105 protein-coding genes, 7 tRNA genes and 2 pseudogenes (2 of these 114 only partly in view) are annotated in these 112,578 nt (G+C 71.0%); 34 read left to right on the top strand and 80 right to left on the bottom strand.

Features of this window, described 5'->3' with window-relative positions; translation table 11 throughout:
* From aroB to SSP29_RS26150, 9 genes are all read right to left on the bottom strand, one after another.
* Positions 1-18, bottom strand: partial view of a 3-dehydroquinate synthase gene (aroB, locus tag SSP29_RS26195; protein WP_089103249.1) — the 5' portion only. It extends 1,074 nt beyond the left edge of the window; 18 of the gene's 1,092 nt are visible here — the first part of the coding sequence; the start codon lies at positions 16-18; the stop codon falls past the left edge of the window.
* On the bottom strand, positions 15-497 hold the full coding sequence (locus SSP29_RS26190; RefSeq protein ID WP_089103375.1) for a shikimate kinase: 483 nt from the start codon (positions 495-497) through the stop codon (positions 15-17). The genes aroB and SSP29_RS26190 overlap by 4 nt, the downstream gene beginning before the upstream one ends.
* 32 nt (positions 498-529) lie before the next feature.
* Positions 530-1,714 carry a chorismate synthase gene (aroC, locus tag SSP29_RS26185; RefSeq protein WP_089103248.1) on the bottom strand — a complete coding sequence of 395 codons (1,185 nt, stop codon included), beginning with the start codon at positions 1,712-1,714 and terminating at the stop codon, positions 530-532.
* A 198-nt stretch (positions 1,715-1,912) separates the two neighbouring features.
* Positions 1,913-2,752, bottom strand: a complete 840-nt coding sequence (locus SSP29_RS26180; protein WP_089103247.1) for a shikimate dehydrogenase — start codon at positions 2,750-2,752, stop codon at positions 1,913-1,915.
* Positions 2,733-4,463, bottom strand: a complete 1,731-nt coding sequence (mltG, locus tag SSP29_RS26175; protein ID WP_089103246.1) for an endolytic transglycosylase MltG — start codon at positions 4,461-4,463, stop codon at positions 2,733-2,735. The genes SSP29_RS26180 and mltG overlap by 20 nt, the downstream gene beginning before the upstream one ends.
* A 123-nt stretch (positions 4,464-4,586) precedes the next feature.
* A complete protein-coding gene (gene ruvX / locus SSP29_RS26165; RefSeq protein WP_089103244.1) occupies positions 4,587-5,051 on the bottom strand; it encodes a Holliday junction resolvase RuvX in 465 nt (154 codons plus the stop codon).
* Between the two features lie 14 nt (positions 5,052-5,065).
* Positions 5,066-7,738: an alanine--tRNA ligase gene (gene alaS, locus SSP29_RS26160; protein WP_089103243.1), complete on the bottom strand. Its 2,673-nt coding sequence runs from the start codon at positions 7,736-7,738 to the stop codon at positions 5,066-5,068.
* Entirely contained in the window at positions 7,738-8,085 is a 348-nt protein-coding gene (locus SSP29_RS26155) for a hypothetical protein (RefSeq protein WP_089103242.1), read from the bottom strand. The genes alaS and SSP29_RS26155 overlap by 1 nt, the downstream gene beginning before the upstream one ends.
* Before the next feature lie 12 nt (positions 8,086-8,097).
* On the bottom strand, positions 8,098-8,538 hold the full coding sequence (locus tag SSP29_RS26150) for a DUF948 domain-containing protein (RefSeq protein ID WP_089103241.1): 441 nt from the start codon (positions 8,536-8,538) through the stop codon (positions 8,098-8,100).
* A gap of 151 nt (positions 8,539-8,689) precedes the next feature.
* On the opposite strand from SSP29_RS26150, the gene SSP29_RS26145 reads away from it, so the two are divergent.
* Positions 8,690-10,855: an ATP-binding protein gene (locus SSP29_RS26145; protein ID WP_150134929.1), complete on the top strand. Its 2,166-nt coding sequence runs from the start codon at positions 8,690-8,692 to the stop codon at positions 10,853-10,855.
* A gap of 27 nt (positions 10,856-10,882) precedes the next feature.
* Here SSP29_RS26145 and rpsD read toward each other — a convergent pair whose 3' ends face one another.
* The 5 genes from rpsD to SSP29_RS26120 form a co-directional block, all read right to left on the bottom strand.
* Positions 10,883-11,497: a 30S ribosomal protein S4 gene (gene rpsD, locus SSP29_RS26140; protein WP_089103239.1), complete on the bottom strand. Its 615-nt coding sequence runs from the start codon at positions 11,495-11,497 to the stop codon at positions 10,883-10,885.
* Between the two features lie 303 nt (positions 11,498-11,800).
* On the bottom strand, positions 11,801-13,156 hold the full coding sequence (locus SSP29_RS26135; protein WP_089103238.1) for a replication-associated recombination protein A: 1,356 nt from the start codon (positions 13,154-13,156) through the stop codon (positions 11,801-11,803).
* 59 nt (positions 13,157-13,215) lie between these two features.
* Positions 13,216-13,884: a vitamin K epoxide reductase family protein gene (locus SSP29_RS26130; protein WP_089103237.1), complete on the bottom strand. Its 669-nt coding sequence runs from the start codon at positions 13,882-13,884 to the stop codon at positions 13,216-13,218.
* Between the two features lie 241 nt (positions 13,885-14,125).
* Positions 14,126-15,388 (bottom strand): histidine--tRNA ligase, encoded by a 1,263-nt coding sequence (gene hisS / locus SSP29_RS26125; RefSeq protein ID WP_089103236.1) that lies wholly within the window; start codon positions 15,386-15,388, stop codon positions 14,126-14,128.
* An 11-nt stretch (positions 15,389-15,399) separates the two neighbouring features.
* On the bottom strand, positions 15,400-16,110 hold the full coding sequence (locus tag SSP29_RS26120) for an MBL fold metallo-hydrolase (protein ID WP_089103235.1): 711 nt from the start codon (positions 16,108-16,110) through the stop codon (positions 15,400-15,402).
* Positions 16,111-16,290: 180 nt separating this feature from the next.
* Between SSP29_RS26120 and SSP29_RS26115 the strand changes: the two genes are divergently transcribed.
* Both SSP29_RS26115 and SSP29_RS26110 read left to right on the top strand, forming a co-directional pair.
* Positions 16,291-17,112, top strand: a complete 822-nt coding sequence (locus SSP29_RS26115; protein WP_089103234.1) for a peptidylprolyl isomerase — start codon at positions 16,291-16,293, stop codon at positions 17,110-17,112.
* A 135-nt stretch (positions 17,113-17,247) separates the two neighbouring features.
* The gene (locus tag SSP29_RS26110) at positions 17,248-18,477 is read left to right on the top strand and encodes a DUF349 domain-containing protein (protein WP_089103233.1); all 1,230 of its coding nucleotides are present in this window, start codon (positions 17,248-17,250) and stop codon (positions 18,475-18,477) included.
* Between the two features lie 72 nt (positions 18,478-18,549).
* Here SSP29_RS26110 and SSP29_RS26105 read toward each other — a convergent pair whose 3' ends face one another.
* On the bottom strand, positions 18,550-21,090 hold the full coding sequence (locus tag SSP29_RS26105; RefSeq protein WP_089103232.1) for a RelA/SpoT family protein: 2,541 nt from the start codon (positions 21,088-21,090) through the stop codon (positions 18,550-18,552).
* Positions 21,091-21,491: 401 nt separating this feature from the next.
* On the opposite strand from SSP29_RS26105, the gene SSP29_RS26100 reads away from it, so the two are divergent.
* Positions 21,492-21,719 carry a hypothetical protein gene (locus tag SSP29_RS26100; RefSeq protein ID WP_145968952.1) on the top strand — a complete coding sequence of 76 codons (228 nt, stop codon included), beginning with the start codon at positions 21,492-21,494 and terminating at the stop codon, positions 21,717-21,719.
* 102 nt (positions 21,720-21,821) lie between these two features.
* Here the strand turns inward: SSP29_RS26100 and SSP29_RS26095 are convergent, their stop codons facing one another.
* From SSP29_RS26095 to pgsA, 14 genes are all read right to left on the bottom strand, one after another.
* A complete protein-coding gene (locus tag SSP29_RS26095; RefSeq protein WP_089103230.1) occupies positions 21,822-22,361 on the bottom strand; it encodes an adenine phosphoribosyltransferase in 540 nt (179 codons plus the stop codon).
* Complete coding sequence (secF, locus tag SSP29_RS26090; protein WP_089103229.1) at positions 22,358-23,467, bottom strand: protein translocase subunit SecF; 1,110 nt, start codon at positions 23,465-23,467, stop codon at positions 22,358-22,360. The genes SSP29_RS26095 and secF overlap by 4 nt, the downstream gene beginning before the upstream one ends.
* 3 nt (positions 23,468-23,470) lie before the next feature.
* A complete protein-coding gene (gene secD / locus SSP29_RS26085; RefSeq protein ID WP_150134923.1) occupies positions 23,471-25,297 on the bottom strand; it encodes a protein translocase subunit SecD in 1,827 nt (608 codons plus the stop codon).
* Positions 25,298-25,438: 141 nt separating this feature from the next.
* Positions 25,439-25,975, bottom strand: a complete 537-nt coding sequence (yajC, locus tag SSP29_RS26080; RefSeq protein ID WP_089103227.1) for a preprotein translocase subunit YajC — start codon at positions 25,973-25,975, stop codon at positions 25,439-25,441.
* Between the two features lie 390 nt (positions 25,976-26,365).
* Complete coding sequence (ruvB, locus tag SSP29_RS26075; RefSeq protein WP_089103226.1) at positions 26,366-27,439, bottom strand: Holliday junction branch migration DNA helicase RuvB; 1,074 nt, start codon at positions 27,437-27,439, stop codon at positions 26,366-26,368.
* A gap of 27 nt (positions 27,440-27,466) precedes the next feature.
* On the bottom strand, positions 27,467-28,072 hold the full coding sequence (gene ruvA, locus SSP29_RS26070; RefSeq protein ID WP_089103225.1) for a Holliday junction branch migration protein RuvA: 606 nt from the start codon (positions 28,070-28,072) through the stop codon (positions 27,467-27,469).
* Entirely contained in the window at positions 28,069-28,608 is a 540-nt protein-coding gene (gene ruvC / locus SSP29_RS26065) for a crossover junction endodeoxyribonuclease RuvC (protein WP_089103224.1), read from the bottom strand. Before ruvC ends, ruvA begins: the two co-directional genes overlap by 4 nt.
* 152 nt (positions 28,609-28,760) lie before the next feature.
* Positions 28,761-29,513 (bottom strand): YebC/PmpR family DNA-binding transcriptional regulator, encoded by a 753-nt coding sequence (locus tag SSP29_RS26060; RefSeq protein ID WP_046726604.1) that lies wholly within the window; start codon positions 29,511-29,513, stop codon positions 28,761-28,763.
* Between the two features lie 52 nt (positions 29,514-29,565).
* Positions 29,566-30,171: a pyridoxal 5'-phosphate synthase glutaminase subunit PdxT gene (gene pdxT / locus SSP29_RS26055; RefSeq protein ID WP_089103223.1), complete on the bottom strand. Its 606-nt coding sequence runs from the start codon at positions 30,169-30,171 to the stop codon at positions 29,566-29,568.
* Between the two features lie 6 nt (positions 30,172-30,177).
* Entirely contained in the window at positions 30,178-31,083 is a 906-nt protein-coding gene (gene pdxS / locus SSP29_RS26050; protein WP_089103222.1) for a pyridoxal 5'-phosphate synthase lyase subunit PdxS, read from the bottom strand.
* A gap of 104 nt (positions 31,084-31,187) precedes the next feature.
* Entirely contained in the window at positions 31,188-31,739 is a 552-nt protein-coding gene (locus SSP29_RS26045) for a LemA family protein (RefSeq protein WP_089103221.1), read from the bottom strand.
* Between the two features lie 152 nt (positions 31,740-31,891).
* Positions 31,892-33,052 (bottom strand): glycosyltransferase family 4 protein, encoded by a 1,161-nt coding sequence (locus tag SSP29_RS26040; RefSeq protein ID WP_089103220.1) that lies wholly within the window; start codon positions 33,050-33,052, stop codon positions 31,892-31,894.
* Positions 33,049-33,957 carry a phosphatidylinositol mannoside acyltransferase gene (locus SSP29_RS56360; protein ID WP_089103219.1) on the bottom strand — a complete coding sequence of 303 codons (909 nt, stop codon included), beginning with the start codon at positions 33,955-33,957 and terminating at the stop codon, positions 33,049-33,051. Before SSP29_RS56360 ends, SSP29_RS26040 begins: the two co-directional genes overlap by 4 nt.
* On the bottom strand, positions 33,954-34,631 hold the full coding sequence (gene pgsA / locus SSP29_RS56355; RefSeq protein ID WP_089103218.1) for a phosphatidylinositol phosphate synthase: 678 nt from the start codon (positions 34,629-34,631) through the stop codon (positions 33,954-33,956). The genes SSP29_RS56360 and pgsA overlap by 4 nt, the downstream gene beginning before the upstream one ends.
* Positions 34,632-34,911: 280 nt before the next feature.
* On the opposite strand from pgsA, the gene SSP29_RS26025 reads away from it, so the two are divergent.
* Complete coding sequence (locus SSP29_RS26025; RefSeq protein WP_089103217.1) at positions 34,912-37,110, top strand: elongation factor G-like protein EF-G2; 2,199 nt, start codon at positions 34,912-34,914, stop codon at positions 37,108-37,110.
* A 153-nt stretch (positions 37,111-37,263) separates the two neighbouring features.
* Positions 37,264-38,907 (top strand): AbeC-like domain-containing protein, encoded by a 1,644-nt coding sequence (locus tag SSP29_RS26020; protein ID WP_089103216.1) that lies wholly within the window; start codon positions 37,264-37,266, stop codon positions 38,905-38,907.
* Between the two features lie 114 nt (positions 38,908-39,021).
* On the opposite strand, the gene SSP29_RS26015 is transcribed toward SSP29_RS26020, so the two are convergent.
* Positions 39,022-39,573, bottom strand: a complete 552-nt coding sequence (locus SSP29_RS26015) for an HIT family protein (protein WP_245883206.1) — start codon at positions 39,571-39,573, stop codon at positions 39,022-39,024.
* 79 nt (positions 39,574-39,652) lie between these two features.
* On the opposite strand from SSP29_RS26015, the gene SSP29_RS26010 reads away from it, so the two are divergent.
* Positions 39,653-40,324, top strand: a complete 672-nt coding sequence (locus SSP29_RS26010; protein WP_089103214.1) for a potassium channel family protein — start codon at positions 39,653-39,655, stop codon at positions 40,322-40,324.
* Between the two features lie 85 nt (positions 40,325-40,409).
* Here the strand turns inward: SSP29_RS26010 and thrS are convergent, their stop codons facing one another.
* The 3 genes from thrS to SSP29_RS25995 all read right to left on the bottom strand — a co-directional run bounded on the left by thrS (position 40,410) and on the right by SSP29_RS25995 (position 44,286).
* Complete coding sequence (thrS, locus tag SSP29_RS26005; RefSeq protein ID WP_089103213.1) at positions 40,410-42,386, bottom strand: threonine--tRNA ligase; 1,977 nt, start codon at positions 42,384-42,386, stop codon at positions 40,410-40,412.
* Between the two features lie 110 nt (positions 42,387-42,496).
* On the bottom strand, positions 42,497-43,723 hold the full coding sequence (locus SSP29_RS26000; protein WP_089103212.1) for a hypothetical protein: 1,227 nt from the start codon (positions 43,721-43,723) through the stop codon (positions 42,497-42,499).
* A complete protein-coding gene (locus SSP29_RS25995) occupies positions 43,720-44,286 on the bottom strand; it encodes a DUF4365 domain-containing protein (RefSeq protein WP_089103211.1) in 567 nt (188 codons plus the stop codon). The genes SSP29_RS26000 and SSP29_RS25995 overlap by 4 nt, the downstream gene beginning before the upstream one ends.
* A gap of 168 nt (positions 44,287-44,454) precedes the next feature.
* On the opposite strand from SSP29_RS25995, the gene SSP29_RS25990 reads away from it, so the two are divergent.
* Positions 44,455-45,180, top strand: a complete 726-nt coding sequence (locus SSP29_RS25990) for a 3'-5' exonuclease (RefSeq protein ID WP_089103210.1) — start codon at positions 44,455-44,457, stop codon at positions 45,178-45,180.
* 57 nt (positions 45,181-45,237) lie between these two features.
* Here SSP29_RS25990 and SSP29_RS59960 read toward each other — a convergent pair whose 3' ends face one another.
* The 10 genes from SSP29_RS59960 to SSP29_RS25935 form a co-directional block, all read right to left on the bottom strand.
* Positions 45,238-45,423: a hypothetical protein gene (locus SSP29_RS59960; protein ID WP_150134918.1), complete on the bottom strand. Its 186-nt coding sequence runs from the start codon at positions 45,421-45,423 to the stop codon at positions 45,238-45,240.
* A gap of 206 nt (positions 45,424-45,629) precedes the next feature.
* Positions 45,630-45,704 (bottom strand) — tRNA-Val (locus SSP29_RS25980).
* Positions 45,705-45,743: 39 nt separating this feature from the next.
* The gene (locus SSP29_RS25975; RefSeq protein WP_089103209.1) at positions 45,744-46,190 is read right to left on the bottom strand and encodes an SRPBCC family protein; all 447 of its coding nucleotides are present in this window, start codon (positions 46,188-46,190) and stop codon (positions 45,744-45,746) included.
* A 123-nt stretch (positions 46,191-46,313) separates the two neighbouring features.
* Positions 46,314-49,049: an exo-rhamnogalacturonan lyase family protein gene (locus SSP29_RS25970; protein ID WP_089103208.1), complete on the bottom strand. Its 2,736-nt coding sequence runs from the start codon at positions 49,047-49,049 to the stop codon at positions 46,314-46,316.
* A 113-nt stretch (positions 49,050-49,162) separates the two neighbouring features.
* Positions 49,163-49,750, bottom strand: a complete 588-nt coding sequence (locus tag SSP29_RS25965; RefSeq protein ID WP_089103207.1) for a hypothetical protein — start codon at positions 49,748-49,750, stop codon at positions 49,163-49,165.
* 7 nt (positions 49,751-49,757) lie between these two features.
* Complete coding sequence (locus tag SSP29_RS25960) at positions 49,758-50,630, bottom strand: carbohydrate ABC transporter permease (protein ID WP_089103206.1); 873 nt, start codon at positions 50,628-50,630, stop codon at positions 49,758-49,760.
* Positions 50,627-51,601 (bottom strand): carbohydrate ABC transporter permease, encoded by a 975-nt coding sequence (locus SSP29_RS25955; protein ID WP_089103205.1) that lies wholly within the window; start codon positions 51,599-51,601, stop codon positions 50,627-50,629. Before SSP29_RS25955 ends, SSP29_RS25960 begins: the two co-directional genes overlap by 4 nt.
* Positions 51,601-52,887, bottom strand: coding sequence for an extracellular solute-binding protein (locus tag SSP29_RS25950; protein ID WP_089103204.1), 1,287 nt, complete (start codon positions 52,885-52,887; stop codon positions 51,601-51,603). Before SSP29_RS25950 ends, SSP29_RS25955 begins: the two co-directional genes overlap by 1 nt.
* A gap of 789 nt (positions 52,888-53,676) precedes the next feature.
* Positions 53,677-53,748 (bottom strand) — tRNA-Val (locus SSP29_RS25940).
* 75 nt (positions 53,749-53,823) lie between these two features.
* Positions 53,824-54,288 carry a TIGR02611 family protein gene (locus SSP29_RS25935; RefSeq protein ID WP_089103202.1) on the bottom strand — a complete coding sequence of 155 codons (465 nt, stop codon included), beginning with the start codon at positions 54,286-54,288 and terminating at the stop codon, positions 53,824-53,826.
* A gap of 191 nt (positions 54,289-54,479) precedes the next feature.
* Here SSP29_RS25935 and SSP29_RS25930 point away from each other — a divergent pair, with 191 nt between their 5' ends.
* Together SSP29_RS25930 and SSP29_RS25925 are read left to right on the top strand one after the other, a co-directional pair.
* Positions 54,480-54,893 carry an SsgA family sporulation/cell division regulator gene (locus SSP29_RS25930; protein ID WP_004002642.1) on the top strand — a complete coding sequence of 138 codons (414 nt, stop codon included), beginning with the start codon at positions 54,480-54,482 and terminating at the stop codon, positions 54,891-54,893.
* Between the two features lie 272 nt (positions 54,894-55,165).
* Complete coding sequence (locus SSP29_RS25925) at positions 55,166-55,726, top strand: CGNR zinc finger domain-containing protein (RefSeq protein WP_089103201.1); 561 nt, start codon at positions 55,166-55,168, stop codon at positions 55,724-55,726.
* A 126-nt stretch (positions 55,727-55,852) separates the two neighbouring features.
* On the opposite strand, the gene SSP29_RS58615 is transcribed toward SSP29_RS25925, so the two are convergent.
* Both SSP29_RS58615 and SSP29_RS25920 read right to left on the bottom strand, forming a co-directional pair.
* Positions 55,853-56,005 (bottom strand): hypothetical protein, encoded by a 153-nt coding sequence (locus tag SSP29_RS58615; protein ID WP_167450005.1) that lies wholly within the window; start codon positions 56,003-56,005, stop codon positions 55,853-55,855.
* A 257-nt stretch (positions 56,006-56,262) separates the two neighbouring features.
* Complete coding sequence (locus SSP29_RS25920; protein WP_089103200.1) at positions 56,263-56,718, bottom strand: hypothetical protein; 456 nt, start codon at positions 56,716-56,718, stop codon at positions 56,263-56,265.
* Between the two features lie 592 nt (positions 56,719-57,310).
* On the opposite strand from SSP29_RS25920, the gene SSP29_RS56340 reads away from it, so the two are divergent.
* On the top strand, positions 57,311-57,829 hold the full coding sequence (locus tag SSP29_RS56340; RefSeq protein ID WP_174856007.1) for a DsbA family protein: 519 nt from the start codon (positions 57,311-57,313) through the stop codon (positions 57,827-57,829).
* Positions 57,830-57,836: 7 nt separating this feature from the next.
* On the opposite strand, the gene SSP29_RS25910 is transcribed toward SSP29_RS56340, so the two are convergent.
* The 3 genes from SSP29_RS25910 to SSP29_RS25900 form a co-directional block, all read right to left on the bottom strand.
* Positions 57,837-58,661: a GNAT family N-acetyltransferase gene (locus SSP29_RS25910; protein ID WP_089103199.1), complete on the bottom strand. Its 825-nt coding sequence runs from the start codon at positions 58,659-58,661 to the stop codon at positions 57,837-57,839.
* A 78-nt stretch (positions 58,662-58,739) separates the two neighbouring features.
* Entirely contained in the window at positions 58,740-59,561 is an 822-nt protein-coding gene (locus tag SSP29_RS25905) for an aminotransferase class IV (protein ID WP_089103198.1), read from the bottom strand.
* Between the two features lie 11 nt (positions 59,562-59,572).
* Positions 59,573-60,649 carry a chorismate-binding protein gene (locus SSP29_RS25900; RefSeq protein ID WP_089103197.1) on the bottom strand — a complete coding sequence of 359 codons (1,077 nt, stop codon included), beginning with the start codon at positions 60,647-60,649 and terminating at the stop codon, positions 59,573-59,575.
* Between the two features lie 178 nt (positions 60,650-60,827).
* Here SSP29_RS25900 and SSP29_RS25895 point away from each other — a divergent pair.
* The 5 genes from SSP29_RS25895 to SSP29_RS25875 all read left to right on the top strand — a co-directional run bounded on the left by SSP29_RS25895 (position 60,828) and on the right by SSP29_RS25875 (position 61,297).
* Positions 60,828-60,900: transfer RNA gene (locus SSP29_RS25895), tRNA-Gly, on the top strand.
* Positions 60,901-60,938: 38 nt separating this feature from the next.
* Positions 60,939-61,012, top strand: a tRNA-Cys gene (locus tag SSP29_RS25890).
* A 1-nt stretch (position 61,013) separates the two neighbouring features.
* A tRNA-Val gene (locus SSP29_RS25885) sits at positions 61,014-61,085 on the top strand.
* Between the two features lie 34 nt (positions 61,086-61,119).
* Positions 61,120-61,191: transfer RNA gene (locus SSP29_RS25880), tRNA-Val, on the top strand.
* Positions 61,192-61,225: 34 nt separating this feature from the next.
* Positions 61,226-61,297, top strand: a tRNA-Val gene (locus SSP29_RS25875).
* 49 nt (positions 61,298-61,346) lie between these two features.
* Here the strand turns inward: SSP29_RS25875 and SSP29_RS25870 are convergent.
* The 4 genes and pseudogenes from SSP29_RS25870 to SSP29_RS56330 form a co-directional block, all read right to left on the bottom strand.
* Entirely contained in the window at positions 61,347-61,658 is a 312-nt protein-coding gene (locus SSP29_RS25870) for a TFIIB-type zinc ribbon-containing protein (protein ID WP_089103196.1), read from the bottom strand.
* A gap of 155 nt (positions 61,659-61,813) precedes the next feature.
* Complete coding sequence (locus tag SSP29_RS25865) at positions 61,814-62,734, bottom strand: aminoglycoside phosphotransferase family protein (RefSeq protein WP_089103195.1); 921 nt, start codon at positions 62,732-62,734, stop codon at positions 61,814-61,816.
* A 398-nt stretch (positions 62,735-63,132) separates the two neighbouring features.
* Positions 63,133-63,309, bottom strand: a complete 177-nt coding sequence (locus SSP29_RS56335; protein WP_046726640.1) for a hypothetical protein — start codon at positions 63,307-63,309, stop codon at positions 63,133-63,135.
* Between the two features lie 209 nt (positions 63,310-63,518).
* A pseudogene (locus SSP29_RS56330) lies at positions 63,519-63,826 on the bottom strand (DUF8836 family protein).
* Between the two features lie 196 nt (positions 63,827-64,022).
* Between SSP29_RS56330 and SSP29_RS25850 the strand changes: the two are divergent.
* Positions 64,023-65,345 (top strand): serine/threonine-protein kinase, encoded by a 1,323-nt coding sequence (locus tag SSP29_RS25850; RefSeq protein WP_167450008.1) that lies wholly within the window; start codon positions 64,023-64,025, stop codon positions 65,343-65,345.
* A 28-nt stretch (positions 65,346-65,373) separates the two neighbouring features.
* On the opposite strand, the gene SSP29_RS25845 is transcribed toward SSP29_RS25850, so the two are convergent.
* From SSP29_RS25845 to SSP29_RS25805, 9 genes are all read right to left on the bottom strand, one after another.
* Positions 65,374-66,192 carry a TrmH family RNA methyltransferase gene (locus SSP29_RS25845; protein WP_089103193.1) on the bottom strand — a complete coding sequence of 273 codons (819 nt, stop codon included), beginning with the start codon at positions 66,190-66,192 and terminating at the stop codon, positions 65,374-65,376.
* A gap of 92 nt (positions 66,193-66,284) precedes the next feature.
* Positions 66,285-67,517: a uroporphyrinogen-III C-methyltransferase gene (gene cobA, locus SSP29_RS25840; protein WP_089103192.1), complete on the bottom strand. Its 1,233-nt coding sequence runs from the start codon at positions 67,515-67,517 to the stop codon at positions 66,285-66,287.
* Between the two features lie 382 nt (positions 67,518-67,899).
* Positions 67,900-71,676 (bottom strand): nicotinate-nucleotide--dimethylbenzimidazole phosphoribosyltransferase, encoded by a 3,777-nt coding sequence (gene cobT / locus SSP29_RS25835; protein WP_089103191.1) that lies wholly within the window; start codon positions 71,674-71,676, stop codon positions 67,900-67,902.
* 344 nt (positions 71,677-72,020) lie between these two features.
* The gene (gene cbiE, locus SSP29_RS25830) at positions 72,021-73,247 is read right to left on the bottom strand and encodes a precorrin-6y C5,15-methyltransferase (decarboxylating) subunit CbiE (protein WP_089103190.1); all 1,227 of its coding nucleotides are present in this window, start codon (positions 73,245-73,247) and stop codon (positions 72,021-72,023) included.
* Between the two features lie 114 nt (positions 73,248-73,361).
* The gene (locus SSP29_RS25825) at positions 73,362-73,991 is read right to left on the bottom strand and encodes a GNAT family N-acetyltransferase (protein ID WP_089103189.1); all 630 of its coding nucleotides are present in this window, start codon (positions 73,989-73,991) and stop codon (positions 73,362-73,364) included.
* A 204-nt stretch (positions 73,992-74,195) separates the two neighbouring features.
* Positions 74,196-75,032 carry a MetQ/NlpA family ABC transporter substrate-binding protein gene (locus SSP29_RS25820; RefSeq protein ID WP_089103188.1) on the bottom strand — a complete coding sequence of 279 codons (837 nt, stop codon included), beginning with the start codon at positions 75,030-75,032 and terminating at the stop codon, positions 74,196-74,198.
* A gap of 78 nt (positions 75,033-75,110) precedes the next feature.
* Positions 75,111-75,821 (bottom strand): methionine ABC transporter permease, encoded by a 711-nt coding sequence (locus SSP29_RS25815; RefSeq protein WP_089103187.1) that lies wholly within the window; start codon positions 75,819-75,821, stop codon positions 75,111-75,113.
* 20 nt (positions 75,822-75,841) lie between these two features.
* Positions 75,842-76,876: a methionine ABC transporter ATP-binding protein gene (locus SSP29_RS25810; RefSeq protein WP_167450004.1), complete on the bottom strand. Its 1,035-nt coding sequence runs from the start codon at positions 76,874-76,876 to the stop codon at positions 75,842-75,844.
* A 375-nt stretch (positions 76,877-77,251) separates the two neighbouring features.
* Positions 77,252-77,899 carry an HAD family hydrolase gene (locus tag SSP29_RS25805; protein ID WP_089103185.1) on the bottom strand — a complete coding sequence of 216 codons (648 nt, stop codon included), beginning with the start codon at positions 77,897-77,899 and terminating at the stop codon, positions 77,252-77,254.
* Between the two features lie 69 nt (positions 77,900-77,968).
* Between SSP29_RS25805 and SSP29_RS25800 the strand changes: the two genes are divergently transcribed.
* Both SSP29_RS25800 and SSP29_RS25795 read left to right on the top strand, forming a co-directional pair.
* Positions 77,969-78,328 carry a hypothetical protein gene (locus SSP29_RS25800; protein WP_089103184.1) on the top strand — a complete coding sequence of 120 codons (360 nt, stop codon included), beginning with the start codon at positions 77,969-77,971 and terminating at the stop codon, positions 78,326-78,328.
* A gap of 1 nt (position 78,329) precedes the next feature.
* The gene (locus tag SSP29_RS25795) at positions 78,330-78,749 is read left to right on the top strand and encodes a hypothetical protein (RefSeq protein ID WP_089103183.1); all 420 of its coding nucleotides are present in this window, start codon (positions 78,330-78,332) and stop codon (positions 78,747-78,749) included.
* Positions 78,750-78,864: 115 nt separating this feature from the next.
* Here SSP29_RS25795 and SSP29_RS25790 read toward each other — a convergent pair whose 3' ends face one another.
* The 3 genes from SSP29_RS25790 to SSP29_RS25780 form a co-directional block, all read right to left on the bottom strand.
* Entirely contained in the window at positions 78,865-79,362 is a 498-nt protein-coding gene (locus SSP29_RS25790) for a GNAT family N-acetyltransferase (protein WP_089103182.1), read from the bottom strand.
* A gap of 44 nt (positions 79,363-79,406) precedes the next feature.
* Positions 79,407-79,913: a sigma-70 family RNA polymerase sigma factor gene (locus SSP29_RS25785; protein WP_089103373.1), complete on the bottom strand. Its 507-nt coding sequence runs from the start codon at positions 79,911-79,913 to the stop codon at positions 79,407-79,409.
* Positions 79,914-79,987: 74 nt separating this feature from the next.
* Entirely contained in the window at positions 79,988-81,166 is a 1,179-nt protein-coding gene (locus SSP29_RS25780) for a glycerophosphodiester phosphodiesterase (protein WP_089103181.1), read from the bottom strand.
* Positions 81,167-81,486: 320 nt separating this feature from the next.
* Here SSP29_RS25780 and SSP29_RS25775 point away from each other — a divergent pair, with 320 nt between their 5' ends.
* Positions 81,487-82,158, top strand: a complete 672-nt coding sequence (locus SSP29_RS25775) for a lysophospholipid acyltransferase family protein (protein WP_089103180.1) — start codon at positions 81,487-81,489, stop codon at positions 82,156-82,158.
* Positions 82,159-82,336: 178 nt separating this feature from the next.
* Positions 82,337-84,007 (top strand): multicopper oxidase family protein, encoded by a 1,671-nt coding sequence (locus tag SSP29_RS25770; protein ID WP_089103179.1) that lies wholly within the window; start codon positions 82,337-82,339, stop codon positions 84,005-84,007.
* A 96-nt stretch (positions 84,008-84,103) separates the two neighbouring features.
* Here SSP29_RS25770 and SSP29_RS25765 read toward each other — a convergent pair whose 3' ends face one another.
* From SSP29_RS25765 to SSP29_RS25755, 3 genes are all read right to left on the bottom strand, one after another.
* Positions 84,104-85,630 carry an MFS transporter gene (locus SSP29_RS25765; RefSeq protein WP_089103178.1) on the bottom strand — a complete coding sequence of 509 codons (1,527 nt, stop codon included), beginning with the start codon at positions 85,628-85,630 and terminating at the stop codon, positions 84,104-84,106.
* Positions 85,627-86,178, bottom strand: coding sequence for a TetR/AcrR family transcriptional regulator (locus SSP29_RS25760; protein ID WP_150134908.1), 552 nt, complete (start codon positions 86,176-86,178; stop codon positions 85,627-85,629). Before SSP29_RS25760 ends, SSP29_RS25765 begins: the two co-directional genes overlap by 4 nt.
* A gap of 80 nt (positions 86,179-86,258) precedes the next feature.
* Entirely contained in the window at positions 86,259-87,230 is a 972-nt protein-coding gene (locus SSP29_RS25755; RefSeq protein ID WP_089103176.1) for an aldo/keto reductase, read from the bottom strand.
* 179 nt (positions 87,231-87,409) lie between these two features.
* On the opposite strand from SSP29_RS25755, the gene SSP29_RS25750 reads away from it, so the two are divergent.
* A complete protein-coding gene (locus SSP29_RS25750; protein ID WP_089103175.1) occupies positions 87,410-88,165 on the top strand; it encodes a hypothetical protein in 756 nt (251 codons plus the stop codon).
* Between the two features lie 2 nt (positions 88,166-88,167).
* Here the strand turns inward: SSP29_RS25750 and SSP29_RS25745 are convergent, their stop codons facing one another.
* The 3 genes from SSP29_RS25745 to SSP29_RS25735 all read right to left on the bottom strand — a co-directional run bounded on the left by SSP29_RS25745 (position 88,168) and on the right by SSP29_RS25735 (position 92,607).
* The gene (locus tag SSP29_RS25745) at positions 88,168-89,604 is read right to left on the bottom strand and encodes a gluzincin family metallopeptidase (RefSeq protein ID WP_150134907.1); all 1,437 of its coding nucleotides are present in this window, start codon (positions 89,602-89,604) and stop codon (positions 88,168-88,170) included.
* Between the two features lie 299 nt (positions 89,605-89,903).
* Positions 89,904-91,334 (bottom strand): argininosuccinate lyase, encoded by a 1,431-nt coding sequence (gene argH, locus SSP29_RS25740; RefSeq protein ID WP_089103174.1) that lies wholly within the window; start codon positions 91,332-91,334, stop codon positions 89,904-89,906.
* A 79-nt stretch (positions 91,335-91,413) separates the two neighbouring features.
* Positions 91,414-92,607 (bottom strand): argininosuccinate synthase, encoded by a 1,194-nt coding sequence (locus SSP29_RS25735; RefSeq protein ID WP_089103173.1) that lies wholly within the window; start codon positions 92,605-92,607, stop codon positions 91,414-91,416.
* Between the two features lie 189 nt (positions 92,608-92,796).
* Between SSP29_RS25735 and SSP29_RS25730 the strand changes: the two genes are divergently transcribed.
* The 3 genes from SSP29_RS25730 (at position 92,797) to SSP29_RS25720 (ending at position 95,078) form a co-directional block, all read left to right on the top strand.
* Positions 92,797-93,663 (top strand): hypothetical protein, encoded by an 867-nt coding sequence (locus tag SSP29_RS25730; RefSeq protein WP_089103172.1) that lies wholly within the window; start codon positions 92,797-92,799, stop codon positions 93,661-93,663.
* Between the two features lie 119 nt (positions 93,664-93,782).
* On the top strand, positions 93,783-94,370 hold the full coding sequence (locus SSP29_RS25725; RefSeq protein WP_089103171.1) for a pyridoxamine 5'-phosphate oxidase family protein: 588 nt from the start codon (positions 93,783-93,785) through the stop codon (positions 94,368-94,370).
* Positions 94,371-94,373: 3 nt separating this feature from the next.
* Positions 94,374-95,078 carry a L,D-transpeptidase family protein gene (locus SSP29_RS25720; RefSeq protein WP_089103170.1) on the top strand — a complete coding sequence of 235 codons (705 nt, stop codon included), beginning with the start codon at positions 94,374-94,376 and terminating at the stop codon, positions 95,076-95,078.
* A gap of 303 nt (positions 95,079-95,381) precedes the next feature.
* On the opposite strand, the pseudogene SSP29_RS59115 reads toward SSP29_RS25720, so the two are convergent.
* Positions 95,382-95,684 (bottom strand): annotated as a pseudogene (locus SSP29_RS59115) (bifunctional D-altronate/D-mannonate dehydratase); the annotation flags it as partial.
* A 108-nt stretch (positions 95,685-95,792) separates the two neighbouring features.
* On the opposite strand from SSP29_RS59115, the gene SSP29_RS25710 reads away from it, so the two are divergent.
* Both SSP29_RS25710 and SSP29_RS25705 read left to right on the top strand, forming a co-directional pair.
* The gene (locus SSP29_RS25710) at positions 95,793-96,512 is read left to right on the top strand and encodes a FadR/GntR family transcriptional regulator (RefSeq protein WP_167450001.1); all 720 of its coding nucleotides are present in this window, start codon (positions 95,793-95,795) and stop codon (positions 96,510-96,512) included.
* Between the two features lie 75 nt (positions 96,513-96,587).
* Positions 96,588-97,550: an alpha/beta hydrolase gene (locus SSP29_RS25705; protein WP_089103168.1), complete on the top strand. Its 963-nt coding sequence runs from the start codon at positions 96,588-96,590 to the stop codon at positions 97,548-97,550.
* Here SSP29_RS25705 and SSP29_RS25700 read toward each other — a convergent pair.
* Positions 97,537-99,033 (bottom strand): sensor histidine kinase, encoded by a 1,497-nt coding sequence (locus SSP29_RS25700; protein WP_089103167.1) that lies wholly within the window; start codon positions 99,031-99,033, stop codon positions 97,537-97,539. The genes SSP29_RS25705 and SSP29_RS25700 overlap by 14 nt on opposite strands.
* A gap of 4 nt (positions 99,034-99,037) precedes the next feature.
* The gene (locus tag SSP29_RS56320) at positions 99,038-99,778 is read right to left on the bottom strand and encodes a response regulator transcription factor (RefSeq protein ID WP_089103166.1); all 741 of its coding nucleotides are present in this window, start codon (positions 99,776-99,778) and stop codon (positions 99,038-99,040) included.
* A gap of 153 nt (positions 99,779-99,931) precedes the next feature.
* On the opposite strand from SSP29_RS56320, the gene SSP29_RS25690 reads away from it, so the two are divergent.
* The 7 genes from SSP29_RS25690 to SSP29_RS25660 all read left to right on the top strand — a co-directional run bounded on the left by SSP29_RS25690 (position 99,932) and on the right by SSP29_RS25660 (position 107,211).
* Positions 99,932-101,290 carry a ferredoxin reductase family protein gene (locus tag SSP29_RS25690; protein WP_089103165.1) on the top strand — a complete coding sequence of 453 codons (1,359 nt, stop codon included), beginning with the start codon at positions 99,932-99,934 and terminating at the stop codon, positions 101,288-101,290.
* Positions 101,291-101,300: 10 nt separating this feature from the next.
* On the top strand, positions 101,301-101,804 hold the full coding sequence (locus SSP29_RS25685) for an FMN-binding protein (protein WP_089103164.1): 504 nt from the start codon (positions 101,301-101,303) through the stop codon (positions 101,802-101,804).
* Between the two features lie 59 nt (positions 101,805-101,863).
* Positions 101,864-103,246, top strand: coding sequence for a ferredoxin reductase family protein (locus SSP29_RS25680; RefSeq protein ID WP_150134904.1), 1,383 nt, complete (start codon positions 101,864-101,866; stop codon positions 103,244-103,246).
* A 46-nt stretch (positions 103,247-103,292) separates the two neighbouring features.
* Positions 103,293-104,093, top strand: coding sequence for an FMN-binding protein (locus tag SSP29_RS25675; protein WP_150134903.1), 801 nt, complete (start codon positions 103,293-103,295; stop codon positions 104,091-104,093).
* A gap of 55 nt (positions 104,094-104,148) precedes the next feature.
* Positions 104,149-104,889 carry an FAD:protein FMN transferase gene (locus SSP29_RS25670; RefSeq protein ID WP_438363812.1) on the top strand — a complete coding sequence of 247 codons (741 nt, stop codon included), beginning with the start codon at positions 104,149-104,151 and terminating at the stop codon, positions 104,887-104,889.
* Positions 104,890-105,151: 262 nt separating this feature from the next.
* Positions 105,152-105,334 (top strand): hypothetical protein, encoded by a 183-nt coding sequence (locus tag SSP29_RS25665; protein WP_089103162.1) that lies wholly within the window; start codon positions 105,152-105,154, stop codon positions 105,332-105,334.
* Between the two features lie 74 nt (positions 105,335-105,408).
* Positions 105,409-107,211 (top strand): ABC transporter ATP-binding protein, encoded by a 1,803-nt coding sequence (locus SSP29_RS25660; RefSeq protein ID WP_089103161.1) that lies wholly within the window; start codon positions 105,409-105,411, stop codon positions 107,209-107,211.
* Positions 107,212-107,218: 7 nt separating this feature from the next.
* Here SSP29_RS25660 and SSP29_RS25655 read toward each other — a convergent pair whose 3' ends face one another.
* The 7 genes from SSP29_RS25655 to argC all read right to left on the bottom strand — a co-directional run.
* Positions 107,219-107,974, bottom strand: coding sequence for a zf-HC2 domain-containing protein (locus SSP29_RS25655; RefSeq protein WP_089103160.1), 756 nt, complete (start codon positions 107,972-107,974; stop codon positions 107,219-107,221).
* Positions 107,964-108,551, bottom strand: a complete 588-nt coding sequence (locus tag SSP29_RS25650) for an RNA polymerase sigma factor (RefSeq protein WP_089103159.1) — start codon at positions 108,549-108,551, stop codon at positions 107,964-107,966. Before SSP29_RS25650 ends, SSP29_RS25655 begins: the two co-directional genes overlap by 11 nt.
* A 141-nt stretch (positions 108,552-108,692) precedes the next feature.
* Positions 108,693-109,238, bottom strand: coding sequence for an arginine repressor (locus SSP29_RS25645; RefSeq protein WP_089103158.1), 546 nt, complete (start codon positions 109,236-109,238; stop codon positions 108,693-108,695).
* A gap of 7 nt (positions 109,239-109,245) precedes the next feature.
* Positions 109,246-110,442: an acetylornithine transaminase gene (locus SSP29_RS25640; RefSeq protein ID WP_089103157.1), complete on the bottom strand. Its 1,197-nt coding sequence runs from the start codon at positions 110,440-110,442 to the stop codon at positions 109,246-109,248.
* Positions 110,439-111,341, bottom strand: a complete 903-nt coding sequence (argB, locus tag SSP29_RS25635; RefSeq protein WP_089103156.1) for an acetylglutamate kinase — start codon at positions 111,339-111,341, stop codon at positions 110,439-110,441. The genes SSP29_RS25640 and argB overlap by 4 nt, the downstream gene beginning before the upstream one ends.
* Positions 111,338-112,489, bottom strand: coding sequence for a bifunctional glutamate N-acetyltransferase/amino-acid acetyltransferase ArgJ (gene argJ, locus SSP29_RS25630; protein WP_089103155.1), 1,152 nt, complete (start codon positions 112,487-112,489; stop codon positions 111,338-111,340). Before argJ ends, argB begins: the two co-directional genes overlap by 4 nt.
* Positions 112,486-112,578: the final stretch of an N-acetyl-gamma-glutamyl-phosphate reductase gene (gene argC / locus SSP29_RS25625; RefSeq protein WP_089103154.1), read on the bottom strand. Its footprint extends 936 nt past the window's final position; only the last 93 of its 1,029 coding nucleotides appear in the window; its start codon lies off the right edge, out of view; it ends in the stop codon at positions 112,486-112,488. The genes argJ and argC overlap by 4 nt, the downstream gene beginning before the upstream one ends.

The raw sequence follows: 112,578 nt of genomic DNA, 5'->3' as shown, positions 1-112,578 counted from the left end.
GGTGACTGCCTCGCTCATGCTTCCTTCAACTCCAGTGCGTCCAGCGCTGCTTGGGTGACCTCTTCGGGCGTACGCCCGTCGGTCGCCACGACGACCGTGGCAACCTCCTCGTACAGGTGCCGCCGGGCTTCCATCAGCTCGCGCCACTGCTTGCGCGGGTTGATGGCGAGCAGCGGCCGGGCCGCGTTCAGGCCGGTGCGCTTGACTGCTTCCTCGACGTCCATCGAGAGGTAGACCACCCGCCGGCCCACCAGCAGCCCACGGGTCTCCGCGTCGAGGATCGCGCCCCCGCCGAGCGCGAGGACACCCTCGTGCTCGGCCAGCGCCGTCCGCACCGCCCGCTTCTCGACCGCCCGGAACACGGCCTCGCCCTCGGCCACGAAGATGTCCGCGATGGCGCGGCCCTCGGCGGCCACGATGTCCTCGTCGGTGTCCCGGTAACCGACCCCCAGCCGCTCGGCGAGCAACTGCCCGACCGTGGACTTGCCCACGCCCATCGGGCCGACCAGCACCACCCTCGGTACGCCGGTCACCGGATGGCCAGATGGTCGAGGTACGACTTGACGTTGCGCCGGGTCTCGGGGACCGAGTCGCCGCCGAACTTCTCCGCGACCGCGTCCGCGAGGACGAGCGCGACCATCGCCTCGGCGACGATGCCGGCGGCCGGCACCGCGGAGACGTCGGAGCGCTGGTGGTGGGCCTGGGTGGCCTCGCCCGTCGTCACATCGACGGTCTGCAGGGCACGCGGCACGGTCGCGATCGGCTTCATCGCGGCCCGCACCCGGAGCAGCTCGCCCGTGGAAAGGCCGCCCTCGGTGCCGCCCGCCCGGCCGGAGACCCGCCGGATGCCCTCGGGCGTGTTGACGATCTCGTCGTGCGCCTTGGAACCGGGCACCCGGGCCAGCTCGAAGCCGTCGCCGATCTCGACGCCCTTGATCGCCTGGATGCCCATCAGGGCACCGGCGAGCCGGGCGTCCAGCTTCCGGTCCCAGTGGACGTGCGAGCCCAGGCCGACGGGAACGCCGTAGGCCAGCACCTCGACCACACCGCCGAGGGTGTCGCCGTCCTTGTGGGCCTGGTCGACCTCCGCCACCATCGCCTTCGACGCGTCCGCGTCCAGGCAGCGCAGCGGGTCGGCGTCCAGCCTCTCCACGTCCGCCGGCGTCGGGTACACACCCTGCGGGGCCTTCACCGAGCACAGCTCGACGACGTGCGAGACGATCTCGATGCCGGCCGTCTCCTTCAGGTACGACCGGGCCACCGCGCCCAGCGCCACCCGGGCCGCGGTCTCCCGCGCGGAGGCCCGCTCCAGGACTGGCCGGGCCTCGTCGAAGCCGTACTTCTGCATGCCCGCCAGGTCTGCGTGGCCGGGGCGGGGCCGGGTCAGCGGGGCGTTGCGGGCCAGCCCGGCGAGGATCTCGGGGTCGACCGGGTCGGCCGCCATGACCTGTTCCCACTTGGGCCACTCGGAGTTGCCCACCATGATCGCGACCGGGGAGCCGAGGGTCAGACCGTGCCGCACACCGCCGAGGAAGGTGACCTCGTCACGCTCGAACTTCATGCGCGCACCACGGCCATAGCCGAGCCGCCGCCGCGCCAGATGGTCCGCGACCATCTCGGTCGTGATCGGCACGCCGGCGGGAAGGCCCTCCAGCGTCGCGACAAGTGCGGGACCGTGGGACTCCCCCGCGGTCAGCCAACGCAGCCTGCTCAACGATGCTCCTCAGTGCTCGCGCCCTGGTACTGCCCTGCGTACGCGCGTCCTCGCGTACGGCGACGGCCGACCGGGTGCGCGGGCCCCGGTCCGCCATGTCCGATCCTCCCACGTCCGGGCGCCCGACCCGGCCCCCGGTCCAGCAGACGGACGCGGATCTGTCAGGTCAGCGCCCGGTGCGCACCGGCTTCCCGGTCCTCAGCGCTCGGCGAGCGCCTTCTCCCCGGCCCGGCGCATGGCGTCCAGCGGCGCCGGGCTGCGGCCGGTCATCTGTTCGACCTGGAGCACGGCCTGGTGCACCAGGAGGTCGAGGCCGCTCACCACGGCGCCTCCGAACATGGACCAGCGGGCGGCCAGGGCGGTGGGCCAGGGGTGGTAGAGGACGTCGAAGAGGGTGGCGGGGCGTTCGGGGACGGCGGCGGCGAGGGCGTCGGTGGTGCCGGCGGGGGTGGTGGCGATCACCAGCGTGGCGTGCAGGGCCTGCTCGGCGTCGGCCCAGTCGGCGGTGCGGACCTCGACGTCGAGCCGTTCGCCCCAGTGCCGCATCTCGGCGGCGCGCTCCTCGCTGCGGACGTAGGCGACGACCTCGCCGGTGCAGATCCGGGCGAGGGCGGCGAGGGCGGAGGAGGCGGTGGCACCGGCGCCGAGGACGGCGGCGGAGTCGACCTGCTCGATGCCGTGCTCGCGGAGCGCGGCGACCATGCCCGGGATATCGGTGTTGTCCCCGAGCCGTCGGCCGTCCTCGGTGAAGACGACGGTGTTGACCGCGTCGACCGAGGCGGCCGTCTCGCTGATCTCGTCGACCAGCGGGATGACCGCCCGTTTCAGCGGCATGGTCAGCGACAGCCCCGCCCACTCCGGTCCCAGCGTCCCGAGGAAGCCGGGCAGCCCGGCCTCGTCGATCTCGAAGCGCTCGTACGACCAGTCGGTGAGCCCGAGTTCGTCGTACGCGGCCCGGTGCAGCACCGGGGAGAGGGAGTGGGCGATGGGCTTACCGAGCACGGCGGCCCGGCGGGCATCAGTTGCCCGAGTTGGCATTGAATTTGTCCTTGAGCTGCTGGAATTCCGCATAGGTCTTGGCGAATTCGGTGTTGTTCTTGCCGTCGGTCGCCACGAAATAGATCCAGCCGTCGTCGGTCGGATTCAGTGCCGCCTTGAGCGCGTCCTCGCCGGGGTTGCCGATCGGACCGGGCGGAAGACCCTTCTGCGTATAGGTGTTGTACGGGTCCTTGTTGCTGTTGATCTCCGACTCGCTGATATGGATGTTGCTCGCGCCCTTCAGGTAGTTGAAGGTCGAGTCGAATTGGAGCAACCGGTTCGTCTCGGTGTTCGTGGACTTGAGACGGTTGTAGACCACTTCCGCCATCTTGCGGAAGTCGTCGTGCGTCTTTCCTTCGGCCTGGACGAGGCTCGCGACCGTGATGACCTGCAGCGGGTTGTCCAGGTCGTACTTCTTGGCCTCCGCCGCGAGGTCGTAGTTGGCGTACTCCTCCTTGGCCGCGGCGACCATCTGTTTCAGGATCGCGTCGGGCTTCATGCCCTTGGCCGCGGGATAGGTACCCGGGTAGAGGAATCCTTCCAGCGGGTCCATGATCTTGCTGTTGGTGTTCGCGTAACTCGGCAGACCGAGGTTCTTGTACTCGGTCTTGGCGACCTTTTTCGAGGTGCCGGCGGAAAGGCCCAGTTTCTTGTCCAGAGCCACATAGACGCCCGCCGCGCGCTCGCCCGGGGTGACGATCACATTGGCCTGGCTGCTCGGGTCGAGCATCAGCAGCACACAGCTCGCGGCGGACATCTCCTTCTTGAGGGTGTAGGCGCCCGCCTGGATCGTGTCGCCCTTCGGGTTCTGCGTCTGCGCGTGGACGAACGCGTCGACGCTCTTGACGACACCGGCTTCCTTCAGCCGGCGGCCGATCTCGTATCCGCCCGCGCCCTTGGGGATCTGGACGGTCACGGTCTCGCTGCCGCCGCTGCCCGCGTAGTCCGGGGCCGCGCCGAAACGATTTTGGTAGAAGTGCCAGCCGAAGTAGCCGACGGTGGCCGCGCCGCCGCCGAAGACCAGGCAGACCACCAGGCAGGCACAGCCGCTGCGGCGCTTCTTGGCGCCCTTTCCGCCTTTGGCGTCCTTGCCGCGGCCACCACCGCGGCGTCCTTTCGGATCGTCGTCGTCCGCGTCGTCATCGCCGTCGTCGGCGCCCGTGAAGAAGGGGTGCTGCTCTTCCTCCTCCTCTTCGACGGCGGGCTCCGGCTGTGGTTCCGGCTCGGGGCGCCGGCGGCCGGGCGGCTCCGGCGGCGGGTAGGCGTCCTCGGTGCCGTAGAAGTCGGGCTGCTCGCCGCCGTAGGCCACGGGCTGCTGGCCGTAGGGGTCGCCCGGGTCGGCGGCGTAGGGGACGTGACCATGGGTGCCGGTCGCGTCCCAGCCGCCCTGCTGGTACTGGGGCGGGGCATGGCCCACGTACTGCTGGCCGTACTGCTGCTGGTCGTACTGCTGCTGACCGTACCCGTCGGCGTACTGGAGTTGGCCCTGCTCGTCGTAGTAGGCGTACTGCTGCTGGTCGTACCCGCCCTGCGGGTGCTGGCTCCAGTCGCCGTACTGCTGCTGCGACTGCTGCGGGTAGTGCTGCGGCTGACCGCCGTAGGGGGACTGCTGGCCCACGTGGGCCTGCTGTCCTTCCCATCCGTCGTCCCCGTACAACGGGTCCTCCGGATGCCACGGTTCGGAGCCTGGGCCCCGGCCATACTCAGTCATCGATCCCCTAGAGCCGCGAGGCGGCGCGTCACGCGGCTGGTGGGCCGGTGGACCGTTCCGCCTCTTGCTGTGCGGTGGCTGTTCGAAAACCATCGCATCGCGCGGAACGTTACCGTATCGCGATCAGATGACTACTTCGACGCCCTCGCCGGGTGGTTTACCTGACACCCGTTCGGATTCCAGCGCCTGCTGAAGGATGATCACAGCGGCTGCCTGGTCGATGACCGAGCGGCCCTTCTTGGATTTCACCCCCGAGGCGCGCAGTCCCTGACTGGCCGTCACGGTCGTCATCCGCTCGTCGACCAGCCGGACCGGCACCGGCTCGATGCCCTTGGCCAGCTCCTGAGCGAAGGCCCGCACCTTGACGGCGGCCGGGCCCTCGCCCCCCTTGAGGGAGCGCGGGAGTCCGACGACGACCTCGATCGGCTCGTATTCCTCGACCAGTTGCCGCAGCCGGCGATGGGCCGCCGGGATGTCCCGGCCGGGGACGGTCTCGACCGGGGTGGCGAGGATCCCGTCGGGGTCGCACGAGGCGACCCCGATCCGGGCGTCCCCGACGTCGATCGCGAGTCGACGTCCTCTGCGCATTTCCGACCGTTTCCTTACTTGGCGGTGTCGTCGACGAGGCGCTCGACGGCGTCGATGGCCTCACCGACGGCGGCCGGGTTCTGGCCGCCGCCCTGGGCGACGTCCGGCTTGCCGCCACCGCCGCCGCCGAGGGTCTTGGCGGCGGTGCGAACCAGGTCACCGGCCTTCAGGCCGCGGTCGCGGGCGGCGTCGTTGGTGGCGATGACCGTGAGCGGCTTGCCGTTGTTGACCGTGAACAGGGCGACCACGGCGGCGCGTCCGCCCTGGATGCGGCCGCGCACGTCGAGGACCAGCTTGCGCAGGTCGTCCGGGGTGGTGCCGTCCGGGACCTGCCCGGTGACGACGGCGATCCCGCGGACGTCCTTGGCGGACTCGACGAGACCGGCGGCGGCCTGCAGCACCTTCTCCGCGCGGAACTTCTCGATCTCCTTCTCGGCGTCCTTCAGCTTGCCGAGCATGGCGGAGACCTTCTCCGGGAGCTCCTCCGGGCGGCCCTTGATCAGCTCCTGGAGCTGGGCGACGACCGTGTGCTCACGGGCCAGGAAGTTGTAGGCGTCGACGCCGACGAGGGCCTCGATACGGCGCACGCCCGACCCGATCGAGGATTCGCCGAGCAGCTTCACCAGGCCCAGCTGGGAGGTGTTGTGGACGTGGGTGCCGCCGCACAGCTCCTTGGAAAAGTCGCCGATGGTCACCACGCGGACCCGCTCGCCGTACTTCTCGCCGAACTCGGCGATGGCGCCCTGCTTCTTGGCCTCGTCGATGCCCATGATGTCGGCGCGCACGTCGAGGTCGCGGGCGAGCACCTCGTTGATCTTCTGCTCGACGTCGGTCATCACGGCCGTCGGGACGGCGGACGGCGAGCCGAAGTCGAAGCGGAAGCGGCCGGGCTGGTTCTCGGAACCGGCCTGGGCGGCCGTCGGGCCGAGGGCGTCGCGCAGCGCCTGGTGGGTGAGGTGGGTGGCCGAGTGGGCACGGGCGATGGCGGTCCGGCGACGGGAGTCGATCGAGGCGTGGGCCTTGGCGCCCACCGTCACCTCGCCGACCTGGACGACGCCCTTGTGGACGTAGACGCCCGGGACCGGCTTCTGGGTGTCGCGGATCTCGATGACGGCACCGGTGTCGACCCTGATCCGGCCGGTGTCGCCGATCTGGCCGCCGCCCTCGGCGTAGAACGGGGTGCGGTCCAGGACGATCTCGACCTCGTCGCCCTCGCCGGCGGCCGGGGAGGAGACGCCGTCGACGAGGATGCCGACGATCGTGGTCTCGCCCTCGGTGTCGGAGTAGCCGATGAAGTCGGTCTCGCCGGTCTTGTCGGCGATCTCGCGGTAGGCGCCGGCGCCGGCGTGGCCGGTCTTCTTGGCCTGGGCGTCGGCCTTGGCGCGGTCCCGCTGCTCCTTCATCAGGCGGCGGAAGCCGTCCTCGTCCACGGCGAGGCCCTGTTCGGCGGCCATCTCCAGGGTGAGGTCGATCGGGAAGCCCCAGGTGTCGTGGAGCAGGAAGGCCTTGTCGCCGGCGAGGACCGTGCCACCGGCGCCCTTGGTCTCGGTGACGGCGGTGTCGAGGATGTTGGTGCCGGCCTTCAGCGTCTTGAGGAAGGCGTTCTCCTCGGCGACGGCGACCTTCTCGATGCGCTCGCGGTCGGTGACCAGCTCCGGGTACTGCTGGCCCATCATCCGGATCACGGTGTCGATCAGGTCGAGGACCACCGGGCCGGTGGCGCCGAGCAGGCGCATGTTCCGGATGGCGCGGCGCATGATGCGGCGCAGCACGTAGCCGCGGCCCTCGTTGCCCGGGGTGACGCCGTCGCCGATCAGCATGGTGGCCGTCCGCATGTGGTCGGTGACCACGCGGAGGGAGACGTCCGAGTCGTGGGCGTCGCCGTAGCGGACGCCGGTCAGCTCGGTGGCCTTCTCGATGACCGCCATGGAGGTGTCGATCTCGTACATGTTCTGCACGCCCTGCAGAATCATGGCGAGACGCTCCAGGCCGAGGCCCGTGTCGATGTTCTTGCTGGGCAGCTCGCCGAGGATCTCGAAGTTGTCCTTGCCGATGCCCTCGCCGCGCTCGTACTGCATGAAGACCAGGTTCCAGATCTCCACGTACCGCTCGTCGTTGACGGCCGGGCCGCCCTCGACGCCGAACTCGGGGCCGCGGTCGTAGTTGATCTCGGAACACGGGCCGCAGGGGCCGGGGACGCCCATGGACCAGTAGTTGTCCTTCATGCCGAGGCGCTGGATGCGCTCCTTCGGCACGCCGACGACCTCGTGCCAGATGCGCTCGGCCTCGTCGTCGTCCTTGTAGACGGTGATCCAGAGCCGGTCCGGCTCCAGGCCGTAACCACCCTTGTCCTGGGGCGTGGTGAGCAGCTCCCAGGCGTACTTGATGGCGCCTTCCTTGAAGTAGTCGCCGAAGGAGAAGTTGCCGCACATCTGGAAGAAGGTGCCGTGGCGGGTGGTCTTGCCGACCTCTTCGATGTCGGGGGTGCGCACGCACTTCTGCACGCTGGTGGCGCGCGCCCACGGCGGCTTGACCTCACCGAGGAAGTACGGCTTGAAGGGCACCATGCCGGCCGGGACGAGGAGCAGAGTCGGGTCGTCCGCGATGAGCGACGCCGAAGGGACGACGGTGTGACCGCGCTCCTCGTAGAAGCTCAGCCAGCGGCGGCGAATCTCGGCCGACTCCATCAGTGGTCCTCATTCCGGTTGTACGAGTACGTCGTCCTGTCATCGGCGTACTTCGGGTTGGTGCGGTTCTCGATGGCGGCGAACCGCCGGGGCGCGGGGAGTTCGGGGTCCGCGTTGATGCCCAGCGCGTCGCCCAGCTCTTCCTCCCGCCGGGCCATGTTGTCGCGCACGTCGAGCGCGAAGCCGACCGCCCGGTCCTTGATCCGGTGGCCGGTCTCCAGCGCCTTGTTCGCGGCGGTCGCGGCGAGGCTCTCCGGGGTCAGCTGCCTCAGCTTGCGGTTGACCTTGGTGGTGGCCCAGACACCGGCGGCGACACCGGTGGTGAACCAGAACGTACGGCGGAACATATGGCCTGGCTCCTACTTTCCCCGGTTCTTCCGCCGTGCGGCCGGGACCGTCCGGCCCACGATCACGGTACGCCTGGGCTCCTTCACGGGCACGTCCGCCTTGCGGCCGGCCAGCGCCCTGCGCACGCCGTAGCCGAAGGCTGCGACCTTGACCAGCGGGCCGCCGAAGGTGGAGGCGACGGTGGTGGACAGCGCGGAGGCGTTGGACGTGACCTCCTGGACGTCGGAGGCGATCGCGTCGACCCGGTCGATCTGGGTCTGCGCGGAGCGTACGGCCGCGGAGGCGTCGGCGAGCAGCGGGACGGCCTGGTCGGTCACGTCCGCCACGAGCTTGGTGGTCGCCTTGAGCGTCTGGGCCAGCCTCACTAGAGCCACCGCGAGGAAGGAGACCAGGATCGCCCAGAAGACGGCCACCAGGATCCCGGCCACCTCTCCACCGGACACTGCGCGCACCCGCTCCCTGAAACGTGCCTGAACATCGAAAAGTCTGCACCGAGCCTATCGCGCCGGGGGTGGGACTCCGTACCGGATTACCGCGCGCGGAAGGCGGAGTTGCGGGAAGCGATTGTACGGACCGAACACGGTTAAGTACGCTCCGTGTCCCATGCGAGGTCCTCAGCGCCCCGGCTCTTCGGCGGACGGCAATCTGCCCCTGGAACTGACCGCCTTCGTGGGCCGCTCGGCCGAACTCGGCGAGCTGTCCCGGGCCCTGGAGTCCGGCCGGCTGGTGACGGTGACCGGGGCCGGCGGGGTCGGCAAGTCCCGGCTCGCGGTCCGGGCGGCGGCCGGCGCGGCGCCCCGGGACGGGGTGTGGCGGGTGGAGCTGGCGCTGGTGCGCGACCCGGAGTTCGTGGACTACGCGGTCGTGGAGGCCCTCGGCCTGACCGACCACACCACCCGGCTGCCGCGCGAGACGCTGCTCGGGCATCTGGCGGGCCGCAGGATCCTCCTGGTCCTCGACGGGTTCGAGCATCTGGTCGACACGTGCGCGGAACTGGTGGCCGAGCTGCTGCGGCAGTTGCCGGACCTGGCCGTGCTGGCGGTGGGCCGGCGGCCGCTCGGGGTGGCGGGCGAGCGGCTGTTCCCGCTGGCGCCGCTCGGCGAGGACGAGGCGGTGGAGCTGTTCGCCGAGCGTGCCGGGCGGCAGGGGCTGGACGTGCGGGACTGCGCGGAGGTGCGGGAGGTGTGCCGGCGCCTGGACGGGATCCCGCTGGCCGTCGAGCTGGCGGTGGGGCGGCTGCGGGCGCTGTCGCCGGGGCAGTTGCTGGAGCGGCTCGACGACCGGTTCCGGCTGCTGACCGGTGGCGGGCAGGACGCGCTCCCCCGGCACCGGACGCTGCGCACGGCGATCGGCTGGAGCCATGAACTGTGCACGCCCGCCGAGCGGTTGCTGTGGGCGCGGCTGTCGGTGTTCACGCAGACCTTCGACCTGGAGGCCGCCGAGTACGTGTGCAGCGGGGACGGGCTGGCGTCCGAGGAGGTCCTGGACGTGCTGGCGGAGCTGCTCGCCCAGTCGGTGGTGTCCCGTGAGGAGGCGGGGTCGGGCGTGCGCTACCGGATGCTCGACACCGTGCGGGCGTACGGCGCCGACTGGCTTGCGGCGACGGGGGACGCGGGGCGGCTCCGGCGCCGGCACCGGGACTGGTTCATGGGGCTGGCGACCTGGTGCGAGCTGGAGTGGTTCTCGCCCCGGCAGGGCGAGGTGGCCACCCGGGTCGAGGCCGAGCTGCCGAACCTGCGGGCGGCTCTGGACCACTGCCTGACCGAGCCGGACGAGGCGCATCTGGGCCAGTATCTGGCGGGCTCGCTGTGGTTCTACTGGGCGGGCTGCGGACGGCTCTCGGAGGGGCGGCGCTGGCTGGAGCGGAGTCTGGAGCTGGACTCGGAGTATCCGCAGTCCCGGCTGAAGGCGTTGTGGGTGCTCGGCTATGTGGCGATCCTGCAGGGCGACGCGGTGCCCGCGCTGGCCGCGCTCCAGGAGTGCCGTGAGGAGGCCGAGCTGGCCGCCGATCCGACGGCGGTGGCGTACGCGGAGCACCGCACCGGCTGTCTGGCCCTGGTCACGGATGACATGGCGCGCGCGGAAACGCTGCTGCGCGCGGCCCTCGACCGCTACCAGCAGATCGGTGAGCTCAACAGCAATGTCCTGATGGGTCAGGTCGAGCTGGCGATGACCAGGGCGTTCCTCGGCGATCTGCCGGACGCGGTACGGCTGTGCGAGGACGTGCGCCGGGTCTGCGAGGACCACGGCGAGCGGTGGGCCCGCTCGTACGCCCTGTACGTGCTGGCGTACGCGGCCTGGCAGGACGGCGATCACGCGGCCGCCCGGGAGCTGCTGACCGACTGCCTGGGCCATGCGCACGGTTTCCGGGACCTGCTCGGCTCGGTTCTGTCGATCGAGCTCCTTGCCCTGGTGACGGTGGCGCAGGGCGATCCGGCGGAGGCGGCGGTGCTGCAGGGCGCGGCCGGGCGGATGTGGCCCTCGGTGGGCCTGCCGCTGTTCGGCTCGGCGTACTACAACGCCCCGCACGAGCTGTGCGAGGCGACGGCCCGGCGGGCGCTGGGCGACGAGCGGTACGCGGAGTGCGTACGGCAGGGGGCCGGGCTGGACCGGGAGGCGGCGGTGGCCCGGGCGCTGGAGTACTTCGGGGTACGGCCGCTGGACGCGCTGCCCGCGCCGCGCGGGCCGGTACGGCAGCGGCGGGAGGGCACCGACATGCGGAAGCCCGCCGCCTCGCCCACCCGGAAGGGCGGGGAGACGGCGGGCTGACGCTGAGGTGCTACACCCGGCCGGTGATCAGCGGGCGTAGTACTCGACGACGAGCTGCTCGTCGCAGATGACCGGAACTTCCTTGCGGTTCGGCTCGCGGTCCAGGCGGAAGGCCAGGGCGCGGAGGTTCACCTGCAGGTAGCGGGGGGTCTCGCCGTCGGGGGCGAAGCCACCCTCACGGGCGATCTGGAAGAGCGTCTTGTCCTTCGAGCGGTCGCGGACCTGGATGACGTCGTCCGGACGCACGCGGTAGGACGGCTTGTCGACCTTCTGGCCGTTGACCTGGATGTGGCCGTGCACGACCATCTGGCGGGCCTGGTAGATCGTGCGGGCGATGCCCGAACGCAGGACCAGCGCGTCGAGGCGGCGCTCCAGCTCGATGATCAGGGCCTCACCGGTCTTGCCCTGCACCTTGGAGGCACGCTCGTAGGCGCGGACGAGCTGGCGCTCGGACACGTCGTACTGCGCGCGCAGACGCTGCTTCTCCAGCAGACGGACCTTGTAGTCCGAGTTCTGCTTGCGGCCGCGGCCGTGCTCACCCGGCGGGTAGGGGCGGGCCTCGAAGTACTTGACGGCCTTCGGGGTCAGCGCGATGCCGAGGGCACGCGACTTCTTGACCTTGGGGCGGGACTGGTTCGCCACTGTCTCTTTCTTCCTTCTGATATTCGGCTTGTCAGGGTTGAGGGAGGTCGCAATCCGCAGCCGGGGAAACCCGCCGGAACCCGTTGCCGGGCCTGGTGGGCAGCCGCTCCCCTGGTCTGGGCACATACGTGCAGCACGCGAGTGGCCCACCGACCGGTCCCGCCGTGCGGCGGATGGTGGTGGGCTGCCCGCGACACCGATCGACGGTGCGCGACGCTCCTGGATCCCCCTGACGGGGGTTCCGGCCGACTGTCCCGCTCTGACTGCGCGGGACTCGGCGCTTCGAGCGATTCTACAGGCTGCTCAGGACCGCCTGCGACCGAGGTGCTTCCTGGTCCACTCGACGGCGTCGGCATATCGGGCCTCGGCGCCGTGCCGGGTCGGGGTGTAGTACTCGCGGTCCCTGACGGTGTCCGGGGCGTACTGCTGCTCGGCGATGCCCTCGGGCAGGTCGTGCGGGTACACGTACCCCTGCGCGTGCCCCAGCTTGGCGGCGCCCTTGTAGTGCCCGTCGCGCAGGTGCGGGGGCACCTGGCCGGCCAGGCCCCTGCGGACGTCCTCCATGGCGGCGCCGATCGCGGTGGTCGCCGAGTTGGACTTGGGGGCCAGGGCGAGGGCGATGGTGGCGTGGCTGAGGGTGAGGGCGGCCTCGGGGAAGCCGATCATGGCGACGGCCTGGGCGGCGGCCACGGCTATGGGCAGGGCGCCCGGGTCGGCGAGGCCGATGTCCTCGCTCGCCGAGATCATCAGGCGGCGGGCGATGAAGCGGGGGTCCTCGCCGGCCTCGATCATGCGGGCCAGGTAGTGCAGGGCCGCGTCCACGTCGGAGCCCCGGATGGACTTGATGAGGGCGCTGGCGACGTCGTAGTGCTGGTCGCCGTCGCGGTCGTACTTCACCGCGGCCCGGTCGACGACCTCCTCCAGGGTCTGCAGGCCGATCTCCTGCTCGCCCTTGTCGAGGGCGGCCCCGGCGGCGGCCTCCAGGGCGGTCAGCGCGCGGCGGGCGTCGCCGCCGGCGATGCGCAGCAGGTGCTCCTCGGTGTCCCCGGGGAGGGTGACGGCCTCCTTGAGGCCCCGCTCGTCGGTGAGGGCCCGGCGCAGGAGCCCGCGGACGTCCTCGTCGGTGAGCGGTTCGAGGGTGAGGAGCAGGGAGCGGGACAGGAGCGGGGAGATCACCGAGAAGTACGGGTTCTCGGTGGTCGCGGCGATCAGGGTGACCCAGCGGTTCTCGACGGCCGGCAGCAGGGAGTCCTGCTGGGCCTTGCTGAAGCGGTGGATCTCGTCGAGGAAGAGGACGGTCTCCTTGCCGTATCCCCCGGTGGCGCGGCGGGCGCCGTCGATGACCGCGCGGACCTCCTTGACGCCGGCGGTGATCGCGGAGAGCTCCACGAACCGCTTGTCGGTCGCCTTGGAGACGACGTACGCGAGGGTCGTCTTGCCGGTGCCGGGCGGTCCCCAGAGGATCACGGACGACGGTCCGGCGGGGCCGCCGGAACCCGCGCCGACCAGTCTGCGCAGCGGGGATCCCGGCTTCAGCAGATGCTGCTGGCCCACCACCTCGTCGAGGGTGCGCGGGCGCATCCGCACCGCCAGGGGGCTCCCGGTCGGGTCCTTCTCCTGGCGTTCTTCTGCGGCGGCGGTGAACAGGTCGGGTTCCACGCTGAAACCCTAAGTCACGGCACTGACAATCCCGCCCGGGCGGTCGGCGGCCCCGGTGGTCAGCTGGTCCAGAAGTCCCACCAGCGGGTCAGGATCAGCATGCCGATGATGCCGATGTGCAGGACCGGCAGCACCCAGGTGAACTCGCCGAAGAAGGACTTCAGCCAGTTCGGGGCCGGCAGGAAGCCCTTGCGGATGTTGAAGGAGGTCACGTACCAGAACATGGTGATCGTGGCGACCCAGGCCAGCGAGCACCACAGGCAGAGCGCGTTGATCCGGTACAGGGACTGGAACTGCAGCCAGGTGCAGAAGGCCACGCCGAAGAGGGTGCCGAAGTTGAAGGTCAGCCAGTACCAGCGCGGGAAGCGGGCGCGGGCCAGCAGGCTCATGCCGACGCAGATGACGATGCCGTAGCAGACCAGACCGAGCATCGGGTTCGGGAAGCCGAAGGCGGCGGCCTGCTTGGACTCCATGACGCTGCCGCAGGAGACCACCGGGTTGAGGCTGCACCCGGGGGTGAACGTCTTGCCCTCGACCTTGGCTTCCAGCAGCTTGAACTTGTCGATCGTGATGACCCAGGCGGCCAGCAGTCCGGCGGCGCCGGTGATGATCAGCAGCAGCGCGAAGGCGAGACTGCCGCCCTCGGTGCGCGGCGCCGCGGAGGCGTTCTCGTTCTCGGGCTCGGGCTCGGGCTCGGTGGAGACGTCCTTGACTGTCGTCTTGCTCATCACGCCGATTCCGTCTGTTTGAGAGTTGGAACTTCTTCGTACAGGGGCCATTGTGCCGCACGAGGCGCCCTGTCCACCGTTCGGTGGGCATAAGGAAGTACGCACGATCGTCCCGGAGAGTTCGGTTCCGGCCGATGCCGGGGGCACACGCGCGTGGCGTCCCGGGTGGGCAGCGTCCGGCAGGGGGAACCAGCACCCGCCGAGTTGACGGTCCGCCCCCTGCCGGCCCCTCACCGGCGGCTCAGCCCAGCCGGGACTCCAGCTCCGCCACGATCTCGTTCACGCCCACCGCCGACTGCTCGCCGGACTCCATGTCCTTCAGCTGGACGACGCCCTCGGCGAGGTCCCGTTCGCCGGCGACGATCGTGTAGCGGGCGCCGCTGCGGTTGGCGTTCTTCATGGCGCCCTTGAGTCCCTTGGCGCCGTAGGAGAAGTCCGCCGCGACGCCGGCCCGGCGAAGCTCCGTGACCTTCGCGAAGAGGACGCGACGCGCCTCCTCGCCGAGCGGTACCGCGAAGACGCTGGTGGCGGACGGGATGTCGAGCTCGATGCCCTCCGCCTCCAGGGCCAGCACCGTGCGGTCGACGCCCAGCGCCCAGCCGACGGACGGGAGCGCCGGGCCGCCGATCATCTCGGAGAGGCCGTCGTAGCGGCCGCCGCCGCCCACCGCGGACTGGGAGCCCAGACCGTCGTGGACGAACTCGAAGGTGGTGCGGGTGTAGTAGTCGAGGCCGCGGACCAGCTTCGGGTCGTCCTCGAAGGAGACGCCCGCGGCCGTGATCAGCTCGCGGACCTCCTCGTGGTACGCCTTGCAGGCGTCGCAGAGGTAGTCGCGCAGGAGAGGGGCGTCGCCCAGTTGCTTCTGGACCGACTCCCGCTTGTCGTCCAGGACGCGCAGGGGGTTGATCTCGGCCCGGCGCAGGGTGTCCTCGTCCAGGTCCAGGCCCCGCAGGAAGTCCTGGAGGGCCGCGCGGTACACCGGACGGCACTCCTTGTCGCCCAGGCTGTTGAGCAGGATGCGGAAGTTGCTCAGGCCCAGCGAGCGGTACGCCTGGTCGGCCAGGATGATCAGCTCGGCGTCCAGGGCCGGGTCCTCGGCACCGATCGCCTCGGCACCGACCTGCGAGAAGTGGCGGTAACGGCCCTTCTGCGGGCGCTCGTAGCGGTAGTACGAGCCGGAGTACCAGAGCTTGACGGGCAGGTTTCCGGCCTTGTGGAGGTTGGCCTCCAGAGCCGCGCGCAGGACGGAGGCGGTGCCCTCGGGGCGCAGCGCCAGCCGGTCGCCGCCCTTGGTCTCGAAGGCGTACATCTCCTTGGTGACGATGTCGGTGGACTCGCCGACACCGCGCGCGAAGAGCTCGACGTTCTCGAAGCCCGGGGTCTCGATGTAGCCGTAGCCGGAGTTGCGCAGCGGGGCGGCGATCGCCTCGCGGACGGCCAGGTACGTGGCGCTGTCCGGCGGGATCAGGTCGTACGTGCCCTTGGGGGCCTGAAAGGTGCTCACGGAAGTTCTCGTCACATTCCTCGTCGGGGAGCGTCGGCTTGCGCTCCCTGGCCGGCGGCCACCTGCCGCAGATAGGGGTTGGTGGCGCGCTCCTGGCCGATGGTCGTCTGGGGGCCGTGGCCGGACAGCACCACGGTGGAGTCGTCGAGCGGCAGGCACACGCGGGCCAGCGACAGCAGCATGTCGTCCATGGAGCCGCCCGGCAGGTCCGTGCGTCCGATGGAGCCGGCGAAGAGCAGATCGCCCGAGAAGAAGACCGAGGGGATCTCGGCCGTCTCCGGCATCTGGAAGGTCACCGACCCCCTGGTATGGCCCGGCGCGTGCGCGACGGAGAACTCCAGTCCGGCCAGCGCGAGTCCCGCGCCGTCGGTCAGTTCCCTCACCTCGTCCGGCTCCCCCACCGTCAGCTCGCCCATCAGCGGCATGCCGATGGACCGGCCGAGCGCCTTCTCGGGGTCGCTCATCATGTACCGGTCCTCGGGGTGGATCCAGGCCGGTACGTCGTGCGCTCCGCACACGGGGACGACCGAGGCCACGTGGTCGATGTGGCCGTGGGTGAGGACGACGGCGACGGGCTTGAGCCGATGCTTCTTCAGTGCTTCCTCGACGCCTTCGGCGGCCTGGTGGCCGGGGTCGATGATCACGCACTCCTCACCGGCGGCGGGGGCGACGAGATAACAGTTCGTCCCCCAGGCCCCGGCGGGGAACCCGGCAATGAGCACGATCGTCCTTCGTTGTATCGATTCGGGTGGCCACAAGCTGTGGTCCAGAGCCTACCGGCGCTGCCGTTTCCTCAGCGAACCCATATACGGTACGGGGCTACACGCAGTGGTCGGCTCACACAGCGCACAGGACGCACGCGTACCGGTCGACATATACGACACGTATGAGGAGAGAACCCGGTGGTCACCCAGGAGCAGCGGCGGCGTCAGCTCGCCCGGGAGAAGTTCTTGCGGCAGCAGCAGCGGCGTACCAGCGCACGTCGCAAGTCACGCATGCGCAACTCCGTGATCGCGTCTGTGCTCGGCGTGATCGTGATCGGCAGCGTCGCGCTGTACACGACCGGCGTGCTGAAGAACGACGACAAGGCGAACGCCAGCTCGGAGACGACGCCCAGCGCCACGCCCAGCGCCAGCAAGGCGCCGGACCCGTGCGAGAAGGCCGCCGCCGGCAAGGTGCAGAAGCTGAGCTGGAAGAAGGAGCCGGCGATGACGATCGACACGTCCGCCGCCTACACGCTCAAACTGGCGACGACGTGCGGTGACATCGGCATCGCGCTGAAGACGTCGGCGGCCCCGCACACCGTGAACACGTTCAACTTCCTTGCGTCGAAGGGCTACTTCGACCACACGAAGTGCCACCGGCTCACCACCAACGGCATCTACGTGCTGCAGTGCGGCGACCCGACGGGCACCGGAAGCGGCGGCCCCGGGTACACGATCCCCGACGAGAACCTGAAGGACAAAAGCCTGAAGGGCGGTGTCTACCCGGCGGGTACGGTCGCGATGGCCAACACGGGCCAGAAGCACACCGGTGGCAGCCAGTTCTTCCTCGTCTACCAGGACAGCCAGCTGCCTGCGAGCTACACCCCGTTCGGCACGGTGGACGCGGCCGGACTGAAGGTCCTGAAGAAAATCGCCGCCGCGGGTGAGAGCACCGGTCAGGGTGACGGAGCCCCGAACGCAACGGTCGTGATCAACAAGGCCACGGTCACGAAATCCTGACCACCAACTGCGAAATTTCGGTCGCGCGGGATGCGGACAGGCAACCCGCCGGTCGCCTATGTTGGCCGTGACGAAACTGTGGACGATGCCCGGGGGCGCTGAGGCCCCTCGCGGGCATCATGTGGAGGAGGCGCTGTGAGCAGCGACCCGTGGGGCCGCGTCGACGAGACGGGGACCGTGTACGTGCGTACGGCCGACGGCGAGCAGGTCGTCGGTTCCTGGCAGGCCGGCTCCCCTGATGAGGCGCTGGCCTACTTCGAGCGCAAGTACGAGGGCCTGGTTGTCGAGATCGGCCTCCTCGAAAAGCGAGTACAGACCACCGACCTGTCCGCGAAGGACGCCCAGGTCGCCATCGACCACCTGCGCGAGCAGGTGGAGGCGCACCACGCGGTCGGTGATCTGGAGGCCCTGCGGACCCGGCTCGGCGATCTGGTGAAGACCGTCGAGTCGCGTCGCGAGGAGCGTCGGGCACAGCGTGCCAAGCAGTCCGACGAGGCCCGGCAGGCCAAGGAGGACCTGGTCGTCGAGGCCGAGCAGCTGGCCCAGTCCGACCAGTGGCGGGCGGCCGGTGAGCGGCTGCGGTCCCTGGTGGACACCTGGAAGGGCCTGCCGCGTCTCGACCGCAAGTCGGACGACGAGCTGTGGCACCGCTTCTCGCACGCCCGGTCGGCGTTCTCCAAGCGGCGCAAGGCGCACTTCGCGCAGCTCGACGCGCAGCGCGAGGACGCCCGCAAGGCCAAGGAGAAGCTGGTCGCCGAGGCCGAGTCGCTGTCGGACTCGACGGACTGGGGTCCCACGGCCGCGCGTTACCGCGAGCTGATGTCGGAGTGGAAGGCCGCCGGCCGTGCCCAGCGCGAGCACGAGGACGACCTGTGGAACCGCTTCCGCGGTGCCCAGGACGTGTTCTTCGCGGCGCGCGGGTCCGCCTTCGCCGACCGGGACGCGGAGCAGACCGAGAACCTGAAGCTGAAGGAGGAGCTGGCCGCCGAGGCCGAGAAGCTCCTGCCGATCGGCGACCTGAAGACCGCGCGGTCCGCCTTCCGCTCGATCAACGAGCGGTGGGAGGCCATCGGGCACGTCCCGCGCGACGCGCGTCCGAAGGTCGAGGGCCGGATGCACACGGTCGACCGGGCCATCCAGGAGGCCGAGGAGGCCGAGTGGCGGCGGACCAACCCGGAGGCACGCGCGCGTGCCGCGGGTCTGACCGGCCAGCTGCAGGCCGCCGTGGACAAGCTGGGGGCGCAGATCGAGCAGGCCCGCGCCCAGGGCAACGCGTCGAAGGCGGAGAAGCTGGAGCGTGAGCTGGAGGGCCGCCAGGCGCTCCTGGAACAGGCCCTGAAGGGCCTGCAGGAGTTCGGCGGCTGAGTTTCCCCCCGACACCGAGAGGGGCCCCGTACACGGCGTACGGGGCCCCTCTCGTCGTATGCCTGTCTGCCGCTACGACCGGTTGCGCGCCGAGGTGACCCGGTAGACGTCGTACACGCCCTCCACGCCCCGTACGGCCTTCAGGACGTGGCCCAGGTGCTTGGGGTCGCCCATCTCGAAGGTGAAGCGGGAGGTGGCCACCCGGTCGCGGGAGGTCTGGACGGCCGCGGAGAGGATGTTGACGTGCTGGTCGGACAGGACGCGGGTGACGTCCGACAGCAGCCGGGAGCGGTCCAGGGCCTCGACCTGGATGGCGACCAGGAAGACCGAGGACTGGGTGGGCGCCCACTCGACGTCGAGGATGCGCTCGGGCTCTCGGGACAGTGACTCCACGTTGACGCAGTCGCTGCGGTGAACCGATACACCGCTACCGCGCGTGACGAAGCCGATGATCGGGTCGCCGGGCACCGGTGTACAGCAGCGGGCCAGCTTGACCCAGACGTCGTCGACGCCCTTCACGACCACACCGGGGTCCTGGTTGCTGCGCCGCTTGCTGCGGCGGCCGCGGGTCGGCGGGACCGCCTCGTCGATCTCCTCGGTGGCCGCCTCCTCGCCGCCGAGCGCCTGCACCAGCTTCTGCACGACGTTCTGCGCGGCCACGTGGCCCTCGCCGATCGCCGCGTACAGCGAGGAGATGTCCGGGTAGCGCATCTCGTGCGCCAGCGTGACCAGCGAGTCGCCGGTGAGGATGCGCTGGATCGGCAGGTTCTGCTTGCGCATCGCGCGGACGATGGCGTCCTTGCCCTGCTCGATCGCCTCGTCCCGGCGCTCCTTGGAGAACCAGCCCCGGATCTTGTTGCGGGCGCGCGGTGACTTGACGAAGCCGAGCCAGTCGCGGGAGGGGCCGGCGCCGGGTGCCTTGGAGGTGAAGACCTCGACCAGGTCGCCGTTGTCCAGCGTCGATTCGAGCGGTACCAGGCGGCCGTTGACCCGCGCGCCTATCGTCCGGTGGCCGACCTCGGTGTGGACGGCGTACGCGAAGTCGACGGGGGTGGCCCCGGCCGGGAGCGCTATGACGTCGCCCTTGGGCGTGAAGACGAAGACCTCGTTGCGGGACAGGTCGAAGCGCAGGGACTCCAGGAACTCGCTGGGGTCCTCGGTCTCCTTCTGCCAGTCCAGCAACTGCCGCAGCCACGCCATGTCGTTGAGGTGGTCGTCCTTGCCCTTGCCGGACGACTTCGGCACGTCGGTGCGGACCTTGGAGGCGCCGGCGACGGCCTCCTGCTTGTACTTCCAGTGCGCGGCGATGCCGTACTCGGCGCGGCGGTGCATGTCGAACGTACGGATCTGGAGTTCGACCGGCTTGCCGTTGGGGCCGATGACCGTCGTGTGCAGCGACTGGTACATGTTGAACTTGGGCATCGCGATGTAGTCCTTGAAGCGCCCCGGAACCGGGTTCCAGCGCGCGTGGACGGTGCCCAGGGCCGCGTAGCAGTCGCGGACGGTGTCCACCAGGACGCGGATGCCCACCAGGTCGTAGATCTCCGCGAAGTCCCGGCCGCGGACGATCATCTTCTGGTAGACGCTGTAGTAGTGCTTCGGGCGGCCGGTGACGGTCGCCTTGATGCGGGCGGCCCGCAGGTCGGACTGGACCTCGTCGGTCACTATGGCCAGGTACTCGTCGCGCTTCGGAGCGCGCTCGGCGACCAGCCGGACGATCTCGTCGTACATCTTGGGGTAGAGGATCGCGAACGCGAGGTCCTCCAGTTCCCACTTGATGGTGTTCATGCCCAGCCGGTGGGCGAGCGGCGCGTAGATCTCCAGGGTCTCGCGCGCCTTCTTCTCCTGCTTCTCGCGCTTGAGGTAGCGCATGGTGCGCATGTTGTGCAGGCGGTCGGCGAGCTTGATGACCAGGACGCGCGGGTCCTTGGCCATGGCGACGACCATCTTGCGCACGGTCTCGGCCTGCGCGGCCTCGCCGAACTTGACCTTGTCCAGCTTGGTGACGCCGTCGACGAGCAGCGCGACGACGTCGCCGAAGTCGCGGCGCAGGTCCTCCAGGCCGTACTCGGTGTCCTCGACGGTGTCGTGCAGCAGCCCGGCCATCAGGGTCGCCGGGTCCATGCCCAGCTCGGCGAGGATGGTGGTCACCGCGAGCGGGTGGGTGATGTACGGGTCGCCGCTCTTGCGCTTCTGGCCGCGGTGCCAGCGTTCGGCGACCTGGTAGGCGCGCTCGATCTGGCGCAGGGTGGCGTTCTCGATCTTGGGGTCGTTGCTGCGGACTATGCGCAGCAGCGGCTCCAGGACCGGGTTGTACGGGTTCGCGCGCTGCACGCCGAGGCGGGCCAGGCGGGCGCGGACGCGGTTGGAGGAGCCGGAGCGTGCGGGCTGGCCCGCGTTCGGGCGGACCGCGGGCGCCGTCTCGGGGTGCGCGGGCGGGGCCGGCTTGGGACGCGACTGCTCGGCCGACTTGTCGGCGGGCGCGGACTGGGCGTGCTCGACCGGCCCGCGGGCGTCGTTCTTCGCGTGCGGCGTGCTCGGCGCGGGCTTGGCCGCAGCTGCCGAGGCGGGCTCGGGCTTGGCGGCGGTCAGGTGCTGGGCCTCGTCTGGCAAGAGGACTCCTCGTGCGCGATCCGGGTCCCCCAGTCAGGCCCCGGACAACCATGGTAGCGATCCGGCCGCCGGCGAACGTGCGGAGCCCGTCAGGACGGCCAACGCGGACCATCGGAACCTACGGAATCAAACGACCAAATGTGAAATTTACCCCTTCCCGGAAAGTCGCAAATTAAACAGTCCGGAAAAGCGGAAGCCATTATTTCCGTTGACTCGGACATCGAGCGCCCCATAAGATCAACTTCGACCAGAAGCGGAAGAATTGACCACCTTTCTGCTTCGAAAAAACAGAAACGGGACAGAGCATGAAGATACTTGGAAAGGCAGTGGCGGCTGCGGTCGTGACGGTGGGCCTGAGTGCGGCTTTCGCGCTTCCCGCGCAGGCTGCCACGGTGACCCCGATGTCCACGCACAGGGGCAGCGTGCCGTGTTTCAACTGGTCGTGGGCCGACGGGACCAGCACGACGACCATCTACTACCACAACACCTGCGACACCACGCAGCACCTGTGCGTCTGGTGGAAGGACGGCCAGGAGAACAACCTGCATCGCATCACCGCCGCGGCGGATGAGAAGGGCCACCTCAAGGAGCCTGGCACCATCAAATCCCAGGACATCGAGAACTGCTGATTTCGCGGTCGGCCGGATGGCATAGATAAACACGGAAAAACGAAGCAGCCCCGAGTGCGACCTTGTTGCGCACTCGGGGCTGCTTCGTTCTCCGAAATCTGCTCAGACCGTGAGTACGGCCTCCAGGGGGGCGCCCCTGAGCGCCGGCTCCAGGCGAGCACGGCCGCCCAGGAACCCCAGCTCCATGAGGACGGCGATACCCGCGACCTCGGCGCCCGCCCGGCGGATGAGCTGGAGGGAGGCCTCCGCGGTACCGCCGGTGGCGAGAACGTCGTCGACGACCATGACGCGGTCGCCCGCGGACAGGTCCTCCGCGTGCACCTCGATCTCGGCGGAGCCGTACTCCAGCTCGTACGCCTGGCGGAGGGTGGCTCCGGGGAGCTTGCCCGCCTTGCGTACGGGGATGAAGCCGAGCCCGGCGCGGAGGGCGACCGGGGCGCCCAGGATGAAGCCCCGGGCCTCCAGGCCGACCACCTTGGTGGCGCCGGTGCGCTCGGCGACCTCCGCGAGGGCGTCGGTGAGCGCCGTGAACGCCGCCGGGTCCGCCAGCAGCGGCGTGATGTCCTTGAACATCACGCCCTGCTCCGGGTAGTCCTCGACGTCCCGGATGCGGCTGAGCAGCAGCTCCTTGATGTCGGTCATCGGCGCTTCCCCGAGGGCCGGCCGCGGCCGCCCCGGTTACGGGACGCGGGCTGGTTGCGCGGGCCGACGACGGCCGGAGCGGCGTCCTCGGGGTCCTCGGAGCCGCCGACCCGGACCTCGGCCATCTCCTCCTCGGCTGCGGCCTGGGCACGCTTGGCGAGGACGCGCTTCTTCAGGGCCTTCATCTGCGGCTCGGCCTCCTTGAGGTCGGCGACGAGCGGCGTGGCGATGAAGATCGAGGAGTAGGCACCGGCGGCGAGACCGACGAACAGCGACAGCGAGATGTCGTTGAGCGTGCCCGCGCCGAGGAAGCCGCCGCCGATGAACAGCAGGCCCGCGACCGGCAGCAGCGCGACGACCGTGGTGTTGATCGAACGGACCAGGGTGCCGTTGATCGAGTGGTTGGCGATGTCGCTGTAGGTGAAGCGGGTCTGCTTGGTGATGTCCTTCGTCTGCTCCTTGAGGCTGTCGAAGACGACGACCGTGTCGTAGAGCGAGTAACCGAGGATCGTCAGCAGACCGATGACCGTGCCGGGCGTGACCTCGAAGCCGACCAGGGCGTAGATACCGGTCGTGATGGTGATGTCGTGGATCAGCGCGACCAGGGCCGCGAGCGCCATCCGCCACTCGAAGGCGATCGCCAGGTAGATCACCACGAGGACCATGAAGATGCCGAGGCCCTCCCAGGCCTTGTTGGCGATCTCGTCACCCCAGCTCGGGCCGACCAGGTCGGAGTTGATGGACTCGGGGTCCACCTTCATGTCCGTGGCCAGCTTGGCCTTGGTGGCGTCCGACTTCTCGGTGTCCATGCCGGCGATCTGGATGCGCAGACCGCCCGTGCCGAGCTTCTGCACGACCGCGTCGTGGCCGGAGGCCTCCTTCGCGTAGGTCTCCGCCTGGGCCACCGAGACACTGGTCTTCGAGGTGGTGAAGACGGCACCGCCCTGGAAGTCGATGCCCATGTTCAGGCCGCGCACCGCCAGGCCGACGATGGCCGTGATGGTGATCAGGATGGAGACGCCGTACCAGATCTTGCGCTTGCCGATGAAGTCGTAGCTGATCTCGCCGCGGTGGAGTCGGGCGCCGAGGTTGCCGAGTTTCGACATCGCTCACGCTTCCTTCGGGTCGACGGGACCGGCGACGGGGCCGGCGGGACGGCGGGTGCGGCGCAGCGGCGCCTTGGCGCCCAGGCCCTTCGGGTCGAGCCCGGACCACTTGTGGCCGCTGGCGAAGAACTTACGCCGGGCGAGGAGCGTCATCAGCGGCTTGGTGAAGAAGAAGACGACGACCACGTCCAGCACGGTGGTCAGACCGAGGGTGAACGCGAAGCCCTGCACCTTGCCGACGGTCACGATGAACAGCACGGCGGCGGCCAGGAACGACACGAAGTCGGAGACCAGGATGGTGCGCCGGGCGCGCGGCCAGGCCCGCTCGACGGCGGGGCGCAGCGTGCGGCCCTCGCGGATCTCGTCCCGGATGCGTTCGAAGAACACGATGAACGAGTCCGCCGTGATGCCGATCGCGACGATCGCACCGCAGACGGCCGGCAGGTTGAGCGCGAAGTGGATCGTCGGGCCGAGCAGCGACATGATCGCGTAGGTGAGGACCGCGGACACCAGCAGCGAGGGGATCGCGACGAGCGACAGACCGCGGTAGAAGGCCACCAGGTAGATGATGACGAGCGCGAGACCGATGGCACCGGCCAGCAGACCGGCGTGCAGCTGCTCGCCGCCGAGGGCGGCGGTGACGGTGGTGACGCTCTGCGTCTTGAAGGAGAGCGGGAGCGCGCCGTACGACAGCACGTTGGCGAGGCTCTGGGCCTCCTGCTGGGTGAAGCTGCCGGAGATCTCCGCTTGGCCGCCGGTGATCGACTGGCTCACGGTCGGGCTGGAGACGACCTCGCCGTCGAGGACGATGCCGAACTCGTTCGTCGGCTGGGAGGCGTTCTTGGCGAGCTCGGCGGTGACGTCCGCGAACTTCTTGGCTCCGCCGCCGGTGAAGGTCATCTGGACCTGCCAGCCGGAGGCGGTCTGCGTGTCGTAGACGGCCTGGGCCTTCTTGACATCGGTGCCGTCGACACGGGCCGGGCCGAGCACGTACTTGTACCAGACGCCGGAGATCTGGCCGCAGGCCACGGTGGCGTCGGCCGGCTTCGCGGTCTTGCCGGCGGTGGCACGCTGGGTGGCCTTGGAGCAGTCCAGCGCGGTGTACTCGGCCTCCAGCTTCGAGGCCGCGGCAGAGGCGCTGGCAGAAGCGCTCGCGTCGGCCGAGGAGGTGGCGGAGGGGCTCGCCGACGAGGAGGCGGACGCCGAGGACGACGGCGTGGAGCCGGCCTTCAGGGCTTCGGTGACGGCGCGGCCCTGCGAGGTGGCCGAGGACGACGGCGAGGCCGAGGACGACGGCGAGGCGGAGGACGACCCGGTCGCCTTCTCGGACGACGACGCGCTGCTCGACGGGGAGGCGCTCGGGGAGGCGCTGGAGCTGCCGCTGGCGGACGCGCTCGGGGAAGCGCTCGCCGCGGCACCGGCGCTGACCTCCTGGGCCAGGACCGGACGGAAGTACAGCTTGGCGGTGGTGCCGACCTGCTGGCGGGCCTCTGCGGAGTTCGTGCCCTTGGGGATGTTGACGATGATGTTGCTGGTGCCCTGGGTCTGAACCTCCGTTTCGGACACGCCGAGACCGTTGACACGGCGGTTCATGATCTCGACCGCGGTGTTCATGTTGGTCTTGTTGATCGCGTTGGGCTGGCCCGGCTCGTTCTGCGCCTGCAGCGTGATGCTCGTACCACCGGCCAGGTCGATACCGAGACGCGGAGTGGTGTTTCCGGAGGCGAACATTCCGCCGGTGAGCGCCACGATGGCGATCAGGATGAGGGCCAGCGAGCGCCCTGGCTTGCTCTGGGCACTCGCGCTCCGGCCCCTCTTAGGTGCTGCCACCTTCTCGTACTCCCTCTCGGGCCGCCGCGCGCCTGGTCGGTGCGGTCGGCCATCACATGGTGTCGGGATCCCGTGCGGGAAACAGACGCGCCCGGGGTGCGGGGTGCGCGTGGGACGCGCGCACCGCTCCCCGGGTCACGGCTACTTCGCGTCGGAGTCGCCGTCGGTCTTCTTCGGCTCTTCGTCAGCCTTCGCCTCGGCGGTCACGGCCTCCTCGGCCGGCCCGTCGGCCTTGTCCTCGGCGTCTTCCGTCTTGTCCTCGGCGGCGTCCTTCTTCCCGAGGTCGACGGCCTTGTCGTCGGAGGCGGCGGCAGCGTCGGCGGACTCGTCGTCGGTCTCGGTGAGGGAGGAGGCGTCGTCCGGGACGACGTCGGCGTCGGACTTCAGGTCGTGCTCGACGCCGTGCACGATGCGGTTGTACTCGTCGTCCGTGAGGATGGCGCCGATCGCGTTCTTCGCGAAGAGGAGGTCGACGCCCGGGCCGGCGTCGAGGAGGACCGTGTCCTCGTTCACTTCCTTGACCGTCGCGTACATGCCCCCGATGGTGCGGACCCCGTTGCCGGGCTGGATCTCGTTCCGCATCTGCGTGGCCTGCTGCTGGCGCTTCCGGGTGGAACGCGTCATCAGGAACATGGCCGCGATGAGGACGATGAACACGAGAAGAGGCAAGCTATTCACGGGACGGAATTTCCTTCGCGCAGCCGCGGCGGTGAGCGGCCTGGATGATGGGGGTGTGGTCGGCGCCGCCCGCAAAGGCGGCATCGGCGGAGTCTAAGCGAGTCCGCGCGCATGGAACAACGCTCAGCATGGCACCTGGGTTCCTGGGCCCGCCAATGCCCCGCCGTCACGAAGCGATCACGTCTGGGGCCGGGGTCTGGTCGACGGACGACGGAGTGTCCGGGCCGGGACCGGGCGAATCCGGGGCCGGTCCCAGCATACGGCGGGCGCTGTACGTTCCCGTCGGCAACGACCCGGGCGCCGGACCTGTGCGGGGTTCGGGCCCGGATGCCCGCGGGCCGGGAGCCCGGAGAACGTCCGGTCCGCCGACGAACCGCCGCCGCGCCGGTGTCAGGTGCCGAACAGGTCCTGCTGGCCGGTTCCGCCCGCCGCGCCGCGCGGGGCGGTCAGGCCCAGATGGGCCCAGGCGGCGGGGGTGGCGACGCGGCCGCGCGGGGTGCGGGCCAGCAGGCCCTCGCGGACCAGGAAGGGCTCGGCGACCTCCTCGACCGTCTCCCGCTCCTCCCCCACCGCCACCGCGAGCGTCGACAGGCCGACCGGACCGCCGCCGAACAGCTTGAGCAGGGCCTGCAGGACCGCGCGGTCGAGCCGGTCGAGGCCGCGCTCGTCCACCTCGTAGACGGCCAGGGCCGCGTGCGCGATCTCGGGAGTGATCAGCCCGTCGGCCTTGACCTGCGCATAGTCGCGGACGCGGCGCAGCAGCCGGTTGGCGATACGGGGCGTACCGCGTGAGCGGCCGGCGATCTCGGCGGCGCCGGCCGGCTCGATCTCGACGTCCAGCAGATTCGCCGAGCGGTGCACGACCCGCTCCAGCTCGCGCGGCTCGTAGAACTCCATGTGCGCGGTGAAGCCGAAGCGGTCGCGCAGCGGGGGCGGCAGCAGGCCCGCGCGCGTGGTGGCGCCGACCAGGGTGAACGGCGGCAGTTCGAGGGGGATGGCGGTCGCGCCCGGTCCCTTGCCGACGATGACGTCGACGCGGAAGTCCTCCATCGCCATGTACAGCATCTCCTCGGCGGGGCGCGACATGCGGTGGATCTCGTCGAGGAAGAGCACCTCGCCCTCCTGGAGGGAGGAGAGGATCGCGGCCAGGTCGCCTGCGTGCTGGATGGCGGGGCCCGAGGTGATGCGGATCGGGGCGCCCATCTCGGCCGCGATGATCATGGAGAGGGTGGTCTTGCCCAGGCCGGGGGCGCCGGAGAGCAGCACGTGGTCGGCGGTGGCGCCACGCGCGCGTGCGGCGCGCAGCACCAGGTCGAGCTGCTCGCGGACCTTCTCCTGGCCGATGAACTCGCCCAGGTCCTTGGGGCGCAGGGCGGCCTCGACGGCCTGGTCCTCACGGTCGGCGACGGCGCCCACCAGCCGCTCCGCGTCGGCGCCGGTATCGGTCGTGTCGTCCCAGTTCATAAGTGATGTGCCTCAGCGGTGGTGGGGTCAGCGGGCGCGGTTGAGGGTCTGCAGGGCCGCCTTGAGCAGCTGGCCGACCTGGGGCGGGCCCCCGGCGGTCTCGGCCTGCGGGGCGACGGCGGCGACGGCCTCGTCGGCTTCCCGGGTCGCGTAGCCGAGCCCGATCAGGGCGGCGTGCAGCTGATCGCGCCAGCCCTGGCTGATCGGCGCGCCGACCGCGGGAGCGCCGACCGGCTCGCCGAGCCGGTCCTTGAGCTCGATGAGCAGCTTCTGCGCGCCCTTCTTGCCGATCCCGGGGACGGTGACGAGCGCCTTCTCGTCACCCGTGGCGACCGCGCGGCGCAGCGCGTCCGGGCTGTGCACGGCGAGCATCGCCTGGGCGAGACGCGGGCCGACGCCGCTCGCCGTCTGCAGGAGCTCGAAGACCTGGCGCTCGTCGTCGTCCGCGAAGCCGTAGAGCGTGAGCGAGTCCTCGCGTACGACCAGCGAGGTGGCGAGTCTGGCCTGCTGGCCCATGCGCAGCCCGGACAGGGTGTTGGGGGTGCACTGGACGGCGATGCCGATCCCGCCCACCTCGACGACCGCGGAGTCCGGGGCGAGGGCGGCGACCGGGCCGCTGACGAAGGCGATCATGCCGTACGGCCTTTCGTTGCGTTGGCTGCGTGCAGGGCGACGGCCTGCTGGAGTCGGTTCTGCGCGGGGGCGCGCCAGATGTGGCAGATGGCGAGCGCGAGGGCGTCGGCCGCGTCGGCGGGCTTGGGCGGGGCGCTCAGTCTGAGCAGCCGGGTGACCATGGCGCCGACCTGGGCCTTGTCGGCGCGTCCGGAGCCGGTGACGGCGGCCTTGACCTCGCTGGGGGTGTGCAGGGCGACGGGGATGCCCCGGCGGGCGGCGCACAGCATGGCGACGGCGCTGGCCTGGGCGGTGCCCATCACGGTCCGCACGTTGTGCTGACTGAACACCCGTTCCACGGCGACGAATTCGGGCCGGTGCTCGTCCAGCCACTGCTCGATGCCCTGCTCGATGGCGACAAGGCGATGACCCAGCTCGGCGTCCGCCGGCGTCCGTACGACCCCCACGCCGACCATGGTGAGCGGCCGCCCGGCAACGCCCTCGACGACACCGACACCACACCGGGTCAGCCCGGGATCCACCCCCAGTACGCGCACCGCGCCCCCCTCCCTTCGGTCTCCCCCAGCTATCGCTGGGAGGTGCCCCCAGTTTGTGCAGGCTAGCGGGTGCCACCGACAACGGCCGACATGACGACGGGCCGACGGGTGTGTCCCGTCGGCCCGCTCGGTCGGCTCAGCCCGCGGCGGCGTTACGCGTCGACCTTCTCCATGACCTCGTCGCTCACGTCGAAGTTGGCGAAGACGTTCTGCACGTCGTCGCTGTCCTCCAGGGCGTCGATCAGCTTGAAGATCTTCTTGGCGCCCTCCTCGTCCAGCTCGACCTGCATGGTCGGGACGAAGTTGGCCTCGGCGGAGTCGTAGTCGATCCCGGAGTCCTGGAGCGCGCTGCGGACCGCGACCAGGTCGGTGGCCTCGCTGAGCACCTCGAAGGACTCGCCCAGGTCGTTGACCTCCTCGGCGCCCGCGTCCAGGACGGCACCCAGGACGTCGTCCTCGGACAGCTCGCCCTTGGGCACGATCACGACGCCCTTGCGGTTGAAGAGGTACGACACCGAGCCCGGGTCGGCCATGGAGCCGCCGTTGCGGGTCATGGCGACGCGCACGTCGGAGGCGGCGCGGTTGCGGTTGTCGGTGAGGCACTCGATGAGCACCGCGACGCCGTTCGGGCCGTAGCCCTCGTACATGATCGTCTCGTAGTCGGCGCCACCGGCCTCGAGACCGCCGCCGCGCTTGACCGCGGAGTCGATGTTCTTGTTCGGGACCGACTGCTTCTTGGCCTTCTGGATGGCGTCGTACAGAGTCGGGTTGCCCTCGATGTCGACGCCGCCCATACGGGCCGCGACCTCGATGTTCTTAATCAGCTTCGCGAAGAGCTTGCCGCGCTTGGCGTCGATCACGGCCTTCTTGTGCTTCGTCGTAGCCCATTTAGAGTGGCCGGACATCTGCCTGTCTCCTTCGCGTAACCCATCCGAACAACGAACGCCAGAGATCCTACTAGGACTCGGTCGCCCGCTTCGCGTGCACCATGTCGACGAACAGGGAGTGCACGCGGTGGTCGCCGGTCAGTTCCGGGTGGAACGACGTGGCGAGCGCGTTGCCCTGGCGGACCGCGACGATGTGGCCGTCGTGCTCGGCGAGCACCTCGGCCCCGGCGCCTACGGACTCGACCCAGGGGGCGCGGATGAAGACGCCCTCTACAGGATCGCCGTCGATGCCGCGTACGTCGACCGCCGCCTCGAACGACTCGTTCTGCCGCCCGAAGGCGTTGCGCCGGACGATCATGTCGATGCCGCCGACGGTCTCCTGGCCCGAGCGCGGGTCGAGGATCTTGTCGGCGAGCATGATCATGCCGGCGCAGGTGCCGTAGACGGGCATTCCGGCGTGCACGCGCGCGCGGAGGGGCTCCATCACGCCGAACAGGACGGCCAGCTTGGAGATGGTGGTGGACTCGCCGCCGGGGATGACGAGGCCGTCCACCTCGGCGAGTTCCTCGGGGCGCCTGACCGGCCTGGCCACGGCGTCGGCCGCGGCCAGGGCGATGAGGTGCTCCCGTACGTCGCCCTGGAGGGCCAGGACGCCTATGACAGGTGCGTCGGTCATGGGTGATTACCAGCCGCGGTTGGCGTAGCGCTCGGCCTCGGGGAGGGTGTCGCAGTTGATGCCGACCATGGCCTCGCCGAGGTTGCGGGACGCGTCCGCGATGATCTTCGGGTCGTCGTAGAAGGTGGTCGCCTTGACGATGGCGGCGGCGCGCTTGGCCGGGTCGCCGGACTTGAAGATGCCGGAGCCGACGAAGACGCCCTCGGCGCCGAGCTGGCGCATCAGGGCCGCGTCGGCCGGGGTGGCGACGCCACCGGCGGAGAACAGCACCACGGGGAGCTTGCCGAGCTCGGCGACCTCCCTGACCAGCTCGTAGGGGGCGCGCAGCTCCTTGGCGGCGGCGTACAGCTCGTTGTTGTCGCAGCCGCGCAGCTTGGCGATCTCGGCCTTGATCTGGCGCAGGTGGCGGACGGCCTCGACGACGTTGCCGGTGCCGGCCTCGCCCTTGGAGCGGATCATGGCCGCGCCCTCGGCGATCCGGCGCAGGGCCTCACCGAGGTTGGTGGCACCGCAGACGAAGGGGGTGGTGAAGGCCCACTTGTCGGAGTGGTTGACCTCGTCGGCCGGGGTGAGGACCTCGGACTCGTCGATGTAGTCGACGCCGAGCGACTGCAGGACCTGGGCCTCGACGAAGTGGCCGATCCGGGACTTGGCCATCACCGGGATCGACACGGCCTCGATGATGCCCTCGATCATGTCCGGGTCGGACATCCGGGCCACGCCGCCGTCCTTGCGGATGTCGGCCGGGACCCGCTCCAGGGCCATGACGGCGACGGCGCCCGCGTCCTCGGCGATCTTCGCCTGCTCCGGCGTGACGACGTCCATGATCACGCCGCCCTTGAGCTGCTCGGCCATGCCGCGCTTCACGCGGGCGGTGCCGGTCTCGGGGGTCTGGTTCTCAATGGTGGACACGGGTGACCTCACTCGTCGAAAGAGGGTTTCTGCAGACACCGAGGAAACGCGAGTGGACCAGTCCACAGCAAGGGCCAATGGGAAGGCGGTGGATCGTTTTCCGTTCAGGCCGTGCGCTCGACCAGCGCGGCGGGCGGTTCGTCGTCCATCTCGAAGGCCAGCGGGAAGGCGGCGTGTCCGGCCAGCCGGAACCAGCGGACCTTGCGGTGCTCGCGCAGCCGGCGGGCCGAGCCGACGGCGTCGTTGTGGAAGCGGCGGGCCATCGGGACCCGGCGTACGGCCTCGGCCAGCTCGCTCGCGGCGGCATCACCGCCGGGGGCCTCCCGGACCTCCTCGACCTGCTGCGGATCCTCGAAGACCGCACGCAGGGCCTGGCTCAGCTCGCTCTCGGCGACCTCCCGCTGCTCCTCCTCGGCCTGCCGGGCGGCGTGCGCGGCCTCGTACAGCACGATCGAGGAGGCCGGATCCAGCACACCCGAGGTCGCCAGCTCCTGAGCCACGGAGGCGCGCCGCAGCAACTGGGCGTCGAGCGCGGCCCGGGCGGCGTCGATCCGGGCGTGCAGCCGGTCCAGCCGGCCGGCGGTCCAGCTCAGGTAGAGGCCGATCACCACGAGGGCGGCGAGAATCCAGAGGGTCCAGACGAGCGTTGCGGTCACGGGCGGAACGCTATAGGAAGCGCCCGCCACAGCGCCCCGCCAGGGGCGCGGGGCCGTATCCGATATGCGGCTACCGCCGCGTGGGCGCGACCAGCCACGACGGCGCCACAGCCGAACGACGACGCATCATCACGGCTCTCCCAGCGAAGCGCTCAGTCCCGCGCCAGCCCGAACCTCGCCCGCAGCCCCGACCGCTCGTCCGCGGCCACCGCCGCTGCGCCCGCCGTCACCGTCTCGTAGACGGACAGGATGTCCGCGCCCACGGTGGACCAGTCGAAACGCCGTACGTGCACGCTGCCGCGTGCGCGGAGCCCGGCCCGGCGCTCCGGGTCCTCCAGGAGCCGTACCGCCGCTTCCGCCAGCGCGTCCGCGTCCTCGTTGGCGAAGAGCTCGCCCGCCGCCCCCTGGTCCAGGACCTGGACGAAGGCGTCGAGGTCGGAGGCGAGGACGGGAGCGCCAGCGGACAGGGCTTCCACCAGGATTATTCCGAAGCTCTCGCCCCCGGTGTTGGGCGCGACGTACAGGTCGAGGCTGCGCAGGAAGCGGGCCTTGTCCTCGTCGCTGACCATGCCGAGGAACTCGACGCGAGAACGCACCTCGGCGGGGAGGGACTCGACCGCGGCCTCTTCGTCACCCCGGCCGGCCACCAGGAGCCGGGTCTGCGGGCGGGCCGCGAGGATCTTGGGGAGGGCCCTCATCAGCACCGGGAGGCCCTTGCGGGGCTCGTCGATGCGGCCGATGAAGCCGATCGTGTCGCCCTGCCACTCGGGCCGCGGCTCGGCCTTGGCGAAGAAGTCGACGTCGACGCCGTTGGGGATCACGACGGCGTCTCCGCCGAGGTGCTCCACCAGGGTGCGGCGGGCGTACTCGCTGACCGCGATCCGGGCGCTGATCTTCTCCAGGGCGGCCTGGAGGATCGAGTAGGCGGCGATCATCGCGCGGGATCGCGGGTTGGAGGTGTGGAAGGTCGCCACCATCGGGCCCTGGGCCGCCCAGCAGGTCAGCAGGCCGAGGGACGGGGAGGTCGGCTCGTGGATGTGGACCACGTCGAACGCGCCGTCGTGCAGCCAGCGGCGCACCCGCGCGGCGGACAGGAAGCCGAAGTTGAGGCGGGCCACCGAGCCGTTGTAGGGCACCGGGACCGCGCGGCCGGCCGAGACGACGTAGGGCGGCAGCGGGGTGTCGTCGTCGGCGGGGGCCAGGACGGAGACGTCGTGGCCGAGCCGGATGAAGTACTCGGCGAGGTCGCGGATGTGGAACTGGACGCCACCCGGGACGTCCCAGGAGTAGGGGCAGACGATGCCGATCCTCACGACGGTCCCTTCGCGGGGTCCAGGTCGGCGAGCCACAAGCGCTGCAGCATGTGCCAGTCCTCCGGATGGTCGGCGATGCCGGTGGCGAAGGCGTCGGCCAGCGCCTGTGTCATGACAGACGTCTTCGCGGCCTTGTCACCTGACTCGGGTACCTCGATCGGGGCGTGGACACGGCCCTTCATGACGGGGGTGTCGTCGTACCAGAGCGTCACGGGCAGGAGTATCGCGCCGGTCTGCTGGGCCAGCAGGGCTGGTCCGGCGGGCATCCGCGCGGTGTCGCCGAAGAAGCCGACCTCGATGCCGGAGGCGGACAGGTCGCGGTCGGCGACCAGGCAGATCAGGCCGCCCTCGCGCAGCCTGCGGGCCAGGGTGCCGAAGGCGGTGCCGCCGCTGTGCGGGAGGACCTCCATGCCGAGGCCCTCGCGGTAGGCGACGAAGCGGTCGTACAGCGTCTCGGGCCTGAGCCGCTCGGCGACCGTGGTGAACGGGGTCTTCAGCTCGGTGGTGACCCAGGCGCCGGCCAGGTCCCAGTTGGCCAGGTGCGGCAGCGCGAGGATCACACCGCGGTCGGAGGCGAGGCCGTCGGTGAGGTGGTGGACGTCCTTGGGAACGAAGCCGGTGCGGATCCGCTCCTCGCTCCAGGACGGCAGCCGGAAGGACTCCATCCAGTAGCGCAGGTACGAGCGCATGCCCGCGCGGGAGAGCTCGCGCAGCCGCTCGGGGCTCGCGTCGGGCCGCACGCGCGCGTAGTTCGATTCGAGCCGCTGGACGCCCTTGCCGCGCTGTTTCCAGGCGAGGTCCGCGATGGAGTACCCCAGGCGCACGGCGACCGGCTCGGGAAGCTTCTTGACGGTGCTCCAGCCGAGACCGTACAGAACGTCGGTGAGCCGGTCGGCGGCGGTCACTGCGCGGCCTCGCTCCCGTGGGAGGCATTCTCCCGCTCGGCCGCGGCCTCCGCCTCGGCGGACTCCCGGCGGACCGTGACGACCCGCTGGATCAGGGTGACCAGGCTGCCCACGGCGACGACCCACAGGGCGATCGGGAGCAGGATCTGGATGCCCGGGACACCGAACTTGTGGAAGCCGGCCAGACCGGCCGCCACCAGCGAGATCACCAGCCGTTCGGCACGCTCCACGAGACCGTTGACGGCCACCGGCAGCCCGATCGACTCGCCGCGCGCCTTGGTGTACGACACCACCTGGCCGCTGGCCAGGCAGAAGATGGAGACGGCGCACAGGACGTTGTTGTTCCCGTTGCCCGCGTACCAGAGGGCGAAGCCGCCGAAGATCGCGCCGTCGGCGACCCGGTCCAGGGTGGAGTCGAGGAACGCCCCCCAGCGGCTGGTGCGGCCCAGCTGGCGGGCCATGTTGCCGTCCACCAGGTCCGAGAACACGAACAGCGTGATCACGATCGTGCCCCAGAAGAACTCGCCCCGGGGGAAGAAGACCAGCGCGCCCGCGACCACTCCGGCCGTGCCGAGGAGCGTGACCGTGTCCGGGCTCACGCCCCGGCGGATGAGAAACGCGGCGAACGGTGTGAGGACACGCGTGAAGAATGCACGCGCGTACTTGTTCAGCATGGCCTTCCCGACGGTCGTTGCGCCGTGCGGCCCCTGCTGGCCACCCCGGCTGGCCCATCGTAGTCACGCGCGCGTGTGTGCGACGGGTGGGCACTCTCAGTCGGGTCCGGCCGCCGCGCCGGAAGGGTCCCGCGGGCACGATCACGTCCTTCGTATGGACGCACCGTGACGGGAGTGGAAAGCTCGAATAACCGCGGGCGTCATCGGAGCCGCCACCGCACGCGGCCCGCCATGCTCGCCCGCGCCCACAGAGACCTCACCGTGCACGGGAGGCAAAACCATGGGCGACAAGGTCAAGGAACACCCCGGAGCCGCCGGCAGGGCAATGGCGGCCGACCACCCCGCGTCTGTACGGAATGTGGTGCTGGTCGGCCACTCCGGATCGGGCAAGACCACATTGGTGGAGGCTCTCGCGCTGACCGCGGGAGCGGTGAACCGGGCGGGCCGGGTGGAGGACGGCGGAACCGTCTCGGACTACGACGACATCGAGCACCGGCAGCAGCGCTCCGTACAGCTGTCGCTGGTACCGGTCGAATGGAACGGATTCAAGATCAACATCCTGGACACCCCGGGATACGCCGACTTCGTCGGAGAGCTGAGGGCCGGTCTGCGCGCCGCGGACGCGGCCCTCTTCGTCGTCTCGGCCTCGGACGGGGTGGACGGCTCGACCCGGATGGTGTGGGAGGAGTGCGCGGCCGTCGGGATGCCCCGGGCGATCGTCGTCACACACCTGGAGGCCGCCCGCGCGGACTTCACGGAGATGACCCGGGTGTGCGCCGAGGCGTTCGGCGCCGACGACCCCGACGCCGTGCTCCCCCTCTACCTGCCGCTGTACGGGTCGCAGGGTCCGGACGGGCACGCGCCCGTGACCGGTCTTGTCGGGCTGCTCACGCAGAAGCTGTTCGACTACTCCACCGGGGAGCGCAAGGAGTCCGAGCCAGGGCCCGACCAGCTGCCGGGCATCGAGGACGCCCGCAACCGGCTCATCGAGGGGATCATCTCGGAGAGCGAGGACGAGACCCTCATGGACCGCTATCTGGGCGGCGAGCAGATCGACCTCAAGACGCTGGTCGAGGACCTGGAGCGGGCCGTGGCACGCGGGGCCTTCTTCCCCGTCCTGGCCGCCGCCCCGGCCGTCGACGGCGCCCGCCAGGGCCTCGGCACGGTCGAGCTCCTGGAACTGGTCACCGGCGGCTTCCCGACGCCGTTCGAGCACCCCACGCCCGGAGTCATCACCATCGACGGCACCCCGCGCGACATCAAGCCGTGCGACACCGGCGGACCGCTGGTCGCCGAGGTGGTGAAGACCGCCTCCGACCCGTACGTCGGCCGCGTCTCGCTGGTCCGGGTGTTCTCCGGCACCCTGCACCCCGACGAGACGGTCCATGTCTCCGGTCACGGGCTCGCCGACCGCGGCCACGAGGACCACGACGTCGATGAGAAGATCGGCGCCCTGTCCACGCCGTTCGGCAAACAGCAGCGGCCGGTCACGCACGTCATCGCCGGTGACCTCGCGTGCGTGGCGAAACTCGGCCGCGCCGAGACCGGGGACACCCTCTCCGGCAAGGACGACCCGCTGCTCATGGAGCCGTGGGAGATGCCCGACCCGCTGCTGCCGCTCGCCATCGAGGCGCACAGCAAGGCGGACGAGGACAAGCTCTCCCAGGGCCTGTCCCGCCTTGTCGCCGAGGACCCGACCATGCGGCTCGAACAGAACCAGGACACCCACCAGGTGGTGCTGTGGTGCCTCGGGGAGGCGCACGCGGACGTCGCCCTGGAGCGGCTGCGCAGCCGGTACGGCGTCCAGGTCGACGTCGTACCGCACAAGGTGTCCCTCCGGGAGACGTTCGCCGGCAAGTCCGCCGGGCGCGGCCGGCACGTCAAGCAGTCCGGCGGGCACGGGCAGTTCGCGATCTGCGAGATCGAGGTGGAACCCCTGCCCGGCGGCTCCGGCATCGAGTTCGTCGACAAGGTGGTCGGCGGCGCGGTGCCCCGGCAGTTCATCCCGTCGGTCGAGAAGGGCATCAGGGCCCAGGCCGTCAAGGGCGTCGCCGCCGGCTACCAGCTGGTGGACGTGCGGGTCACGCTGCTCGACGGCAAGGCGCACTCGGTGGACTCCTCCGACGCCGCCTTCCAGACGGCGGGCGCGCTGGCCCTGCGGGAAGCCGCGGCGGACGCGAAGATCCATCTCCTGGAACCGGTGGCCGAGGTGTCCGTGCTGGTCGGCGACGACTACGTGGGCGCGGTGATGAGCGACCTGTCCGGGCGGCGCGGCCGGGTGCTCGGCACCGAGCAGACCAGCGGCGGACGCACCCTCGTCAAGGCCGAGGTACCGGAGTTCGAGATCGGGCGGTACGCGGTCGACCTGCGCTCCCTCTCGCACGGCACGGCCCGGTTCAGCCGCTCCTACGCGCGCCACGAGCCGATGCCGCCGCAGATCGCCGAGAAGATTCGCGAACAGGCCGACGACGCCTCCTGATTGGGGTCACAGGGAGTGTTCGGCGGGCGGCTTCGGCCGTCCGCCGAACGCCTGTCAGTGGCTGGGGATACTCTGAGTACTTGATCAACAGGTGTGCGGAGTACGGAAGTCGGGAAGGCCGCAGAAGCGGGACGGCGGCAAGTGGGGGCGGGAATGAGCTTCGAGGACTTCTTCGGGCCACAGGTGCCCAGGCCGGGCGGCGAGGCGCAGGCACCGACCTACGCCCTGGCCTCGGCGGCCTACCGGGACACACCGATGGAGGAGATCAAGAAGGCCGACAACGAGTGGCACCAGTCCACGGTCAGCGAGGGCCGCAAGTGGGCGAAGATATTCCGGCCCAACTTCGGTGAGGCCTACTCCCAGGCGGTCATCGACCGCATGCTGGGCGTCGGCCGCAAGCCGCTCATCCAGTCCTTCGGCAGCGAACCGCAGGTGGTCGTGGAGCACTGCCTCGCGGCCAACCGCATCCGCAAGGAACGCGACCAGCGGCTGACCGCCGTCATGTTCCTGTGCGGCGTGCTGTTCCTGCCGGGGCTGCTGGTCTGGCTGCTGGTCTTCCAGCTCCGGGCGACCATGCTGAAGGCCGACAACAAGCGGGTCTCCGGGCTCGGCAGCGCCCTGCTGGCCGCCGTCGGCGTCGTCGCGGTGATCTTCCTGATCCGGATGCCGCTCAACGGCTTCTGGGGATGGTACGCACGCGGCTGCATCGTCCTCCCCGTCGCCGGCTGGTACCTGGCCAAGCGGCTCTGCGAGCGCACCGCGAGGGACCTGCGCGAGGCCTGGGACGGCCTGCTGTCCGGCGGCAGCGTCGGCGCGAAGGTCCCCGAGGCGGTGCCGACCAGCCCCGACCAGGCCGCGGCCGAGCAGCTGCGCCAGTCGCTGGCCCGGCTCAGCGCCGAGCAGCAGTCCAACTCGGTCTTCTACGCCGGCCCCAAGGGCATACTCGGCATGGGCACCCGCTGGGGCTCCTGGCACCTCGCGGAGGAGCTGGTCCCGCTCGATCCGGTCAAGGGCATCCACGAGTTCCGCGCCTGGACGGTCGTCCGGGAGATCGAGAAGGAGCTGAGCGTGCTGCACCGGCAGCACCTGAAGACCGGCGGCTTCCCGGAACCGCAGGTCAAGCACTGGATCGTCACCCATGTCGGAGAGGGCGCCAAGGCCGTGTCCAGGCCCGAGGGGACCGACTACAAGGTGGGACCCGCCGACGTCGAGCGGATCTGCAACAGCAACCACTTCGACAAGGGCGAACGCCACTACCTGGGCGTGCAGTGGCCGTACCTGTGGGACGGCGGCCTGATCATCACGATGATGGCCACCGTGACCGTGCTGAAGGAGACCCTGCGGATCGAGGTCACCGGACACGCCCTCGGCCCGGTCAACGGCTTCTTCAGCGGCAAGCCCGAGGCGCCCACCAAGACGGTCGCCAAGACCGTCCGGTTCTGGGAGACCCGGACCGTCAAGCTGCCCCTGGTCACCCCGGACGAGGTGGTCCGGCTGGCCGCGCGGGCGATGATCAGCTGGTATCCGCCGCTGCTGAAGTGGCTCGGCGGTTCCATAGGCCTGCCCGAGCCGTTCGGCCTCCGGCACGCCTGGGCCGACCAGCCGTGGAAGCACCGCTTCATGGCGGACGACGCGCTGCGCGCGGCCACACCGGTGCTCCGGGCGGTGCACCGGGCCGCGTTCACCGTGCTCAAGGAGCACGACGTCAACATGGACAAGTTCAACGCGCGGGCGGGAGCGCTCAGCGGGTCGGTCCAGGAGGCCTCACCGAAGAAGGCCGACACGTACGACGCGTGAGCCTCCGGCGGTTCGGCCGAAGTGGGCGGGGCGGGCACCAGCCCCTGGGGGCTGCCGCCCCCGGACCCCCGCTTCGGCCTGGACGGCCTCGTCCTCAATCGCCGGACGGGCTGCTCAATGTGACGTCGGCCAGGCCTCGGCCAGCATCTTCCGCGTGTCCGCCAGCAGCTGCGGCAGTACCCGGGTGTGGCCCACCACGGGCATGAAGTTCGTGTCGCCGCCCCAGCGCGGGACGATGTGCTGGTGCAGGTGGGCCGCGATGCCGGCGCCCGCCACGGAACCCTGGTTCATGCCGATGTTGAAGCCGTGGGCGCCGGACGCCGTGCGCAGCGCGGTCATCGCCTGCTTGGTCAGCTCGGCCAGTTCGACCGTCTCCGGGCCGGTCAGGTCCGTGTAGTCGGCAACATGGCGGTACGGGACCGTCATCAGGTGGCCGCCGTTGTACGGGTAGAGATTGAGCACCGCGTAGACGTGCTCGCCGCGCCGGACGATCAGCCCGTCCTCGTCGGACTTGGCCGGGATCGAGCAGAAGGGACAGCCGTCGTCGGCCCCCGGACCGGTCGGCTTGTTCTCACCCTGGATGTAGGCCATCCGGTGGGGTGTCCACAGGCGCTGGAACGCGTCCTGCGTCCCCACTCCGATCTGCTGCTCGGGCTCACTCGTCATGCTACGCAGCATATGGCTTCGCCCGTTCGCGGCGTGTCGCCGGGGCCAGGGCAAAGCGATCGGCGGCGAAGCTGGGCGGATGGACGACGACAGCCGGCTGAACCGCTGGGACCGCAGGACCGACCTGACGCTGGGCATCGCGTCGCTGGTCTTCCTCGGCTCGTACGCGGCGCACGTGCTGGCGCCCGGGATGCCGAAGGCCGCGCACGCCTTGTTCCTGTCGCTGATGTACACGGCCTGGGCGATGTTCGCCGTCGACTACGCGGTGCGCTGGCGGCTCAGCGGCGAGGGCCCGCGGTTCGTACGGCGGCACTGGCTGGACACGGTCGTCCTGGTGCTGCCACTGCTGCGGCCGGTGCAGGTCGTGCGGACCTACGAGTCGATCCAGCGCCGGCGCGGGGAGCCCCGGCTGGCGCTGCACGCGCGCGTGGCGGCCTACTCGGCGCTGTCGATCTCACTGCTCGGCTTCTCCGGCGCCCTCGCCGTCTACCAGGCCGAACGCTCGGCCCCGAACGCCAACATCCGCACCTTCGGCGACTCCCTCTGGTGGACCTGCTCGACCCTCTCCACGGTCGGTTACGGCGACTACGTCCCGGTGACCACCCTGGGGCGGTTCATCGCCGCGGGGCTCATGGCCTGCGGTCTGGCACTGCTGGGCACGGTCACCGGGTCGTTCTCGTCCTGGATGCTGCAGCGGTTCGCGCTGAACGAGGACGAGAGAAGGCCCCCGGGGGATTCCCCGGGGGCCTGAAACCCCCGCAGTGGCGGGGAGCAGGGCACCTTGTGCGTCCGGGCCTTGCGAATCTTCGGATCACCCCCGCGTCAGCGGGGACCCGTCACACCTGTACGCGGCGCTCCACCACATCAACGATCTTCGCGATCGCTTCGTCACGCGGAATGCCGTTCTCCTGCGAACCGTCGCGGTAGCGGAACGACACCGTGCCCGCGTTCATGTCGTCGTCGCCGACGATGATCATGAAAGGCACCTTCTGCTTCTGCGCGGTCCTGATCTTCTTCTGCATCCGGTCCGAGGACGCGTCCACCTCGACCCGCAGGCCCTTCTTCTTCGCCTCGGCGGCGAACTTCTGCAGGTACTCGACGTGCCCGTCCCCGATCGGGATGCCCACCGCCTGGACCGGCGCCAGCCACGCCGGGAAGGCGCCCGCGTAGTGCTCCAGGAGCACCGCGAAGAACCGCTCGATGGAGCCGAACAGGGCGCGGTGGATCATCACCGGGCGCTGCTTGGAGCCGTCGGCGGAGGTGTACTCCAGGTCGAAGCGCTCGGGCAGGTTGAAGTCGAGCTGGACGGTCGACATCTGCCAGGTACGGCCGATGGCGTCCTTGGTCTGCACGGAGATCTTCGGGCCGTAGAAGGCGGCACCGCCCGGGTCGGGGACGAGCGGGAGGCCCTGCTTCTCGGCGACCGCGCGGAGCGTCTCGGTCGCCTCCTCCCAGACCTCGTCGGAGCCGACGAACTTCTCCGGGTCCTTGGTGGAGAGCTCCAGGTAGAAGTCGGTCAGACCGTAGTCGCGCAGCAGGTTCAGGACGAAGGTGAGCGTCTTGTCGAGCTCCTCCGCCATCTGCTCCTTGGTGCAGTAGATGTGCGCGTCGTCCTGGGTGAAGCCGCGGGCCCGGGTGAGGCCGTGCACGACACCCGACTTCTCGTACCGGTACACGGTCCCGAACTCGAAGAGGCGCAACGGCAGTTCACGGTAGGACCGGCCGCGCGCGTCGAAGATCAGGTTGTGCATCGGGCAGTTCATGGGCTTGAGGTAGTAGTCCACGCCCTCGTCGAGCTGCATAGGCGGGTACATGCCGTCGGCGTACCAGTCCAGGTGCCCGGACGTCTCGAAGAGCTTCCCCTTCGTGGCGTGCGGGGTGTAGACGAACTCGTAGCCCTCCTCCTCGTGCCGGCGGCGCGAGTAGTCCTCCATCACCCGGCGGACGACGCCGCCCTTGGGGTGGAAGACGGCGAGGCCGGAGCCGATCTGCTCCGGGATGGAGAACAGGTCCAGCTCGCTGCCCAGCTTGCGGTGGTCGCGCTTCTCGGCCTCGGCGAGGAAGTCCAGGTACTCCTTCAGCTCGTCCTTGGACGGCCAGGCGGTGCCGTAGATGCGCTGGAGCATCGGGTTCTTCTCGCTGCCGCGCCAGTAGGCGGCCGCGTTGCGCATCAGCTTGAACGCCGGGATCAGACGGGTCGACGGCAGGTGGGGACCACGGCAGAGGTCCTTCCAGCACAGCTCGCCGGTCTTGGCGTCCAGGTTGTCGTAGATCGTCAGCTCACCCGCGCCGACCTCGACGTCCGCGCCGTCGTCGTGCGACGCCGAACCCTTGAGACCGATCAGCTCCAGCTTGTACGGCTCGTTCGCCAGCTCCTCGCGGGCGGCCTCGTCGGTGACGACACGACGGGAGAACTTCTGCCCGCGCTTCTGGATCTCCTGCATCTTCTTCTCGATGGCCTTGAGGTCATCGGGGTGGAAGGGCTTCTCGACGTCGAAGTCGTAGTAGAAACCGTCCTTGACCGGCGGGCCGATGCCCAGCTTGGCCTCGGGGAAGAGCTCCTGGACGGCCTGGGCCATGACGTGCGCGGTGGAATGGCGCAGGATGTTGAGACCGTCCTCGGAGGAGATCTCGACGCCCTCGACGGTCTCGCCGTCCTTCACCTCGTACGCGAGGTCCTTGAGCTCACCGGCCACCCGGGCGGCGATGATCGAGCGCTCGCCGGCGAAGAGCTCGGCGGCCGTAGTGCCCGTCGTCACCACGCGCTCGTCCCGCTCGGAATCGCGTTGGATGATCACACGGACGTCTGACACCGGTCTCTCCTGACTGAAGGTGGATGCGGCGCCATACCAGGAGCGCGCGCAATAGGGGATCGTACCGACCCCTGGCCTCCGTCCGCGAAACGGTTACCGACAGTCCCCGGTCAGTCGCAGTCGTCCCCGGTGCACGCCTCCTCGAAGAAGTCGAGGTTCTCCTGGAGCGACTTCATCAGCCGGTCCCGCTCGGCCTCCTCCACCTGGACCGGCGCGACCCCGTAGGCGCCGGACAGCCGCCGGAAGCCGCCCCGGCTCTCCAGCCGCCCGTGCACCCGCACCGGGAGACCGACGAGGTGGGCCTGCCCGGCGATCCGGTAGTCCTCCTCGTCGAGGGTGACCCTGACGTACGGCACCTCGGCCCCGGCGATCACCCGCAGCCGTACCGCGCCCTCGCCGCGCGGCTCGGAGCGGCGCATCCGGACCACGGTGCCGGTGACCCGGACCGCGACGGAGGGTTCGTCGCGCAGGTAGCGGGCGCCGGCCTCGCGCAGCACGGGCAGGTCGCCGGGCGAGAACTCGACCGGCTCGGTGGTGGCCGCGCAGTCGTCGGGGACCCCGGCGCCCGGCGCCCACTCGACGGAGATGCGGGCGCCTTCCGTGCCGCGCACGAGGGTGACGAGGGCGTCGGTCAGTTCCCGGCTCACACCGGCCTCGACGGCGCCGTCGAAGGCGTCCATGCCGCCGGTGGCCCGCTGGTAGTCGATGGCCTCACGGGCGGCGTACAGGGCCTGGTGCAGGCGTACGGCGAGGGGCCGGCCGGTGCCGACGGGCACGAAGGCGGTCAGGCCGCGCCCGCTGTCCGCCGAGCCGACGAGGACGGACTCCAGCATGGCGGCGGCCGGGCGCCGGTGCCGGGCGCCGTAGTAACCGGCACGCGCGCGTGTGGCGAGCGCGCCTGCCAGCAGGGTCTGCCGGGCGGCGGTGCGCAACTGCTCCTCGACCGTCCAGGACGCGGCGTCCGCCGGCCCGCTCGGCACATCACGCCACCAGCGGATCTCGTCGCTGGGTACGGCGAGCCCGACCAGCACCTCGCGCGCGGCGGGCGTACCGCTGCGCATGAGAGCCGTGAGCGCCTCCCCGAGCAGATCGTCACTGTCCGGGAAGGCGCGGCTCTCGGGTACCAGCAGGCTGGTACCGGTATTGCCCGGCCCTGGTGGGGTCCAGCGGCCGTAGCGCCCCGGGGCTCCCCCGCGCCGCTGCCAGCCGTGCCGGCGCAGCAGGGCGCCGAGCACCGCGGGGTCGACCTCGGTGGGCTCGGGAGGATGGTTCCAGTGGGGGTCCACCGGATGCGGCCGGACTTCCCGCAGCTGCTCCTCGTACGGACGGTGCCTCATGGTCGTCCTCCCGTCCCGACCCGCGTCATGATCTCGCAGAGCGCCCGGTCGTCGAAGATGCGCGAGGTCGGAATCCGCACGGTGGTCCGGTTCCGGCCGGTGATCGGATGCCCTGCCAGGTTGACCCAGTAGCAGCAGTGGCGCAGATCGAGCCGATCGTGGCTGGCGCGCAACCAGTCGTCCTGGGAGCGCGGTACCAGCATCACCACCAGGATCTTGTGCACCGACACCGGTGTGCGGGCGAGCTTGCGCAGGTGGTCGTTGTCCAGCGTGAAGGAGAAGAAACGTCCCGGCGGGTTCGGTGCGATCTGGTAGGTGCACTTGAGCTGCACCTTTATCGTCACCTCGTCATCGACGGTGTGACCGGGCGAGCCGTGGCTGACGTGCCAGTCGATGCCGTTGTCCGGGAATGGCTGCGACAGCGAGCAGCCGGCCGCCGCCGCGACGGCATGCAGATAGCCCACCTGCAATGTCTCCATGCAGGCGGTGGTCGCGAGTGTGCCGCGATGGGGGCCCGTGCGTTCGGGCAGCAGCCCGCCCCGCTCGGGCTGCGCTATCGCCATGACCAACAGCCTTCCCAGCCAAGAGTTTCCCCGTGACGGGCCGCTGAACTGCAAAGACCCGCACTCCTGTTGTGTCCTTCCGGCGTACGTCGCAAACGGCCCGGGTATCACCAAACGGGCAGAAGACGGTACGTCATCTGCCGAGGGTGAACGAGGAGTTGTATTGGCATGACGTGCTGGTACGAGGGGCCCCTGGCGGCCTTCGACACGGAGACCACGGGCGTGGACGTGGAGACCGACCGCATCGTGTCCGCCGCGGTCGTCGTCCAGGACGCCCCGGGCACCCGGCCCCGGGTGACCCGCTGGCTGGTCAACCCGGGCGTGCCGGTGCCGGAAGCGGCGACGGCGGTGCACGGGCTGACGGACGAACACCTGCAGCGCAACGGCCGTTGGCCGGCGCCGGTGGTGCATGAGATAGCCGAGGAACTGGCCGAGCACGCGGCGATGCACCGCCCACTGGTGGTGATGAACGCGCCGTTCGATCTGACCCTGCTGGACCGCGAGTTGCGCCGTCATCGGGCGTCCTCGCTGGACCGCTGGTTCGAGGCGAGCCCCCTGCTCGTCCTCGACCCCCGGGTCCTGGACAAGCATCTGGACCGCTACCGCAAGGGCCGCCGGACCCTGACCGACCTGTGCGCGCACTACGAGGTCACCCTTGAGGGCGCGCACGACGCGGGCGCGGACGCGCTCGCGTCCCTGGAGCTCGTACGGGCGCTGGGCCGCCGTTTCGCGACCCGCCTGGAGCGCCTGACCCCGGCCGAGCTGCACACGTTGCAGACGACCTGGCACGCGGCGCAGGCCCGTGGCCTGCAGGCGTGGTTCACCCGCAGCGGCACGCCGGAGACGGTGAGCACGGACTGGCCGCTGCGGCCGGAACTGCCGACGGCTGCGTGACGGAGGGGGCGCCGCGACCGGCGCCCCCTCCGGTCAGGCCTCCGATCAGGCCTCCGATCAGGCTCTCGTGATGGTCCGTCCCGGCATCGGCTCCGCGAGCGCGAGCCGCCGTGCCGGAGCGCCGAAAGAGCCGGCGAAGTACTGGGTCTCGTGCACCACGTGCTGGTCGGCGAATTCCATGATGCTCACCGAGTACGACGGCACGCCGTCGTAGGTGATGACGCATTCACTGACCCACACCATCGCGTGACTGCGGGTAGTCCAGGATTGCGTCGGCGGCGTAGACGGGGTGCTCGGTCTCGACGTCCCCGCGTTCCGATGCCCGCCAGTGCTCCTCGATCGCGGCCCTGATCCGGGAGGCAGCCGGACGCGGGCCGCGGAGTCCACCGTTCGGCCGGACCGCGGAACGGCAAAAAGGCCGGTCTGCAGAAGCAGACCGGCCTTCCCGGTGGTGGGCGATACTGGGTTCGAACCAGTGACCTCTTCGGTGTGAACGAAGCGCTCTCCCACTGAGCTAATCGCCCGGGAACGCAGTGAACGATACAGGTACCGGCGGGTTTCGTTCAAACCGCTTGGAGGTGCCTGAGCAGTCCGCGCCGTCCGGAGCGCATCATCAGCCGGTGGTTGAGCCGGAAGAACGGCCGCCCCAGCAGGGCCAGTCGTCGCAGCAGCGGCTTGTTGACGTCGACGACCTGGTCGTAGCGGGCGAGGGTACCGGTGCCGTCCGACGTGATCGTCCACCGGGCCCAGCCCTCGATGTCACCGGTCATCGAGATCTCCAGCACGCCGGCCTCCGGATCGCGCCGCGCCTCGCGTGCGGTGAACGTGAGGTCGTACGGGATGAACGACCGGATGGTGAGGACGGCGACGGAGTCGTCCAGCTGGTTCACCGAGCGCACCTGGGGCCACCAGCGGGGGTACTCGTCCACCGTCCGCAGCGCCTCGTACACGGTGGTGAGCGGTACCGGGAGGGGCCACAGGCTGCGGAAACGGTAGTGGTTCCAGTCCATGGCCGCAGTCTGTCGCAGACCGCGGATCTGAGTACGCGTACTCATGCCGGTACGAAGTGACCTGGACCACACTCGGCGGTACGAGCGCCGCCGCCCGTGCGACGGCGCTCCCCCACCTCTCTGTCAGGGCATGGTGTCGCCGAGCAGGGCCAGGTTCTCGATGGCGGCCAGCCCGTACAGCGCGGTGTCGTTGGAGGACACCCAGCCGGCCTCGGCGCCCGCGACGAGCGTGACGGGGCCGGAGAGCGGCTCGGTCTTCCACGGCGAGGACTCGGTGTAGCCGTCGGAACTGTAGAACTTCGTCCACGCGCGCTTGGCGAGCGTCGCGTCGCCGGTCTGTACGGCGGCGTACGCGTCGAGGCGCGAGTGGCCCTGGAAGAGCAGCAGGGTGCCGAAGTTGGAGCCGTAGCGTGCCGCCTGTTCCGCCTTGGTGGCGTTGAAGTAGCGGCAGTAGTCGAAGTACACCTCGTTGAACGCCGGCATGTCGGTCAAGTAGATGAGTTCGGCGCAGAGTTCGTTGAGGCCGAAGACCGCCGAGAGATGCGAGACGGAGACCACCGGGGTGGCGGCGGTGGCGAATCTGCCGGTGTCGAGGTCGTAGAGGCCGCTGCCCTGGACGAAGCCGTTGGGCTGGGCGGCGATGCCCTCCATGGTCGACAGGACGCGGGCCTTGGCCTTCTCCCACTTGGGGCCCTTGCGTTCCCACTCGGTCAGCCAGGCCGACACCAGGCCGCTCCAGTCGGTGCCGAAGCCGATGGAGAGGGCGTGCCGGTCGGGCGTGTAGGGGTCGGTGCGAACCTTGCGCTGCGGGTCGAGGACGAGGAAGGTCTCGTCGGAGTCGACGTTGGCGGCCATGAGGTCGCCGATGCGCTCGTCGGCGGTGAGGAAGTAGTAGAAGCGCCGGTAGGTGGTGTTGGAGATGCGCTGCTGCTTGGCGCTGTCCGCGTAGTGCTGGATGCCGTGCCGGGTGCCGAGGCCGGCCCACTGGCCGATGTGGTAGACGTCGACCTCGCCGGTGTGCCGGGTGAGCGCCTCGGCGAACCGGAAGATGTCCGAACGGCCGCTCCTGAGGTACGCGTACCAGAGCCAGAGGTCGGGCGAGAGCTCGGAGTTGTCCCAGGCGTAGCCGCCGACGTCGTACCGCCACTGGTGGCGCACGGTGTCGTAGGTGTGCATGAAGTCGCCGTAGTCCCAGAAGCCGTACCAACGGCGTTGCTCCACCTGGTCCTTGTAGTAGGTGAAGAGGAAGTCGAGGTGGTCCTCGATCTTCGCCTTGGCGGCGGTGGAGCGGTCGGGCTCGGAGTAGAGGCCGGGGCCGAAGACCTTGGCCTTGATGAGCTGCCGGGGCGGGGCGGTGAGCTGCGGCAACGTGCGCACGGCCTCGACCTGCCGGGCCAGGGCGTCCGCCGAGGGGGTCGACTCGTTGGCCCAGAAGAGGAGTTCGGAGGTGCGGGCGATGCCGTAGGGGGTGCCGAACTCCGGCTCGTAGTCCTCGTAGGTGATGTTGAGGCCTTCGAGCTGTTCGGCGTAGGTGTCCTGGCCCATGCCGTCGTGGTAGAAGCGCAGGTCCATCGGCTGGGCCTCGGGCGACCAGAGCCAGAGGGTGACCTCGGCCGTGTCGGTGTGGGCGTCGCGGATGTCGAGCTGCGCCGGGAACTTCTCCCAGAAGTCCCGCAGGCCGAAGGAGAGTCCGCCGCTCGCCCCGCCGACGTAACCGAAGCCGGAGGCCCGCTTGCCGCCGCCGGCCGCGATCCAGCCGTACCCCTTCTTCGTGCGCTTGCGCAGGGTGAAGCCGTCGGCGGAGAGCTGGGCGAGGGTGTAGTCGCCCCAGTGCGGGATGTACTGGAGGCGGGTGGTGACGCGCTGGTCCCAGGTGGCGGGGTCGGGCAGCTTCTGCCCGGCGTACTGGGCCGCCTGGACGGCCGCGCCCGGGTCGCGGCGCAGGCCCGTGACGCCCTGGACGGCCTCCCGCAGCAGGCCGGTTCCCTCACCGCCGATCCGCACGTGCCGGTCGTACGCCTCGTCGCGCATCGGCACGCTGAAGCGCACGCCGAGCCCGCGGATGAAGTCGCCGCTCGCCTTGCCCGGCTCCTGGGTGCCGTCGTAGGTGATCGTGTGGACCATCCGGAAGGAGTCGGCGCCCGCGTAGAAGTAGAGACGGATCGAGAACGGCAGCCAGCTCCGGCTTCCCCTGCGGTGCTTGCCGTCGATGCGGACGACCGCGCGGACCGGGCCCTCCTGCTCGACGGCGACGGAGTCGATCGCGCCGTCGAAGCGCTCGGTCCTGACCTGGCCCTGGTCCTCGTCCTCGATCTCGGGCTGGCGGATGAGGACGAGCCGCCCGTTCCTGGCGATCTCCGTCGAACCCCGGGTGACGGACTTGACGATGGTCGAGCCGTTCTTGCCGATCTTCACTGCGAGCACGCCGGTCGACACGTCGATCGTGCCGCCGCTCTTGTCGACGGTGACCTTCTGGGCAGCGGCGGCCGGATCGCCTGCCGCGAGGGTGAGCTTGCCGTTGCCCGAACTCACCGCGTGGGCTGTCCACTTGAGGGAACCGTCCGGCCAGTAGGCGATCGGCCAGGACTGGACGGGCACGTCCTTGCCGTCCTCGTCGGTGAACGCGAAGGTCTGGTCCTCCTGGAACGCGCCCATCGGCCAGGGCACGCCCACGGTCGAGCCGGGCGCGGCGCCGAGGCCGCCGTCCTCCAGCCAGTCCAGGGTCACCGGGTCCGCGTCGGCGGCCTCGGCACCGGGCGCGGCCTGCGCGTCCTTCGCGCCCAGGGCCCAGCTGAACTGGGCGGCGGCGCCGGCGACGGCGGCCGCCTTGAGGAGGGACCTGCGGGGGATGGGAGACATGGTCCGCCTTTCCTTTCCGTGCGGGTGCAGGGGCGGTCGTAGGGGGTTTCGATGGTCAGGGGCATGACAGAGGGGGGCGCGGCGCCGGGGCGCCCACCCTGGTGCGAGGCCGGTCAGCCGTGGCGGCGCCGGTGACGCTCCTCCACGGCGACGGCCGCCGCCGCGAGGGCACCCAGCACGGGCACCGCCAGCGGCGCGATGAGCAGGGCGGAACAGACCACGAGGACCGCTCCCCCGACGAGCAGGAAGGATCCGCCGGGGTCGAGGACGGTACGGCGGCCGGCCGCCGCGAGCAGGGTGCGCCAGCGGTCGCCGGGCGCCCAGACGGCAGCCGCGCGGAGCCCCGCGACCGCGAGGCCGATCACCGCGAACAGGCCCACGGCCCCGACGAGCGGCCCGCCGGGCAGCCCGGCCCGCACGGCCTGGACGTCCACCCAGGCGGCCGCGACCGCACCCCATCCGGCGAGCCCGACGAGCAGGCCGCGGGGCAGCGCAGCCCGGAAGTCGCTCACGAACTCCCGCAGGCCGCCGCCCACCTGACCGGTACGGCGACGCAGATGGCGGGCGCCGGCAGCGAAGGCGGCCGGGTAGGTGACGACCCCCAGGGACGCGACGGCGATCCAGACCCCGGTGAGCAGACATTCGGCGAAGACGGCGAACCTCTCCGCGAAGACGGACGGCCTTGCGCGTACGTCGGCCACGACGTCATCAGCCCTTCAGTCCGGAGGTCGCCATTCCGTCGATCAGATAGCGCTGGAAGGCGAGGAAGAACAGCAGCACGGGCAGCAGCGCGACAAGGGACATGGCGATCATCCCGCCGTAGTTGGCCGCCACTCCGTCGGAGTCGCGGAACATCATCAGGCCCAGCGAGACCGTGTACTTGCCGGGCTCGTTGAGATAGATCAGCGGGCCCATGAAGTCGTTCCAGGCGTTGATGAAGGTGAAGATCGCGCTGGTGATGAGGGCGGGCCGGCACAGCGGCAGCACGATCGACCAGTAGATGCGGAAGTGCCCGCAGCCGTCGAGCCGGGCCGCCTCGTCGAGCTCCCTGGGCAGGTTCCGCATGAACTGCACCATCAGGAAGACGAAGAACGCCTCGGTGGCGAGGTACTTGCCGATCAGCAGCGGGGCGTAGGTGTTGATCCAGCCCAGCTTCTGGAACATCACGTACTGCGGGATCAGCAGCACGTGGTAGGGCAGCAGCAGCGTGCCGATCATCAGGGAGAAGAGCAGGTTGCGGCCGGCGAAGCGGATGCGGGCGAAGGCGTAGGCGGTCAGGGAGCAGGAGACCAGCACGCCGACGACGGCGCCGACGGCGTAGAAGAGGGAGTTCTGGAAGAACGTCCAGATACTGATGTCCGCTATGCCGTCGGCCAGGCCCTTGAAGTTGGACAGGATCGGGTGGGACGGGAACAGCCGGAGGCTGTTGATGATGTCCTTGCTCGGCTTGAATGACGCCCCGATCACCCAGACCACCGGGTAGAGGATGACCGCGAGGATCGCCAGGGCGCCGAGGTGCCAGCCGAGGGACCCGGTCCGGCGGCGGCTCAGCAGGGGCGGCTTGGTGGTGGTCGCGCTCATCGGGCGTCCTCCTCGTAGTACACCCACTTCTTCTGGGACCAGAAGAGGACGGCCGTCACCAGGGCCACGGCCAGCAGCAGCATCCAGGCCATCGCGGCGGCGAAGCCCATCCGGGCGTTCTGGAAACCCTGCTGGTACAGGTAGCAGGTGTAGACGAGCGTGGCGTCGGCCGGTCCGCAGGTGCCGTTGGAGACGACGTAGGCCGAGCCGAAGATCTGGAAGGAGTGGATGGTCTCCAGGAGCACGTTGAAGAAGAGCACCGGGGAGATCATCGGCAGGGTGATGTTCCAGAACCTCCGCAGCGGCCCGGCGCCGTCCATCTCGGCCGCCTCGTACAGCTCTCTCGGTACCTGCTTCAGGCCGGCCAGGAAGATGACCATGGGCGCGCCGAACTGCCACACGGTCAGTGCGACCAGGCAGTACAGCACCCAGTCGGCGTTGCCGACCCAGCCGCCGACGTGCCAGCCGAAGAAGGACTGGGTACGGTCCACGATCGCGTCGTCGGAGAACAGGGACCGCCAGACGAAGCCGACGGAGACGCTCGCGCCGATGAGCGAGGGGGCGTAGAAGGCGGCCCGGTAGAAGGCCTGGCCGCGCCGGCTCTGGGCCAGGAGCATCGCCACCCCGAGCGCGAGCAGCAGCTTCAGCGGGGTGCCGATGACCACGTACTTCGCGGTCACCTCCACCGACCTCTGCCAGCGCGGGTCGTCGAACATCGTGGTGAAGTTGTCGAACCCGACCCACTTCGGGGTGTTGAAGAGGTTGTAGTCGGTGAACGCGAAGTAGAGCGAGGCGATCATCGGACCCGCGGTCAGCAGCAGGAAGCCCGCGATCCAGGGGGACATGAAGAGGTAGCCGGCGAGGTTCTCACGCCGGCGGCCGGGCCGCCGCCCCCTGGTGGCGGGGGCGGCCGAGCGGGTCTTGCGCGCGGTGGGCAGGGAGTCCTCGACAAGCGTCACGGCCGGTCCCATCAGGCCTGGAAGGCGGCCTCGGACTCGGTGAAGAACTGCTTCACCGCGTCCGCGACCTTGGTCTTGCCCTGGCCGAGGTCGCCGCTGATGCGGAGGAAGGCGGCCTCGATGGTGTCGGCACCGGAGGGGTGCGGGGTGATCGTGCCGAGGACGCCGGCCTTGGCGGTGTCGGCCTCGTACTGCGCGATCTCCTTGTTCACCGCGTCCGTGGGCTTGAACGCCGCGTACTGCTCGGTGCTCGCGAGAATGCCCCGGTCGTAGCCCATGATCGTGCCGACCTCGGGGTCGTGGACCATGAAGTCGATGAACTGCGCGACCTCCTTGGGATGGGCGGTGCGGGCGGAGGCGCTCAGCATCAGGGAGGCGAGGTACTGCCCGGTGTGCTTGCCGTCCATGGTCGGGATCGGGGCGAGGCCGTAGGTGCTGTCGCCCTCGGAGGAGTAGCGGACGGTGAAGTTGTCCCAGGTGAACTCCGAGGCGCCGTGCCCGGCGGAGAGGGAGGACTTGGGGAAGTCCTGGGCCACGACCTTCGGGTCCGTGACGATACCGGCCTTGACCCGGCCGTAGCCGTCGGCCCACCACTCCGTCAGGTCGGCCTTGTCGAAGCCGAGCCCGTCCTTGGTGTAGAACGCCTTGCCGTTCTGGCGGAGGTAGAGGTCGTAGAGGTACATGATGCCGAAGTAGCCGGTGTCCCCCGCGACCTTGGTCCTGTCGTGGATGGTCTTCAGGGCCTTGAAGTAGTCGTCCCAGGTCCAGCCGGTGTGCGGCTCGACACCGGCTTTCTCGAAGACCTTCTTGTCTATGACCAGCGCCATGGTGTTGGAGCCGACGGGGATTCCGAGCTGCTTTCCGTCGACCTCGCCGACCTTCGTCACTCCGGCCCGGAAGTGATCCAGGCTCAGATTTCCTGCCTGAACCTGTGACTTGAGGTCGAGGAGAATTCCTCGCTTGTCGTACTTCCGGAGAAAGGTGACGGCATTCTGGAAAACGTCCGGGGGATTTCCGCCGGCGGCCTGCGTCTGGAACTTCTCCCAGAACGACGCATACGTCTGAAAGTCGGTCTTGACCTTGATCTTCGGGTACTTCTTCTCGAAGAGAGCGATGGTCTTGTTGATCTTCTGCGCGCGCTCCTCGGCACCCCACCACGAGTAACGGATCGTCACCGTTCCATCCCCGGCACCGCTTCCGCCTCCACACCCCGCCGTCGCCGCGACCCCGAGCGCGGCAGCCGAGGCTCCGGCCGCCTTCAGGATGGTCCGCCTCTCCACATTCCTGCTGGTTCCCACAGTCGGGCCCCTCCCCGCAGCGTCGCCGACGCCTGCATGAATCGTTTCAAGTAAGCGCTTGCTGGCACAAGGTACGGAGGGGCCGGTGAGGCGTCAATGATTCGCGCAGGAATTTCTTGTGGGCGGGGCAGCGAGGCCGGGAGGTGGGGCGCGGGCACGGGGGTTGCGAGGCGGGCGACCTCGCAGGTGACGGACGCACGGTCGACGGGCCGAACGCGAAGTGGCTTGCGGGAGACGGGGGTTACGGCTCGGCTTCGGCGAGCGGGCCGGACGGGGCCGGGCCGGGCGGCGGGAGCGGGATCGACGGGGGTCGGGACACACCGGGACACGCTCGCCGGCACCTGGCACCTGGCACCTGGCACCCGGCACCCGCGACACTCGGCACTCGGCACTCGGCACTCGGCACTCGGCACTCGGCACTCGGCACTCGGCACTCGGCACTCGGCACTCGGCACCCGGGGCGCACACCTCCGACGACTGCTGCCGGGTACGCCCCACCCGGCAGGTCCGGCCACGGAGGTCGCCCACTGCCCGTGGTCGCCGCCACCGCGACCGCATCGCCATCGCCATCGCACCTGAACGACAGCCGCCGTACGGCGCTCACCAGCCCCCACAAGGGCGCTCACACCCGCAGGCCGACCCTGCACCGCCTTCGCCGCCCCCGGCCCCGGTCACGCCGCGCGAGGGGCCACAGCCGCCCCAGCCCTGCCTCCGAGCCCCGAGGCAACCGTGGCCCTTGAAAACGACCACGGCCCACCTGCTCTCTGGCAGGTGGGCCGTGGTTCCGGGTGGGCGATACTGGGTTCGAACCAGTGACCTCTTCGGTGTGAACGAAGCGCTCTCCCACTGAGCTAATCGCCCGGGCGCACGGAGAACATTACCCCATGTCAGGGGGTGCCCCCGACCAGTCGCCGGGAGCCCGTGGCCGTGGCCGGATCACTCCTCGATCTTCCAGGGCATGACTATGCCGAACCTGGAGAGGTAGATCCCCACCCCGGCGGCCACGACCACCAGGCCGATCGTCGTGAGCGTGATGTTGCGGCGGCGCACCTTGGGATCGAGGGCCTTCTGGGCCGCCTCGGTGACCTTGCGCTTCGTCCAGCGCAGCACCAGCTGGGCCCAGACGAACTCGGTCGCCCAGATCGCCATGCCACCAAAGATGATCACCCAGCCCGGCCCCGGCAACGGCAGCAGGACGATGCCCACGGCGACCACCGCCAGACCGACCGCGAAGACTCCGACCTGCCAGCTCAGGTGCAGTGCCCGGCGTGCCTTGATGAACTCGGGCGCCCGCGATCCGAGCCCCCGCTCGGCGCCCGCCCGGTCCGTCGTCGTCCCGTCCACCTCGCTCCCGTCCGAGGTCACGGCGACCTCGCTCGGTTCGTTACTCCCCGTATTCATACGACCAAACCCTACCTGAGCGATTCCGGTCACCGGAATGGTCGTAGATCGCGTCCAGGTTCTCGGCCGGAAGAGTTACGTAAAGGCACGCAAAACACGCAGAGGGGTTTACAACGGCACCGTAGGTGGCATGTCGATTTCGCCGACGTGCGAATCCCCGAGCGCACACTGAGCGAAAGGCCCTGGCGCTTATGAACACCACGGTCAGCTGCGAGCTGCACCTGCGCCTCGTTGTGTCGAGCGAGTCCTCCCTGCCTGTCCCCGCAGGCCTGCGGTACGACACGGCCGACCCCTACGCCGTGCACGCCACCTTCCACACCGGAGCCGAGGAGACCGTCGAGTGGGTGTTCGCCCGCGACCTCCTCGCCGAGGGGCTGCACCGCCCCACCGGCACCGGCGACGTCCGCGTCTGGCCGTCCCGCAGTCACGGTCAGGGCGTCGTGTGCATCGCCCTGAGCTCCCCGGAAGGGGAAGCTCTGCTCGAAGCCCCGGCGCGAGCCCTGGAATCCTTCCTGAAGCGAACAGACGCCGCCGTGCCGCCCGGCACGGAGCACCGGCACTTCGATCTCGATCAGGAGCTCTCCCACATCCTGGCGGAGAGCTGAGGCACGGCCCCTGAAAGCCGCCCGGCGCCGTCCACTCGGGGAGACGGCTCGGGCCAAGACAACCGCATACGGCAGCACCGGCGCCGCCACCGTGTTTCGGTCACGGGGCGGCGCCGGTGTGTCCGTGCGCCCCGTGGAACCTCCGGGGGGCGGTGGGCGTTCTAACGGACAGCCGTGAGTGGGGGCGGGGCACGGTGCGGGGCCGCCGTATGTCGCTACCATCGGCCACCATCGGCGGGCGCCCGCCCGACCCTCAGGCCAGGGAGCGAAACGTGCTGATCACCCACGACACCCGGTGTTCTCTCGACGCCGTGGTGGATCTGGTGAACACCGCACCGGAGGACGACACGGCGGCGGACGGACTGCCCGATGTCGCGGCTCTCCAGGATTTCGTACGAAACCACGACATCAGCGATGTCGGCGTGCTGTCGGAGTTCGATCTGTCGGCAGTGCGCAAGATCCGCGGACGGTTCGCGGGGATCTTCGCCGCTCCGGACGCCCGGACCGCCGCCGGGATGATCAACGAGCTGGTCGCGGCCGCGGGCACCACGCCCCGGCTCACGGACCACGACGGCTACGACTGGCATGTGCACTACTTCGCGCCCGGCGCCTCGATGGCCGACCATCTCGCCGCCGACTGCGGGATGGCGCTCGCCTTCTTCGTGGTCGCCGGGGAGCAGGAGCGGCTGCGGCGCTGTGAGGCCCCCGACTGCCGGCGCGCCTTCGTCGACCTCTCCCGTAACCGTTCGCGTCGTTACTGCGACAGCCGGACCTGCGGAAACCGCCTGCATGTCGCCGCGTACCGGGCACGTCGCAAGGAGGCGGCCGGCTGATCCCGGAGACGTCGGGAACGGCTGCCCGGTGCGAGGGGTGGACCGATCGGCCCCCATCGACCCCGGTCGGGTGCGTAGATGCCGACGCCGGTCCCGGCGGGTGGCGCCGGGACGGGCGGGTACGGCTCACAGCCACAGCAGGTCGTGCAGCGCAGCCATGAGGAGCAGACACCCGATCACCGCTAGGAAGATCATCAGCGGTGGCTGGGAAAGGGCGAAGAGGCACCCGCGGGGCTCGTCCTTCGGCGGCGCGGCCTCGCTCTGTTTCGTGTCCAGCATCTCGCGGCGATGATGTCCCAGCAGGCACCCGCCGCGCGATCAACACGCCCGGAATGGGCGGGAGTTCGTCGAATTCCGTGATGTCCGTTTCGCTTCCGCTCGCACCCTGAACACTTCCGCGCGCGCCACAGTCGCACTGTGTCGTTTCAATGCCTCATGTGACTGTCATATGCATGCGCCCGCAACCCGGCTGAACAGCACCGCGCCGCCGCATTGCCGGGCGTCGTCCGCCGCGCCCCGCCCGTCGCGGCGGAGTGTCATATTCCGTGCTTCTTGAGGATGGCCTCGATGTCGCTGAAGTCCTCGCCCGAGCCGGTGCTGCGGGGCGCCGCCGCGGGCCTGGTCGCCGGGCGGGTGGCCGGGCTCAGGGACGGTGCCGACGCGGCGGGGGCGACGGCGTCGCGCTGCGCGCTCCGGGCGGCAGCCTTGCGCTCGGCGCGGGTGCCACGGGTGCCGCCGCGCCGGCGCTCCACCGCGCGGGTGGCGGCGAACAGGGCCCAGGCCGCCCCGAGCACTCCGAAGCCGGCCCAGGCGGTGGGACTGAAGGCGGTGTCGGCGAGCCAGCCGACCACGCCCGTCATGACCAGGCCGATGGGGACGAGGGAGTAGGCGGCGATGCGGGCCGCTGCCAGGTACCGCTTGCGATAGGCGGTGACCACGGCGATGCCCAGACCGGCCGCGGACACGGCGGAACAGACTGTCTCGGCGATCATCCGGTCCTCCTGCGGGCTGGGTCGGTCGGGCGGGGCGGGGTGCGCGCTGCTTCGCCCCTTCCATCGTGCACCGCCCGGCCCGTGCGATCCATGCCCGCGCCCGACAATCAGGGGCATCTCGGGGTCCTCTCCGGGACGCCTCCACCCCAGGGACGAGCCACGACCACACTCACCGGCGGCGGCCCCGGCAGCCGACCACCGCCCGAACCACCGATCGCCGCCCATCTCCGCCGCCGACCGCCACCGATCGCCGCCCACCTTCGCCGACGACCGCCACCGTCCCGGCAGCCGACCACCGTCCGTCCCCGCCGCCGGCCGCCCCCGCCCCGCCCCCGTCCCCGCCCCCGTCCCCGCCCGTCTTCCGCCGACGACCACCACCGTCACGCCAGCCGACCACCGTCCGTCCCGGCTGTCAGCCGCCGTCCGCCCCCGCCCCCGTCCCCGTCCTCGCCCGCCTTCCGCCGACGACCACCACCGTCACGCCAGCCGACCACCGTCCGTCCCGGCTGTCAGCCGCCGTCCGTCGCCGCCTGCAGTGCCCGTGTGTCGGCTCGATTGGGTCGGTGGGGCGTGGGCTGGAAGACTGGTCGTCATGAACGACTCCCCCGCGCGCACCGACGCCCTGGTCCTCGACGTCTGGTGTGAACTCCAGTGCCCCGACTGCCGCAGCGCCCTGGACGACCTCCGTGCCCTGCGTGCCCGGTACGGCGACCGGCTGGAGCTGCGGCTGCGGCACTTCCCGCTGGAGAAGCACAAGCACGCCTTCGCCGCCGCGCAGGCCGCCGAGGAGGCCCTGGAGCAGGGGAAGGGCTGGGAGTACGTCGAGGCGGTCCTCGGCCGGGTCGAGGAGCTGGACCGCGGGGGCGAGCCGTTCCTGGTCGAGGTTGCCGGTGAACTGGGCCTGGACGCCGAGGAGTTCGACACCGCACTGGTCGACGGCCGGCACATCCTGATCGTGGACGCCGACCAGGCCGAGGGCAAGGCCATCGGCGTGACCGGCACCCCGACCTATGTCATCGGCGGCGAACGCCTCGACGGCGGCAAGAGCCAGGAGGGCCTGCGCGAGCGCATCGCGGAGATCGCCGACCGGTTGCTGGCCGGGCAGGAGTGACCGGACCTCAGATCAGGTTCTTGCAGAGGACGTACGACACCGTGACGTACCCCAGCGACTCGTAGAGCCGTTCTGCCGGGGTGTTGCCGGCGAACACGTTGAGGCCTAGGACGCGTCTGCCGTCGGCGATCGTCTGGTTCTCCGCCAGCAGCATGAGGGTGCGGCCGTGCCCCCGGCCGCGGTGGGCGGCGTCGGCCTCGACGTCGTACACCCAGGCCCTGTCGTCCCGGAAGGCCACCCACAGGACGCCGACGCGGGTCCCCTCGTGTTCGAGGACGCTGAACTGCATGCCCTCCGTGGCGAGCCCCCGCGGCAGCAGCTTCTCGTGGCCGATCCGGGAGTTCTCGTACGCCTCGGTCTCGGGCACGCCCAGCTCGATCCACACGCGCGCGTAGTGCTCAAACTCGTACGCGAGCCACGCCTCGTACTCGGCCTCGGTCATGGCCCGGCCCAGGCTGCCCGGCGGCAGGGCGGGCGGGGTGTCGCCGAGCTGTTTCGACATGCTCCGGTTGCGCAGCACGTAGCCGAGTGCCTCGACGAGATGCAGCGCCGGTTCCGCAGCGGCGGGCACGTACACCTCGATCTGCCGGCAGCCCCAGCCGCGCGCCACCTCCTCCGCGGCGAGCGCGGCCACGGTGCCCCGGCCGCGGCGGCGGTCGGGCTCCTCGACGCGCAGGTCGACGATCCGGGCCACCCGGGCGCCGAGATTCGGCGAGGTGCCGAGGTGGAGGGTGCCGACGGGCCTGCTGTTCACGCACACCTGGAAGCGGCGGGACAGCGCTCCGTCGGCGCCGTGCTGGAGCGGCTCGGTCGGCCGCAGTGTGGTGGTCATCAGGGGTGTTCTACCCGCCGGGGACGCCGACGTCAGCCCAATACGGCCGCATCCCGCAAAGCCCCGTGGGAAGGGGTCTCAGGGGTCCAGGTCCTCGCCCGACCGCTCGTCGAAGATGCGCATGGCCTTGGCGGTCACCGGGCCGGGGGCGCCGGGGAGTTCGCGGTCGTCGACGCGGTGCACGGCCTGGACGTCACGCAGGGTGGAGGTGAGGAAGATCTCCTCGGCCCGCTCCAGGACGTCCAGGGGCAGATCGGTCTCGCGGGCTCCGGTCCACTCGACGGTGAGGGCGCGGGTGATGCCTGCCAGGCAGCCGGAGGCGACCGGCGGGGTGTGGATCTCTCCGTCGAGGACGACGAAGACGTTGGAACCGGTGCCCTCGCAGAGCTGTCCGACGGTGTTGGCGAACAGGGCCTCGGAGGCGCCGTGTTGGTGGGCGCGGGCCAGGGCGACGACGTTCTCGGCGTACGAGGTGGTCTTGAGGCCGGTGAGCGCGCCGCGCTCGTTGCGGGTCCAGGGGACCGTGATCACGGCGGTGGAGTCGGCGCGGCGGCCGGTCTCGCCGAGGGCGACCACGAGGGTGGGGCCGTGGTCGCCGCGGTCAGAGCCGAGGGGGCCGTGACCGCCGGTGTAGGTGATGCGCAGCCGGCCCAGTGGCATCGGGTTGGCCGCGAGGACGGCCTCGCAGGCCCGGCGGACCTCGTCGTGGTCGGGATCGGGCAGACCGAGGCCCCGGGCCGAGCGGGTCAGCCGGTCGAGGTGGCGGGTGAGCGCGAAGGGCCGGCCCGCGGTCGCCTTCACCGTCTCGAAGATGCCGTCCCCCACGGTCAGCCCGTGGTCGAAGACGGAGACACGCGCGGACTCGACGTCCTGCAACCCGCCGTCCAGCCAGATCTTCACTGCTCTCTACCTCACAAGTCAGCGCCGGATGCGTCGGCTGAGTCGGCCGCGTCGGACCGGCCGTGCACGTCGTACGCACCCGACGCTACCGCGAGCAGCCGGGCAGCCTTCAGCTCGGTCTCCCGCCATTCACCCTCCGGGTCGGAACCCCAGGTGATCCCGGCGCCGGTGCCGAACCGCAGCACGCCCGCGCCGCGGTCGATCCAGAAGGTGCGGATGCCCACGGCCAGCTCGCCGACGCCCCGGTCCGCGTCCACCCAGCCGATGCCGCCGCAGTACGGGCCCCGCGGCGCGGTCTCCAGGGCCTCGATGATCCGCAGGGCGCTCGACTTCGGCGCGCCGGTGACCGAGCCGGGCGGGAAGGCGGCGGCGAGCAGCTCGGGCCAGCCGGCGTCGGCGCCCAGCTCGCCCCGGACCGTGGAGACGAGGTGGACCAGCCCCGGATGCTTCTCCACGGCGCACAGGTCGGGGACGGTCACCGTGCCGGTGGCGCAGACCCGCCCGATGTCGTTGCGGACCAGGTCCACGATCATCACGTTCTCGGCGTAGTCCTTCTCCAGGAGGTCCGCCTCGGTACGGCCGGTGCCCTTGATGGGGCCGCTCTCGACGGTCCGCCCCGTCCGGCGCAGGAACAGTTCGGGCGAGGCGGTGGCTATCTCCACGCCGTGCTCCGGGAGGCGAATCGTTCCGGCATACGGTGCCGGGTTGCCGCGGGCCAGCAGCGCGGTCAGGGCGTCCACGTCGGCGTCCGGGGCGACCGGCGCGGACAGCACACGGCAGAGGTTGGCCTGGTAGACCTCGCCGGCCGCGATGTGCGTGCGGATCCGGCGCACCGCCGCCGTGTACGCGGCGCGGTCGAGGGACGACGTCCAGTCGCCGGCCGCCGGCCCCCGCCACTTCCCCGGCACCGGCGCGGGCACCGGCTCCTCCCGTACGTCGCCGAACCGGGCGCAGGTCAGCCGGCCCTCGAAATCCGCGCAGACGGCCCAGAAACCGGCGGACTCCAGGGCCGCCGGATCGGCCGTGACGTCGAGCAGACCGGTGGCGACGCGGTCGCCGAAGCGGGCGAGTGGAGGGAGACGGAGCACGTCGTCGAGTCTATGGCGGGTGTCCTGGGAGTGACCCGGGCATGTCGTCAAGGGGGCCCTGACCACCTCATCCGTCGGGTGAGGCGCAGCACGCTGCGCAAACGCGTTTTTGTGCTGGCCCGGGAATCCGCTAGAGTTCAACACGTCGCCGGGACGCGAGAGCGAACCGAAACGACAGGCGGACGTAGCTCAGTTGGTAGAGCGCAACCTTGCCAAGGTTGAGGTCGCGAGTTCGAGCCTCGTCGTCCGCTCGAAGGAATCAGGGGTCTTCCCGATCCCCTACACTCCTGGTGGAGTGGCCGAGAGGCGAGGCAACGGCCTGCAAAGCCGTCTACACGGGTTCAAATCCCGTCTCCACCTCCAAGGACGATTAGCTCAGCGGGAGAGCGCTTCCCTGACACGGAAGAGGTCACTGGTTCAATCCCAGTATCGTCCACTGGATCTTGGCCGGAAGGCCGTGGATCTGTCCCGCGCGATTAGCTCAGCGGGAGAGCGCTTCCCTGACACGGAAGAGGTCACTGGTTCAATCCCAGTATCGCGCACGCAGTGCTCGTGATCTTCGGATCACGGTCCCGAGGACGATTAGCTCAGCGGGAGAGCGCTTCCCTGACACGGAAGAGGTCACTGGTTCAATCCCAGTATCGTCCACACAGCAAAGAGCCCCGGCCGTCTCCACGGCCGGGGCTTCTTCGTGCGGTCAGCTGGAGAAGAGCATGTGCGCCCAGCTCTTGTTGTGGCCGTGGTGGCCGCCATGGCCGCCGTAGTGCCCGTGGCCGCCGCCGTGGTGACCGCCGCCGTGCTGCGGGGCGCCCCAGGCCGGCGCGGGCGGGGCCGGGTACGCCTGCGGAGCCGGCGGCGGGACCGGCTTGGACCACTGTGCCTCCAGCTGGGTCAGCGCCTCCAGCTCGCCGTAGTCGAGGAAGATGCCCCGGCAGCCGCTGCACTGCTCGATCTGGACGCCGTTGCGGTTGTAGGTGTGCATCGGCGCATGACACTTCGGACACTGCATGGTCGGCTCAACTCCTCGCCGGTAAATACTGCTTCACGTTCTCCCAGGACAGACTCCGTCCGACCCCGGCCGGTTGCAGCCTACTTCGGGAAATCGCGCGCCAACCGGGCGGGGACCGAGGCCGTTCCGGGACCGCGCAGGAGCACATTCCGGGATCATTCGGGAGCCATCCGGGCACACGCGTCGATCAGGGACTGCTCCACCTCGTCCAGGGGCCGGTCCGCCACGAGCGCCTTGGCGAGGTAGCGCGCACCGGTCTGGACGGTGAGGGCGCGGGCCGGGACGTCCAGGGCGGGCCAGGGGTCACCCTCCGCCGGTACCGCCGGACCGCCGGCCGCGCGGTAGGCGGTGAGGAAGCGGGTCCACTCGTCGGGCGGGAGGAGACCGCAGGCGTACCAGGACGCGGGGCGGGCGAGGTCCCAGGCGGGGACGCCGACGCCGAGATCGTCGACGTCGATGAGCCGCCACGGGCCCTCCGGCGCCGGGTGCCGGACCAGCTGGCCGAGGTGCAGGTCGCCGTGGCAGAGGGTGCGGGGGCCAGGCATCGGGGCCTCGGCGCGGGCCCAGTCGGGCAGCGCGGCCCAGGCACGGAGGACGGGCGGGGCGGCGGGGTGGGCGCCTGCGCCGGCGAGGGCCTCCTGGAGCCGGGCGATCGCGTGGGCCGCCTTGGCGGGGCCGCGCATCGGGGGCGTGGCGGGGGCCGGCGGGGTGCGGTGCAGCAGGGCGAGGAGGGTGGCGGCGGCTTCCCAGGGGGCGGCGTCCGGGGCGTCGGGGTCCACGGGGGCGCCGTACGGCCAGAGGGTGACCGGGCGGTCGTCGACGAAGGCGGCGGGGGCCGGGGTGAGGGGCGGGAGGAAGACGCCGGGGAGGCGGGCGGCGGTGGCCAGGCGGAGGGTGAGGGCGGCGGGGTCGGTGCCGGGGGCGTGGGCCTTGGCGACGGTTTCCGCGTGGCGGAGGACCGTGGTGTCGGGGCGGTGGGCGAGGGTGGTGGTGCCGCCGCAGTGGCAGGGGGCCGCGTCGGGGTGGGCGGCGGCTCTGATCTTGGCGGTCAGTTGGGGTGGTATGTCTGCGGTCATGAAGTCCCCCGGGAGGTGCGGCTGTGCTGCGGTGAGGGTACGTGGGTGTGGTGGGCCGGGGTTCACATGCGGCCGGGGTGGGGGCTGGGGCACCGGGGTTTCGCTCGCCCGCGCTTGCGGGGTGCCGCTGCGCCCACCCGTGCCGCCCTGCGGCACGCCTGCCCGCAGCTATGTGAGACACGGCTGGGCAGCGCCCCGTAAGGGGCGCGGGGAACTGCGCGATCAGCCCCCGCCGGTCCGCAGACGAAAAACCGACCGCGGCCGACCCGGGAAAAAGCAATGCCGGCGCAGCTCCCCAGCTGCGCCGGCATTTTGCCGTCCGCCGCACCCCCGTCCCCACGGGGTTTCATGGGTGGATGTCCCCGCCCGGACCGCTCTTCCGGGCCTGGGGTCGCCGCTCAGCGCCCCAGCATCACTCCCACGGACGACGCCTGTGTGGCCACTGTCTCCCAGCCGTCGAAGACGAGGAGGAGCAGGGCCGCCAGGGGAAGTGCCATCAGGGTCGCCACCAGCGGGTGGCGACGGCCCTGTCGGCGGGGGCGGGTGGTGTGTGTCCGCTGTGCCGTAAGGGCCATGGTCCCTCTCCTGACCGTGCTCAGTTGTCGTTGGCAGCGGCGGGTGTCTGACCTCGGGGGACGAGTGCTGCACCCGCCGCTTGACCTCAAATCTAGGCGCGTGCCACCTCGCGGACGTCATGCCCTCGTACCGAATCACGGGCCTCCGAGAGGATGAGCCACGACCGGTGGTCTACTCCCCTGGGTGGAGACGGGTCCTACGTCTCGTCCTACCCCTCGGGGTCTTCCCGGAGGGGGTGCCCGGTCCTTCCCGGTTTTTCCGAGCTGTCCTCGCGGGGCACCGGCTGCTCGACGAGGGCCAGGACCCGGGTCGCCATGAAGCGGGCGGTACGGACTACAGACCCTCCCCCACTGCCTAAAGGGCGTGGGGGGACCCCCACCGCGTGACTTCGCTCACTTCCACCACCCCTCGTCGTACCGCTGTCTCCACCCGGCGGCCCGCCCTGCTCGCCACCGCCTCGTAGGTGCGGGTCGTGTCGCCGGCGTCGACGACTATCTCCACGCGGTCACCCTTCACAGCATCAATCCCCCTTCTGTGACGGCTTGTTGGAGCAGACGGGTGCTCAAAGGAGCCGATAACGGCGTCTTCCTGACCACTCCTCAAGTCTCGCACCCGGCACTGACAATCCATCGATCCGAGAGGGCGCGGCCTCTGCGCACGGGCGGCCCGGTAAACGTAAGCTGTGCCACGTCAAACGGACCGGGCAGCGGGGATGAACATGGCGATGATGCGCCTGAGGCGCGAGGACCCGCGCGTCGTCGGCTCGTTCAGGCTTCACAGAAGGCTCGGCGCCGGTGGCATGGGCGTGGTCTACCTCGGCTCCGACAAGAAGGGGCAGCGGGTCGCGCTGAAGGTGATCCGGCCCGATCTGGCCGAGGACCAGGAGTTCCGGTCGCGGTTCGCCCGCGAGGTCTCCGCGGCCCGGCGGATCAGGGGCGGTTGCACGGCACGGCTGGTCGCGGCCGACCTGGAGGCCGAGCGGCCGTGGTTCGCCACCCAGTACGTGCCCGGGCCCTCGCTGCACGACAAGGTCGCCGACGACGGCCCGCTGGGCGCGGCGGACGCGGCGTCGGTCGGGGCGGCGCTGTCCGAGGGCCTGGTCGCCGTGCACGAGGCCGGGGTCGTGCACCGGGATCTCAAGCCGTCCAACATCCTGCTGTCCCCGAAGGGGCCGCGGATCATCGACTTCGGCATCGCCTGGGCCACCGGGGCCTCCACCCTCACCCACGTCGGTACGGCAGTGGGCTCCCCCGGGTTCCTCGCGCCCGAGCAGGTGCGCGGGGCGGCGGTCACGCCGGCCACGGACGTGTTCTCGCTCGGTGCGACCCTCGCCTACGCCTCGACCGGTGACTCGCCCTTCGGACACGGCAGTTCCGAGGTGATGCTCTACCGGGTCGTCCACGAGGAGCCGCACCTGCACGGCGTACCGGACGCACTGGCTCCGTTGGTACGGGCCTGCCTGGCCAAGGACCCGGAGGAACGGCCGAGCACGCTGCAGCTGTCGCTCCGGCTGAAGGAGATCGCCGCGCGCGAGGCACACGGGCTGGCCGACGTACGGCCGCCCGCGCCGCGTGCCGCGGAGGCGGACCGGCCCACCGGGCGGCTCACCGAGACCTACCCGGAGCCGCAGCGCACCCAGCGCCGGCCGCAGTCCTCGGCGGGCACTCCGGTACGGGGCAACGCCCCCTCGCGCGGTGGCAGCAGCCCGCGCCCGACCGGCGGTGTGCCGTCGCGGCCGAACGGCGCACGCCCCACACCCGCCCCGCGCGGCAACGGCACCAGGCCCGGGAACGCGACCGGGAACCGGCCCGTGTCCCGCAGTGGTACCGGGCGTCCGGCGCCGCGCCCCACGGGTACCGGACGGCGGCCGGCCAATCCGCGGCTGCTGCGCCAGCGGCTGTTCGTGTTCGTCGTGGTGACCCTGCTGGTGGCGCTCGGGATCGCGCTGGCCCAGGGCTGTTCCGGGCCCGCCCACGGGATGGGCGTGCCCGGCAGCGGTGCCGTACCGGCGAAGTCCGCGGCGCTCAGGGAGTAGCGGGGGCGGCCTCGGGGGTCGCCTGGTCCTACGCCTCGGGGCGGCCGGTGGTCACCGCGTAGAAGGCGACCGCGGCCGCCGCGCCCACGTTGAGGGAGTCGACTCCGTGGGACATCGGGATGCGTACCCATTCGTCGGCGGCGACCAGGGCCTGGGTGGAGAGTCCGTCGCCCTCCGCGCCGAGCATGAGCGCGACCCTGTCCATCCGGTGCGGGGCGGCCTCGTCCAGGCTTCGGGCCTTCTCGTCCGGGGTGAGGGCGAGCAGTGTGAAGCCGGCCTCGCGTACTGAGTCCAGCCCCTTGGGCCAGGTGTCGAGACGGGCGTACGGCACGGAGAAGACCGCGCCCATCGAGACCTTCACGCTGCGGCGGTAGAGCGGGTCGGCGCAGTCCGGGGACAGCAGCACCGCGTCCATGCCGAGGGCGGCCGCCGAGCGGAAGATCGCGCCGATGTTGGTGTGGTCGTTGACGGACTCCATGACGACGACCCGGCGGGTGGTGCGCAGCAGTTCGGCCGCCGTCGGCAGCGGTTTGCGCTGCATGGAGGCGAGGGCGCCGCGGTGCACGTGGTAGCCGGTGACCTTCTCGGCGAGCTCCGGGCTGACCGCGTAGACGGGGGCCGGGAGTTCGTCTATGACGTCGCGCATGACGTCGACCCACTTGGCGGACAGCAGCATGGAACGCATCTCGTAGCCCGCGTCCTTCGCCCTGCGGATGACCTTCTCGCCCTCGGCGATGAACAGGCCCTCGGCGGGTTCGCGCTTGCGGCGCAACTCGACGTCGGTCAGGCCCGTGTAGTCGCGAAGGCGCGGGTCGTCGGGATCCTCAACGGTGATGAGATCGGCCACAGGGTGATACTGCCTTGTCCTGGGTGGGGTGCCAATGGTCTGGGGCGGGTTGTGTTACCCGGGGTTACGTCGGTGCCCGCGCGGGTGCCCTTTCAGGCCGCCGGGCGCGGCCCGACGTTCACGACCTCGCCGATCACGATGACCGCCGGGGGTTTCACTTCCTCCGTGCGGACGACCTCCGCGACCGTGGCGAGGGTCGCGTCGACCCGGCGTTGAGCGGCCGTCGTGCCTTCCTGGACCAGGGCCACCGGGGTTTGCGGGGACTTGCCGTGCGCGACCAGGGTCTCGGCGATCTTCCCGATCTTGTCGACGCCCATGAGGACGACCAGGGTCCCGGTCAGCTTCGCGAGGGACGGCCAGTCGGCCAGCGAGCGCTCGTCGTCCGGCGCGACATGGCCGCTGACCACGGTGAACTCGTGCGCGACGCCCCGGTGGGTGACCGGGATGCCCGCGGCGGACGGTACGGAGATCGAGCTGGAGATACCGGGAACGACCGTGCAGGGGATCCCGGCCTCGGCGAGCGCCTGGACCTCCTCCATGCCCCGGCCGAAGACGTAGGGGTCGCCGCCCTTGAGCCGTACGACCGACTTGCCCTGCTTGGCGTGTTCGATCAGGGCGTTGTTGATGGCCTCCTGGGCCATGTAGCGGCCGTAGGGGATCTTCGCCGCGTCGATCACCTCGACGTGCGGCGGGAGTTCGGCGAGGAGGTCGCGGGGGCCGAGGCGGTCGGCGATGACGACGTCGGCCTCCGCCAGCAGGCGGCGGCCGCGGACCGTGATGAGGTCGGGGTCGCCGGGGCCGCCGCCGACCAGCGCGACGCCGGGGGTACGGGTGCGGTGGTGGGGGGCGACGAGGGTGCCGTCGCGCAGGCCCTCGACGACGGCGTCCCTGATGGCGGCGGTGTGGCGGGGGTCGCGGCCGCGTGCGTCGGTGGTGAGGACGGCGACCGTGACGCCCTCGCTGTGGCCGGTCGCCGGGGTCCAGGCGGTGGCCTGGTCGGCGTCGTCGGAACGCACGCACCAGACGCGGTGGCGCTCCGCTTCGGCGGAGGCGGCGGTGTTGGCGGCGGGGTCACTGGTGGCGATCAGGGCGTACCAGGCGTCGCCGAGGTCGCCGTCCTGGTAGGGCCGCCGGACCCAGGTGATCTCACCGGCGTCCGCCATCGCCTCCACCGAGGGGGTCGCCTCGGGGGACACGAGGGTGATGTCGGCGCCCGCCGCGATGAGGGCGGGGAGGCGGCGCTGGGCCACCTGGCCGCCGCCGAGGACGACCACGCGGCGGCCGGAGAGGCGGAGGCCTACGGGGTAGGCGGGGTGTTCGGCCATGAGGTGCGGCTCCTCCGAGGCGTTGCTATAGCCCTGACGTGCAGATTTTACGGGGCGGCCGGTTTCGGCGGCATACGTGTCCGGTGGCTGGGCGACATCGCCGGGTGCGCGGCTGCGGGTGGTTGTGCCCACCCGTTCCGCCCTGCGGAACGCCTGCCCACAACCACCTGGTCGGCCGAAAAGGAAGCCGGTGCTGCCGTCCCGCAGCCCAGAACCACCGGTCGGCCGACAAGGAACCCGGCACTGCCGTCCCGCAGCCACGGCTACGGCCACAGCCACAGCCACAGCCACAGCCACAGCCACAGCCACAGCCACAGCCACAGCCACAGCCGCCAACGACCAGCCGGCCGCTATGGGAACCCGGGACCAAGGTCCCCTGCTTCTACTTCTCCGTCACGCCCGCCGAGTCGAACGTGGCCACCTCGTGCATCGCCCTTGCCGTGCTCTGGACCAGCGGGAGGGCCAGCAACGCACCCGTGCCCTCGCCCAGGCGCAGGTCCAGGTCGACCAGGGGGCGCAGGCCCAGCTTGTTCAGGGCTGCCACGTGGCCCGGTTCCGCGCTGCGGTGGCCCGCGATGCACGCGGCGAGGACCTCGGGGGCGATCGCGCGGGCCACCAGGGCGGCGGCGCCGGCGCTGACGCCGTCCAGGATCACCGGCGTGCGCAGGGACGCGCCGCCCAGCAACAGGCCCACCATCGCCGCGTGTTCGAAGCCGCCGACCGCGGCCAGGACGCCGATCGGGTCGGCCGGGTCCGGCTGGTGGAGTTCCAGCGCGCGGCGGACCACCTCGGTCTTGCGGGCGAGGGTCTCGTCGTTGATGCCGGTGCCGCGGCCGGTGACCTCGGCGGGGTCGGCTCCGGTGAAGACGGAGATGAGCGCGGCGGAGGCGGTCGTGTTCGCGATGCCCATCTCGCCGGTGAGGAGCGCCTTGTTGCCCGCGGCCACCAGGTCCCTGGCCGTCTCGATGCCCACCTCGATGGCCTGCTTGGCCTCCTCGCGGGTCATCGCGGCGCCCGTCGTCATGTCGGACGTGCCCGCCCTGACCTTGCGCGGGAGCAGACCCGGCGTGGCGGGCAGCTCGGACGCGACGCCGACGTCCACCACGCACACCTCGGCGCCCACCTGGCTCGCGAACGCGTTGCAGACCGCTCCCCCGCCGAGGAAGTTGGCCACCATCTGGGCGGTGACCTCCTGCGGCCACGGCGTGACGCCCTGGGCGTGCACCCCGTGGTCGCCGGCGAAGATCGCGACCGCCGCGGGCTCCGGGATCGGCGGCGGGCACTGCCGGGACAGGCCGGACAGCTGGGCGGAGATGATCTCCAGCATGCCGAGCGCACCGGCCGGCTTGGTCATCCGCTTCTGCCGTTCCCAGGCCTCGCCGAGCGCCTTCGCGTCCAGCGGGCGGACGCTGGCGACGGTCTCGGCGAGCAGGTCGTGCGGGTCCTCGCCGGGCAGCGCGCGACGGCCGTACGTCTCCTCGTGCACCACCCAGGACAGCGGACGGCGCTTGGACCAGCCGGCCTGCATCAGCTCGGGCTCGTCCGGGAACTCGTCGACGTATCCGACGCACAGGTAGGCGATGACCTCCAGGTGCTCGGGCAGGCCGAGGGCGCGGACCATCTCGCGCTCGTCGAAGAAGCTGACCCAGCCGACGCCGAGGCCCTCGGCGCGGGCGGCGAGCCAGAGGTTCTCGACGGCGAGGGCGGCGGAGTAGGGCGCCATCTGCGGCTGGGTGTGCCGGCCGAGGGTGTGGCGGCCGCCGCGCGTCGGGTCGGCGGTGACCACGATGTTCACCGGGGTGTCGAGGATGGCCTCGATCTTCAGTTCCTTGAACTGCTTCGCGCGGCCCTTGGGGAGGGACTTGGCGTAGGCGTCGCGCTGGCGCATGGCCAGTTCGTGCATCGAACGGCGGGTGTCGGCCGAGCGGATGACGACGAAGTCCCAGGGCTGGGAGTGACCGACGGAGGGCGCGGTGTGGGCGGCCTCCAGGACGCGCAGCAGCACCTCGTGCGGGATGGGGTCGCTGCGGAAGCCGTTGCGGATGTCACGGCGTTCGCGCATGACCTTGAGGACTGCCTCGCGCTCGGCGTCGTCGTAGGCGGGCGCGGCCGGGCCGGTGGACTGACGTGCTTCTGCCACGGGGGCCGTGCTCTCTTCCTGGTCGGCGGCCCTGGTGTCCAGGTCCTCCGCTTGCTGTACGACATCGGGGTGCTCCGGCAGCGGAGCGGGTTCGGCCTCGCGGGGCCCGGGGACCGTCGCGGCCTGCCCGGGCAGCGACTCGCCGCCCTGGTCCTGCGCGGGGAGGACCAGCGGGTGGGGCGGGGTGGGGGCGAGGTGCGGGGTGGTGGGCACCTGGCCGTCGACGGCGACGAACTCGCCCAGGGGCTGCTCCGGTGCCGGTTCCGCCGGGACGGCGGCGGCCAGGGGCTCCGGGTCCGGGGCCGCCGGGGTCTCCTCGGGGGCGGGCGCGGGACCCTGGGTCTGCGGGCCGGCGAGGTGGGCTTCGACCGGCTGGACGGGCTGCGCCTCGGGGGTCTCGGCCGACGGTACGGCGATCGGGGCGGGGACCTCGGCCGGGGCGTGCGGGGCGACCTGCTCGGCCTCCGGGACGGCCGGGGCGAGGGGCTCCGGCGACTGGGGGTGCTGCGGGGCCTCGGCGGCGACGGGTGCCGGGGCTGCCGGGGCGAGTTCCTCGGCGGCGGCCTCCTCGGGCTGCACCGGCACGAGCGGCGCGGCGGGCGCGGGAGGCACCGGCTGGGCGAGCTCGGCCACGACGACCTCCGGGGCCGGGACGGACTCGGGCGCGACGGCTTCCGGCGCAACGGCTTCCAGCCCGACGGCTTCCGGCGCGACGTCCTGCGGCGCGGGACCGGGCTCGGGGGTCACGGTCTCCGTGACCTGCTCGGCCCCGGCCGGTGCCGCGAACCGCTGCTCCGGTGCGGCCGGCTGTGCGGGCTGCCCCGGCTCGGTCAGCACGGCCTCGGCAGCCGTCTCCGTGACCGCCACCGGCTCCGCGAGCTGCTGACCGGTCTCCTCCGGCACAAACGCGGCCTCGGGTCCGGCAGGTCCGCCGGGTGTCGTGTCGGCGCCGGGAGCCTGTACCGCCTCCGGAACCACCACGGCCGCCGGAGCCGCCTGCACCGGCACCGCATCCGGCCCCTGGGGGGCCTGCGGAGCCTCCGGGAACTGCGGAGCCTGCGGTACCTGAGCGGCATCCGGCGTCGGCGCGACCTGCGGCGCCACCGACTCGGAGCCCAGGTCGCCCCCCGGTTCGGCCGTCGGCACCGGAACGCCTCCGTCCACCGGCTGGGCCGCGCCCTGCGGTCCGTACGCGTTCTCGGGCTGCACGCCGACGCCGGCCGCCGGTGCCTGCGGCTCGGCCGCGACGCCCGTGGCCACGGCCGCCGTGGCGAGCCGGGCGACGGCCGCCTGGGCGGCGCCGGACGGGTCGGGAGCACGGAGCTCGTGGGCGACCGCGAGTTGCGGCTCCGGCGCAGCGGGAGCGGCAGGGACGGCGGGAGCCGCGACAGCCACCGTCTCCGAAGCCGGAGCAACCGTTTCGGCAGCCGGGCCCTGTGCGGCCACCTGGGCCACCGGAGCGGCCTGTGGTGCCGTCTGCGCGACACTCTGCGGCGCACCCCAGGGCGCGGCGGACTGCGGTACGGCCTCGCGCGGCGGCTGGACGTCGAGGTACTCGGGACCGGCCGCCGGCAGGCCCGGCTGCCGTACCGGTGCGCCGGCCGGGCCGCGGTCCGCGAGGGAGCGGACCGGGCTGGTGGAGGCGTCGGGGATCGGCGGGCCGAGGTGCAGCGGGCGGCGCGGGGCCGGGGCGGCCGCCGGGTCGTGCGGCACGGAGAGGATCGGGGACGCCGGTACCGAGCTGGGCAGCCGGACGGCGGTGAGGTCGACCGAGCCGCTGTCCCGGCCGCCCGTCTCGTGCGGGCCGGGCTCGTGGACGGCCTCGACGACCGGCTCCGGGGCCGGCGGCGGCACTTCGTTGCCCCAGGCCCCCTGGGCGCCGGGGAGCAGCAGGTCTTCGTCCTCGGCAGGCGACTCGGAGAGGTAGGTGTACGCGCCGTGCGCGGGAACGCCCGGCTGTTCCACCATGCCTGCGCTCTCCGGCAGTCCCTCGCCCGGGACCTGGCCGGTGTCCGTCATGCGTACCCCTCGCCCATCGGTTAGTGCCTTCTACGACCAGCTCACCCGGGGCGGCGCACCGACCGTCCCGCAGTGAAGAACGAGCGTGCGTGCCCAGCGGCACGAACGACCCGCCGGAAAAGGCGACAAAGCCATTCAGTGGCATTGTCCCGGCCGTTCGACCGTCGCGACAGCGTGATCCGCGACAGCCCGCTGTGGACTGCGCCACGTTGCGCGTCCCCGGTTCTGCCGTACCACACCCGCCCCAAAAGGGGCGCGTTTTCCGGACATTGGCGAACGAATTTCCGGGCCACCGGTGCGGTGCAGCGATCGGCCAGCCTACCGCGCGCAGTATGACAACAGGATCACGGGGCGCGCTCAGCAAGGACGCCGCTGAGCAGGAACGCGACGTTCCGCTCGGTCTCCGTCCAGGCCCTGGTGTCGAGTTCGACGGACTGCAGCAGGGCGCACTCGACCTGGTATCCGTGCTCGGTCAGGTCGCGGCCGACGAGTTCGGCGGCGTCCCGGGTGGCGGCGTGCGTGACGATGCGCTGCGGCCGGCGGTCGGCGACCGCGGAGACCACCGCCGCTCCCCCGCCCCCGACCCGGACGACGTCGGGCTCGGGCAGGTTCTCCAGCACGTGCGGGGCGCTGCCGTGCACGATCTGGAGCTGGACGCCGAACCTGCGGGCGGCCGCCTCACTGCGGACGCAGGCCGCGAGAGCGCGGTCGACGGCGATGACGGCGGCGCCGGCTCGCGCGGCCTCGGTCGCGAACGCGCCGCTGCCGCAGCCGATGTCCCAGACGAGGTCGCCCACCCGGGGCCCCAGCCGGGCGAGTTGGGCGGCCCGCAGCAGTTCCGTCTCCCCTTCGCCGAGCGCGGCTCCCTCGCCGTACTCCGCGTCGGGCTGCACCCAGCCGCGCGGGCCGGCCGCCGGGTCCCGGCCGGCGATCCAGCCGCCGCCCTCCCCCGCCGCCACCGGTCCGGCCGGTCCGCCGATGACGATGACGACGTTGGGGTCGCGCCAGGTGTGGTCGGCCGCCTTGTCGGAGGTGACGACGGAGACCTGCTCGCGTTCGGTGCCGAGCTCCTCGCAGATGACGAAGGTGCGGTGCACGCCCTCCATGAGCAGGCCGAGTTCGGCCGGTCCGGCGCCCGGAGAGGTGAGGACGGCCACCTTGGTGTGGGCGCGGCACACATTCACCGCGCGTCGCAGGGTGCGCCGGTGTGCCACGACCACCTGCGCGTCGTCCCAGGGCATGCCGGCGCGGGCGAAGGCGGCGGCCACCGAGGAGACGGCGGGGACGACCTCGACCTCCAGGCCGAACTCGGGTGCGCGCAGGGTCCGTACGACGCCGAAGAAGCCGGGGTCGCCGTCGGCGAGCACCACGGCGGTGCCGCGGTGGCCGGTGATGCGGCGGGCGGCGAGGGCGACGCTGCCGAGGCGGATGCGTTCGGCGCCGGGCGGCACCTCGGGCAGGGCCAGATGGTGGGCGGCGCCCGCGACGAGCGTGGCGGCGCCGAGCGCGCCGCGTGCCGCGGCGGTCAGGGGCGAGCCGTCCCAGCCGATCACCGTGACCCGGTCGGCCATCGTCGTCAGTCTCCAGTGTTTTCGCAGGTCGTCAGGGTCCGGGCCCAGGGGGCGGGCTCCGTGAGAGTACCTGGTGGAGCTGTCCGGCGGGTGCCGGGGCGAGTCCCGTCGCCGTCAGTTCCAGGAGGTGAAGCCGTCGCTGCCGGCGAGTTCCTCGCCCGCGCCCTCCAGATCCTCCGGGAGGAGGCTCCACACGATGTAGTCGCTGCGCACGTCCGCCCAGGTGCCGTCCTCGGTGCGGACGTGGACTATGCAGGCGTTGCGCAGCACGCCCTCGCTGATGCAGCCGATCTTCTGGGCCACCTGCTGGGCGGCGGTGTTGTCGGCGGCGGTGCGCAGCTCGATGCGCTCGAACTTCTGGTCGCCGAAGAGCCACTGGGCGGTGGCGAGCGCGGCCTCGGAGGCATAGCCCTCGCCGCGCGCCCAGGGGGCGATGATGTACGACAACTCGGCGGACCGGATGCGCCAGTTGGCCTTGGCGAGCCGGATGACACCGACCAGACGCTGGGTGAGGAACTCGGTGACGGCGAGGTCGAGGCCCCGGCCGGCGAGCCGCTCGGCCGGCGCGTACTCGGTGATCCAACGCCGGGCGCTGTCCTCGCCGTACGGCTGTGGGACGCCGATCCAGGCCCCCACCTGCTCGTCGTTCATCATCTCGGCCAGTGCGGGCACGTCGTCCTCGTCGAGGGCACGCAGCACCAACCGCTCCGTGCTGATGGAGATGTTGGGGAAGGTGCTAGTCATGCGCCGCTCCGTAACCTTCGGAAACCCTTCAGGCCCAAACCTGCCGGGCCCGCGAACTGCCCAGCATGCAGCATGAAACCACTGAACCGCACGACGGGGTCCACCCGTGGTGACCGAGTGGACCCCGTGCGTGGCGATACGCCGTATACGTGCCGCCGGAAGGACAGGCCGGAAGGACGGCCGGAAGGAAAGTCGGAAGGACGGTCAGAAGGAGGGGATGACCGAGCCCTGGTACTTGTCCTCGATGAACTTCTTCACCTCGGGCGAGGTGAGGAGCTTGGCGAGCTTCTTCACCCGCGGGTCCTTCTCGTTGCCCTTCTTCACCGCGAGGAAGTTGCCGTACGGGCTGTTCTTCGCGGACTCCAGGACGAGGGCGTCCTTGGCGGGCTTGATGCCGGCCGAGATGGCGTAGTTGCCGTTGATCACCGCGGCGTCCACGTCGTCCAGGGAACGCGCGGTCTGGGCTGCCTCGACCTCCTTGAACTGGAGGTTCTTGGGGTTCTTCGCGATGTCCTGCGGGGTCGCCTCGCTGCCGGCGCCGGCCTTGAGGGTGATGAGCCCGTTGGCGGCGAGCAGCTTGAGGGCGCGGGCCTCGTTCACGGCGTCGTTGGGGACGGCGACGGTCGCACCGCTCTTCAGCGCGTCGACGCTCTTGACCTTGTGGGAGTAGAGGCCGAGCGGTTCCAGGTGGACCGTGACGACGGGCACGATGTGGGTGCCGCGCTTCTTGTTGAAGTCGTCGAGGTACGGCTTGTTCTGGAAGTAGTTGGCGTCCACCGAGCCGTCCTCGGTCGCCGTGTTCGGCGTGATGTAGTCGGTGAACTCCTTGACCTCCAGGTCGAGTCCGGCCTTCTTCGCCAGGTTGTCCTTGATGTAGTCGAGGATCTCGGCGTGCGGGGTCGGGCTCGCGGCGACGACCAGCGGTCCGCTGTAGTCGGAGGAGCCGGAGGCGGAGTCCTTGTCCGAGCCGCAGGCGGTGAGCCCGAAGGTGAGGGCTCCGGCGGCGAGGACGGCGGCGGTGAGCTTTACGGTGTTACGCACGAAAAGTGCCTTTCCTTAAGGGTGGAGCTACCCCGCGGTGGGTGGTGCGGGGAAATCCGAGGGGGTGCCGAGACTCGGTCAGACGGTTTCGCCGGTGGCCGTGGAGGCCTTCAGCAGGCGCAGCTTCGGCGCCGGACCGGACCGCCCGCCGCGGCGGTGCAGGGAGCGGGCGGCGTAGTCGCCGGCGAACTGGATGACCGAGATGACGACGGCGAGGATCGCGACCGTGATCCACATCAACTCGGTCTCGAAGCGCTGGTAGCCGTAGCGGATGGCGATGTCACCGAGCCCGCCGGCGCCGACCGTGCCGGCCATGGCGGAGTAGCCGATGAGCGCGACGATCGTGGTCGTGGTGGAGGAGATGAGCGAGGGCAGCGACTCGGGTACGAGGACTTTCCGTACGACGGTCCAGGTGTTGCCGCCCATCGACTGCACGGCCTCCACGAGCCCGCCGTCCACTTCGCGGACAGCCGTCTCGACGAGGCGCGCGAAGAAGGGGATGGCGCCGATCGCGAGCGGCACGATGGCGGCCTCGCGGCCGATGGTCGTCCCGGTGATCCAGCGGGTGAAGTTCATCAGCGCGACCATCAGGATGATGAACGGCATCGAGCGGGCGACGTTCACGATCTGCCCGATGACCTTGTTGGCCAGCACGTTCTGGAGCAGGCCGCCCCGGTCGGTGAGCACGAGCAGGATGCCGAGCGGAAGTCCGCCGACGACGGCGATCAGCGTCGACCAGCCCACCATGTAGAGGGTGTCCCAACACGCCTGGGACAGCAGCGGCTGCATCGCAGACCAATCAGTCCAGGTCACTGGGCACCGTCCTTCACCAGCAGGGCCTCCCGGCCCAGCACGTCGATCTGCAGGCCCTGCTCGCGCAGGAAGCCGATGGGCACCACGTTGTCCTCGTAGCGGCCGGGCAGTTCGATGCGCATCCGGCCGATCTGGAGGCCGCCGACGGTGTCGATGGCGGCGCCGAGGATCGATATGTCGATGTTGTAGGTGCGGGAGAGCTGGGAGATGACCGGCTGGGTGGCGGCCTCGCCGTGGAAGGTGACGTCAAGGACGGTGCGGTCGTCGCCGGAGGCCTCGCCGCCCACCGGGAAGAGCGCGGCGGCCAGTTCGGAGCCCGGGGTGGCAAGCAGCTCGCTGACGGTGCCGTGTTCGACGATCCGCCCGTTCTCCATCAGCGCGGCCGAGTCGCAGATCGTCTTCACGACGTCCATCTCGTGCGTGATGAGCAGGACGGTCAGGCCCAGCTGCCGGTTCAGGTCGCGCAGCAGCTGGAGGATGGAGCGGGTGGTCTCCGGGTCGAGGGCGCTGGTCGCCTCGTCGGAGAGCAGCACCTTGGGGTCGCCGGCGAGGGCGCGGGCGATGCCGACGCGCTGCTTCTGGCCGCCGGAGAGCTGGGCCGGGTAGGCCTTCGCCTTGCCGGTGAGCCCGACGAGGTCGAGCAGCTCAAGTGCCTTGCGGGAACGTTCCTTCCCCGACGTGCCGAGGATTTCGAGCGGCAGCTCGACGTTGTCCTGGACGGTCCGGGAAGACAGCAGGTTGAAGTGCTGGAAGACCATGCCGATACGGCTGCGCGCCTGCCGCAGCTCCCGGCCGGCCCGGGGACCGCGCCCGGCGAGGGCGGTGAGGTCCCGGCCGTCGACCGTCACGGTGCCGGCGGTGGGGCGCTCCAGCAGGTTGACGCAGCGGATCAGCGAGGACTTGCCGGCGCCGGACTGGCCGATGACGCCGTACACCTCGCCTTCGCGGACGTGCAGGTCGACGCCGTCGAGGGCGGTGACCTCTCGGCCGCGCGAGCGGTAGACCTTGGTCAGGCCCGTGGTGGTGATCACGTGGGTTTCCGTCACTGTCGAGTGCGCGGGCGTGGGTGTGCCCGGGCGCACGGGTGCGTTCGTTCAGGGACGCGGCACGGTTCTCGCAGGGGCGCTGAACCGGGGAGAACATGTGCGCGGGGGGCGGCTTGCGTCACGTACGGGCGTCGTGGCGCCGTACGGACATGCCACCGGTCTCGCTTCGGGGCGCGAGCTCTGGGGTGGTGCGGGGGCCCTCTAGAAGGCGCACATTCGACACATACAACGAGCACCGGGCGTCATGGTCGCCTCGGTCGCAGGGGTGCGGTCGCTCGTCGTGGTCATGCGATCAGTAAACCAGACCTACGGTCCTGACAGGCCGCCGCTGTCCGCATGGTGGACAGCGGCGGACACCTCTCAGCCGCGGGGCGATATCTCGACGCCGTGGTCCGTGACCAGTGCGGACAAGGCCGAGAGGTCCTTCACCACGAGGTCCGCGTCGAGCTCGTGCGCCTGGTGGGTTGTGGCCAACGCCACGGTGGTCATACCGGCCGCGCGGCCCGCCTGGAGCCCGGCGGGGGCGTCCTCGAAGACCACGCAGTGCGCCGGGTCGACGCCGAGTCGGCGGGCGGCGAGGAGGTAGGGCTCGGGGTCGGGCTTGCCGCGGGTGATGTCGTCGGCGCAGACCAGCGTCTTCGGCCGGATCCCGACCGCTTCCAGGCGGGCCTCGGCCAGGCGGCGGGTTGCGGAGGTGACGACGGCCCAGCGGTCGGCGGGCAGGGAGTCGAGGAACGCGGCGGTGCCGGGGAGCAGGTGGACGCCGTCGTTGGGGACGTCCTCCACCTCCAGCTGTTCGACCCGGGCGACGGCTTCCGCCACGAGGGCCGGCGGGAGCAGGTCGGCGACGATGTCCGCGGCGGGCCGTCCGTGCAGTTCGACTCGGGCGAACTCCTCGGTGACGCCGTACTCCGCCGCCCAGCGGGTCCAGCAGCGCTCGACCGAGTCGAGGGAGGAGACCAGGGTGCCGTCGTTGTCGAACAGGAGGGCTTGTGCGTGGATCGTCATGGTCTAGACCCTACGGTGTACGGCAGGGGCGACGGCATCGGGCCGTTTCGGCCGTAATAAGGTCACCGCATGCTCAATGCCCTGCTGACGGTGACCGGAGTCGCCGCGCTGCTGCTCGCCGCGTGGTGCGGCTGGGCGGCGTACCGGGACCAGCCGACGAAGGACTGGCACTTCATCGGGATGGCCGTGGTGACGGTGCTGGCGGTGATCCAGCTGGTCGCCGGGATCGTGCTGCTGGCGCGGGGCGAGAAGCCGGACCAGGGGACGACGATCTTCGTCGCCTATCTGGTGGGCGCGTTCGCGTGCGTCCCGGCCGCGGGGTTCATGTCGCTCGCCGAGCGGACGCGGTGGGGTTCCGTGACGGTCGCCGCGGGCGGTGTGGTGCTGGCCGTGCTGGAGGTGCGGCTCTATGACATCTGGGGAGGGTGAGATGACGGCCGTGGACGAGAGGCCGAAGCGGCTGACCAGTGGGCCGGGGACGCTGCTGGTGTGGTTCTACGGCGTGATGGTCGTCGGGGCGGTGTCGCGGTCCGCGTACCAGATCGCCACCGAGTTCGACCGGGCGCCGCTCGCGTACTCGCTGTCGGCGGTCGCTGGGGTGGTGTACGCGTTCATCACGTACACGCTGGTGCGGGGCGGCGAGACGGCCCGCAGGGTGGCGCAGGTGTGCTGCGCCGCCGAGCTTGCGGGGGTGTTGATCGTGGGTACGTGGACGGTCGTCGACTCTTCCGCGTTCCCTGATGCGACCGTGTGGTCGGACTACGGGATGGGGTACGTGTTCATTCCCGTGCTGTTGCCGCTTTCCGCGTTGTACTGGTTGCGGAAGGGCGCCCAGCAGGGGGCGGCTTGAGGAACGTGCGCGACTGACGGTGCGTTGTGGCTGGTCGCGCCCACGCGGCGGCAGCCGCAAATCAAACACAGCCCCGCGCCCCTAAAGGGGCGCTTCAGCCAAGGGGACTGAAAAGTCACGCCGTTGTCGCGTATGTGCTCGCCGGCTTTTCCAGGACGATCATCGGGACGCCGTCTGCGCCCTTTGAGGTGCCTACCGTTTCGTAGCCGACGCGGCGGTACAGGCGGAGGTTGCCCTCGCTGCGGTGGCCCGTGAAGAGGCGGAACTTCTTGGCTCCGCGTTCCTCGGCCAGGGCCCCTTCCGCCGCGCGGAGCAGCCTCGCGCCGATGCCGTGGCCCTGGAGGCGGGGGTGGACGCAGAGCTTGCCGATGGCGGCGGCGCCGTCCTCGGTGACCGAGCCGCGGACCGAGCCGACGACCTCCTCGCCCAGGCGGGCGACGAAGACACAGTCGCCGGCGAGCTCCTGGCGGACCGAGTCGAGGCTCTGGACGAGCGGGTCGATGCGGTAGTTGCCGTACAGCGCCGCCTCGCTCTGGAAGCACAGGTACTGGAGCCTGAAGATCTGCTCTGCATCCTGCTCGGTCGCCACCGAGATGGTCACGCTCATGCCCATGTGCGCACGCCTCCCGCTCACCTGATCGCCTGTCGTTCTCACTCCTATCCCCGCGCTTCGTGAGGCGCAACCTCCGGCGTCAACAATCGGCGCAGACATCCCAGACATCTGGAACGTTCCGGGCCGAGACTGCCCTGTGAGATACCCAACTCCCCCGCGATCTCCCGGTATGTCAGGTCCTTCGGGGAGAGCAGGGCCTGCAGGAGACGGGGGCAGCGGCCGGGGAGGCGGGCCACCGCCTCGCGCAGGGCGCGGTGGCGGGCGGTGCTGAGGACGCGTTGTTCGGGGGTGGGGGTAAAGGGGTCGGCGGGGTCGGTGGCGTAGGGGCGTTCCCGGCGGGCGGTACGGCGGGTGCGGCGGGACTCGGCGCGCACCGCCCGGCGCAGCCAGTCCTCGGGGGCCCGGGGCGGACCGTGGCTCTCCAGGCGCTCCAGGAGGCGGAGCCAGACGGTCTGCTCCAGGTCGCGGGGGTCGCCTCCGGAGGCATGTGCCTCTGCGGCGGCCTCCGCGGTGAGCAGCGGGCGCAGGGCGGAGACCAGGTCGTGCGTCATGTGCGGAACGACGCGGCCGCCCCGGGGCAGGTTGCCGGGGCGGCCGGGAGTCACCCCGAACGGGGTGCGGGGGCTCAGCCGTTGACGAAGTCGGCGCGGGCCAGCAGGGCGGTGTCGGCGTTGTCGGTGAAGACGCCGTCGATGCCGGTCTCGAAGTACTTCTGGAAGACGGGGAAGACGTTGCCATAGGCGTCCGGGGCGGTGCCGTTGCGGTAGGCCGGCGGCAGGAAGGGGTTCTCGTTGCGCATGGTGTAGGGGTGCAGGACCAGGCCCACCTTGTGCGCGTCCGCGACCAGCGTGCTCGGCGTGGTGAAGTTGCCGCCGGCGTCCTTCGGGATGATCAGGTCGACGGTCGGGCCGATGCCCTGCGCGTAACCGGCGATCTCCCGCAGGCCCTTCGGCGTGATCAGGTCGGCGACCGTGCGCGGGTCGCCCGTCGCGACGAAGTCGTAGGGCTGAGTGGTCGCCGCGGAGAGCAGCACCACCAGCGGGTTGTCGAGCAGCGTGTTCAGGCGCTGGATGCTGCTGGGCTCGAAGGACTGCAGGATGACCGGCGAGTTCCGCTTGTCCTTGCCGTACTTGCGCAGCAGCTTGGCGACGCGCTCCTCAAGGCCGAGGCCGAGGCGGCGGAAGTAGGTGGGGTGCTTGGTCTCGGGGTAGATCCAGACCTGCTTGCCGCGCTTGCGGGTCTGCTCGTCCTGCCACTTGAGGACTTCCTCGAAGGTGGGGATCTCCCAGCGGCCGTTGTAGAGCGTGTTGTGCGGGCGGTTGGCCGGGATGCGCTCGATCGCACGCAGCGTCTTCAGCTCGGCGAGCGTGAAGTCCTCGGTGAACCAGCCGGTGGTGGGCACGCCGTCCAGCGTCTTGGTGGTCTTGCGGTCGGCGAACTCGGGGTGGTCGGCGACGTTCGTGGTGCCGCCTATCTCCGGCTCGTGGCGGCAGACCAGGTGACCGTCCTTGGTGGGGACGAGGTCGCCGGCCTCGACGACGTCGGCGCCGAGGTCGAGGGCCAGGTTGTAGGAGCCGAAGGTGTGCTCCGGGCGGTAGCCGCTGGAGCCGCGGTGGCCGATGATCGTCGGCTTCGGCAGGCTGTGCAGGCCGCCGTGGCCGGACTGCTTGGCCTCGGCCGCTCTGGCCGCGCCGGGCAGTCCGAGAACCGCGCCGCCCGCGCCGAGCACCGCGGCGCCGAGCAGTGCCCGCCGTCCGGTCGTGCCGTTCACCTGTGTCCGCCCGTCCGAGTCGTGCGTGTTCATGAGCGCTCTCCTGACCTTCACCCTCTGATGGCGGCTGATGGTAGGGCTGCGGATGTGACCGAAGGGAGACCGCCGACCCAACGGCCGGGTGACGCCGTATGGCTGCTGGACGGCGAGTCATGACGGTCCGTCGGCGACTTCCGTCACATCGTCGCGAGCTCGTTACGGCCCGACCCCGGGGCGTCACCGCAGGTAAACCAGCGTCAACAGTACGTAAGACCTCGGTGAACCGGCCGCACTCGATGTGCGCTTCCCACGGAGCCGCGAGTAATGTCCTCACCTGCACAGACTCATACCACCCCTCGACATCGGAGGACCCGTTGTCCCGCTTCGCGCTCATCAAGGCAGTGCTCGGACCGATCATGCGCCTGATGTTCCGCCCCCAGGTGGAGGGCGTGGAGCACATCCCGGGGGACGGTCCGGTGATCCTCGCCGGCAACCACCTCACGTTCATCGACTCGATGATCCTGCCGCTCGTGAGCAAGCGGCAGGTGTTCTTCATCGGCAAGGACGAGTACGTCACCGGGAAGGGCTTCAAGGGCCGGCTGATGGCCTGGTTCTTCACCGGCGTCGGCATGATCCCGGTGGACCGGGACGGCGCGAGCGGCGGGGTCGCCGCGCTGATGACCGGCAAGCGGGTCCTGGACGAGGGCCGGATCTTCGGGATCTACCCGGAGGGCACCCGCTCCCCCGACGGCCGGCTCTACCGGGGCCGTACCGGCATCGCGCGGCTGACGCTGATGACCGGTGCGCCGGTGGTGCCGTTCGCGATGATCGGCACGGACAAGCTGCAGCCGGGCGGCGCGGGCATCCCGCGGCCGGGCAAGGTCACCGTCCGGTTCGGCGAGGCCATGGAGTTCTCCCGGTACGAGGGGATGGACCGGGACCGCTACGTGCTGCGGGCCGTGACCGACTCGGTGATGGCCGAGGTGATGCGGCTGTCCGGGCAGGAGTACGTGGACATGTACGCCACGAAGGCGAAGGCCGCCTGACGGCGAGGGCCGGCTGACACTCTTTCGGCGGAAGGGCACGGACCGGTGGTCCGTGCCCTTCTGTCTGCCATCTGCCTGATCCGTCCGGCGTCCGCCTGCCGGTGGAATCTGCCCCGACACATCGGTCATTCATCCGCATTTACCGGCCATATGAGCACACAGCATGTCTTATTCAGACATGCAGAAACCTTCTCGGCGTACCCTGCTCCGTGCTCCGTTCGCCGCCGCCGGGGCGGGGCTCCTTGCGGCATGTTCCGACTCAGGCTCCGAACCCAGTTCCGGCCCGCAGCACACGGCCGGCACCGCGGCGTTCGTCCCGCAGGGGCCCAGGGGGTACGTCAACCCGTCGGACCCAGAGGTGCTCGCGGCCGAGCGGAAGCGTGGGTCCGGCCCCGTCCGCATGATCAAGTTCACGGCCGCCAGGAGCATGCTGGACCTGGGCGGGCGGTCGGTCCACAGCTGGGCGTACAACGAGTCGGTCCCGGGGCCGCTGGTGCGCGTCACCGCAGGTGACGTCCTCAGCCTGACCCTCTCCAACCAGCTGCCCGAGAAGACCACACTGCACGCCCACGGGGTGCGGCTGCGCTGCGACATGGACGGTGTTCCGGACCTGACCCAGTCCCCCATCGCACCGGGGACGGACTTCATCTACCGGTTCGTCGCCTCCCACCCGGGCACGTATCTGCTCCACTCGCACGTCGGCATGCAGCCCGACCGGGCCCTCTACGCGCCGTTCGTCGTCGACGACCCGAAGGAGCCGCTCTCCTACGACCAGGAATGGATCGTCGTCCTGGACGACTGGCTCGACGACATCGGCGGTTCCAACCCCGAGCAGGTGCTCGACCAGCTCAAGCCGGGCGGGTCCATGGCGATGGACATGGGCATGGGCATGGGCCCCGGCCGCGGCAGCCCGAGCCCCCACGGATCGGTGCACGCGTCCGCGTCGCCGTCCAAGTCCATGCCCATGCCCATGCCCATGCCCAAGGGCAAGCCCAAGACGCCGATGGGCCCCGACCGGGTGCTGCGCGACTCCCACAGCCAGATGCTCCACGGCGAGGGCGGCAACGTCGCCTACCCGCACTACCTGGCCAACGGGCGCCTGCACACCGACCCCTCGGTCTTCCGCTGCCGCCCCGGCGACCGGGTCCGGATCCGCATCATCAACGCCGGCTCCGAGACGGCGTTCCGGGTCGCGCTCGGCGGCCACGCCATGACCGTCACCCACACCGACGGCTATCCCGTGCAGCACAAGAGGACCGACGCGCTGCTCGTCGGGATGGCCGAGCGGTACGACGTCCTCGTCACCGCCAAGGACGGCGTCTTCCCGCTCGTCGCACTCGCCGAGGGCAAGAAGGGCAAGGCGCTCGCGATCCTCCGCACCGACAAGGGAAGGAACCTTCCCGCGCCGGATGCCCGTCCTGCCGAGCTGGACCGCGAGATCGTGCCGGCGCGCCGCCTGCTGCCGGCCGAGTCCGTCGCCATGGACGACCGGGTTCCCGACCGCGACCTGCGGATCAGGATCACGGGGACGATGCAGAAGTACGACTGGGGGTTCGACCACAAGACGTACGACGTGCGGGAACGGCATGCGGTGCGGGCCGGTGAGCGGGTGCGGCTGACGCTCATCAACGCGACCGACATGTGGCATCCGATGCATCTGCACGGGCACACGTTCTCGGTCGGCGGGATCAGCTCGGAGGGGGCGCGCAAGGACACGACGATCGTGCTGCCGCATCGCAAGCTGGTGCTCGACTTCGACGCCGACAATCCGGGGTTGTGGATGCTGCACTGTCACAACCAGTACCACTCGGAGAGCGGGATGATGACGGTGCTGGGTTACAAGAAGTGAAGACCGGGGGGCTTCGGTGGTTTTCCGGGCGCGGGTGCGCGGGGGCTGGGCGCGCCCACGCGGCGTCAGCCGCATATCGGATACAGCCCCGCGCCCCTACGGGGCGCTCTCCAACCGTTGATTTCGCAGCAAGAACCAGGCCGCCAGCGCCGTCGCCAGGAGGACCGCGGCGCCCGCGCCCGAGGCCAGGTGGAGGCCGTGGGTGAAGGAGTCGCGGGCCGCCGTCAGCATCGCGGTCGCCGTGGGGGCGGGCATGGCCGTCGATGCCTCCACCGCCGCGCCCAGCGATTCACGGGCGGCGGCCGGGGTGCCCGGCGGAGCCGTGAAGCCTCGGTAGACGCCCGTCACGATCGAGCCGAGCAGGGCGATGCCGAGCGCCGCGCCCAGTTCGTACGCCGTCTCGGAGACCGCCGAGGCGGCGCCCGCCTGGTCCTTGGGGACGCTGGAGAGGATGACGTCCGCCGTGACCGTGAAGGAGAAGCCCGCCCCGATGCCGACCACCAGGAGGGCGGCGCCGAGGATCGGGTAGCCGGTGGACTGCGAGAGGGTGGTCAGGGCCGCGAGGGCGACGCCGACCGCCGCGAGGCCGCCGGAGACCACCGCCCGTACCGAGTAGCGGCGGGCCGCCCGGCCGGCCACCAGGCCCGCCGCCACCGCGCCGACCGCGGCCGGGAGTTCGGCGAGGCCCGCCTCGAACGGGTGCCTGCCCTGGACCAGTTGCAGGTACTGGGAGAGGAAGAACACCAGGCCCGACATGCCGAGCACGGTCAGCAGGTCGGCCAGGACCGCGCCGCTGAAGCCCCGGTTGCGGAACAGTCGCATGTCCAACAGGGGCCTGGGCATGGTGAGCTGGCGGCGGACGAAGCCGCAGAGGGCCGCGGTGCCGAGGAGGGCGGTGGCCGCGGTCACGCCGGTGAGGCCGTGGGTGGCGGCCTCCTTCACCGCGTACACGACGGCGATCATGCCGACCAGCGACAGGACGACGCTGGTCAGGTCCCAGGGGCCGGGGTCGGGGTTGCGGGACTCGGGGAGCTTCCTGCTGCCGACGAGGACCAGGACCACCATCACCGGCAGGTTGATCAGGAAGACCGAGCCCCACCAGAAGTGCTCCAGCAGGAAGCCGCCCGTGATCGGGCCGACGGCCGTGCCGGCCGAGGCCGCCGCGCCCCAGATGCCGACGGCGAGGCTGCGCTCGCGCGGGTCGTGGAAGAGGTTGCGGATCAGGGCGAGGGTCGCGGGCATCAGGGTCGCGCCCGCGACGCCCAGCAGGGCGCGGGCCGCGATCAGCATCCCGGGGGTCGTCGCGTACGCGTTCAGGACGGATATCGCGCCGAACGCCGTCGCGCCGACGAGCAGGATCCGCTTGCGGCCGATGCGGTCGCCGAGGCTGCCCATGGAGACCAGCAGGCCGGCGATGACGAACGAGTAGACGTCGCCGATCCAGAGCAGCTGGGTGCCGGAGGGGTCGAGGTCTTCGCTGATGTAGGGGGTCGCCAGGCCGAGGACGGTCGCGTCGACGGCCACCAACAGCACGGCGAGCACGAGGGCGGAGAGCGCGAGCCAACGGCCCGGACGCCTCTCCTCCGCCTCCGCGACGCGCGCCGGCTGCAGGGTGCTGGTCATGATTCCTCTCTTCGTCGTGCGCCGCCGAGCAACAGCTCGACGATCATGTGGGTGAAGTCCATACGGGCGACGCGGCCCTCCGAGACCGCCCAGGCGGCGGAGGCCAGCAGGCCGTACAGCGCCTCGGTGAGCCACGCGGGCGTGAGATCGATACGGAACTCGCCGCTCTGCTGGCCGCGCCGGAAGAGGGCCGCGATGCGGTCGTCGATCCGCGTCCAGCCCTGGTTCTGCCCCTCGCCCTCGAAGAGCTGGTTCTCGGTGTAGAGGAAGGCGAGCAGGCCGGCGGCCGGTTCGATCTCGCGGACCAGGCGGTGCACGGCGTCGGCCGCGGGGCCCTCGTCCAGGCGGGCCGCGTCCAGGGCCGCCTCGCACTCCTCGATGCCGAGCGCCTCCAGCGCGCGGACGAGCGCGTCCCGCCCGGCGAAGTGCCGGTGCAGGGTGGCCCGGCTGATCCCGGCGGCCTTGGCGACCTCGTCCATGGTCGCGGTGGATTTGCGGGTCAGCAGGGCGGCTGCGCTGCGCAGGACGTGGTCGCGATCGAGAGCCATGAGACAATAGTAGCCCACATGAGACACTGATGTCTCATTGCTGGCATGCGTGACTCACAGAGAGCGGATCAGGGGTCGTGTCAGTGCCAGGGCAGGCTGCCGCGTCGCTCCCAGTAGGCGCGCGGTTCCTCGGCCAGAGCGGCGAGCCGGGTCAGCTGGTCCGCGTCGAGGTCGACCACGGGCGCGTGGAGGTTGGAGGCGAGCTGGCCGAGCGTCGCCGCGCCGGAGAGGACCACTCCGGCCCAGGGCTCGCGCAGTACGACCGCGAGGGCGACGGCGTCCGCGCCCAGGCCGGTCTCCCCGGCGACGGCCTGCAGGACGTCGGGGGCGTGCGGGGCGGCGAGGCGGCCGTTGGCCATGCCCTCCTTCACGATCACCGTCAGCCCGGCGTCGTGCGCCTCGGCGAGGGCCGGTCCCGCCGAGGTCTCCAGGGCGTTGTACGTCGACTGGACGGTACGGAAGAGGGGCTCGCCGCCGACCGTGACGGCGAGGGCGGCACGGACGGCGTCGGCCTGGGCAGGGCCGCTGGTGGAGAAGCCGATGGTGAGGCCGCCGGCCGCGGCTTCGGCGAGGCGGGCGTGGAGTTCCTTGTCGGTGAGGGCGGGGCTGTCCGGGGTCACCGAGTGGATCTGGTACAGGTCGAGCCGGTCGCCGAGCAGCGCGGCGGTCTCGGCGCGCTGACGGTCGTACGTCCGCAGGCTGTGGTCCTTGACCTCGTGCGTCTCGGCGTCCGCCGACCAGCCGGCCGTGTAGGTGTAGCCCCACTTGCTGCCCACGACGACATCGGTGACGTCGGGGCGGGCGGTCAGCCAGCCGGCGAGGAACTCCTCGGAGCGGCCGTAGGAGCGGGCCACGTCGAAGTAGCGGACGCCCTGGGCGTAGGCGGCGTCGAGGAGTTCGTGCGTGCGGGCTCGCAGGGCGCCGACACTGCGGTCCTCGCCGAGGTCGGCTTCGCGGCCGAGGTTGATGTAACCGGGGCGGCCGACCGCGGCGAGGCCGAGCCCGATGTGCGCGGTGGGCGTGGTCGCGGCGGCCAGACGGCTGAACGGCATGCGGGCTCCCTGCACGATCGGCGTGGGGGGATCCCGCGTCAGGAGCGGGATCTCGCACAAATCTACCCAGCCGTGCGCGGTTCAGCTCGCGCCGGGAGCTGTCGTCGCATGTCACTCCCACAGCGTTTTCACCCTGGCGGTCCCGACTCGAAAGCGCTCACCACGGGGAGGCACTCACCATGTCTGTGATCTTCTTCGACATCGGGGAGACCCTTGCGGAACCCCACGTGGATCCCGACGGCTCGCTGAGACTGCGGCCCCTGCCGCGTGTCGTCGCCGTGCTCGACGCCCTGCACGAGGTGCGCAAGGGCATCATCTCCAACCCCGGGTCCGGCAACGGTGCCGCAGCACGGGCGGCGGCCGCGCTGGCGGAGGCGTTCCCCGGCCGTTTCACGGACGAGGCCCTCGTGCACTGGGGCGCGAAGGACAGTCGCGGGATCTTCGACCGGGCGGTCGCGAGCACCGCGGGAGCGGCAGCCGACGACTGTGTCTTCGTGGGCGAGAACGCCGCGGAGCGCGCGTTCGCACGGGAGGCGGGGATGCGTACCGCGCCGCACCCGGTGTTCACCGTGACCGCGATGGAGAACCGCCCTGTGTTCCGGGTGCGTATCGGGGTGCCGGACGGCCAGGACCAGTCCGCGTTGACCGCGGCCATGGACGAGACCGAGGCCGTTGCCGTGCAGGTCGTCTCCCAGCGGCTCGTGACAGCCATGGCGACCGCGCGGGGCACCGAAGTGCTGGAGCGCTCCGGTTTCTCGGTGGACGTGCAGGGCGGGGTGGAGGACCTGGCGGCCGCCGAGAAGTTCGTCAGCGACCTGCTGGCCCGCGGCGAGGCGGTCTTCGAGGGCGAGGAACCGACGCCCAAAACGACGCACGTGATCAACCGCGAGGACGACGGACGGCTCACCGTCCGTCGTCTGCGGTTTATGCAGTGACGTCAGTCGAAGCACCGCCGGACCAGGGCCAGGCCCTCGCCGGTCGTGTTCCGCGTGATCTCGTGCGTCTTGAGCCGGGAGGGGCTGTCGTCCGCGAACGACGTGGCGGAGCGGTGCTCCGCGGGCACCTGGACCCGGCCGCGGCGGAACAGGTCCTCAAGGAACGACGTCGCGACGCGCTCGGGGTCGGAGGGCCGCACCGAACCGCCGGCGGGGTCGGAGCCCGCGATGCCGAAGCGTCGCTCCTGCGCGGGGGCGGAGAGGGTCAGCGGCTGGGTGACGCCGTAGATCGTCCCCTGGACCGTGACGGGCGTCAGCCCCTCTTCGTCATCGCCGCCCGGCATCGCTTCGGTGATTCCGGCGTTTCGGCGTGCCACCTCCGGCTCGGTGATGGAGGCGGCGGCCTCCAGGGAGAGAATGCCGTGCCGGATGAACGCCGAGCGCAGGGACTGGCCGTACATGCCGCCGTTGCGGCGCTGGTCCGCGGCGATCATGTGGCCCGCCACCTGCGCGTAGTAGGCGGACACCACGGGTGCGGCCACGACCGCGTCCACCAGCAGCTGTCCCGCGATCTCGGCCGCCCTGCCCAGACCGGCGTGGTCCTGCAGGTCCTGCTGCCGGAAGATCCCCGCGACGATCTTCAGGAAGGCGCCGCTGAACACCCGGGAGAACGAGTGCGGCTCACTGGAGAGCCTGCTCGCGGGCTCGCTGGGCGACAGCAGCACCGGGTCGCGGTAGAAGAAGTTGTTCGCCATGTTGCGCAGACAGTCCGGGTCCACCGCGCTCGGCGCGCCCTGGCGGATCGCCCAGCCCAGTTGCTCGGCCATCCTGGACACCCGCGAGGACAGTTCGAGGTTGCCGTGCGTCTCGCCCAGGACCGCGATCCGCAGCGATTCCAGCTGGAGCGAGCCCAGCAGGGCGCTGATGTCGCCGAACGCCTCGTGCAGGGCGGCCGTCTCCGCGCTCGCCATGTTGAACAACTGGGGACGCAGGGCGTCGAGGACCGCGTGCCCCGTCTCGTGCAGGACGACCTCGTTGCTCTCGCACGCGGCGATGTTGACGCCTGCCACCGTGCTGCGGAAGAACCACACGCCTTTACGGTCGTAGAAGGCGTTCAGGTCGTCCCCTGCGTTGAGGTGCGCCGTGAGGGCGCGTCCGACCTTCGGATGCCACTTGGTCCCGGCCGGAACCAGCGGACCCCAGGTCTGGCCGGCCCGGCCGAGCGAGTCGGCCGCCACCCAGTAGCGGAACGCCTCGGTGCCGGGCCCGGCGCCGTTCGGCTGCGGCGCGGTCTCCGCGATGGCCGTCGGGAAGGGCTGGGTGTCCAGTTGGGGGACGGGATGCGGTACGGGCATGTTGATGTGCAGAGGATCTCCGCCGGGGTCGTCCTCGAACACCAGGACTGTCGGCATGGTCGCTTGCTGAGGCTGCACCGTCATGGCGGCTCCATGTGGGGGTGGGGTGGGGGTGGTGGAGTGCACCGAAGAGACGCTTTTGATCAAAAGTGTCTCCTGGTTCAGTACGAGGCCCCGGTAGCCCGGTGTCAATTCGAACAGGAGCAGTCGGCAGCGCCTCCGAGCAGCAGTGGTGCGGCCGGGCAGGCCGTCCCTGCTGGCCCACGCCCGGTACACACCGGCCGCCGAACGCGGCGGGTTCGGCGGCCAGTCGAGGGACGGCGCAGCCAGAAGCGCCCGGAAATGTGTCCGGGCCCTTCTGGCTGTGGTGGCTCAGGCCTGGGTCAGGCCGTCCTGGCCGTAGCCCAGGTGTGCTGTGCCGCCACGTCCGCCTTGACCTCGGACAGCTGGACCGCCACCGCGCTGGGTGCCGTGCCGCCCCTGCCGTTGCGGGAGGCGAGGGCGCCGGGGACGTTGAGGACCGAGCGGACCTCGGGGGTCAGGTGGGCGCTGATCTTCGCGAACTGGTCGTCGGTCAGTTCGTCCAGTTCCTTGCCCTCGGCCTCCGCCGCCTTGACGCACTCGCCGGCCACCTCGTGGGCGACCCGGAAGGGGACGCCCTGCTTGACCAGCCACTCGGCGATGTCGGTGGCGAGGGAGAAGCCGGCCGGGGCCAGTTCCTCCATGCGGTCGCGGTTGACGGTGAGGGTGGCCATCATGCCGGTGAAGGCGGGGAGCAGGACCTCCAGCTGGTCGCAGGAGTCGAAGACCGGCTCCTTGTCCTCCTGGAGGTCGCGGTTGTAGGCGAGGGGCAGCGCCTTGAGGGTGGCCATGAGGCCGGTCAGGTTGCCGATCAGGCGGCCGGACTTGCCGCGGGCCAGCTCCGCGATGTCGGGGTTCTTCTTCTGGGGCATGATCGACGAGCCCGTGGAGAACGCGTCGTGCAGGGTCACGAAGGAGAACTCCTTCGTGTTCCAGATGATGATCTCCTCCGCGATCCGGGAGAGGTTCACGCCGATCATCGCGGTGATGAAGGCGAACTCCGCCACGAAGTCGCGGGAGGCCGTGCCGTCGATGGAGTTGGCGACGCTGCCGTGCTCGAAGCCGAGGTCGGCGGCGACCGCCTCCGGGTCCAGGCCGAGGGAGGAGCCGGCGAGGGCGCCGGAGCCGTACGGGGAGACGGCCGTGCGGTCGTCCCACTGGCGCAGCCGCTCGGCGTCCCGGGACAGGGACTGGACGTGGGCCAGGACGTGATGGGCGAAGAGGACCGGCTGGGCGTGCTGGAGGTGGGTGCGGCCGGGCATCGCCACGTCCGGGTGGGCCTCCGCGAGGCCGATGAGGGCGTCCTGGAGGTCGGCGATCAGGCCGCCGATGGTGCGGGCGTGGTCCCGGAGGTACATCCGGAAGAGGGTCGCGACCTGGTCGTTGCGGGAGCGGCCGGCGCGGAGCTTGCCGCCGAGGTCGGGGCCGAGGCGTTCGAGGAGGCCGCGCTCCAGGGCGGTGTGCACGTCCTCGTCGGCGATCGTGCCGACGAAGGAGCCGTCGGCGACGTCGGCCTCCAGCCGGTCGAGGCCGGCGATCATGCGCTGGAGCTCGTCCTCGGTGAGCAGGCCCGCCTTGTGCAGCACGCGCGCGTGGGCACGCGAGCCGGCGATGTCGTAGGGCGCGAGCCGCCAGTCGAAGTGGACGGACGCGGACAGCTTCGCCAGGGCCTCGGCGGGACCGTCGGCGAAACGGCCGCCCCAGAGCCGTACGTCACCGCTGTTGCTGCTCACTTGCGTTGCTCCTAGAAGAGATACGGATGTGGCACCGCCTCCCCGGCCATGAACGGGGAGGCGGTCGTCACGCTACTGCTTACGCGAGGTCTCGCTTGGCCGCGATCTTCGACGACAGGCTGTAGATGTCGATGAAGCCCTTGGCCGCGGCCTGGTCGAACGAGTCGCCGGTGTCGTAGGTGGCGAGGTTGAAGTCATAGAGGGAGGAGTCGGAGCGGCGGCCGGTGACGACCGCGCGGCCGCCGTGCAGGGTCATCCGGATGTCGCCGGTGACGTGCTGGCTGGCCTCGTCGACGAAGCCGTCCAGGGCGCGCTTGAGCGGGGAGAACCACTGGCCGTCGTAGACGAGTTCGCCCCAGCGCTGCTCCACCTGCCGTTTGTAGCGGGCGAGTTCGCGCTCGACGGTGACGTTCTCCAGCTCCTGGTGGGCGGTGATGAGCGCGATCGCGCCCGGCGCCTCGTACACCTCGCGGGACTTGATGCCGACGAGGCGGTCCTCGACCATGTCGATGCGGCCCACGCCCTGGGCGCCCGCGCGCTCGTTGAGCTCCTGGATCGCCTGGAGCACGGTGACCGGCCTGCCGTCGATCGCGACCGGGGCGCCCGCTTCGAAGGTGATGACCACCTCGTCGGCCTCGCGCGGGACGGCCGGGTTCCGGGTGTACTCGTAGATGTCCTCGATCGGGCCGTTCCAGATGTCTTCCAGGAAGCCTGTCTCGACGGCGCGGCCGAAGACGTTCTGGTCGATGGAGTACGGGGACTTCTTGGTGGTCGCGATCGGGAGGCGCTTCGCCTCGCAGAAGGCGATGGCCTTGTCACGGGTCATCGCGTAGTCGCGGACCGGTGCGATGCAGGTGAGGTCGGGGGCGAGGGCGACGATGCCGGCCTCGAAGCGGACCTGGTCGTTGCCCTTGCCGGTGCAGCCGTGGGCGACCGTGCCGGCGCCGTGCTTGCGGGCGGCGGCGACCAGGTGCTTGACGATCGCCGGCCGGGAGAGGGCGGAGACCAGCGGGTAGCGGTCCATGTAGAGGGCGTTGGCCTTGATCGCCGGGAGGCAGTACTCGTCGGCGAACTCGTCCCTGGCGTCGGCGACCTCGGCCTCGACCGCGCCGCACGCCAGGGCGCGCTTGCGGATGACGTCCAGGTCCTCGCCGCCCTGGCCGACGTCCACCGCGACGGCGATGACCTCGGCGCCCGTCTCCTCGGCGATCCAGCCGATGGCGACGGAGGTGTCAAGCCCGCCGGAGTAGGCGAGTACGACGCGCTCGGTCATGGGTCCCTCCTCCCGTACATCCGCTCGCTATGCATGAGTATGCAGAGCTCTGCATGATTCGTCAATCCGACCGGCTTCGGCGGACAGATATGAAAAAGGTTTGAACAAACGAAACCGCTTTCTCGTACCCATCCCTGAACGCCGGCGCCGCGTTTGTAAACCCACCTCTGACCCAAGTGAGGCATCCGCATGTCCAGGGCTCTTCCGAAGTACAACAAGCGTCGCGTCGTGCTCATCGGCGGCGCTGCCGCCGTCGCGCTCTCCGGTGCGGTCATCGCCGGTTCGGCCCTCGCCGGTACGCCCGACAAGAGCAGTGGCACGAGCAACGCGCGCACCCTCGCCGCCTCGCCCGGCACCATCACCTGCCCGGACGTCGCCTCCCAGCTGCCCGCGATCCCGGCCTCCGCGAAGGCCGAGGTCGACCGGAACCTCACGCTCCTGCAGACGCAGATCCAGGAAGCCAACAAGCGGCTGGTCGACACGGTGGGCCAGGGCGGGCCGAACTTCGTCAACAACGCGATCCTCGGCCCCCTCAAGGACAAGCGGGTGGCGACCGTCAACCGGATCGCGACCGCGATCGGCCGTACGGCCGCCAAACCGACCGGCCTGGACTCGCTGGCGCCGTGCACCCTGAACGCGAGCGGGACCAGCACCAACACGGGCAGCGGTACGGCGACGGGCACCGCCTCCGCCTCGGCCGCACCGAGCACGGCCGCGACCCAGCAGCAGTCGACGGGCAGCACGAGCACCGGCACCAGTGCCGTCGGCACGATCACCTGCCCGGACGTCGCCTCCCAGCTGCCCGCGATCCCCGCGTCCGCGCAGGCCGAGGTCGACCGCAACCTCACCCTGCTCCAGACCCAGATCTCCGAGGCCAACAACCGGCTCCAGACCACGGTCGGCCAGGGTGGCCCGAACTTCGTGCAGAACGCGATCCTCGGCCCGCTGGAGGACAAGCGGAAGTCGACCATCGACCGGATCGCCATCGCGATCGGCCGGACGTCGACCAAGCCGACCGGCCTCGACTCCCTGGCCGCCTGCACGCTCACCAAGTGACGTGACAGGCAGCTGTGGCCGCCCCGTGTACAGCGCCGGCCGGGGCGGCCGCAGTGGGGCCTGTCCGGATCCCGGAATTCCTTAGACGTGCGAAGTAAACGCGCCGATAATTTCCAGGTATGGGAAAGACCTATGAGCGCATAGACGGCAGGCTCCGCACGTTCATCGAGGAACAGCCCCTGTTCTTCACCGCCACCGCCCCGCTCGCGGGCGACGGCACGGTCAACCTCTCCCCCAAGGGCCTCCGGGGCTCCTTCGCCGTACTCGACGAACTCACCCTGGCCTACCTGGACTTCGCCGGCTCCAACGCCGAGACCATCGCCCATCTGCGGGAGAACGGCCGCATCACCCTGATGTGGTGCGCGTTCCAGGGCCCGCCGAACATCGTGCGGGTGCACGGCCGCGGCGAGGCGGTCTTCCGTGACGACCCGCGCTTCGCGGAACTCCTCACCCGTTTCCCGGACATCGACCCGGCCCTGCACGGCCTGCGCGCGATCATCGTCGTCCACGCCGAACTCATTCGCGACAGCTGTGGTTACGCGGTCCCCTACATGGCGTACGAGTCCGACCGTGAGCTGCACGGGAAGCGCTTCGCGCGCGAGGACGACGCCTCGCTGAGCGCGTACTTCGAGAAGAAGGACCACATCGCGGTGAGCCTGGACGGCCTACCCGGGCTGCCGTTGCCGCTGCCTCCGTCTACCGTCTGAGCCATGCGTCCAGGCGTCGTCGTCACCCTTGTCTCCGCGTCCCTGCTGCTGCTCGGTGCGGCACCGGGCGGCGGGGATCCGCAACCGCTGCCCGCCCAGCTGGCCGACACGGGCGGCGGCAGCCAGCTGATCACCGCGCAGGCGTCCGCACTGAGCTCGACGTCGGGGACCCTGACCTGGTGGGAGCGCCGGGACGGGCAGTGGGCGCAGGTGGGGTCGGCCGCCGCGCGGTTCGGCGCGAAGGGGCTGGTCGAGGGGGACAAGCGGCAGCAGGGGACGAACACGACCCCGACGGGCCTGTACGACCTGCCGTTCGGGTTCGGCCTCCAGGCGGCGCCGACGGGGACCTCCGTCGAGTACCGGCCGGTGACGGCGAATTCGTGGTGGTGCCAGGACAACGACTCGGCCTCCTACAACCGTTGGGTCGAGCCGCTGCCGTCCGACTGCCGGGCCGCCGAGTCGGAGAAGCTGTCGTCGTACACGACGCAGTACGCGTACGCGCTGGTGATCGGGTTCAACTACTCGCAGCCCGTGCGGGGGCGGGGGGCCGGGATCTTCCTGCATGTCAACGGGCAGGGGGCCACGGCCGGGTGCGTGTCGGTGCCGGAGGAGGCGATGCGGGAGATCGTGCGGTGGGCGGATCCGAAGAAGGCACCGCATATCGCCATCGGGACGGTGAGCGGGAGTACGGCGCTTTCCCGGTACTGATCGCCGACCGGCGGAACGGGCCTGATCCTCGGCGCCGGTACGACGTGTGGTCGTGCCGGGTGCGCCGGTGTGCCGGTTGCTCGCGCGCCGGAGATCGCTGATCCCCTGCGGCCTCGCTGTGCGGCGGCGGTCTCAGACGCGGGTGATCGGTGCCGAGCGGCCGGGTATGTGCTCTCGTCCCACCTCCGGCACGCGCAGGATGGCGGCGGCACCGAGCAGACCGAGCGCCGCCAGCGTCAGGTACAGCGCGGGGTAGCCGCCGAGGGCGATCAGCGCCGGGGCGGCGAAGGGGACCAGCGACTGGGGCAGCGCGACGGCGATGTTGATGATGACCAGGTCCTTCGCGGTGTCGGCGGCCATCGTGACCGGGCCGCGGCGCCAGTAGCTCCCGCGGTACAGGTACTGCCAGGTGTCCTCGATCGCGCGGGCGTCGCGGCCGAGCAGCACCGGGTTCACCTGGTCGCGCAGGTAGCTCGCGACGGCGAGTTCGCGGCCGTTGAGCGTGGCATCGCCCCAGCCGACCACGCCGTCCTCGGTCTCCAGACGTAGACTCACGAAGTTGCGGCCCGGGCAGGTGACGACGACTTCGGCGGATGTGATCTTCACGGTCATGCCTCTCGGACCCAGGAAACATCCTCTTGGTAGGACGTTTGTAGCCGCAAAGCTAAAATGAAGGATGTTTGGCGTCAACCGTCTGACAGGAGGCCGTTTCCCGTGGCTGCCCGGACCCGGGGCCAGATCGTGGCCCAGCAACTGCTCGACGACATCACCTCGGGGGTGTTCGAGCAGGGCTCGAAGCTGCCGCCCGAACGCGAGCTGATGACGCGCTACGGCGTGGGCCGGAACTCACTGCGCGAGGCCGTCCAGAGCCTGGTCGCCACGGGCGTCCTGGACGTGCGCGCCGGCGCCGGGACCACGGTCCAGAAGATCGACGGCAGCTCCGCCATCACACAGGGCTTCACGGCCGCGATGCTGCAGGACGCGGCCGTCGGCGAACTCCTCGAACTGCGCGTCCTGCTGGAGGTGGACGCGGCGGCCCGGGCGGCCGAACGCGCCGAAGAGGCGGAACTGCAGGAGATCCGCGCCGCCCTGGCCGCCTACCAGGACGCCGTCCGCCGCGACGAGGACCTCTACGCGCGAGACGTCGCCTTCCACCGCTCGATCGCGGCGGCCGCGCACAACCGCCTCTATCTCAGCGTCGTCGACACCACCGCCCAGCTGCTGGAACGATTCATGCGCGCCGCCCACCACACCCCCACGGACGTCAGGGCCGCGGCCCAGGAACACGCGCTGATCGCCCACCACATCCTGCTCGGCGACTCGGAGTCGGCCGCCGCGGCCATGCGGGCGCACCTCGCGTCGAGCAATGAGCGGCGCAACCGGCGCGAAGAGACCGCACCCCCGGCACCGGACAGCTTCCCGGCGCGTTCTTGACGCCACGCCAGGCCCGACCTATCGTCCCACCGATAGATCTCGCCTCACTAAACATCCCACCTAAGGGGAGGATGGATGGCGAAGGAACTGGCGGCCCCCGTCCGTGCGCTGCTGGAGCAGTACCGGTCGATGGGGGAAGGCGTCCAGGACATCGAGGCCGCGCTCCCGCAGCTGCGGGCCTGGCGGGCGCCGGACCTCTCCGACGGGCCGGTGGACGACGTCGAGATCAGCGACATCGTGATCGAGAACGTCCCGGTCCGTCTGTACCGGCCCGCCGGTGACGGCGGCCTTGCGCTGCACGTCTACTTCCACGGCGGCGGGTTCGTCCTCGGCTCCGCGCTGGCCGGGGATCTGGACGGCCTGCTCTCCCGACGCGCCCACGACGCCGCGTGCCTCGTGGCGTCGGTCGAGTACCGGCTGGCTCCGGAACACCGGTTCCCGGCCGGAGCCGACGACTGCTACACCGCGTTGCGCGGGCTGGTCGCGGACGCCGAGCGGCACGGCATCGCACGCGACGCCGTCACGGTGGGCGGCGTGTCCGCGGGCGGGAACCTCGCGGCCGTGGTCGCGCTGATGGCACGGGACCTGGACGGCCCCGCCATCGCCCTGCACCTGCTGGAGGCCGCCGGCACCGACGTCACCAAGACGTCGAGCGCGTGGCGGCACCCTCGCCCGGAACACGACACGACGCGCGAGGCGGACCTCGCCATGATCGATCTCTATCTCTCCTCGCTCGCCGAGCGGGCCCACCCCTACGCGTCCCCGCTCTTCGCCCCCGGCCTCGACGGCGTGGCACCCGCCTACCTCGTCAACGCGGAGTTCGACCCGCGCAGGGACGAGTGCGAGGCCTATGCGGCCCGGTTGCGCGACGCCGGCGTGCAGGCGGTCAGCCGGACCCTGCCCGGCCACGTCCACGGATCGTGCGGGCTGCCGGACCGGCAGCCCGCACGCGACTGGCGGGCCGCGGCCAACGCGGTCCTCGCCTCGGCCAACGCTGCCGCGCGGGCCGGCCGGCCCCTCCGCCTCACAGCTCCGTAGCGCTCCGCACACCAGCTGCCGGAAGCCCGACGGTGAACGTCGTCGATCCCGGGGCGCTTTCCAGGGCCACCGTCCCCCCGTGCGCCTCCACCACCGCCGCCACGATCGACAGGCCCAGGCCCGCTCCGCCTCCGGAGGCGTCCGCGCGGCGGCGGTGTTCCGCTCTGGTGAAGCGTTCGAACACGCCGGGCTGGATGTCCGGGGGAATGCCGGGGCCGTCGTCGTGGACGTGGAGGACCGCCGTCGCGTCGTCCGTCTCCAGGGTCACCGTCACCTTCGTGCCGGCGGGGGTGTGCAGCCGTGCGTTGGCCAGCAGGTTGGCCAGTACCTGTTGGAGGCGGTGGCTGTCGCCGGTCACCGTCACCGGTTCTTCGGGGAGGTCGAGGGTCCAGCGGTGGTCGGGGCCCGCGGCGCGGGCGTCCGTGACCGCGTCCAGGACGAGGTGGGTGAGGTCGACCGGGTGGCTCTCCAGGGGGCGTCCGGCGTCCAGGCGGGCCAGGAGGAGGAGGTCGTCGACCATCTCGCCCATGCGGGAGGACTCGGCGGCGATGCGTTCCAGGGCCCGGGTGATCTCGGGGGGCAGGGGGCCCGGGTGGAGCAGCGCCAGTTCCGCGTGGCCGCGGACCGAGGCGACCGGGGTGCGCAGTTCGTGGCTGGCGTCGGCCGCGAAGGAGCGCAGGCGTTCCTCGCTCGCGTGGCGTTTCGTCAGCGCGTCCTCGACGTGGCCCAGCATGCGGTTGAAGGCGGCGGCCACCCGGCCGACCTCGCTGCGGGGGTCGGATTCGGGGGCCCGGGGCGGCAGGGCCACCTCCCCGCTGGCGAGTGGGAGTTCGCTGACCCGGGTGGCCGTGGCCGCGACCCGGCTCAGCGGGCGCAGGGACCAGCGGACCCAGAGGGCGCCGGCCACCCCGGCGGTGGCGAGGGCGAGGCCGAAGACGCCGGCGGCGACCAGTTCCAGGCGGTGGACGGTGGCCCGTACCGGCTCCAGGGGCAGACCGGTGACCAGGACGTCGCCGTCGCGGCCCGTCCAGGCCAGGAGCCGGTAGTCGCCGATCGAGGAGAGGCGGACCGTGTGGCCGCGGCCGTCGACCCGCAGTGCGGCGAGGGCCGCACGGTCGTGGTCCGTGAGGGCGACGGTCAGGTCCGGGTCGGCTCCGGAGGGGATCAGGGCCGCGTTGGTGACCCGGCCCTTGAGCAGGCGGGCGCCGAAGGTGCCGGCGGCCTGGCGGCGGGTGTCGCCGTGCTCGTCGCCGTCCCGGTCGCTGGGCTTGTACGTGCCGTGTTCGAGGGACTGCGGGAAGCTCGGGCCGGTCTGCTGGAGCTGCTGGTCCAGGCGGCCCGTGAGGAAGCCGTCCAGCTCGACCACCGCCGCGATGCCCACGGCCGCGCAGCTCACCGCCAGCAGCACGACCAGGCCCACGGTGAGGCGGGCGCGGAGGGTGCGGGGGCAGGGCAGGTGCCGTAGCCGTCGTAGAAGAGTCACCTGGTCACCTGGTCGCCGGTTTGAGGACGTAGCCCGAGCCGCGGACCGTGTGGATCATGGGTTCGCGGCCCGCGTCCACCTTCTTGCGCAGGTAGGAAATGTACAGCTCGACGACATGGGCGCGGCCGCCGAAGTCGTAGGACCAGACGCGGTCCAGGATCTGTGCCTTGCTGAGGACGCGGCGCGGGTTGCGCATCAGGAAGCGGAGGAGTTCGAACTCGGTCGGCGAGAGCTCGATCAGCTCGCCGGCCCGGGACACCTCGCGGGCCTCCTCGTCCATGGTCAGGTCGCCGACGACCAGCCGGGGGCCGTCCTCCTGCTGGCGGGCCATGCCGGCCCGGCGCAGCAGGCCGCGCAGCCGGGCGATCACCTCCTCCAGGCTGAAGGGCTTGGTGACGTAGTCGTCACCGCCCGCGGTGATGCCGGCGATGCGGTCCTCGACGGCGTCCCGGGCGGTGAGGAAGAGCACACAGACGTCCGGCTTCACCTGGTGCAGCGAGCGGAGCACGGCGAAGCCGTCGGTGTCCGGGAGCATCACGTCGAGGACCACCGCGTCCGGCAGCAGCTCCCGGGCCGTGGTCAGCGCGGCCGCGCCGTCGCCGGCCGCGCGGACCTCCCAGCCCTCGTAGCGCAGGGCGCCGGTGAGGACCTCCGCGAGGTCGGGGTCGTCGTCGACGACGAGGACGCGGAGCGGGGTGCCGTCGGGGCGGGTGAGGGCGGGGCGGCCGGAGCGGGTCGTGTTCATCGCGTCTACCAGCATCGCCCCTGCCGGCGGCGAGAGGGGGACCACGGGTGCTCTGAGTTTGCTCTGAGTGCGCTGAGCAGGGCGGGCACTGAGAGGTCCCTCAGAGGTTCGGGCTGCACAGTGGCGGCACCGGACGGAGAAAGGACCCAACTCATGACGACCGTGGACGAACGGCATACGGCCCCGGCCGTGCCCGCCGTGGCCACGCGCCGCTCCCCCGCCGCCGCCGTGCTCACCGTGCTGTGGGCCGGAGCGGCGGCCGTGATCGCGCTGTGGTGGTCGGACACCGGCTCGGTCGTCGGAGCGGCGGGCTGGCTGACCGGGGCCGGGCGGATGGCCGGGCTGCTGTGCGGGTACGCCTGCGCGGTGCTCGTCGGCCTGATGGCCCGGGTGCCGCTGCTGGAGGTCCGGGTCGGCTCCGACCGGGTGGCGCGGTGGCATGCGATGGCCGGGCGGTACACGGTGTGTCTGCTGGTCGCGCACATCGCGCTGATCCTCACCGGGTACGCGGCCCAGGACCACGCCTCGATCGTCCACGAGACGCTGAACGTCGTGCTGGACTACCCCGACATGCTCAAGGCGACCGCCGGCACGGTGATCCTCTTCGCCGTCGGCATCACCTCGATGCGCGCGGCGCGCCGGCGTACCAGCTACGAGTTCTGGTACTACGTCCACCTCCTCACCTACGCGGCCGTCTTCCTCGCCTTCTTCCACCAGCTGACGCTGGGCAACGACTTCAACGGCAAGCCGGTCGCCACCGCCTTCTGGTACGCGCTGTACCTGGGGGTAGCGGCCCTGGTGGTGTGGTTCCGGCTGCTGGCGCCGGTGCGGCTCAACCTCCGGCACCGGCTGCGGGTGGAGTCCGTGCAACAGGAGTCACCCGGCGTGTACTCCGTCGTGGTGCGGGGCCGGCGGATCGGTGAACTGGGCGCGCAGGCGGGGCAGTTCTTCCGCTGGCGGTTCTTCGGCGGTGACGGCATGGGCTGGACGTCCACGCCGTACTCCCTGTCGGCGCCGCCGCGCGGCGACCTGCTGCGGATCACGGTCAAGGCGCTCGGCGACCACAGCACGGCCGTCGCGCTGCTGCGCCCCGGTACCCGGGTGTGGGCGGAGGGGCCGTACGGCTCCCTCACCGCCGACCGGGCCACCCGCCACCGCTCCCTGCTGATCGCGGCCGGCGTCGGGGTCACCCCGCTGCGGGCGCTCTTCGAGACGCTGCCCGGCGAGGTCACGCTGCTCTACCGGGCGCGTACCGCCGAGGACCTGGCGCTGGGCGGCGAGCTGGAGGCGATCGCGCGGTGGCGCGGGGCCCGGGTGCTCTACGCCCTCAACGGTCCGCGCGGCGAACGCCCCGCCCTCACGGCGGACGCGCTGCGGGCGACCGTCCCCGGTCTCGCCGGACACGACGTGTACATCTGCGGCCCGCACGGCTTCGCCCAGGAGCTGTACGGGGCGCTGCGGGCCGCCGGAGTGCCGGACCGCCGTATCCACCACGAGTCGTTCGAGCTGTGAGGCCCCTGTCGTGCACGCACTGAACAAGAACCGGCCGCTGCGCCGCATCATGCTGGCGAGTGCCGCCACCGTCTCCGGGATAGTGATGCTGCTGGCGCTGAAGCCGCACACCGCCCCCACCGTGATCACCGACTCGGCGGCACCCGCGCCGTCGGCCGCCGCGAGCTCCTCACCGGGCGCGAGCAGCGGCTCGGGCAGCTCCGGCAGCTCCGGCAAGTCGGGGAGCAGCAGCACCGGCACCAAGACCGTCACCGGGGACACCGTGCAGACCCGCTGGGGTCCCGTCCAGGTGAAGGTGACCATCAAGAACGGCAAGATCACCGACGTCACGGCGCTCCAGTACCCGTCGGACAACCCCCGGGACCAGCAGATCAACGACTACGCCCTGCCGCAGCTGCGCAGCGAGGCGCTGGCGGCGCAGAGCGCGAGCATCGACACCGTCTCCGGGGCCACCTACACCAGCCAGGGCTACCAGCAGTCACTCCAGTCGGCACTGGACTCCGCAGGTCTCTGAACACTCGGGCAGTACGGCACGTATCTGTGGGCCAAGGGTCAATTCCCTACGGAGGAACCGTGACCACCACGCTCGCAGGCGGACGTGCCGCCCGACGACAGACGATGCGCCGCATCCGCCCGCGCCGCTCCCCGGCCGTACCGCTGCTGCTCGCCGTATGGGCGGGCGCGGCGGCCGTGCTGTGGCTGTGGTGGCACAACACCCCGTCCATCGCCGACCAGAACGGCAAGATCCTCAACGCCGGCCGGATCACCGGCCTGCTGGCCGGGTATCTGATGGCGCTGGTCGTGCTGCAGATGGCCCGGGTGCCCGCGCTGGAGCGGCGGGTCGGCTCCGACCGCGTCGCCCGCTGGCACGCGATGAGCGGCCGTTACACGCTCTGCCTGGTCTTCGCGCACGTCTTCCTCATCATGTGGGGCTACGCGCTGCAGGCCGGCAAGACGCTGAACGACATCGTCCAGCAGACCATCGACTCCGTGAACCAGCTCCCCGACATGGGCAAGGCCGCCATCGGCACCGGCCTGTTCGTCGTCATCGGCCTGACCTCGATCGGCCCGGTCCGGCGCCGGATGCCGTACGACACCTGGTACCACGTGCACCTGCTGACGTACGCGGCGGTGTTCCTGACCTTCTGGCACCAGATCACCACCGGCAACGACTTCGCGCTCACGCCGATGGCGAAGACCTTCTGGTACGGGCTGTACGGCGTGGTCACCGCGCTGGTGGTCTGGTACCGGATCCTCACCCCGATCCGGCTCAACCTGCGGCACCGCATGCGGGTCGAGGCGGTCATCGAGGAGACGCCGGGCATCGTGTCGGTGCTGATCGGCGGGCGCAAGCTGCACCGGATGGGCGCGGAGGCCGGCCAGTTCTTCCGCTGGCGGTTCATGGCCCCCGGGATGCGGTTCAGCTCGCACCCGTACTCCCTGTCGGCGGCCCCGCGCCCCGACATGCTGCGGATCACCGTCAAGGCGATCGGCGACCACAGCGCGCGGCTGCGCGAACTACGGCCCGGAACCAAGGTGTGGGCCGAAGGGCCGTACGGGGCGATGACCGCGTCCCGGCGCAGCCGCGGCAAGGTCCTGCTGGTGGCGGGTGGCGTCGGGATCACGCCCATGCGGGCGCTGTTCGAGACGCTGCCCGGCGCCGCAGGCGACCTGACCCTGCTCTACCGGGCCAACACCACGCAGGACCTGGCCCTCTGGGACGAACTGGCGAAGATCGCCAACGAGCGCGGGGCCCGGCTGATGTACGCGGTCAACAGCCCGGAGGGCGAGCGGCCGGACATCTCCGCCGAGAACCTCCAGCGGAAGATCCCGGACATCGACAACCACGACGTCTTCATGTGCGGCCCGCCCGGGTTCGCGCAGGGCGTGTACGAAGCACTGCGCGGCGCGGGAGTTCCCGCCCGCCGCATCCATCACGAGTCGTTCGAGATGTGAGCGACGGGACCACGCGGGAATCCAGGGAATCGGGAGTTCGTAAGCGATGAGGAAGAGTCACCCCATCAGGCGTGTGGTGCTGGCCACCGCGGCGACCGTGTCCGGTGTCGTGCTGCTGCTGTCGCTGAAGCCGTCGTCGGACCCGGCGTCCGCGTCGGCCGCGGGTGCGGCCTCGTCGGCCGCGGCGGCGGGGCAGGAGTCGCCGCAGGGCGGCACCGGGGCCGCCGGGGCCACGACGGTGGACGGGGACGCTACCCAGACGCAGTACGGGGTCGTGCAGGTCCGGCTGACCGTCGCCAACGGCAAGATCGCCCAGGCCCAGGCGATCCAGGCGCCCAAGGGCGGCACCAGCGACCAGAAGACCGCGCTGTCGGTGCCGCAGCTCAACAAGGAGACGGTGGCGGCGCAGAGCGCGAACATCGACTCGGTCTCCGGGGCGACGTACACGAGCACCGGCTACAAGCAGTCGCTGCAGTCGGCGCTGGACAAGCTGAAGGAGGCGGCCGCCTCCTCATCGTCGGGCTCCTCCTCGTCCTCGGGCTCCTCCTCGTCGTCCGGGTCCGCGCAGGCGCAGGCCAAGACGGTGACCGGGCAGGTCGCGCAGACCCAGTACGGGCCGGTCCAGGTCCGGATCACCGTCTCCGGCGGGAAGATCACCAAGGCGGAGGCGGTGCAGGCGCCCAGCGGCGGCACCAGCGACCAGAAGACCGCGCTCTCCGTCCCGAAGCTCAACCAGGAGGCGGTGGCGGCCGGGAACGCCAGCATCGACTCCGTCTCCGGGGCCACCTACACCAGCACCGGCTACAAGCAGTCCCTGCAGTCGGCGCTGGACCAGGCCGGTGGCTGAGGCCGTGGCGGAGTCCGCGGAAGCTCCCGCCGCGGTGCGTCATGCGGAGGAGGTCATGGGGACGGTCTTCTCCTTCGACGTCCGCGGCGGGGATCCGGATGCCGTACGGGCGGCCCTCGAAGAGGCGGTCGCCGGGCTGCACCGGGTCGACGAGGTGTTCAGCACCTACCGCGAGGACAGCCAGGTGTCCCGGCTGGCGCGGGAGGAGATCGGCGTCGCCGACTGCGATCCCGAGGTGGCCGAGGTGCTGGAGCTGGCGGCCGAGGCGGAGCGGGTGAGCGACGGCTGGTTCAGTACGCGCTACCGGGCCCGGCTCGACCCCACCGGGATCGTGAAGGGCTGGTCCGCCGAGCGGGCGGCGCAGGTGCTCCGGCGGGTGGCCGGGGTGAGCGGGGTGAGCGTGAACGGCGGCGGTGACGTCCAGATGTTCGGCGCACCCGAGCCGACGCGCGCCTGGCGGGTGGGGATCGCCGATCCGCTGCGGCCGGGCGGGCTGGCGGCGGTGATCTCGGCGGCGGGGGTGGAGGAACTGGCGGTCGCCACGTCCGGTACGGCGGAGCGGGGCGCCCATATCGTCGACCCGCGGACCGGGAAGTCGGCGGTGACGGATCTGGTGGCGGTGACGGTGGTGGGACCGCGGCTGACGTGGGTGGACTGCTGGGCCACGGCGGCGTTCGCGATGGGCTCGCGGGCGGGGTTGGCCTGGCTGGAGTCGCTGCCGGGTGTGGAAGGGCTGCTGATCACGGCCGGCGACGAGGTGCGCTGCACCGGGGGGCTGGCCGCCCGTCTGGGCTGAGGCCGGGGGTGACACTTACCGGCGCTTGCAGGGTGCCGCTGCGGCACGCCTGCCCGCAGCTATGTGAGACACGGCTGGACAGCGCCCCGTAAGGGGCGCGGGGCTGTATCTGATGTGCGGCTCCGCCGCGTGGGCGCGACCAGCCCCCACCGGCCCGCAGTCAAACACTCACCGCAATGTCTTTTCATTTTGTCCCGTAAAACGCCATCCATCCCTCCCTCTCGGCCGTACCCCCTGTGAAGCAAGTTTCGGGAGGAACACCATGGCCGTCTTCAGCAACCTCATGCCGTTCAACCACCGGGACCGCGACCGCGACCACAACGACCGGCACGGCCACGACCACGGGCACGACCACGACCGCGACCACGGCGACCGGCACGGTCACCGGCACGACCACGGTGACCGGCACGACCACGGTGACCGGCACGACCACAACCGCTACTGACCACACCCGAAGGCTGAGCGGACCGGCGCCGGGTCGGCCGGTCCGCTTCGCCGGTGGTCGCGAGGAACCCCGTCATGGCGCGAGTACTGCCGGCCGGCGATCCCTCCGGCACCGTGGTCGCGGCCGCTCCCCCGGTCTCCCCACGCGAGGTCTTCCGGCGGTTCTGGCCGTACACCCACGGCGGCCGCCGCTGGCTCGTGCCGCTCGTCCTGCTGAGCCTGACCTCCCCCGCGGTCGACGCCGCGGAGCTGTGGCTCTTCAAGTTCGTCGTCGACGACGTGCTCGTAGCGCGGGAGTTGCGGCCTCTGCTGTGGATCGCCCCCGTCTATCTCGGCCTCGTCCTCTGCTCCGGCGCCCTCGGCTTCGCCGACGACGTGACGTCCACCTGGGTCGGCGAACGCTTCCTGCTCACGCTGCGCTCCGAGGTGTTCCGGCATGTCCAGGGGCTCTCGCTCGGCTTCTTCGAACGCCGACGGCTCGGGGACGTGCTGTCCAGGGTCACGGGCGACGTCGACGCGGTGGAGACGTTCCTGCTCTCGGGTGTCGCGGACGCCCTGTACTACCTGATCAGCCTGGGCGTCTACCTCGGCATGCTCTGCTACCTCCGCTGGGACCTGACCCTGCTCGCCCTCGTCGTCGTACCGCTGTTCTGGGGCGCGGCCCGGCACTTCTCGCGGCTGGTCAGGGAGGCCTCCCGGGAGCGCAGGCGCCGCGGCGGGGCGCTCGGCGCGATCGCCGAGGAGTCGCTGGGCAACGTCGTCCTCGTGCAGGCGTACAACCGGCAGGACTGGGAGGCACGCCGGTTCGAGCGGGAGAACGACGGCCGGTTCCGGGCGGCGATGGCCTCGGCGCGGATCCATGCCGTGTACGCACCCGTGGTCGAGTTCGTGGAGGTGGCCGGCGGCCTCGCGGTGCTGGCCCTCGGCACCTGGAATCTGGCCCAGGGCCGGCTCACGCTCGGCGGACTGCTGGTGTTCCTCGCGCTGATCGGCAAGCTGTACAGCCCGGTCCACGGACTGTCCGGGCTCGGCACCACCTTCTACACGGCCTCCGCCGCCGCGGAACGCATCATCGAACTGCTCGACGAGCGGCCCCAGGTGACCGAGGCCGCCGGGGCGCGCCGGATCGGCCGGGCGCGGGGTGCCGTGGAGTTCGACGGGGTGTGGTTCCGCTATCCCGGCACTGCGGCCTGGGCGCTGTCGGACGTGTCGTTCCGGGCGGCTCCCGGGGAGACGCTGGCGCTGGTCGGGGCGAGCGGGGCGGGCAAGTCCACGCTCGCGAAGCTGCAGTTGCGGTTCTACGACCCCGACCGGGGCGCGGTCCGGCTCGACGGGACCGATCTGCGCGAACTCAGCCTGACCGACGTCCGGGAGAACATCGCCGTGGTGCTGCAGGAGACGCTCGTCTTCCACGGCACCGTGCGGGAGAACATCGCCTACGGCCGGCCGGCGGCCACCGAGGCGGAGATCGTCGCGGCGGCGCGGGCCGCGGACGCCCACGAGTTCGTCGAGCGGCTCCCGGACGGCTACGACACCCTCGTCGGACAGCGCGGCCGGACGCTCTCCGGCGGACAGTGCCGGCGGCTGGCGATCGCCCGGGCGATGGTCCGGGACGCTCCGGTGCTCCTTCTGGACGAGCCGACCGCCGGGCTGGACGTCCGCTCGGTGCGGCGGGTCATGGAGCCGCTGCGCCGGCTCATGGCCGGGCGGACCACCGTGGTGGTCTCGCACCAGCTGCCGGCCGTCCGCGACGCCACCCGGATCGTGGTGCTCGACCACGGCCGGGTCGTCGAGGACGGCGCGCCCGCGGAGCTGCTCGGGCGGGAGGGGCCGTATGCCCGGCTGCACCGGCTCGGTACAGGAGCGGTGCTGTCCTGACCTCCGTTCACACCTCCGGGGTCACCACCTTGCCCTTCTGCAGCTGGGCGGTGGCGAGGACGGTGCCGTCGGGAGAGGTGAGGCGGGAGGCGGAGTACCGGGTGAGGTCGACGGGGACCGCCGCGCCCCAGTTGCCGCGTCCCTCGCGGACGGGGAAGTCGCCGACCCGCGTGGTCGTGCCGTCGGCGCGGGCCAGGAGGCAGGTGATCTTGCCGTTGTAGGGGGTGCCGGGGAGGGCGACGGACACGAACATCCAGGCGGGGCTGCCGGGATGGGCGTAGACCTCGCCGACGGGCTGCCCGCCGCCGGCCGGGATCATGTCCCCGACCAGCACGGGTTCGGACTCGACGGCGGGCGACGAGGCGGCGGTGACGGCCCCCTCGACGGCGTTGCCGATCGCCCAGCCTGCGAAGCCGACGGCGACCGCGGCGGTGGCGGCGACCGCCGCGAGCCGCAGCCGGAGGCGCCGGACGCGGCCGCGCCGGCCCTGAGCGGCGCCGGCCGGCCGGGCCCCCTCCGGTCCCGCCGTCTGCTCGGCCAGGCTGCGCGCCACCCGCGCCGCGAAGCCGGGCGGCGGGTCACTCTCCGGCAGCAGGCCGATCAACCGGTCGCCGATCCCGGTGAGTTGGCGTACGTACTCCCGGCAGTCCGCGCACCCGTCCAGATGGGCGACCGCCTCGGCCCGCTCGCGCCCGGGCAGGACTCCCAGCGCCAGTTCGGCGCCGACCTCGCGCAGCTTCTCGCAGTGCGCGTCACCGGACATGGCCGCCTCCCTTCGGGGACGCGAGCGCGGTGCGGAGTTTCGCCATCGCGGCTCTGATCCGGGTCTTGGCCGTGCCCAGCGGGATCCGCTCCGCGTCGGCGATCTGCTGGGCCGTCATGCCGTAGATGCCGGCCATCATCAGGGCCCGGGCCTGTTCTCGTGGCAGCCGGGCCAGCGCGGCCCGGAGCTGGGTGGAGGCCTCGTCGGCCAGGGCCCACCGTTCGGGGGTCTCGGTGACGGCGTCGAGGAGGGGGTCGAGGTCCTCGGGTGCCATCGGTTCGGTCCGCCGGGCGCGGACGGCGTCGACGGCGAGGTTGTGCGCGATGGTCGTCAGCCAGGTCCCGACCGAGCCGCGGCGCGAGTCGTAGATCTGGGCATGCCGCCATGCGCGCTCGAACGTCTGCTGGGCGACGTCCTCGGCGAGCTGCTGGTCCCCGGTGACCGCCATGGCGACCCCGAAGACCCGGTGCTGGAACCGCCGTACGAAGAGCTCGGCGAGCTCCGGGTCTCCGGTGGCCAGCCCGGACAGCAGGGCCTCGTCCGGGAGGCGGCCGACGGGGAACCGGAATCCCGACACACCCCGGTGTACGTTCGACGGCCGCCAGGGGATTGCCCGCCCGCCTGACCGCTCGCCGCGGAAGATCACACGGTCATTGTCCGTCGGCCGGCCGGGCCCCGCACGCGGGTGTCAGCGGCTGCCGCTGGCCGTCGGCGGGCGTCAGTGCCCGTTCTGGGCCAGGCGCAGCAGGTGGTCCGCGAGGGCCTGCCCGCCGGTCGGATCACGGCTGATGAGCAGCAGTGTGTCGTCCCCGGCGATGGTCCCCAGGATGTCCTGGAGCTCCGCCTGGTCGATCGCCGAGGCGAGGAACTGGGCCGCGCCGGGCGGGGTGCGCAGGACGACCAGGTTCGCCGAGGCCTCCGCCGAGATCAGGAGTTCCTGGGAGAGGCGGCGCATCCGCTCCTCCTTGGCCGACTCCCCCAGCGGGGCGCGGGGCGTACGGAATCCTCCCTCGCTCGGCACCGCGTAGATCAGCTCGCCGTCGGTGTTGCGGATCTTCACCGCGTTCAGCTCGTCGAGGTCCCGGGAGAGCGTCGCCTGGGTGACCGTGAGCCCGTCGTCGGCGAGCAGCTTGGCGAGCTGGCTCTGCGAGCGCACCGGCTGCCGGTTGAGGATGTCCACGATCCGGCGGTGCCGGGCGGTCCGGGTCTGCGGCACCGCGGGCCCCGCCCCGCCCGACTGGTCGAACTCCTGCGCCTGGCTCATCGTCGTCTCATTCTCCGGATCGTCCGTCCCCGCTCGCTGCGTCGAGGATGCCGGGCAGGGCGCTCAGCAGCGCGTCCGCCTCTACGTCGCGGAGGTTCAGCGGCGGCATCAGCCGTACGACGTCGGGAGCGGGCGCGTTCACCAGGAACCCGGCCTCCTGAGCCGCCTGCTGGACCTGCGCTGCCAGCGGCTCGGTGAGCACGATACCCAGGAGCAGGCCCGCGCCCCGGACATAATCGATCAATCCGTGGCCGAGACCCTCGATTCCGTCCCGCAACCTCTCGCTCTGCCGCTTGACGTTCTCCAGCAACCCCTCGTTCTCGATGGTGTCGAGGACGGCGAGGCCGGCGGCGCAGGCCACCGGGTTGCCGCCGAAGGTGGTGCCGTGGTGGCCGGGCTGGAGCAGTTCGGCGGCGCGGCCGAAGGCCACGGTCGCGCCGAGCGGCAGCCCGCCGCCGAGCTGCTTGGCGAGGGTGACGACATCGGGCAGCACGCCCTCGTGGGCCTGGTACGCGAACCAGGTGCCGGTGCGACCGGTGCCGGTCTGCACCTCGTCGAGGACGAGCAGCGCGCCGGTGGCGGCGGTGATCGCGCGGGCCGCCTTGAGGTAGCCGGGGGGCGGTACGACGACGCCGTTCTCGCCCTGGACGGGCTCGATGATCACCAGGGCGGTGTCCTCGGTGACCGCCGCCGCCAGGGCCTGCGCGTCGCCGTAGGGCACGTGGGTGACGTCGGCGGGCAGCGGGCGGAACGGGTCCTGCTTGGCGGGCTGTCCGGTGAGCGCGAGGGCGCCCATGGTCCGGCCGTGGAAGCCGCCGTCGGTGGCGACCATGTGGGTCCGCCCGGTCAGCCGGCCGATCTTGAAGGCGGCCTCGTTGGCCTCGGCGCCGGAGTTGCAGAAGAAGACCCTGCCGTCCCGGCCGAAGAGCTGGATCAGCCGCTCCGCGAGGGCGACCGTGGGCTCCGCCATGAAGAAGTTGGAGATGTGGCCGAGGGACGCGATCTGCTTGCTGACGGCCTCGACGATCGCCGGGTGGGCGTGGCCGAGCGCGTTGGTGGCGATACCGCCGACGAAGTCGTGGTACTCGCGGTCCTCGGTGTCCCAGACCTTGACGCCCTCGCCGCGGACGAGCGGCAGCCGCGGGGTGCCGTAGTTGTTCATGAGCGCGCCCTGCCACCGCGCGGTCAGTTCCCGGTTGCTCATGACTCCCCCTCCGCGTCCGGCACGACCATGGTGCCGATGCCTTCGTCCGTGAAGATCTCCAGCAGGATCGAGTGCTGGACCCGGCCGTCGATGACCCGGGCGGTGGTGACGCCGTTGCGCACGGCGTGCAGACAGCCCTCCATCTTCGGCACCATGCCGGAGCTCAGCTCCGGCAGCAGCTTCTCCAGTTGGGAAGCGGTGAGACGGCTGATCACCTCGTCGGAGTTCGGCCAGTCCTCGTAGAGGCCCTCGACGTCGGTGAGGACCATGAGGGTCTCGGCGCCCAGAGCAGCAGCGAGTGCCGCAGCCGCCGTATCAGCATTGACGTTGTAGACATGCCCGTCGTCCTGACTGCGGGCGATGGAGGAGACGACCGGGATCCGGCCGTCGGCGAGCAGGGCCTCGATCGCGCCCGTGTCGATCGCGGTGATCTCGCCGACCCGGCCGATGTCGATGCGTTCGCCGTCGATCTCGGGCCGGTGCTTGGTGGCGGTGATGGTGTGGGCGTCCTCGCCGGTCAGGCCGACGGCGAGCGGTCCGTGCTGGTTGAGCAGGTTGACCAGCTCGCGCTGGACCTGCCCGGCGAGCACCATCCGTACGACGTCCATGGCGTCCTCGGTGGTGACCCTGAGCCCGGCCTTGAACTCGCTGACGATGCCGTGCCGGTCGAGGGCGGCGCTGATCTGCGGGCCGCCGCCGTGCACGACGACCGGCCTGAGGCCCGCGTGGTGCAGGAAGACGACGTCCTGGGCGAAGGCCGCCTTCAGGTCCTCGTCGATCATGGCGTTGCCGCCGAACTTGATCACGACGGTCCTGCCGTTGTGACGGACCAGCCAGGGCAGGGCCTCGATGAGGATCTGCGCCTTGGGCAGCGCGGTGTGCTTACGCGTGGTGCTCATGAGGAGTAGGCGCTGTTCTCGTGGACGTAGTCGGCGGTCAGGTCGTTGGTCCAGATGGTGGCGGTCTCGGAGCCGGCGGCGAGGTCGGCGACGATGTGCACCTCGCGGTAGCGCATGTCGACCTTCTCGCGGTCCTCGCCGACCCCGCCGTTCTTGCACACCCAGACGCCGTTGATGGCGACGTTGAGCCGGTCGGGCTCGAAGGCGGCCTGGGTGGTGCCGATGGCGGAGAGGACACGGCCCCAGTTGGGGTCCTCGCCGTGGATGGCGCACTTGAGGAGGTTGTTGCGGGCGATGGAGCGGCCCACCTCGACGGCGTCGTCCTCACTGGCCGCGTTCACGACCTCGATCTTGATGTCCTTGCTGGCGCCCTCGGCGTCCCGGATCAGCTGCTGGCCGAGGTCGTCGCAGACGGCGCGGACGGCCTCGGCGAACTCCTCGTACTCCGGGGTGACGTCGGCGGCGCCGGAGGCGAGCAGCAGCACGGTGTCGTTGGTGGACATGCAGCCGTCGGAGTCGACGCGGTCGAAGGTCGTCCGGGTGGCGGCGCGCAGCGCCTTGTCGAGCGCCTCGCTCTCGACGACCGCGTCCGTGGTCAGCACGACCAGCATGGTGGCGAGGCCGGGGGCGAGCATGCCGGCGCCCTTCGCCATCCCGCCGACGGTCCACCCGTCCTTCGTCACCACGGACGTCTTGTGCACGGTGTCGGTGGTCTTGATGGCGATGGCGGCCTTCTCGCCGCCGTGCTCGGAGAGCTGGGCGGCGGCGGTCTCGACGCCCGGGAGCAGCTTGTCCATGGGCAGGAGCACGCCGATCAGGCCGGTCGAGCAGACGGCGACCTCGATGGCCCCCCTCCCCAGTACCTCGGCGGCCTTCTCGGCGGTCGCGTGGGTGTCCTGGAAGCCCTTGGGGCCCGTACAGGCGTTGGCGCCGCCGGAGTTGAGGACCACGGCCGAGACCTGGCCGCTCTTGAGGACCTGCTCGGACCAGAGCACGGGGGCGGCTTTCACGCGGTTGGAGGTGAAGACGCCCGCGGCGGCACGGCGGGGCCCGGTGTTGACCACGAGGGCCAGGTCCGGGTTGCCGTTCTCCTTGATCCCGGCGGCGATGCCCGCGGCCGTGAATCCCTTCGCTGCCGTCACGCTCACGGCGCAACTCCGATCGTGGTCAGCCCGGTGGACTCGTCGAGTCCGAGGGCGATGTTCATGCTCTGCAGGGCGCCACCGGCGGTGCCCTT

The sequence above is a fragment of the Streptomyces hyaluromycini genome, from assembly GCF_002217755.1.
Lineage (GTDB): Bacteria > Actinomycetota > Actinomycetes > Streptomycetales > Streptomycetaceae > Streptomyces > Streptomyces hyaluromycini.
This window is presented reverse-complemented; position numbering and strand designations above follow the sequence as displayed.

Excerpts from the sequence above, each read along its gene's own strand:
- SSP29_RS26190 (WP_089103375.1), bottom strand. The coding sequence starts at position 497 with ATGGGCGTGGGCAAGTCCACGGTCGGGCAGTTGCTCGCCGAGCGGCTG.
- SSP29_RS26180 (WP_089103247.1), bottom strand. The coding sequence starts at position 2,752 with ATGCCAACTCGGGCAACTGATGCCCGCCGGGCCGCCGTGCTCGGTAAG.
- mltG (WP_089103246.1), bottom strand. The coding sequence starts at position 4,463 with ATGACTGAGTATGGCCGGGGCCCAGGCTCCGAACCGTGGCATCCGGAG.
- ruvX (WP_089103244.1), bottom strand. The coding sequence starts at position 5,051 with ATGCGCAGAGGACGTCGACTCGCGATCGACGTCGGGGACGCCCGGATC.
- alaS (WP_089103243.1), bottom strand. The coding sequence starts at position 7,738 with ATGGAGTCGGCCGAGATTCGCCGCCGCTGGCTGAGCTTCTACGAGGAG.
- SSP29_RS26155 (WP_089103242.1), bottom strand. The coding sequence starts at position 8,085 with ATGTTCCGCCGTACGTTCTGGTTCACCACCGGTGTCGCCGCCGGTGTC.
- SSP29_RS26145 (WP_150134929.1), top strand. The coding sequence starts at position 8,690 with ATGCGAGGTCCTCAGCGCCCCGGCTCTTCGGCGGACGGCAATCTGCCC.
- SSP29_RS26130 (WP_089103237.1), bottom strand. The coding sequence starts at position 13,884 with ATGAGCAAGACGACAGTCAAGGACGTCTCCACCGAGCCCGAGCCCGAG.
- SSP29_RS26100 (WP_145968952.1), top strand. The coding sequence starts at position 21,492 with ATGTCCACGCACAGGGGCAGCGTGCCGTGTTTCAACTGGTCGTGGGCC.
- SSP29_RS26095 (WP_089103230.1), bottom strand. The coding sequence starts at position 22,361 with ATGACCGACATCAAGGAGCTGCTGCTCAGCCGCATCCGGGACGTCGAG.
- secF (WP_089103229.1), bottom strand. The coding sequence starts at position 23,467 with ATGTCGAAACTCGGCAACCTCGGCGCCCGACTCCACCGCGGCGAGATC.
- ruvB (WP_089103226.1), bottom strand. The coding sequence starts at position 27,439 with ATGAACTGGGACGACACGACCGATACCGGCGCCGACGCGGAGCGGCTG.
- ruvA (WP_089103225.1), bottom strand. The coding sequence starts at position 28,072 with ATGATCGCCTTCGTCAGCGGCCCGGTCGCCGCCCTCGCCCCGGACTCC.
- SSP29_RS26060 (WP_046726604.1), bottom strand. The coding sequence starts at position 29,513 with ATGTCCGGCCACTCTAAATGGGCTACGACGAAGCACAAGAAGGCCGTG.
- pdxT (WP_089103223.1), bottom strand. The coding sequence starts at position 30,171 with ATGACCGACGCACCTGTCATAGGCGTCCTGGCCCTCCAGGGCGACGTA.
- pgsA (WP_089103218.1), bottom strand. The coding sequence starts at position 34,631 with ATGCTGAACAAGTACGCGCGTGCATTCTTCACGCGTGTCCTCACACCG.
- SSP29_RS26025 (WP_089103217.1), top strand. The coding sequence starts at position 34,912 with ATGGGCGACAAGGTCAAGGAACACCCCGGAGCCGCCGGCAGGGCAATG.
- SSP29_RS26020 (WP_089103216.1), top strand. The coding sequence starts at position 37,264 with ATGAGCTTCGAGGACTTCTTCGGGCCACAGGTGCCCAGGCCGGGCGGC.
- SSP29_RS26015 (WP_245883206.1), bottom strand. The coding sequence starts at position 39,573 with ATGACGAGTGAGCCCGAGCAGCAGATCGGAGTGGGGACGCAGGACGCG.
- SSP29_RS26010 (WP_089103214.1), top strand. The coding sequence starts at position 39,653 with ATGGACGACGACAGCCGGCTGAACCGCTGGGACCGCAGGACCGACCTG.
- SSP29_RS26000 (WP_089103212.1), bottom strand. The coding sequence starts at position 43,723 with ATGAGGCACCGTCCGTACGAGGAGCAGCTGCGGGAAGTCCGGCCGCAT.
- SSP29_RS25995 (WP_089103211.1), bottom strand. The coding sequence starts at position 44,286 with ATGGCGATAGCGCAGCCCGAGCGGGGCGGGCTGCTGCCCGAACGCACG.
- SSP29_RS25990 (WP_089103210.1), top strand. The coding sequence starts at position 44,455 with ATGACGTGCTGGTACGAGGGGCCCCTGGCGGCCTTCGACACGGAGACC.
- SSP29_RS59960 (WP_150134918.1), bottom strand. The coding sequence starts at position 45,423 with ATGGTGTGGGTCAGTGAATGCGTCATCACCTACGACGGCGTGCCGTCG.
- SSP29_RS25975 (WP_089103209.1), bottom strand. The coding sequence starts at position 46,190 with ATGGACTGGAACCACTACCGTTTCCGCAGCCTGTGGCCCCTCCCGGTA.
- SSP29_RS25970 (WP_089103208.1), bottom strand. The coding sequence starts at position 49,049 with ATGTCTCCCATCCCCCGCAGGTCCCTCCTCAAGGCGGCCGCCGTCGCC.
- SSP29_RS25960 (WP_089103206.1), bottom strand. The coding sequence starts at position 50,630 with ATGAGCGCGACCACCACCAAGCCGCCCCTGCTGAGCCGCCGCCGGACC.
- SSP29_RS25955 (WP_089103205.1), bottom strand. The coding sequence starts at position 51,601 with ATGGGACCGGCCGTGACGCTTGTCGAGGACTCCCTGCCCACCGCGCGC.
- SSP29_RS25935 (WP_089103202.1), bottom strand. The coding sequence starts at position 54,288 with ATGAATACGGGGAGTAACGAACCGAGCGAGGTCGCCGTGACCTCGGAC.
- SSP29_RS25930 (WP_004002642.1), top strand. The coding sequence starts at position 54,480 with ATGAACACCACGGTCAGCTGCGAGCTGCACCTGCGCCTCGTTGTGTCG.
- SSP29_RS58615 (WP_167450005.1), bottom strand. The coding sequence starts at position 56,005 with ATGCTGGACACGAAACAGAGCGAGGCCGCGCCGCCGAAGGACGAGCCC.
- SSP29_RS25920 (WP_089103200.1), bottom strand. The coding sequence starts at position 56,718 with ATGATCGCCGAGACAGTCTGTTCCGCCGTGTCCGCGGCCGGTCTGGGC.
- SSP29_RS56340 (WP_174856007.1), top strand. The coding sequence starts at position 57,311 with ATGAACGACTCCCCCGCGCGCACCGACGCCCTGGTCCTCGACGTCTGG.
- SSP29_RS25910 (WP_089103199.1), bottom strand. The coding sequence starts at position 58,661 with ATGACCACCACACTGCGGCCGACCGAGCCGCTCCAGCACGGCGCCGAC.
- SSP29_RS25870 (WP_089103196.1), bottom strand. The coding sequence starts at position 61,658 with ATGCAGTGTCCGAAGTGTCATGCGCCGATGCACACCTACAACCGCAAC.
- SSP29_RS25865 (WP_089103195.1), bottom strand. The coding sequence starts at position 62,734 with ATGACCGCAGACATACCACCCCAACTGACCGCCAAGATCAGAGCCGCC.
- SSP29_RS56335 (WP_046726640.1), bottom strand. The coding sequence starts at position 63,309 with ATGGCCCTTACGGCACAGCGGACACACACCACCCGCCCCCGCCGACAG.
- SSP29_RS25850 (WP_167450008.1), top strand. The coding sequence starts at position 64,023 with ATGAACATGGCGATGATGCGCCTGAGGCGCGAGGACCCGCGCGTCGTC.
- cobA (WP_089103192.1), bottom strand. The coding sequence starts at position 67,517 with ATGGCCGAACACCCCGCCTACCCCGTAGGCCTCCGCCTCTCCGGCCGC.
- cobT (WP_089103191.1), bottom strand. The coding sequence starts at position 71,676 with ATGACGGACACCGGCCAGGTCCCGGGCGAGGGACTGCCGGAGAGCGCA.
- cbiE (WP_089103190.1), bottom strand. The coding sequence starts at position 73,247 with ATGGCCGACCGGGTCACGGTGATCGGCTGGGACGGCTCGCCCCTGACC.
- SSP29_RS25825 (WP_089103189.1), bottom strand. The coding sequence starts at position 73,991 with ATGACTAGCACCTTCCCCAACATCTCCATCAGCACGGAGCGGTTGGTG.
- SSP29_RS25815 (WP_089103187.1), bottom strand. The coding sequence starts at position 75,821 with ATGCAGCCGCTGCTGTCCCAGGCGTGTTGGGACACCCTCTACATGGTG.
- SSP29_RS25805 (WP_089103185.1), bottom strand. The coding sequence starts at position 77,899 with ATGACGATCCACGCACAAGCCCTCCTGTTCGACAACGACGGCACCCTG.
- SSP29_RS25800 (WP_089103184.1), top strand. The coding sequence starts at position 77,969 with ATGCTCAATGCCCTGCTGACGGTGACCGGAGTCGCCGCGCTGCTGCTC.
- SSP29_RS25795 (WP_089103183.1), top strand. The coding sequence starts at position 78,330 with ATGACGGCCGTGGACGAGAGGCCGAAGCGGCTGACCAGTGGGCCGGGG.
- SSP29_RS25790 (WP_089103182.1), bottom strand. The coding sequence starts at position 79,362 with ATGGGCATGAGCGTGACCATCTCGGTGGCGACCGAGCAGGATGCAGAG.
- SSP29_RS25785 (WP_089103373.1), bottom strand. The coding sequence starts at position 79,913 with ATGACGCACGACCTGGTCTCCGCCCTGCGCCCGCTGCTCACCGCGGAG.
- SSP29_RS25780 (WP_089103181.1), bottom strand. The coding sequence starts at position 81,166 with ATGAACACGCACGACTCGGACGGGCGGACACAGGTGAACGGCACGACC.
- SSP29_RS25770 (WP_089103179.1), top strand. The coding sequence starts at position 82,337 with ATGCAGAAACCTTCTCGGCGTACCCTGCTCCGTGCTCCGTTCGCCGCC.
- SSP29_RS25765 (WP_089103178.1), bottom strand. The coding sequence starts at position 85,630 with ATGACCAGCACCCTGCAGCCGGCGCGCGTCGCGGAGGCGGAGGAGAGG.
- SSP29_RS25760 (WP_150134908.1), bottom strand. The coding sequence starts at position 86,178 with ATGGCTCTCGATCGCGACCACGTCCTGCGCAGCGCAGCCGCCCTGCTG.
- SSP29_RS25755 (WP_089103176.1), bottom strand. The coding sequence starts at position 87,230 with ATGCCGTTCAGCCGTCTGGCCGCCGCGACCACGCCCACCGCGCACATC.
- SSP29_RS25750 (WP_089103175.1), top strand. The coding sequence starts at position 87,410 with ATGTCTGTGATCTTCTTCGACATCGGGGAGACCCTTGCGGAACCCCAC.
- SSP29_RS25745 (WP_150134907.1), bottom strand. The coding sequence starts at position 89,604 with ATGACGGTGCAGCCTCAGCAAGCGACCATGCCGACAGTCCTGGTGTTC.
- SSP29_RS25735 (WP_089103173.1), bottom strand. The coding sequence starts at position 92,607 with ATGACCGAGCGCGTCGTACTCGCCTACTCCGGCGGGCTTGACACCTCC.
- SSP29_RS25730 (WP_089103172.1), top strand. The coding sequence starts at position 92,797 with ATGTCCAGGGCTCTTCCGAAGTACAACAAGCGTCGCGTCGTGCTCATC.
- SSP29_RS25725 (WP_089103171.1), top strand. The coding sequence starts at position 93,783 with ATGGGAAAGACCTATGAGCGCATAGACGGCAGGCTCCGCACGTTCATC.
- SSP29_RS25720 (WP_089103170.1), top strand. The coding sequence starts at position 94,374 with ATGCGTCCAGGCGTCGTCGTCACCCTTGTCTCCGCGTCCCTGCTGCTG.
- SSP29_RS25705 (WP_089103168.1), top strand. The coding sequence starts at position 96,588 with ATGGCGAAGGAACTGGCGGCCCCCGTCCGTGCGCTGCTGGAGCAGTAC.
- SSP29_RS56320 (WP_089103166.1), bottom strand. The coding sequence starts at position 99,778 with ATGAACACGACCCGCTCCGGCCGCCCCGCCCTCACCCGCCCCGACGGC.
- SSP29_RS25690 (WP_089103165.1), top strand. The coding sequence starts at position 99,932 with ATGACGACCGTGGACGAACGGCATACGGCCCCGGCCGTGCCCGCCGTG.
- SSP29_RS25675 (WP_150134903.1), top strand. The coding sequence starts at position 103,293 with ATGAGGAAGAGTCACCCCATCAGGCGTGTGGTGCTGGCCACCGCGGCG.
- SSP29_RS25670 (WP_438363812.1), top strand. The coding sequence starts at position 104,149 with ATGGGGACGGTCTTCTCCTTCGACGTCCGCGGCGGGGATCCGGATGCC.
- SSP29_RS25665 (WP_089103162.1), top strand. The coding sequence starts at position 105,152 with ATGGCCGTCTTCAGCAACCTCATGCCGTTCAACCACCGGGACCGCGAC.
- SSP29_RS25660 (WP_089103161.1), top strand. The coding sequence starts at position 105,409 with ATGGCGCGAGTACTGCCGGCCGGCGATCCCTCCGGCACCGTGGTCGCG.
- SSP29_RS25655 (WP_089103160.1), bottom strand. The coding sequence starts at position 107,974 with ATGTCCGGTGACGCGCACTGCGAGAAGCTGCGCGAGGTCGGCGCCGAA.
- SSP29_RS25645 (WP_089103158.1), bottom strand. The coding sequence starts at position 109,238 with ATGAGCCAGGCGCAGGAGTTCGACCAGTCGGGCGGGGCGGGGCCCGCG.
- SSP29_RS25640 (WP_089103157.1), bottom strand. The coding sequence starts at position 110,442 with ATGAGCAACCGGGAACTGACCGCGCGGTGGCAGGGCGCGCTCATGAAC.
- argB (WP_089103156.1), bottom strand. The coding sequence starts at position 111,341 with ATGAGCACCACGCGTAAGCACACCGCGCTGCCCAAGGCGCAGATCCTC.